This is a genomic window from Methylobacterium sp. Gmos1 (assembly GCF_053764715.1).
Genome location: NZ_JBSNCC010000010.1, coordinates 1 through 113,889, shown reverse-complemented (window position 1 = coordinate 113,889; position 113,889 = coordinate 1). Strand labels below are relative to the sequence as shown.

91 protein-coding genes and 1 tRNA gene (1 of these 92 only partly in view) are annotated in these 113,889 nt (G+C 70.7%); 50 read left to right on the top strand and 42 right to left on the bottom strand.

The genetic code is table 11. The features are described from left to right. Both ACS5PV_RS19580 and ACS5PV_RS19575 read left to right on the top strand, forming a co-directional pair. Window positions 1-711 carry the 3' portion of a class I SAM-dependent methyltransferase gene (locus ACS5PV_RS19580; RefSeq protein ID WP_455397097.1) on the top strand. It extends 219 nt beyond the left edge of the window, so 711 of the gene's 930 nt are visible here — the last part of the coding sequence; its start codon lies beyond the left edge, outside the window; its stop codon occupies window positions 709-711. A 24-nt stretch (window positions 712-735) separates the two neighbouring features. Next, a complete protein-coding gene (locus ACS5PV_RS19575; RefSeq protein WP_455397010.1) occupies window positions 736-1,497 on the top strand; it encodes a pseudouridine synthase in 762 nt (253 codons plus the stop codon). On the opposite strand, the gene ACS5PV_RS19570 is transcribed toward ACS5PV_RS19575, so the two are convergent. Continuing rightward, window positions 1,486-1,770 (bottom strand): type II toxin-antitoxin system RelE/ParE family toxin, encoded by a 285-nt coding sequence (locus ACS5PV_RS19570; protein ID WP_455397009.1) that lies wholly within the window; start codon window positions 1,768-1,770, stop codon window positions 1,486-1,488. The genes ACS5PV_RS19575 and ACS5PV_RS19570 overlap by 12 nt on opposite strands. Before the next feature lie 16 nt (window positions 1,771-1,786). Next, window positions 1,787-2,071, bottom strand: coding sequence for a ribbon-helix-helix domain-containing protein (locus ACS5PV_RS19565; protein ID WP_455397008.1), 285 nt, complete (start codon window positions 2,069-2,071; stop codon window positions 1,787-1,789). A gap of 325 nt (window positions 2,072-2,396) precedes the next feature. On the opposite strand from ACS5PV_RS19565, the gene ACS5PV_RS19560 reads away from it, so the two are divergent. Beyond that, window positions 2,397-3,494, top strand: a complete 1,098-nt coding sequence (locus tag ACS5PV_RS19560) for an adenylate/guanylate cyclase domain-containing protein (protein ID WP_455397007.1) — start codon at window positions 2,397-2,399, stop codon at window positions 3,492-3,494. Between the two features lie 330 nt (window positions 3,495-3,824). Here the strand turns inward: ACS5PV_RS19560 and ACS5PV_RS19555 are convergent, their stop codons facing one another. After that, window positions 3,825-5,444 (bottom strand): ABC transporter substrate-binding protein, encoded by a 1,620-nt coding sequence (locus ACS5PV_RS19555; RefSeq protein ID WP_455397006.1) that lies wholly within the window; start codon window positions 5,442-5,444, stop codon window positions 3,825-3,827. Window positions 5,445-5,649: 205 nt separating this feature from the next. Here ACS5PV_RS19555 and ahcY point away from each other — a divergent pair, with 205 nt between their 5' ends. From ahcY to ACS5PV_RS19510, 9 genes are all read left to right on the top strand, one after another. Then, window positions 5,650-7,056, top strand: a complete 1,407-nt coding sequence (gene ahcY / locus ACS5PV_RS19550; RefSeq protein WP_455397005.1) for an adenosylhomocysteinase — start codon at window positions 5,650-5,652, stop codon at window positions 7,054-7,056. A 370-nt stretch (window positions 7,057-7,426) separates the two neighbouring features. After that, a complete protein-coding gene (locus tag ACS5PV_RS19545; protein WP_455397004.1) occupies window positions 7,427-9,898 on the top strand; it encodes an ATP-binding protein in 2,472 nt (823 codons plus the stop codon). 205 nt (window positions 9,899-10,103) lie between these two features. Then, on the top strand, window positions 10,104-11,633 hold the full coding sequence (tsaE, locus tag ACS5PV_RS19540) for a tRNA (adenosine(37)-N6)-threonylcarbamoyltransferase complex ATPase subunit type 1 TsaE (RefSeq protein ID WP_455397003.1): 1,530 nt from the start codon (window positions 10,104-10,106) through the stop codon (window positions 11,631-11,633). A gap of 16 nt (window positions 11,634-11,649) precedes the next feature. Further along, on the top strand, window positions 11,650-12,393 hold the full coding sequence (locus ACS5PV_RS19535; protein WP_455397002.1) for a nucleotidyltransferase family protein: 744 nt from the start codon (window positions 11,650-11,652) through the stop codon (window positions 12,391-12,393). Between the two features lie 158 nt (window positions 12,394-12,551). Continuing rightward, window positions 12,552-13,049, top strand: coding sequence for a GNAT family N-acetyltransferase (locus ACS5PV_RS19530; protein ID WP_455397001.1), 498 nt, complete (start codon window positions 12,552-12,554; stop codon window positions 13,047-13,049). Next, window positions 13,046-16,180: a double-strand break repair protein AddB gene (addB, locus tag ACS5PV_RS19525; protein ID WP_455397000.1), complete on the top strand. Its 3,135-nt coding sequence runs from the start codon at window positions 13,046-13,048 to the stop codon at window positions 16,178-16,180. Before ACS5PV_RS19530 ends, addB begins: the two co-directional genes overlap by 4 nt. Before the next feature lie 304 nt (window positions 16,181-16,484). Then, complete coding sequence (locus ACS5PV_RS19520; protein ID WP_455396999.1) at window positions 16,485-17,417, top strand: outer membrane protein; 933 nt, start codon at window positions 16,485-16,487, stop codon at window positions 17,415-17,417. An 82-nt stretch (window positions 17,418-17,499) separates the two neighbouring features. Beyond that, the gene (locus ACS5PV_RS19515) at window positions 17,500-18,270 is read left to right on the top strand and encodes a glucose 1-dehydrogenase (RefSeq protein WP_455396998.1); all 771 of its coding nucleotides are present in this window, start codon (window positions 17,500-17,502) and stop codon (window positions 18,268-18,270) included. Window positions 18,271-18,379: 109 nt separating this feature from the next. Further along, on the top strand, window positions 18,380-20,056 hold the full coding sequence (locus tag ACS5PV_RS19510; protein WP_455396997.1) for an acyl-CoA dehydrogenase family protein: 1,677 nt from the start codon (window positions 18,380-18,382) through the stop codon (window positions 20,054-20,056). Between the two features lie 80 nt (window positions 20,057-20,136). On the opposite strand, the gene ACS5PV_RS19505 is transcribed toward ACS5PV_RS19510, so the two are convergent. Further along, window positions 20,137-20,316, bottom strand: a complete 180-nt coding sequence (locus ACS5PV_RS19505) for a hypothetical protein (RefSeq protein ID WP_455396996.1) — start codon at window positions 20,314-20,316, stop codon at window positions 20,137-20,139. A gap of 147 nt (window positions 20,317-20,463) precedes the next feature. Here ACS5PV_RS19505 and ACS5PV_RS19500 point away from each other — a divergent pair, with 147 nt between their 5' ends. Further along, the gene (locus ACS5PV_RS19500) at window positions 20,464-21,714 is read left to right on the top strand and encodes a glycosyltransferase family 4 protein (RefSeq protein WP_455396995.1); all 1,251 of its coding nucleotides are present in this window, start codon (window positions 20,464-20,466) and stop codon (window positions 21,712-21,714) included. A 34-nt stretch (window positions 21,715-21,748) separates the two neighbouring features. Next, window positions 21,749-23,206: a DegQ family serine endoprotease gene (locus ACS5PV_RS19495; RefSeq protein WP_455396994.1), complete on the top strand. Its 1,458-nt coding sequence runs from the start codon at window positions 21,749-21,751 to the stop codon at window positions 23,204-23,206. 263 nt (window positions 23,207-23,469) lie between these two features. Here ACS5PV_RS19495 and ACS5PV_RS19490 read toward each other — a convergent pair whose 3' ends face one another. The 17 genes from ACS5PV_RS19490 to ACS5PV_RS19410 all read right to left on the bottom strand — a co-directional run bounded on the left by ACS5PV_RS19490 (window position 23,470) and on the right by ACS5PV_RS19410 (window position 38,103). Continuing rightward, on the bottom strand, window positions 23,470-23,916 hold the full coding sequence (locus ACS5PV_RS19490; protein WP_455396993.1) for a hypothetical protein: 447 nt from the start codon (window positions 23,914-23,916) through the stop codon (window positions 23,470-23,472). Then, window positions 23,913-24,248, bottom strand: a complete 336-nt coding sequence (locus ACS5PV_RS19485; RefSeq protein ID WP_455396992.1) for a flagellar protein FlgN — start codon at window positions 24,246-24,248, stop codon at window positions 23,913-23,915. Before ACS5PV_RS19485 ends, ACS5PV_RS19490 begins: the two co-directional genes overlap by 4 nt. A 5-nt stretch (window positions 24,249-24,253) precedes the next feature. Then, window positions 24,254-24,727 carry a rod-binding protein gene (locus tag ACS5PV_RS19480; RefSeq protein ID WP_455396991.1) on the bottom strand — a complete coding sequence of 158 codons (474 nt, stop codon included), beginning with the start codon at window positions 24,725-24,727 and terminating at the stop codon, window positions 24,254-24,256. A 132-nt stretch (window positions 24,728-24,859) separates the two neighbouring features. Next, the gene (locus ACS5PV_RS19475; RefSeq protein WP_455396990.1) at window positions 24,860-25,270 is read right to left on the bottom strand and encodes a hypothetical protein; all 411 of its coding nucleotides are present in this window, start codon (window positions 25,268-25,270) and stop codon (window positions 24,860-24,862) included. Then, window positions 25,270-26,025, bottom strand: a complete 756-nt coding sequence (gene fliR / locus ACS5PV_RS19470; RefSeq protein WP_455396989.1) for a flagellar biosynthesis protein FliR — start codon at window positions 26,023-26,025, stop codon at window positions 25,270-25,272. Before fliR ends, ACS5PV_RS19475 begins: the two co-directional genes overlap by 1 nt. Beyond that, on the bottom strand, window positions 26,022-28,109 hold the full coding sequence (gene flhA / locus ACS5PV_RS19465) for a flagellar biosynthesis protein FlhA (protein ID WP_455396988.1): 2,088 nt from the start codon (window positions 28,107-28,109) through the stop codon (window positions 26,022-26,024). Before flhA ends, fliR begins: the two co-directional genes overlap by 4 nt. 323 nt (window positions 28,110-28,432) lie before the next feature. Next, window positions 28,433-28,699 carry a flagellar biosynthetic protein FliQ gene (locus ACS5PV_RS19460; RefSeq protein WP_109958366.1) on the bottom strand — a complete coding sequence of 89 codons (267 nt, stop codon included), beginning with the start codon at window positions 28,697-28,699 and terminating at the stop codon, window positions 28,433-28,435. Window positions 28,700-28,738: 39 nt separating this feature from the next. After that, the gene (gene flgD, locus ACS5PV_RS19455; protein WP_455396987.1) at window positions 28,739-29,167 is read right to left on the bottom strand and encodes a flagellar hook assembly protein FlgD; all 429 of its coding nucleotides are present in this window, start codon (window positions 29,165-29,167) and stop codon (window positions 28,739-28,741) included. Between the two features lie 2 nt (window positions 29,168-29,169). After that, the gene (gene flbT, locus ACS5PV_RS19450; protein ID WP_455397096.1) at window positions 29,170-29,709 is read right to left on the bottom strand and encodes a flagellar biosynthesis repressor FlbT; all 540 of its coding nucleotides are present in this window, start codon (window positions 29,707-29,709) and stop codon (window positions 29,170-29,172) included. A gap of 8 nt (window positions 29,710-29,717) precedes the next feature. Beyond that, entirely contained in the window at window positions 29,718-30,065 is a 348-nt protein-coding gene (gene flaF, locus ACS5PV_RS19445; protein WP_455396986.1) for a flagellar biosynthesis regulator FlaF, read from the bottom strand. A gap of 71 nt (window positions 30,066-30,136) precedes the next feature. After that, window positions 30,137-31,177 carry a flagellar hook-associated family protein gene (locus ACS5PV_RS19440; RefSeq protein WP_455396985.1) on the bottom strand — a complete coding sequence of 347 codons (1,041 nt, stop codon included), beginning with the start codon at window positions 31,175-31,177 and terminating at the stop codon, window positions 30,137-30,139. A gap of 36 nt (window positions 31,178-31,213) precedes the next feature. Beyond that, window positions 31,214-32,671, bottom strand: coding sequence for a flagellar hook-associated protein FlgK (flgK, locus tag ACS5PV_RS19435; protein WP_455396984.1), 1,458 nt, complete (start codon window positions 32,669-32,671; stop codon window positions 31,214-31,216). Between the two features lie 30 nt (window positions 32,672-32,701). Then, window positions 32,702-33,982: a flagellar hook protein FlgE gene (locus tag ACS5PV_RS19430; RefSeq protein WP_455396983.1), complete on the bottom strand. Its 1,281-nt coding sequence runs from the start codon at window positions 33,980-33,982 to the stop codon at window positions 32,702-32,704. A 140-nt stretch (window positions 33,983-34,122) separates the two neighbouring features. Further along, a complete protein-coding gene (gene fliI, locus ACS5PV_RS19425; RefSeq protein ID WP_455396982.1) occupies window positions 34,123-35,451 on the bottom strand; it encodes a flagellar protein export ATPase FliI in 1,329 nt (442 codons plus the stop codon). A gap of 4 nt (window positions 35,452-35,455) precedes the next feature. Next, entirely contained in the window at window positions 35,456-36,184 is a 729-nt protein-coding gene (gene flgF / locus ACS5PV_RS19420) for a flagellar basal-body rod protein FlgF (protein WP_455396981.1), read from the bottom strand. 7 nt (window positions 36,185-36,191) lie between these two features. Beyond that, on the bottom strand, window positions 36,192-37,418 hold the full coding sequence (locus ACS5PV_RS19415; protein WP_455396980.1) for a DUF1217 domain-containing protein: 1,227 nt from the start codon (window positions 37,416-37,418) through the stop codon (window positions 36,192-36,194). Between the two features lie 133 nt (window positions 37,419-37,551). Beyond that, complete coding sequence (locus ACS5PV_RS19410) at window positions 37,552-38,103, bottom strand: hypothetical protein (protein WP_455396979.1); 552 nt, start codon at window positions 38,101-38,103, stop codon at window positions 37,552-37,554. Between the two features lie 163 nt (window positions 38,104-38,266). Between ACS5PV_RS19410 and ACS5PV_RS19405 the strand changes: the two genes are divergently transcribed. Then, on the top strand, window positions 38,267-38,587 hold the full coding sequence (locus ACS5PV_RS19405; protein ID WP_455396978.1) for a PilZ domain-containing protein: 321 nt from the start codon (window positions 38,267-38,269) through the stop codon (window positions 38,585-38,587). Window positions 38,588-38,880: 293 nt separating this feature from the next. Here ACS5PV_RS19405 and ACS5PV_RS19400 read toward each other — a convergent pair whose 3' ends face one another. Both ACS5PV_RS19400 and ACS5PV_RS19395 read right to left on the bottom strand, forming a co-directional pair. Next, on the bottom strand, window positions 38,881-40,617 hold the full coding sequence (locus tag ACS5PV_RS19400; RefSeq protein WP_455396977.1) for a class I adenylate-forming enzyme family protein: 1,737 nt from the start codon (window positions 40,615-40,617) through the stop codon (window positions 38,881-38,883). 52 nt (window positions 40,618-40,669) lie between these two features. Then, a complete protein-coding gene (locus ACS5PV_RS19395) occupies window positions 40,670-41,443 on the bottom strand; it encodes an SDR family oxidoreductase (RefSeq protein ID WP_455396976.1) in 774 nt (257 codons plus the stop codon). 247 nt (window positions 41,444-41,690) lie between these two features. Between ACS5PV_RS19395 and ACS5PV_RS19390 the strand changes: the two genes are divergently transcribed. From ACS5PV_RS19390 to ACS5PV_RS19375, 4 genes are all read left to right on the top strand, one after another. After that, window positions 41,691-42,893 carry an acetyl-CoA C-acyltransferase gene (locus ACS5PV_RS19390; RefSeq protein WP_455396975.1) on the top strand — a complete coding sequence of 401 codons (1,203 nt, stop codon included), beginning with the start codon at window positions 41,691-41,693 and terminating at the stop codon, window positions 42,891-42,893. Between the two features lie 193 nt (window positions 42,894-43,086). After that, window positions 43,087-45,219: a 3-hydroxyacyl-CoA dehydrogenase NAD-binding domain-containing protein gene (locus ACS5PV_RS19385; RefSeq protein WP_455396974.1), complete on the top strand. Its 2,133-nt coding sequence runs from the start codon at window positions 43,087-43,089 to the stop codon at window positions 45,217-45,219. 291 nt (window positions 45,220-45,510) lie between these two features. Further along, on the top strand, window positions 45,511-46,719 hold the full coding sequence (gene pimC, locus ACS5PV_RS19380) for a pimeloyl-CoA dehydrogenase large subunit (RefSeq protein WP_455396973.1): 1,209 nt from the start codon (window positions 45,511-45,513) through the stop codon (window positions 46,717-46,719). Between the two features lie 214 nt (window positions 46,720-46,933). Continuing rightward, complete coding sequence (locus ACS5PV_RS19375) at window positions 46,934-48,082, top strand: acyl-CoA dehydrogenase family protein (RefSeq protein WP_455396972.1); 1,149 nt, start codon at window positions 46,934-46,936, stop codon at window positions 48,080-48,082. A gap of 213 nt (window positions 48,083-48,295) precedes the next feature. On the opposite strand, the gene msrB is transcribed toward ACS5PV_RS19375, so the two are convergent. Continuing rightward, complete coding sequence (msrB, locus tag ACS5PV_RS19370) at window positions 48,296-48,739, bottom strand: peptide-methionine (R)-S-oxide reductase MsrB (protein ID WP_455396971.1); 444 nt, start codon at window positions 48,737-48,739, stop codon at window positions 48,296-48,298. Window positions 48,740-49,070: 331 nt separating this feature from the next. Here msrB and ACS5PV_RS19365 point away from each other — a divergent pair, with 331 nt between their 5' ends. After that, window positions 49,071-52,244 carry a PAS domain-containing protein gene (locus tag ACS5PV_RS19365; RefSeq protein ID WP_455396970.1) on the top strand — a complete coding sequence of 1,058 codons (3,174 nt, stop codon included), beginning with the start codon at window positions 49,071-49,073 and terminating at the stop codon, window positions 52,242-52,244. A gap of 251 nt (window positions 52,245-52,495) precedes the next feature. Here ACS5PV_RS19365 and ACS5PV_RS19360 read toward each other — a convergent pair whose 3' ends face one another. Together ACS5PV_RS19360 and ACS5PV_RS19355 are read right to left on the bottom strand one after the other, a co-directional pair. Further along, complete coding sequence (locus ACS5PV_RS19360; protein ID WP_455396969.1) at window positions 52,496-56,578, bottom strand: Pls/PosA family non-ribosomal peptide synthetase; 4,083 nt, start codon at window positions 56,576-56,578, stop codon at window positions 52,496-52,498. 255 nt (window positions 56,579-56,833) lie between these two features. After that, window positions 56,834-57,427 carry a histidine phosphatase family protein gene (locus ACS5PV_RS19355; RefSeq protein ID WP_455396968.1) on the bottom strand — a complete coding sequence of 198 codons (594 nt, stop codon included), beginning with the start codon at window positions 57,425-57,427 and terminating at the stop codon, window positions 56,834-56,836. 123 nt (window positions 57,428-57,550) lie between these two features. Here ACS5PV_RS19355 and ACS5PV_RS19350 point away from each other — a divergent pair, with 123 nt between their 5' ends. Beyond that, complete coding sequence (locus ACS5PV_RS19350; RefSeq protein ID WP_455396967.1) at window positions 57,551-58,504, top strand: polyphosphate kinase 2 family protein; 954 nt, start codon at window positions 57,551-57,553, stop codon at window positions 58,502-58,504. A gap of 223 nt (window positions 58,505-58,727) precedes the next feature. Here ACS5PV_RS19350 and ACS5PV_RS19345 read toward each other — a convergent pair whose 3' ends face one another. Continuing rightward, window positions 58,728-59,384 (bottom strand): alpha/beta hydrolase, encoded by a 657-nt coding sequence (locus ACS5PV_RS19345; RefSeq protein WP_109972196.1) that lies wholly within the window; start codon window positions 59,382-59,384, stop codon window positions 58,728-58,730. Between the two features lie 256 nt (window positions 59,385-59,640). On the opposite strand from ACS5PV_RS19345, the gene ACS5PV_RS19340 reads away from it, so the two are divergent. From ACS5PV_RS19340 to ACS5PV_RS19315, 6 genes are all read left to right on the top strand, one after another. After that, complete coding sequence (locus ACS5PV_RS19340) at window positions 59,641-60,816, top strand: cysteine desulfurase family protein (RefSeq protein WP_455396966.1); 1,176 nt, start codon at window positions 59,641-59,643, stop codon at window positions 60,814-60,816. A 68-nt stretch (window positions 60,817-60,884) separates the two neighbouring features. Next, window positions 60,885-62,354: a Fe-S cluster assembly protein SufB gene (gene sufB / locus ACS5PV_RS19335; RefSeq protein ID WP_093571471.1), complete on the top strand. Its 1,470-nt coding sequence runs from the start codon at window positions 60,885-60,887 to the stop codon at window positions 62,352-62,354. A 106-nt stretch (window positions 62,355-62,460) separates the two neighbouring features. After that, window positions 62,461-63,213, top strand: a complete 753-nt coding sequence (gene sufC / locus ACS5PV_RS19330) for a Fe-S cluster assembly ATPase SufC (protein WP_048429142.1) — start codon at window positions 62,461-62,463, stop codon at window positions 63,211-63,213. A gap of 2 nt (window positions 63,214-63,215) precedes the next feature. After that, window positions 63,216-64,535 (top strand): Fe-S cluster assembly protein SufD, encoded by a 1,320-nt coding sequence (gene sufD, locus ACS5PV_RS19325; RefSeq protein ID WP_455397095.1) that lies wholly within the window; start codon window positions 63,216-63,218, stop codon window positions 64,533-64,535. Between the two features lie 72 nt (window positions 64,536-64,607). Beyond that, window positions 64,608-65,852 carry a cysteine desulfurase gene (locus tag ACS5PV_RS19320; RefSeq protein ID WP_455396965.1) on the top strand — a complete coding sequence of 415 codons (1,245 nt, stop codon included), beginning with the start codon at window positions 64,608-64,610 and terminating at the stop codon, window positions 65,850-65,852. 92 nt (window positions 65,853-65,944) lie between these two features. Beyond that, the gene (locus tag ACS5PV_RS19315; protein WP_232388549.1) at window positions 65,945-66,250 is read left to right on the top strand and encodes an SUF system Fe-S cluster assembly protein; all 306 of its coding nucleotides are present in this window, start codon (window positions 65,945-65,947) and stop codon (window positions 66,248-66,250) included. A gap of 6 nt (window positions 66,251-66,256) precedes the next feature. Here the strand turns inward: ACS5PV_RS19315 and ACS5PV_RS19310 are convergent, their stop codons facing one another. Next, window positions 66,257-66,847 carry a Uma2 family endonuclease gene (locus ACS5PV_RS19310; protein WP_455396964.1) on the bottom strand — a complete coding sequence of 197 codons (591 nt, stop codon included), beginning with the start codon at window positions 66,845-66,847 and terminating at the stop codon, window positions 66,257-66,259. Between the two features lie 133 nt (window positions 66,848-66,980). Between ACS5PV_RS19310 and sufA the strand changes: the two genes are divergently transcribed. Continuing rightward, complete coding sequence (gene sufA / locus ACS5PV_RS19305; protein WP_455396963.1) at window positions 66,981-67,361, top strand: Fe-S cluster assembly scaffold SufA; 381 nt, start codon at window positions 66,981-66,983, stop codon at window positions 67,359-67,361. Between the two features lie 381 nt (window positions 67,362-67,742). On the opposite strand, the gene ACS5PV_RS19300 is transcribed toward sufA, so the two are convergent. From ACS5PV_RS19300 to ACS5PV_RS19290, 3 genes are all read right to left on the bottom strand, one after another. Next, entirely contained in the window at window positions 67,743-68,807 is a 1,065-nt protein-coding gene (locus ACS5PV_RS19300) for a GGDEF domain-containing protein (protein WP_455396962.1), read from the bottom strand. Window positions 68,808-68,932: 125 nt separating this feature from the next. Then, window positions 68,933-70,507, bottom strand: a complete 1,575-nt coding sequence (locus ACS5PV_RS19295; protein WP_455396961.1) for a DEAD/DEAH box helicase — start codon at window positions 70,505-70,507, stop codon at window positions 68,933-68,935. Between the two features lie 276 nt (window positions 70,508-70,783). Next, on the bottom strand, window positions 70,784-71,029 hold the full coding sequence (locus ACS5PV_RS19290; RefSeq protein ID WP_455396960.1) for a hypothetical protein: 246 nt from the start codon (window positions 71,027-71,029) through the stop codon (window positions 70,784-70,786). 222 nt (window positions 71,030-71,251) lie between these two features. Between ACS5PV_RS19290 and ACS5PV_RS19285 the strand changes: the two genes are divergently transcribed. Next, on the top strand, window positions 71,252-72,163 hold the full coding sequence (locus tag ACS5PV_RS19285; protein ID WP_455396959.1) for an outer membrane protein: 912 nt from the start codon (window positions 71,252-71,254) through the stop codon (window positions 72,161-72,163). A gap of 186 nt (window positions 72,164-72,349) precedes the next feature. On the opposite strand, the gene parE is transcribed toward ACS5PV_RS19285, so the two are convergent. Then, a complete protein-coding gene (gene parE, locus ACS5PV_RS19280; RefSeq protein WP_455396958.1) occupies window positions 72,350-74,416 on the bottom strand; it encodes a DNA topoisomerase IV subunit B in 2,067 nt (688 codons plus the stop codon). Between the two features lie 305 nt (window positions 74,417-74,721). Between parE and ACS5PV_RS19275 the strand changes: the two genes are divergently transcribed. The 7 genes from ACS5PV_RS19275 (at window position 74,722) to ACS5PV_RS19245 (ending at window position 92,633) form a co-directional block, all read left to right on the top strand. Continuing rightward, window positions 74,722-74,910, top strand: coding sequence for a hypothetical protein (locus ACS5PV_RS19275; RefSeq protein WP_455396957.1), 189 nt, complete (start codon window positions 74,722-74,724; stop codon window positions 74,908-74,910). Window positions 74,911-75,104: 194 nt separating this feature from the next. After that, window positions 75,105-76,925, top strand: coding sequence for a malto-oligosyltrehalose trehalohydrolase (gene treZ / locus ACS5PV_RS19270; protein WP_455396956.1), 1,821 nt, complete (start codon window positions 75,105-75,107; stop codon window positions 76,923-76,925). A 1-nt stretch (window position 76,926) separates the two neighbouring features. After that, the gene (locus ACS5PV_RS19265; protein ID WP_455396955.1) at window positions 76,927-81,849 is read left to right on the top strand and encodes a malto-oligosyltrehalose synthase; all 4,923 of its coding nucleotides are present in this window, start codon (window positions 76,927-76,929) and stop codon (window positions 81,847-81,849) included. A gap of 79 nt (window positions 81,850-81,928) precedes the next feature. After that, window positions 81,929-85,336 (top strand): maltotransferase domain-containing protein, encoded by a 3,408-nt coding sequence (locus ACS5PV_RS19260; protein ID WP_455396954.1) that lies wholly within the window; start codon window positions 81,929-81,931, stop codon window positions 85,334-85,336. A gap of 130 nt (window positions 85,337-85,466) precedes the next feature. Continuing rightward, window positions 85,467-88,730 (top strand): maltose alpha-D-glucosyltransferase, encoded by a 3,264-nt coding sequence (gene treS / locus ACS5PV_RS19255; protein WP_455396953.1) that lies wholly within the window; start codon window positions 85,467-85,469, stop codon window positions 88,728-88,730. Window positions 88,731-89,009: 279 nt separating this feature from the next. Further along, window positions 89,010-91,274 (top strand): 1,4-alpha-glucan branching protein GlgB, encoded by a 2,265-nt coding sequence (gene glgB / locus ACS5PV_RS19250; RefSeq protein WP_455397094.1) that lies wholly within the window; start codon window positions 89,010-89,012, stop codon window positions 91,272-91,274. 150 nt (window positions 91,275-91,424) lie between these two features. After that, window positions 91,425-92,633 (top strand): pyridoxal phosphate-dependent aminotransferase, encoded by a 1,209-nt coding sequence (locus tag ACS5PV_RS19245; RefSeq protein ID WP_455396952.1) that lies wholly within the window; start codon window positions 91,425-91,427, stop codon window positions 92,631-92,633. Window positions 92,634-92,853: 220 nt separating this feature from the next. Here the strand turns inward: ACS5PV_RS19245 and ACS5PV_RS19240 are convergent, their stop codons facing one another. Both ACS5PV_RS19240 and ACS5PV_RS19235 read right to left on the bottom strand, forming a co-directional pair. After that, window positions 92,854-93,084 (bottom strand): alkylphosphonate utilization protein, encoded by a 231-nt coding sequence (locus tag ACS5PV_RS19240; RefSeq protein WP_455397093.1) that lies wholly within the window; start codon window positions 93,082-93,084, stop codon window positions 92,854-92,856. Window positions 93,085-93,208: 124 nt separating this feature from the next. Beyond that, window positions 93,209-94,096: a cation diffusion facilitator family transporter gene (locus tag ACS5PV_RS19235; RefSeq protein WP_455396951.1), complete on the bottom strand. Its 888-nt coding sequence runs from the start codon at window positions 94,094-94,096 to the stop codon at window positions 93,209-93,211. A 168-nt stretch (window positions 94,097-94,264) separates the two neighbouring features. On the opposite strand from ACS5PV_RS19235, the gene greA reads away from it, so the two are divergent. Further along, window positions 94,265-94,726, top strand: a complete 462-nt coding sequence (gene greA / locus ACS5PV_RS19230; protein ID WP_455397092.1) for a transcription elongation factor GreA — start codon at window positions 94,265-94,267, stop codon at window positions 94,724-94,726. Here the strand turns inward: greA and ACS5PV_RS19225 are convergent. Beyond that, window positions 94,696-95,613, bottom strand: a complete 918-nt coding sequence (locus ACS5PV_RS19225; RefSeq protein WP_455396950.1) for a LysR family transcriptional regulator — start codon at window positions 95,611-95,613, stop codon at window positions 94,696-94,698. The two genes, greA and ACS5PV_RS19225, sit on opposite strands and share 31 nt — an antisense overlap. 113 nt (window positions 95,614-95,726) lie before the next feature. Here ACS5PV_RS19225 and wrbA point away from each other — a divergent pair, with 113 nt between their 5' ends. After that, a complete protein-coding gene (gene wrbA, locus ACS5PV_RS19220) occupies window positions 95,727-96,326 on the top strand; it encodes an NAD(P)H:quinone oxidoreductase (RefSeq protein ID WP_455396949.1) in 600 nt (199 codons plus the stop codon). A 145-nt stretch (window positions 96,327-96,471) separates the two neighbouring features. Here the strand turns inward: wrbA and ACS5PV_RS19215 are convergent, their stop codons facing one another. Beyond that, window positions 96,472-97,443 carry an L-threonylcarbamoyladenylate synthase gene (locus ACS5PV_RS19215; protein ID WP_455396948.1) on the bottom strand — a complete coding sequence of 324 codons (972 nt, stop codon included), beginning with the start codon at window positions 97,441-97,443 and terminating at the stop codon, window positions 96,472-96,474. 158 nt (window positions 97,444-97,601) lie between these two features. On the opposite strand from ACS5PV_RS19215, the gene ACS5PV_RS19210 reads away from it, so the two are divergent. The 3 genes from ACS5PV_RS19210 (at window position 97,602) to ACS5PV_RS19200 (ending at window position 101,220) form a co-directional block, all read left to right on the top strand. After that, window positions 97,602-99,371 (top strand): acyl-CoA dehydrogenase, encoded by a 1,770-nt coding sequence (locus ACS5PV_RS19210; protein ID WP_455396947.1) that lies wholly within the window; start codon window positions 97,602-97,604, stop codon window positions 99,369-99,371. A gap of 245 nt (window positions 99,372-99,616) precedes the next feature. Further along, window positions 99,617-100,375, top strand: coding sequence for an enoyl-CoA hydratase-related protein (locus ACS5PV_RS19205; RefSeq protein WP_455396946.1), 759 nt, complete (start codon window positions 99,617-99,619; stop codon window positions 100,373-100,375). Further along, the gene (locus ACS5PV_RS19200) at window positions 100,372-101,220 is read left to right on the top strand and encodes an SDR family NAD(P)-dependent oxidoreductase (protein WP_455396945.1); all 849 of its coding nucleotides are present in this window, start codon (window positions 100,372-100,374) and stop codon (window positions 101,218-101,220) included. The genes ACS5PV_RS19205 and ACS5PV_RS19200 overlap by 4 nt, the downstream gene beginning before the upstream one ends. A gap of 57 nt (window positions 101,221-101,277) precedes the next feature. Here the strand turns inward: ACS5PV_RS19200 and ACS5PV_RS19195 are convergent, their stop codons facing one another. The 4 genes from ACS5PV_RS19195 to ACS5PV_RS19180 all read right to left on the bottom strand — a co-directional run bounded on the left by ACS5PV_RS19195 (window position 101,278) and on the right by ACS5PV_RS19180 (window position 104,591). Beyond that, window positions 101,278-102,807: a sensor domain-containing diguanylate cyclase gene (locus ACS5PV_RS19195; protein ID WP_455396944.1), complete on the bottom strand. Its 1,530-nt coding sequence runs from the start codon at window positions 102,805-102,807 to the stop codon at window positions 101,278-101,280. A gap of 393 nt (window positions 102,808-103,200) precedes the next feature. Further along, window positions 103,201-103,884, bottom strand: a complete 684-nt coding sequence (gene deoC, locus ACS5PV_RS19190; RefSeq protein ID WP_455396943.1) for a deoxyribose-phosphate aldolase — start codon at window positions 103,882-103,884, stop codon at window positions 103,201-103,203. A 103-nt stretch (window positions 103,885-103,987) separates the two neighbouring features. Continuing rightward, entirely contained in the window at window positions 103,988-104,251 is a 264-nt protein-coding gene (locus ACS5PV_RS19185; protein WP_455396942.1) for a hypothetical protein, read from the bottom strand. Between the two features lie 264 nt (window positions 104,252-104,515). Then, window positions 104,516-104,591, bottom strand: a tRNA-Glu gene (locus tag ACS5PV_RS19180). 130 nt (window positions 104,592-104,721) lie between these two features. Between ACS5PV_RS19180 and ACS5PV_RS19175 the strand changes: the two genes are divergently transcribed. From ACS5PV_RS19175 to ACS5PV_RS19165, 3 genes are all read left to right on the top strand, one after another. After that, on the top strand, window positions 104,722-105,633 hold the full coding sequence (locus ACS5PV_RS19175) for a creatininase family protein (RefSeq protein ID WP_455396941.1): 912 nt from the start codon (window positions 104,722-104,724) through the stop codon (window positions 105,631-105,633). A gap of 2 nt (window positions 105,634-105,635) precedes the next feature. Beyond that, entirely contained in the window at window positions 105,636-106,517 is an 882-nt protein-coding gene (locus ACS5PV_RS19170) for a sterol desaturase family protein (RefSeq protein ID WP_455396940.1), read from the top strand. Window positions 106,518-107,013: 496 nt separating this feature from the next. Next, complete coding sequence (locus ACS5PV_RS19165) at window positions 107,014-108,276, top strand: MFS transporter (protein WP_455396939.1); 1,263 nt, start codon at window positions 107,014-107,016, stop codon at window positions 108,274-108,276. A 92-nt stretch (window positions 108,277-108,368) separates the two neighbouring features. Here ACS5PV_RS19165 and ACS5PV_RS19160 read toward each other — a convergent pair whose 3' ends face one another. Both ACS5PV_RS19160 and miaA read right to left on the bottom strand, forming a co-directional pair. Next, window positions 108,369-109,139, bottom strand: coding sequence for a ComF family protein (locus ACS5PV_RS19160; protein WP_455396938.1), 771 nt, complete (start codon window positions 109,137-109,139; stop codon window positions 108,369-108,371). Window positions 109,140-109,478: 339 nt separating this feature from the next. Beyond that, window positions 109,479-110,411 carry a tRNA (adenosine(37)-N6)-dimethylallyltransferase MiaA gene (gene miaA / locus ACS5PV_RS19155; RefSeq protein ID WP_455396937.1) on the bottom strand — a complete coding sequence of 311 codons (933 nt, stop codon included), beginning with the start codon at window positions 110,409-110,411 and terminating at the stop codon, window positions 109,479-109,481. A gap of 55 nt (window positions 110,412-110,466) precedes the next feature. On the opposite strand from miaA, the gene serB reads away from it, so the two are divergent. The 6 genes from serB to ACS5PV_RS19125 all read left to right on the top strand — a co-directional run. Further along, a complete protein-coding gene (serB, locus tag ACS5PV_RS19150) occupies window positions 110,467-111,363 on the top strand; it encodes a phosphoserine phosphatase SerB (RefSeq protein ID WP_455396936.1) in 897 nt (298 codons plus the stop codon). Window positions 111,364-111,414: 51 nt separating this feature from the next. Continuing rightward, a complete protein-coding gene (locus tag ACS5PV_RS19145; protein ID WP_455396935.1) occupies window positions 111,415-112,044 on the top strand; it encodes a DNA-3-methyladenine glycosylase I in 630 nt (209 codons plus the stop codon). 26 nt (window positions 112,045-112,070) lie between these two features. Then, window positions 112,071-112,655, top strand: coding sequence for a hydrolase (locus tag ACS5PV_RS19140; protein WP_455397091.1), 585 nt, complete (start codon window positions 112,071-112,073; stop codon window positions 112,653-112,655). 22 nt (window positions 112,656-112,677) lie between these two features. Then, a complete protein-coding gene (locus ACS5PV_RS19135) occupies window positions 112,678-113,190 on the top strand; it encodes a tyrosine phosphatase family protein (RefSeq protein WP_455396934.1) in 513 nt (170 codons plus the stop codon). Window positions 113,191-113,330: 140 nt separating this feature from the next. Beyond that, window positions 113,331-113,621 (top strand): exodeoxyribonuclease VII small subunit, encoded by a 291-nt coding sequence (locus ACS5PV_RS19130; RefSeq protein WP_455396933.1) that lies wholly within the window; start codon window positions 113,331-113,333, stop codon window positions 113,619-113,621. 69 nt (window positions 113,622-113,690) lie between these two features. Then, a partial coding sequence (locus ACS5PV_RS19125) for a 1-deoxy-D-xylulose-5-phosphate synthase N-terminal domain-containing protein (protein WP_455396932.1) occupies window positions 113,691-113,889 on the top strand: 199 nt, incomplete at its 3' end.

The following is a 113,889-nucleotide window of genomic DNA, read 5'->3' as shown; positions in this document are numbered from 1 at the left end:
CTCGCGCCCGGCGCGCCCCTGACCGTGCTCGCTCCGAAGGACCGGGGCGGCTCGCGGCTTTCCCGCGAGCTCTCGGGCTTCGGCTGCCGCCTCGACGAGAGCGCCAAGCGCCACCACCGCATCGTCCGCACGGTGCGGCCCGACGCGCCGACCGGGCTCGACGAGGCGATCACCGAGGGCGCACCCCGGCGCCTCGACGACCTCGGCCTGTGGACGCAGCCGGGCATCTTCTCGTGGAACCGGATCGATCCCGGCACCGCCCTGCTGATCGAGAACCTGCCGGCCCTGTCCGGACGCGGCGCCGATCTCGGCTGCGGCCTCGGCATCCTCGCCCACGCCGTGCTGGCCTCGCCCAAGGTGACGGCGCTGGCCCTGGTCGACAACGATCGCCGGGCCGTCGAGGCGTCGCGGCGCAACGTCGACGATCCGCGCGTGACGGTGACATGGACCGACGCCCGCGCCGCCGACGCCGTGCCCGAGCGCCTCGACTTCGTGGTGATGAATCCGCCCTTCCACGACGGCGGCGCCGAGGACCGGGCGCTCGGCCAGGCCTTCATCCGCCGCGCGGCTGCCGCCTTGCGGCCGGGCGGGACGCTGTGGCTCACCGCCAACACCCATCTGCCCTACGAGGCGACCCTCGGGGAGGTGTTTCGCGAGGTGACGCAGCGGGCCGCCGCCCACGGCTACAAAATCCACGAGGCGCGCAAATGAGCGGCAAGACATGAGCGACCTGCGATGACCGGCAAGGCGAAGGTGGCGTCGGTCCGGCTCGACCGGCTGCTCGCCAATCTCGGCTACGGCTCGCGCCGCGAGATCCAGATGCTCGCCCGCGCCGGAAGGGTCGTCCTCGACGGCTCGGCCCTGCGCGACGCCGACGGGCGCATCGCCCTCGATCCCGACCTGACGTCCCGCCTCACCGTCAGCGGCAAGCCCCTCGATCCGCTCCCCGGGATGGCGCTGATGCTGCACAAGCCGCTCGGGGTCACCTGCTCGCACAAGGAGGCCGGCCCGCTCGTCTACGGCCTGCTGCCGCCGCGCTGGCGCCAGCGCGAGCCGGCCCTCTCCACGATCGGCCGCCTCGACAAGGAGACCTCCGGCCTGCTGCTGCTCACCGACGACGGGGCGCTCCTGCACCGGATCATCTCGCCGAAGGCCAGCGTCTCGAAGCGCTACCAGGTGACGCTGGATCGCCCCTTGCGCGGCGACGAGGGCGCGATCTTTGCCTCCGGCACGCTGATGCTGGAGGGCGAGGAGAAGCCGCTGCTGCCGGTCGCCCTGGAGGTGCACGGCCCAACGAGCGTCGCCGTGACCCTGACGGAAGGGCGCTACCACCAGGTCCGGCGGATGTTCGCGGCGGTCGGCAACCACGTCACGGCGTTGCACCGCGATCGCGTCGGGGCGCTGGACCTGCCGGCGGACCTGGAGCCCGGGCAGTACCGGGTGATGGGGGAGGGGGATGTGGCGAGGGTATTCGAGCAAGCCTCCTCAGACACCTAGGCTCCAATCCCGGCGGCCGTCGAGCACGGCGACGATCTCGACCGCATCGATGGGCCCGTCGTTCGTGTCCGGCGTGATTTCGTAGAGGATAATGTAAGGCGGTTCGATGAGGACCCGCACGGCACTGCGGATATCAGGGCGCCGCGGACCCATCCTCGGATATTTTCGCAGCTTTTCGGCTCGCTGTTCAATGCGATCGTAGACGCGCTCCGCGGCTCTCTGGTTGTGCAAGCCAATCGTCAGGTAGATGTCGAGAAGGGTTTTGCGTGCCATTCGCGACCATGAAAGCCTAACTGCCACGATCGTTGCGCAAGGCAGCAAGACGTTGGCGCGCTTCTTGTCTTAGAGCTTCGAAATCGACCTCGCCAGCTGATCCGCTGGCCTTGCCATCATCCCAAGCTCGCTGCAACCGCTCGAGATCGTAGGCTCGCATCTGACGCCGGTCCGACCACAGGCGGACGGCATCGCGGACCGCTTCGCTCGTCGAGGCATATTCTCCTGCTTCGACGGCGGCGCGAATCTGCGCCGCCATTGGTTCCGGAAAGACGACTGTCATGCGCTCGATCTGCGCCATGGCGACAACTTTCTAAGGGGCTCCGGCATGGGTATGAGCATAGCATACTTATTCATACTCGACGAAGCGATTCATTCCTTGCGCCACGGCCGAGAGGGCATGCGTGTCGGCATCCGAACGAGCCCTGCTGCACGGCCTCTCCAACGACGCATGCGCAGATCGGACGCCGAACGGACCGAGCGCCGAGGCTCGACTATCCGTGTGATCCACCGGTGCGCTGCCACACGGCGTCGGAGTGCTCAAGCTTGAGAAGTTTCCGGCGATCATTGTGCTGCCACTCTTGTTAGTTCATCCATACGTCATCGCTCCCGAGCCGAGGAAGCCGATGTCGACCGGCACCGCAATCTTCTGGATCGTCATCGCGGCCGTGAGCGCCTCGTTCGGGGCCCTGCACGGCCTGCTGTTCGCCGAGGGCCCGAGTCTCCCGGGAATGCTCTACGGGACGTGCATCGGCGTCCTCGCGATCGCGTACGAGCGCGGCGTCTTCCTCGCCGGCTACACCGAGCGCCTGCGGCGGCTGCCCACCCTGGCCTACTTCGTGGCAGCCGAGATCAGCCTGGTGCTCGTCATCGTCGTCGGCATGGTGCTGACCGGCTTGGGGCTCTGGACGCTCGGCATCGTGAACAAGCCCCTGATGGGCGCGATCACCCCGAGGCTCTCCACCATCCCGTTCGCGCTGGTGATGTCGGCGATCATCGTGGCGGTCCTGCGCGTACGCGACCTGATCGGGGCTGCGACCTTCGTGAACCTGATCCTCGGCCGCTACCACCGCCCGGTCCGGGAGGAGCGCGTCTTCCTGTTCCTCGACCTCGCCGGCTCGACGGCCTACGCGGAACGGCACGGCGACGTGGCCGCGCAGGAACTGCTCACGGCGGTGTTTTCCGCGATCGCCGAGCCGGTGCGCCGCTATTGCGGCCAGGTCGACGACTATATCGGCGATCAGGTCATCGTCTCCTGGCCGCTCGCGCGCGGCATCGCACGGGCACGGTGCGTCGCCTGCGTCTTTGCGATCCGCCGGGCCCTCGACGACGACCGGGAGCGCTGGCTCGCCCGCTTCGGCCTTGTGCCCGAACTGCGCGCGGCCCTGCACGGCGGCAGCGTGGTCACGGCGGAGGTCGGCGTCGACCGGCACAAGATCGCGTATTTCGGCGACGTGATGAACGCGACCGCCCGGCTCGAAGGCCTGTGCCGGGAAACCAAGCGGGACGTGCTGATCTCGCAGGCCGTTCTCACCCGGTTGCCGCGTCTCCCCGAGGGCATCGAGGCCCAGACGCTCGGAGCGTACCACCTGCGGGGGCGGAGCGAGACGATGACGGTGCACGCCCTCACGGATGAGCGCCGGCCGCGAATCGTTGGAAGGCCAATGGAGGTCGTGTCCGGTCGCCGGGTGGCCGGTCGGGATTATGCGGTGTTGCGCGGCTGAAGATCGTCATCCCAGGATGGTGTCCGTCCGATTCGGCTGGAAACCGGGAAGCGCGGGATCCCGTCTCCTGGCCGGGCCAGCGTGTTCACACATCCCGGGTTCGGGAGCGTCTTCCCTTGAAAATCGCGCGCCTCTCCTCCCCAGGCGATCCCGGGCTTGCCCGGTATCGCTGCAAGTTGTGGGGAGGAGCTGGAGGTGGGGGTGGTGTCGCGTAGAGCGCAGAGGCTTCTCTGGCACCACCCCCACCCCTAGCCCCTCCCCACAAGGGGGAGGGGAGGTGCGCCCTCCATCAATTCGAAAGGACGAAGATATTCGCAGAGCGGCCAGCCCCTACCCCAGGGTCGTCAGATCCTGGAACCAGTGCTGCGCCTGGGTGTACCCCTTCACCTTGGCCGAGAGCGCGTGCGGGTTGGTGTCGTGCACGACCCAGACCTGCACCGCGTCGTCGACCACGATCTCGTGGATGCGCGCCAGCATCCTGTCCTGCTCGGCCGGGTCGAAGCTCGCCCGCACCGCGTCGCAGAGCCTGTCGACCTCCGGGTTGCGGTAGTGGCTCCAGTTCACGCCGGTCGGCGCGACCTGCTTCGAATCGTAGAAGCGCAGGATGGCGTAGAGCGGGTCCGAGGTGACGTAGGCGATGTTGGAGCCGGTGACGCCCTTCAGCGATGGGTCGGCGGCGCCCTGGCGCCAGGCGGTGTAGGCGACCTCCAGCTCGACCGCCTGGAATTCGAGGGCGATGCCGATCTCGGCCCAGGATTGCTGCACGAACTCGTTGATCGGCAGCGACAGCATCTGGCCCGAGCCGCCGGTCGGGATGATGAACTTCGTCCGCAGCGGGTTCTGGGGCGAGTAGCCCGCCTCCTTCATCAGCTTGCGCGCCGCGTCGACGTCGTACTTGATCTGGAAGCCCGGCTTGCCGAACCACGGGCTCGACGGCTGCACCTGCCCGACGGCCGGGGTCGCGAGCCCGCCCATCAGCGCGGCGACGCCCTCGCGGTCGATAGCGAGGTTCGCCGCCTTGCGCAGGCGCAGGTCGCGCCACGGGCTGCCCTCCAGCATCGACAGGTGGTAGTTCCAGACATGCGGCGTGTCGTTGCCGGTCACCCGCATGCCGGCGCCCTTCAGGCGCGGCACCGCGTCGGGGGCGGGCAGCTCGATCAGGTCGGCATTGCCCGACAGGAGGGCGTTGGCCCGCGACAGGTCCTCCGGCATGCAGGCGAGCGTGAGCTTGGCGAGCCGCGGCATGCGCTTGGGATTCCAGTAGGTCGGGTTCGGCACCAGTTCCAGGCGCACCCGCGGCACGAGCGCGGCCAGCCGATACGGCCCGGTGCCGGAGGGCTGGAACGCGAACTTGGTCCAGTCGCGCCCGACCGCCTCGTACTGCGCCGGCGACGAGATCAGGAACCACAGCATCTGGTAGGGAAACAGCGCGTCCACCGCCTTGGTGGTGACCTGCACCGTCATTGGATCGAGCTTCTTGTAGGACGCCACCGAGGGCAGGCGCGGGCGCACCTGCGAGGCCTGGCGCTGGTCGTAGTGGGGTGCCTTGGAATCGAGCACCTTGTCGAAGTTCCACACCACCGCGTCGGCGTCGAGACCTGAGCCGTCGTGGAACTTGACCCCCTCGCGCAGGCGAAACACCCAGTTGCGCCGGTCGGCGGGATCGCTCTCCCAGGAGGTCGCGAGCCCCGGCACCAGCTTGCCCGGCCGGTCGGCGACGTCGAGCTCCCAGGCGACCAGCGGATCGTAGAGCGTGAGCCCGGTGAACTGGTAGCCGCCCGCGCCCCGGTCCGGCTGGCCGGTGGTGAGCGGGAGATCGAACAGCGAGATGCCGTAGGTCAGGCTGCCGGACGCCGTCCCCTCGGCAAGGACCGCGCCCGTGGGCCCGAGCGCCGCGAGGGCGGAGGCTCCGGCCAAGAGCTGGCGGCGCGAGAGGGAGGTGTGACGCATCGAACAGGACCCCGGCTGGCGCGCGGCCTCTCTCGGACCGCCGCATGACGCGCCTGACGCTAGCAAGAGCCGTGCAAGCGCGGCCGGAGCGGTTGGCCCGCACCTTCGAACCGATCGCATAAAGACATCTTTATATCTTGATTGCCTCCCCGCTGGGGGGCTGCTATAGGCCCAGCCCGAAACGGCCGATACGGGGAGCCCGACCATGCCGAGCACGAACGACTACATCGTCAAGGACATCGCCCTGGCCGATTTCGGCCGCAAGGAGATCGCGATCGCCGAGACCGAGATGCCCGGCCTGATGGCCGTGCGCGAGGAATACGCCGCGAGCCAGCCGCTGAAGGGCGCCAAGATCGCCGGCTCGCTGCACATGACGATCCAGACCGCGGTGCTGATCGAGACCCTGAAGGCTCTCGGCGCCGACATCCGCTGGGTCTCGTGCAACATCTACTCGACCCAGGACCACGCCGCCGCGGCGATCGCGGCCGCGGGTATCCCCGTCTTCGCCATCAAGGGCGAGACGCTGAAGGACTACTGGGACTACACCGCCAAGCTGTTCGAGTGGCATGACGGCGGCATGCCGAACATGATCCTCGACGACGGCGGCGACGCCACGATGTTCGTGCATCTGGGGCTGCGCGCCGAGCAGGGCGACACCGCCTTCCTCGACAAGCCGACCTCGGAGGAGGAGGAGATCTTCTTCGCGCTCCTCAAGCGCATGCTGGCCGAGAAGCCGAAGGGCTGGTTTGCGGGCCTCGCCGAGTCGATCAAGGGCGTCTCGGAGGAGACCACCACCGGCGTGCACCGCCTGTACCTGCTCGCCAAGGAGGGCAAGCTCCTCTTCCCGGCGATCAACGTCAACGACGCGGTGACGAAGTCGAAGTTCGACAACCTCTACGGCTGTCGCGAGTCGCTGGTCGACGGCATCCGCCGAGGCACCGACGTGATGATGGCCGGCAAGGTCGCGATGGTCGCCGGCTTCGGCGACGTCGGCAAGGGCTCGGCCGCCTCGCTCCGCAATGCCGGCTGCCGCGTGCTGGTCTCCGAGGTCGATCCGATCTGCGCGCTTCAGGCCGCGATGGAGGGCTACGAGGTCACCACGATGGAGGATGCCGCGCCGCGCGCCGACATCTTCGTGACCGCCACCGGCAACAAGGACGTCATCACCCTCGACCACATGCGGGCGATGAAGGACCGGGCGATCGTCTGCAACATCGGCCACTTCGACAACGAGATCCAGGTCGCGGGTCTCAAGAACCTGAAGTGGCAGAACATCAAGCCGCAGGTCGACGAGATCGAGTTCGCCGACGGCCACCGCATCATCCTCCTGTCGGAGGGCCGCCTGGTGAACCTCGGCAACGCCATGGGCCACCCGTCCTTCGTGATGTCGGCCTCGTTCACCAACCAGACACTGGCCCAGATCGAGCTCTGGACCAACCCGGGCAAGTACGAGAAGAACGTCTTCACCCTGCCCAAGGCCCTCGACGAGAAGGTCGCGGCGCTGCACCTTGAGAAGATCGGCGTCAAGCTGACCAAGCTGCGCGAGGACCAGGCCGCCTATATCGGCGTCAAGCAGAACGGCCCGTTCAAGCCCGACCACTACCGTTACTGATACCATCGCCATCACCCAATGATGGAATCGGGAGCCCGGCCGGGAGGCCGGGCTCTTCTTTTTGCGTGTACGGTCCAGGGCCGCGGTTGCACGGTCGAGGAGGGAACACAGGTTCCGCCTTTGTTCTGCCCCAGGTGTGGCATTTCTGTGCTCTTGACGGTGCTCCGTAGGGCTGGCGCCGCCTTCTCCCCAAATCACCCCTTCCGGGGTGAATCCGCGCCGCGCTAAACTCCGGGCGAATCTCTGGGGAGGGGCCGGTCCGCGGATCGCGGGCGGGTTTTCGCGTTCATCGTGGCGTAGCGTTCAGGTCGTGGGGCGTACCGGTCCGGTCGAGGGCCGGTGCGCCGGTTCGCGTGGAGACGGACGGATCATGGGGGTTGGACGTACGCCGCGACGGCTCGGCGGCCGCGCGGGCGCCGGCGTATTGGGCGGCGCACTCGGTCTCGCGGCCGCCGCCCAGGCGGCGGAAACGGCCCCGGGGCTGCACGCGCACAACGCCGTCGGCTTCGCGGTGCTGATCGGCCTGACGATCTTCGCCACGATCCTGTCGCTGCTCTACCTGCGCGAGCGCGCCCGCTGGGTCCGGCGCGAGCACACGCTGACCGCGGAACTCGCCGAACTGCGCGGCGCCCACGACCGGGCCGACCTGCTGCTCGGCTCCGAGTCGCAGGTCGTCGTCACCTGGGACACCCGCGGCGAGCCGCTGGTCGAGGGGGACGTCGGCATCACCGCGGAAGGCTCCCGGCCGGGTTCGGTCCGCCGGGTCCTCGCCTTCGGTTCCTGGCTCGTGCCCGCCGACGCCGCGGCGCTCGACGCCGCGGTCGAGGCGTTGCGCGGGCGCGGCGAGCGCTTCCGCCGCACCGTGCACACGCTCCAGGGCCGCACCATCGAGGCGCAAGGGCAGGCGGTCGGCGGCCAGGCGCTGTTGCGCCTGCGCGAGCTCACCGGCGAGCGCCAGGAACTGGTCGAGCTGCGCTCGACCCTCGACGAGACCCGCCACGGCCTCTCGGCGCTGTCGGGCCTCCTCGACGCGATCCCGCAGCCGGTCTGGCGCCGGGGCCGCGACGGGCGGCTGGCCTGGGCCAACGCCGCCTACGCCGCCGCGGCGGAAGCGGGCGACGCCGCCCGCGCGGTGCGCGAGGGCGCCGAACTCCTGGAGCGCACCGCCCGCGACGAGGCCGAGCGCCAACGGACCCGGGGCGCCAGCGGTCCGTTGCGGGTCTCGGCGGTGGTGGCGGGGGCGCGCCGCATCCTCGACGTCACCGAGGTCGCGACCGAGGCCGGGACCGTCGGCATCGCGGTCGACGTCTCGGAGCTGGAGAGCGTGCGCGCCGACCTCCAGCGGCAGATGGACGCCAACGTCCGCACCCTCGACCAGCTGCCCACCGCCGTCGCGATGTTCGACGCGCGCCAGCGGCTGATCTTCCACAACGCCGCCTACCGCCAGCTCTGGGACCTCGATCCCGCCTTCCTGGAGGGCCGGCCCCTCGACGGCGAGATCCTCGACACCCTGCGCAACGCCCGGAAACTGCCCGAACAGGCGGATTTCCGCAGCTGGAAGGGCGGGGTGCTCGCTGCCTACCGGGCGGCGGAGGCGCAGGAGACCTGGTGGCACCTGCCCGACGGGCGAACCCTGCGCGTGCTGGCGGACCCGAACCCGCAAGGGGGGCTCACCTACCTGTTCGAGGACGTGTCCGAGCGGGTCCACCTCGAATCGCGCTACAACGTGCTGATGCAGGTGCAGAGCGAGACGCTCGACACCCTGCGCGAGCCGGTGGCGGTGTTCGGCACGGACGGGCGGCTCAAGTTCGCCAACCGCGCCTTCGCGCAGGTCTGGCGCATCGGCCCCGAGATGCTGGAGGTCCAGCCCCACATCGACCAGGTGATCTCGGTCTGCCGCACCTTGAGCCCGGCCGAGGAGCCGTGGACGCAGATCCGCGAGGCGGTGACCGGCGTGGTGGATGCCCGCCGCGGCCTCGCCTGCCGGCTGGCCCTCGCCGACGGCACCATGCTCGACTGCGCCGCCGAGCCGCTGCCCGACGGCGCGACGCTGCTCACCCACATCGACGTGACGGCGAGCGTGAACGTCGAGCGGGCGCTGACCGACAAGAACGAGGCCCTGGAGCGCACGACGCGGCTGCGCGACGAGTTCGTGCACCACGTCTCCTACGAGCTGCGCTCGCCGCTCACCAACATCATCGGCTTCACCGAGCTCCTCGGCGACGAGACCGTCGGCGCCCTCAACCCGCGCCAGCGCGAATACGCCGACCACATCATGCGCTCCTCGGCGGCGCTCCTCGTCATCATCAACGACATCCTCGACCTCGCCTCGATCGATGCCGGCTCGATGGAGCTGACCCGCGAGCGGGTCGACGTGCAGACCACCATCGCGGCGGCGGTGCGCGGCATCGGCGACCGGCTGGCCGAGGCCGACATCGCCCTCGTCCTCGACGTGCCGGCCGACATCGGCAGCTTCGTCGCCGACGGCAAGCGCATCCGCCAGATCCTGTTCAACCTGCTCTCCAATGCGGTCGGCTTCTCGACCCCGGGCCAGCAGGTCCGGGTCTGCGCCCGCAAGGACGGCGAGAGCCTGGTGCTGGAGGTGATCGACCAGGGCCGCGGCATGCCGCCCGAGGTGATGGCGCGGGTGTTCGAGCGCTTCGAGAGCCATACGCTCGGCACCCGCCACCGCGGCGTGGGCCTGGGGCTGTCGATCGTGCGCTCCTTCGTCGAGCTGCATGGCGGGCACATCGACATCGCGTCCTCGCCGGGCGCCGGCACCCGGGTCACCTGCACCTTCCCGGTCGGCGACGGCGAGGCCCATCTGGCGGCGGCCGAGTAGCCGGCAGGGCGGCCGCCGCGACATTTGGGTTGGTGCCGGCGGGTGACGGCTCTAAGAAATTCCGGCACCCTGGGCCCGTCGAGCGGGACGCGGCGTCGCACGATCCCCGGGACGGCCGGGAAAGGTTAAGGTTCATCGGCTATCACCGGGCCTCGATGCCCGCGACGGGCCCGTGAGCGAGGATGGCGGAGTGGACCAGGAGGGCATGGCCGAGCGCACACCCTGGGAGATCGTGCTGCCGGACGAGAGCGCGACCGAGGATCTCGGCCGCTTCCTCGCCGAGATCCTGCGGCCCGGGGACCTGGTGGCGCTCTCCGGCGGGCTCGGCGGCGGCAAGACGACGCTGGCGCGCGCCATCATCCGCGAGATCGTCGGCGATCCCGACCTCGAAGTGCCGAGCCCGACCTTCACGCTCGTCCAGCCCTACGAGAGCAGGGGCGGGCAGGCGGTCGTCCACGCCGACCTCTACCGGCTGCGCGGGCCGGACGAACTGGTCGAGCTCGGCTTCGACGAGATGACCGAGCGGGCGATCGCGCTCGTCGAGTGGCCCGACCGGCTGCCGCCGCGCCACGGCCCGACGCTCGCCATCGACCTCTCCCTCAAGCCCGAATTCGGCGACGACGCGCGGCTCGCCCGCCTGATCGGCGGCGGGGGCCTCGGCGGCCGGCTGATGCGGGCGCGGGCCTTGCGCGTGCTCCTCGACCGCTCCGGCTGGGGCGAGGCCGAGCGCACCCACATGCAGGGCGACGCGTCGAGCCGCTCCTACGAGCGCCTGGTGAACCCGGACGGCGCGAAGGCCGTCCTGATGATTTCGCCGCCCAAGGCCGACGGGCCGCCGGTGCGCGACGGCAAGCCCTACAGCGCCATCGTCCACCTCGCCGAGAGCGTGCACGCCTTCGTGGCGATGGATCGCGGCCTGCGGGCGCTGGGTCTCAGCGCGCCGAAGATCCTCGGCGAGGACCTGGAGGCGGGGCTCCTGCTCCTCGAAGACCTCGGCTCCGAGCCGGTCGTCGACCAGAACGGCCCACGGCCCGAGCGCTACGCGGAAGCCGTGAAGGTGCTGGCGCGCCTGCACGGCACGGCCCTGCCCGGCGTGCTGCCGGTGGCCGACGGCCGCGACCACGTGCTTCCGCCCTACGACCGCGAGGCGCTGCTGTTCGAGGCCGAGCTCCTGCCCGAATGGTATGCGCCCTTCGTCGCCAACACGCCGCTGGCACCGGACGCCAAGGCCTCCTTCGTCGCCGCCTGGAGCGAGGCGCTGGAGGGACTGGAATCCGAGGCCCGGACCTGGACCCTGCGCGACTACCACTCGCCCAACCTGATCTGGCTTCCCGAGCGCGACGGGATCGAGCGGATCGGCGTGATCGACTTCCAGGACGCGGTGCTCGGCCACCCGGCCTACGATGTCGCCTCCCTGCTCCAGGACGCTCGGGTCGATGCCAGCGCCGAGTTCGAGCTGCGCCTGCTCGGCCTCTATGCCCGCGAGCGCCGTCTGCGCGACGCCGAGTTCGACATGCAGGGCTTCGCCCGCGCCTACGCGGTGCTGGCGGCCCAGCGCGCCACCAAGATCCTGGGCATCTTCGCCCGCCTCGATCGGCGCGACGGCAAGCCGGGCTACCTCGCCCACCTGCCGCGCATCGAGGGCTACCTCGCCCGCAACCTCGCTCACCCGGCGCTCGCCGGCGTGCGCGCCTGGTACGCCGCGCACCTGCCGCGCCTCTGCCCCGAACCCTGACGAAACCCTTCCCGCGATGACCGACACACCTGCCCCCGCCGTGACGCGCGCCTTCGTGCTGGCCGCGGGCCTCGGCAAGCGCATGCGCCCAATCACCGCCACCACTCCGAAGCCCCTGGTCGAGGTCGCCGGCAAGTCGCTGGTCGACTACGCCCTCGACCGGATCGCCGAGGCCGGCATCCCGGAGGCGGTGGTCAACGTGCACTACCTCGCCGACCTGATGGAGGCGCACCTGGTGCGCCGGCGCTCGGGGCCGCGCATCACCATCTCGGACGAGCGCGACCGGCTGCTTGAGACCGGCGGCGGGGTGAAGAAGGCGCTCCCGCTCCTGGGCCCTGCGCCGTTCATGGTGCTGAACTCCGATTCGTTCTGGCTCGAGGGACCGCAGCCGAACCTGCGCCGGCTCGTCGCCGCCTGGGAGCCGGAGCGGATGGACATGCTGCTGCTGCTGGCCTCGGCCGCCACCAGCCTCGGCTATGACGGTCCGGGCGACTTCCACATGGACAAAGAGGGGCGCCTGACCCGCCGGGCCGAGCGCGAGGTCTCGCCCTTCGTCTATGCGGGCGTCGCGATCGTGAAGCCGGAGCTGTTCTCCGACACGCCCGAGGGGTCGTTCTCCCTCAATTTGCTGTTCGACCGCTCGATCGCGGCGGAGCGCCTGTTCGGGCTGCGGCTCGACGGGCAGTGGCTCCATGTCGGCACGCCCGAGGCCCTGCGCGACGCCGAGGAGCGGGTGAAGGCGAGCGCGACGCAGCCCTGAGATCAATTTTGCCTGGCTCGACCCCGTTGATTTGAAGCACACCTCCCCTCTCCCACACCTTGCAGCGATACCGGGCAAGGATCACTCGGCAAGCCCGGCATCGCCTGGAGAGGGGATCCCGCGATTCGCTTCTCCAGGACAGGCCACACGGATTGCTCATGACGTCTGGATTCGTGATTGGTCCATTGCAGGATCTCGACCCGGTCCTGACGCTCAACACCGCCCACGCCGCCGAGACCTCGCACCTCGACGAAGCGGCGCTCCGCGCCCTCGTCGACCAATCCTTCCTCGCCGCCGCCGTCACCGGCCCCGACGGCTTGGCCGCCTTCCTGATCGCCCTCGACCAGAACGCCGATTACGCCAGCCCCAATTTTCGCTGGTTCCAGGCCCGCTACCCGCGCTTCGTCTACGTCGACCGGATCGTCACCGCGCCGGCGCATCGCGGCCGCGGGCTGGCGCGGGCGCTCTACGCGGACCTGTTCGCCCGCGCCGGGGCCGCGGGGCACGGGCGAGTCGCCTGCGAGGTTAACCGCGTGCCGCCGAACCCGGGCTCCGACGCCTTCCACGCCGCCCTCGGCTTCCACGAGGTCGGCGCGGCCGAGATCCATGGCGGCGTAAAGACCGTGCGCTACCTCCTGCGCGAGGTCGCCCTTTGAGCGAGGGACGCGTCTTCACCATCGCGCCGGGCTCGCGCTTCCTCGATACCCTGGCCGAGGGGCTGCTCTCCGGCCGTCTGGTCGGGGACCTGGCCGAGGGGCCGTTCGGCCTCGCCGCCGTCACCCTGTACCTGCCGACCCGCCGCGCCGCCCGGGCGCTCGCCGCGATCCTGGCGAGGGAGTGCGGCCCGGCGGCGCTCCTGCCGCGCATGGTCCCCCTCGGCGAGGCCGACGAGGCCGAGCTCGACCTGCTCGCCGCCCCCCCGGGGGAGCGCCGCGAGGAAATCCTGCGCCCGCCGATCCCGTCGCTGGAGCGCCGGCTGATCCTTGCCCGCCTCGTCCAGGCCTGGGCGGGCACCGTCGACCGCCAGCTGCTGCCGCTCGGCGACGATGTGCCGTTCCGGGTACCGTCCTCGCCCGCCGACGCGGTGGGCCTCGCCGCCGACCTCGAAGGGCTGATGGATACCCTCACCGTCGAGGGCCTGCCCTGGGACGACATCGCCGGCGCCGTCGAGGCCGAGCATTCGCGCTACTTCTCCCTCACCCTCGATTTCGTCCGCATCGCCGCCGAGCACTGGCCCAGGATCCTGGCCGATCGCGGCGTCAGCGACCCGACCGAACGCGGCCGCGCCCTCGTGCTGGCCGAGGCCGCGCGGCTCGCCCGCGAGCGTCCGGCCGGCCCGGTGATCGTCGCCGGCTCGACCGGCTCGGTGCCGGCCACCGCCCGGCTGATCGCCGCCATCGCCAACCTGCCCCGCGGCGCCGTGGTGCTGCCGGGCCTCGACCGCGACCTCGACCCGGCGGGCTGGACCGCCATCGATCCGGCCGGCGACGGCGAGGCGGCGGCGCACGCCCACCCGCAGGCGGTGCTCCACCGCCTGATGGGCCGGGACTTCCTCGCCCTCGATCGGGCGGCGGTGATCCCGCTCGGCACCCCCGATCCGGCCGCCGCGGCCCGGGCCGGGCTGATGTCGCAGGTCCTGCGCCCGGCCGAGACCACCGATGCCTGGGCCGACCTCGATCCGGCCCGCCGTGAACAGCTCGCCCGCGAGGGGACCGCCGGGATCCGGGTGGTCGAGGCCGCCGACGAGCGCGAGGAGGCGCTCGCCATCGCGGTCGCCCTGCGCGAGGCGCTGGAGGAGCCCGGCCGCACCGCGGCCCTCATCACCCCCGACCGCGCGCTCGCGCTCCGGGTCGCGGCCGAGCTCAAGCGCTGGGGTATCGTCGCCGACGATTCCGCCGGCGAGCCCCTGGCGCGCAGCCCGGCCGGGCGCCTAGCGCGGCTCGCCGCCGACGTCGCGGCGCTCGACGCCAAGCCCGAGCGGGTGCTGGCGCTCCTCGCCCATCCGCTGGTGCGCCTCGGCCTGACGCGGCCCGAGATCGAGCGGGCGGCGAGCGCGCTCGAGATCGGGGTCTTGCGCGGCCCGGCCCCGGCCAAGGGCTTTGCCGGCATCGAGGAGGCCCTGCACCTCGCCCGGACCGAGGAGCGGCCGCACGATCCCCGCCCGCGCCGGCGCCTGACGCCAGAGGACTGGGAGGCGGCCGACGCGCTGCTCTTGCGCCTCTCGGTCGCCTTCCGGGATTTCTGCGCGGACGAGGACGACGCTCCCGACGACCTGATCGCCATCGCACGCCGCCACCGCGCCACCTGCGACCTCCTGATGGAGGGCCCCGAGGACGAGGGGATCGAGGAGGCCGACGCCTCGGTGACGGTGCTCGACGCGCTGTTCGACGACATGGAGCTGGCCGAGCCGGGCCTGCTCGCCGGCCGCTTCTCGGACTACCCCGCCTTCTTCACCGCGCTCGCTCGCGAGCGGGTGGTGTCGCGGCGCAACCTCGATCCGCATCCGCGCCTGCGCATCCTCGGCCTCCTGGAGGCGCGGCTTCTCTCCGTCGACCGGGTGGTACTCGGCGGGCTCGACGAGGGCGTGTGGCCGCCCAAGGCCGAGACCGACGCCTTCCTCAACAGGCCGATGCGCCATCGCGTCGGCCTGCCCTCGCCGGAGCGGCGGCTCGGCCAGACCGCGCACGACTTCGTCCAGGCGCTCGGCTGCCCCGACGCGATCGTCACCCGGGCGCACAAGCGCGAGGGCGCGCCGACGGTGCCGTCGCGCTTCCTGCAACGGCTGCGCGCATTCGCGGGCGAGGCGGTGTGGGCGGGCCTCGTCCGGGGCGGGCAGCGCGTCCGGGCGCTCGCCGCCGCGCTCGATGCCGGCACGGGGCCGCTGCCGCCGCGCCTGCGCCGCCCGGCGCCCCGACCCGACCCGGCGCTGTTTCCGCGCTCGCTCAGCGTCACCGAGATCGAGACCCTGGTGCGGGATCCCTACGGGATCTTCGCCCGCCACGTGCTCGGCCTCGACGCCCTCGAGCCGGTGGCGGTGCAGCCGAGCGCCAGCGACCGCGGCACCATCGTGCACGGCGTGCTCGGCGGCTTCGCCGAGCGGTTTCCCGAGGGCTTGCCGGCCCCCGACGAGGCCGGGGAGGTTCTCTACGCGCTCGCCGCCGACGCCTTCGCGCCGATCTCGGATGCCTATCCGGAGCTCTACGCCGAGTGGTGGCCGCGCTTCGTGCGGCTGGCCGAGGCCTTCCTCGCCTGGGAGGCCGAGCGCCGCCCGGGGATCCGGCGCGTGCACGCGGAATCCGGCGGGCGCTGGACGCTCGACATCCCGGGCGGGCACGTCCTCACCCTGCGCGCCCGGGCCGACCGGATCGAGACGTTTCGCGACGGCAGCCACACCATCATCGACTTCAAGACCGGCCAGCCGCCGAGCGCCCGCGAGGTCTTCGCCGGCTTCTCGCCCCAGCTGACCCTGGAGGCGGCGATGCTCCGGGCCGGCGCCTTCCGGGGCCTCGAACCGGCGCGCGAGACGCCCGATCTCCTTTATATCCGCGCCGGCGGTGGCAAGGTGCCGCTCGACCCGGTGCCGCTGAAAGCTCCGCGGGGCGACGGGCGGACGCTCCCCGACCTGGTCGAGGCCCACGTCGCGGGCCTGCGCCAACTCGTCGGCGCCTTCATGGCGGGCGAAGCCTCCTACCTGTCGCGGCCCTACCCGAAATACGCCAAGGCGTATTCCGACTACGACCACCTGGCGCGGGTCCGGGAATGGTCGCTGGTCGAGGGGGAGGAGTGAGACCAGAGGGCGTTGGAAACGACCTTTGGTTCCGTTCCCGAATTGTCGCCAAGCCTTCGGCGTGGTGTCGAAAATTCGAGCTGGGTCAGCGGCCCGGTGCGTCAGCATCTTGGGCCGTCGGTACGAGGTGGGCCCAGCCCGTCTCGCACGTATCGGAGCACGAAACCGATCGTCCGACGCCCGCCGCTCTTGACCCGCCGCAAGATCTCGAAACGGCTCGTAACCCATATTTAAGGTTACCGACCCATTATTCTGCCAGCGGCACGGCAAGTTTTGCCGATCGACAAGCCGAGGGGCGGCCCAGATGCGTTTCGCGAGCTTTGGTTTTCTCGTCGGCGGTTGCCTGATCGGCTTGAGCGTCGCGACGACGATGACCGCGCAGGCCGCGGATCTCGATTTCGGCACCCTGCGCGGCAGCGAGTTCGAGCCGGCCGCAGCGCCGACACTCGACGTCTGGGACGGCATCTATGTCGGCGGCCATGGCGGCTGGTCGAGCGCGAGCTTCGGCTTCGGCAACGTCTTCCAGTCGACGGTCGCCCAGGCCCTGCGCGCCACCGCGATCGAATCCACCCTCAGCGCCTCGACCCTGCTGTACGCGCGGGATGCGCGGCGGGACGGGATGAGCTACGGCGCGTTCGCGGGCGTGAACTACCAGTTCGACGAGGCGGTGATCGGCGTCGAGGTCGACTACACCCATTCCGGCCTGCGGGGCCGCAGCAGCGACGCGATCGGACGCCAGAAGGTCGACGACGGCGGGTATCTCCGCGGGGCCGACCTCTCGGGCGACGCGACGACGCAGATCAAGGACTATGCCACCGTCCGGGCCCGCGTCGGCTACACGGTCGCCGGCTTCATGCCGTTCCTCACCGGCGGTTTCGCCATCGGCCGGGCCCAGATCGCCGAGACGGTGGCGGTGCGCGGCTTCGAGTACGACCAGGCGGCCTACCGCAGCAACCAGGCACTCACTCCGCCCGCGCAGCCGGTCTATGTCGGCAATTCCGGCTACAAGACCTTTTTGCAGAACAATCCGGGCGGCAGCGTCCTCGCCGCGCCGGACATCTTCACGCCGTCGAAGGAGAAGATCGTCGGCGGCATCTCGGCGGGCGCGGGCCTCGAATACGCCATCACCCCGAACCTGCTGCTGCGGGCGGAGTACCAGTACATCCTGTTCAACGACTTCGACGGCCACAAGCTGAACGTCAACACCGTCCGCGGCGGCGCGGCGGTGAAGTTCTGACAAATCGGGCTTGCGGGCGGGCCCCGGGCGCATCACCTTGGCCTGCCGCCCGGAAAGAGGCGGAGCGGGTGGGAGGATCCGGATGCAGCGTCTGGCCGGCAAGGTCGCCCTGGTCACGGGCGGCGCGCGGGGCATCGGCCTCGCGATCGCGCGGCGCTTCGCCCGCGAGGGCGCGGCGGCGGTGATCCTCGCCGATCGCGACGAGGCGGAGGCCGCGCGCGTCGCGCCGGAGAACCCGGCCTTCCATCCCTGCCACCTCGACGTCACGCAGGACGAGGACTGGGCCAGGGCCGTCGACGGCACGGTGGCGCGCCTCGGCGGCCTCGACGTGCTCGTCAACAATGCGGGCATCGCGGTCGTCGGCTCGATCGAGTCGGTCACCCTGGAGGACTGGCACCGGGTCCAGGCGGTCAACGTCGACGGCACCTTCCTCGGTTGCCGCCACGCCGTGCGGGCGATGAAGCCGCCGGCCGGCCGCGGCGGGGCGATCATCAACCTCTCGTCGGTCTCCGGCATCGTCGGCGGGCACAACCTCGCGGCCTATAACGCCTCGAAGGGGGCGGTGCGCCTTCTCACCAAGTCGGTCGCGTTGCACTGCGCGCGGCAGCGTTACGGGGTGCGCTGCAACTCGATCCACCCGGGCTTCACCGAGACCGACATGCTGCGCGATCTCGCCGCTGGCAGCCGCTACAGCCCGGAGGAGCTGCGCCAGCGCCTGCAGGCCTCGGTGCCGCTGGGCCGCAACGCCGCCGCCGAGGAGATCGCGGGGCTCGCCGCCTACCTCGCCTCGGACGAGGCCGGCTTCGTCACCGGGGCCGAGATGGTGATCGACGGCGGCGTCACGGCGCAATAATCGAGGCTCGGCAAAAAGTCGGATCCCAGCGGCAGGGTGGCCCCTCTACAGATCGGCGATTCGCCGCTATCTGTATGCGCCGCAGCAAAAACGACCGGAGACCTGCCCGATGTCCGCACAGGCCGCCCCCGCCCCGACCGACCTCGTCACCCTGGCGCAGGATGCCGGCCGCTCCGCCAAGGCGCTTGCCGCGGACGCCGCGCGCCGCGTGCGCGCCGGCCTGCTCGGGCCCGACGGCCGCCTCTCGGCCGAGCGCCTGGAGGCCGAGCAGCACGCCGCCCACGGGCTCGCCTGGCTCTCGACCTACGCCGAGGCGATCACCCAGCTCGGCAACTACGCCGCCCATCTCGCCGGCCAGGACCGCCTCGGCGAGACCGAGACGCTGCTCGTGCGCATCGGGCTCGGCGAGTACCTGGAGCAGCTGTTCGGCGGCATCCCGATGAGCCAGGGCGAGATGGTGCGCCCGACCTCGTCGCTCGGCCTCAAGGCGCAGGAGGTGGCCCGCCACCGCTCGGACGCCGTCGAGACCCTGATCGCGGAAGGCAACACCGCCCAGAACCGCGCCGCCCTGGTGCGGCTGATCCGCGAGGGCCAGGGCTCCGCCACCGTGGGCGACACCGGTCTCGACGAGGACATGGAGGCAATCCGCGCCGAGATGCGCCGCTTCGGCCAGGCCGAGGTCGCGCCCCACGCCCACGAATGGCACCAGGAGAACGCCTACATCCCGCTTGAGATCATCGCCCAGATGGCCGAGCTCGGCGTGTTCGGGCTGACCATCCCGGAAGAGTACGGCGGCATGGGCCTGCCGAAGATCTCGATGTGCGTGGTCTCGGAGGAACTGTCCCGCGCCTATATCGGCGTCGGCTCCCTCGGCACCCGCTCGGAGATCGCCGCCGAGCTGATCCTCGGCGGCGGTACCGAGGAGCAGAAGCAACGCTTCCTGCCGAAGATCGCCTCCGGCGACATCCTGCCGACGGCGGTGTTCACCGAGCCGAATACTGGCTCGGACCTCGCGTCCCTGCGCACCAAGGCGGTCAAGGACGGCGATACCTGGCGGATCACCGGCAACAAGACCTGGATCACCCACCCGGTCCGCGCCGACCTGATGACCGTGCTGGTGCGCACCAAGCCCGAGGAGCCGGGCCACAAGGGCCTGTCGCTGCTGCTCGGCGAGAAGCCCCGCGGCACCGACGAGAACCCGTTCCCGGTCGAGGGCCTGTCGGGCGGCGAGATCGAGGTGCTCGGCTATCGCGGCATGAAGGAGTACGAGCTCGCCTTCGACGGGTTCGCGGTGCCGGAGGGCAACCTCCTCGGCGGGGTCGAGGGCAAGGGCTTCGCCCAGCTGATGCAGACCTTCGAATCGGCCCGCATCCAGACCGCGGCCCGCGCCGTCGGCGTGGCGCAATCGGCCCTCGATGTCGGCCTGCGCTACGCCGAGGAGCGGGTGCAGTTCGGCAAGCCCCTGGTCTCGTTCCCGCGCGTCGCCGACAAGCTCGCCATGATGGCGGTCGAGATCGCGATCGCCCGCCAGCTCACCTACTTCGCCGCGCACCAGAAGGACGAGGGCAAGCGCTGCGACCTGGAGGCCGGCATGGCCAAGCTGCTGGCCGCCCGCGTCGCCTGGGCGGCGGCCGACAACGCGCTTCAGATCCACGGCGGCAACGGCTTCGCGCTGGAATACCCGGTGAGCCGCCTGCTCTGCGACGCCCGCATCCTCTCGATCTTCGAGGGCGCGGCGGAGATCCAGGCCCAGGTCATCGCCCGGCGGCTGCTCGAGGTGCAGTGAGCGGCGGGCTCTGACCGCGTCGGGGAACGTGGAACGGCGCGTGGGTCGAGCCCACGCGCCGTTCGTCTTCCGGTTGACCGTTATTTCGTGATCTTCACCGAGACAGGGTCGCTCGTCGGGAAGGTCTCCTCCAGCGCCTCGTCGAGGCGCTCGTTGAGCTTGCTCTGCTGGTTCTCCGGCCGCGCCTTGTCCTCGGGCGAGGCGCTGTCGCGGCGAAAACCGGCCTGGTCCTGGTTCGGGGTCTTGGTGTCGTTGGCCATCGGGGCCTTCCTCCGGCATGGCGTCCCGCGGAAGGGACGGACTGCCCGGCTAACGCGCAGGCGCCCGGCGTGTTGCGTCGGCGCGGCCGTTTAACCGGCCGGTGGCGCCGCGCGGCCTAGGATCGCCGCACGAGAAGGGCCCCGCCGATGCACGCCGCCATCCTGACGAATTTCGCCACGCCGAAGGGCGGCGCGGAGAAGGTCGCGATCGAATCCGCCCGCGGCCTCGCCGAGGCCGGCGTCGCCGTCACGCTGATCCACGGGGCCGACGGGCCGGCCGACCCGATGCTCGACCATCCGGGCATCCGCCGAGTGGGATTGGGCCTCACCGACGTGTGGGAGCGGCCGGCCTGGCGCGGCGCGGTCGAGGGAATCTGGAACCGCGAGGCGGCCCGGCGCCTCGACGCGGCTCTGGCGGCCCTGCCGGTGCGGCCCGACGTGCTGCACCTGCACCAATGGACCCGGGCGCTCTCGCCGGCGATCTTGCCCGTACTGGGGCGCACCGGGATCCCGATGGCGATCACGCTGCACGACTACTTCCTGGTCTGCCCGAACGGCGTCTACTACCGTTTCGACAAGGCCGAGCCCTGTGCGTTACGGCCGTTCTCGCCCTCCTGCCTCGCCGCACCCTGCGATCCGCAATCGCGGGTCCACAAGGCGGTGCGGGTGGCCCGCGCCCTGGCCCAGGTGGCGGCGATCGCGCGGTGCGTCCCATCCCTCGACCTCGTCCACGTCTCCGACGGCAGCCGGGCCCGGCTCGAACCGATGATGCGGGGCGCAGCCTTCCGCCACCACCGGATCGACAACCCGGTCCGGGTGGCGCGCGCCGCCCCGGCCGATCCGGCTTCGGGCGACGCGATCGCCTTCGTCGGCCGCTTCACCCGGGAAAAGGGGGCGGATCTGGTCGCGCAGGCGGCCCACCGGGCGGGCCTGCCGTCGCTGTTCGTCGGCGACGGGCCGCTCGCCGACGAATTGCGCTCCGTGCCGGGGGCCGAGGTGGTCGGCTGGCGCGCCCCGTCGGAGGTCGAGGCGCTGCTTCGCGCCCGGGCCCGGGCCGTGGCGGCGCCGGCGCGCTGGCTCGAGACCGGCCCGCTGACCGTCTACGAGGCGCTCGCCGCCGGCATCCCGGCGGTGGCCTCTCACCGGGCCGGCGCCGGCGAGAAGATCCGGGACCACGAGACCGGCTTCGTCACCGCTCTGGAGGTCGGAGCGCTCGCCGGGGTGTTCGGCCGGCTGCGGGACGACGCCCTGGTGCGCCGCCTCGGCCGGGCGGCGCATGCGCGCTACTGGGAGGCTCCGATGACCCTCGATGCCCACGCGCAGGCGCTGTGCGACCTCTATGCCCGGATGACGGCTGCGGCCGAGGCGCCATCTTTTCAGCGCAGTGCTGTCATGTGAGAGAGCACCCAGACCCGTAAGGAGCCGAATGCCGATGCGCCGCCCGACGACCTCCCTGCTGCTCGCCGCGCTCCTCCTCGGGGTCGCCCGCCCGGCGGCCGCGCAGGCCGAGTCGGTGCCGCCGTTCCGCGCGCTTCAGGACAACCGGGCCGTCCCCGAATCGAAGGCGCAGGTGCAGCTCTCCTTCGCGCCGCTGGTCAAGCGCGCGGCGCCCTCGGTGGTCAACGTCTACGGCACCCATGTCGAGAAGCGCTCCGCCAATCGCGGCGCGATGGACGAGTTCCTGCGCCGCTTCTTCGGCGATGCGAGCCCGAACCTGCCGCAGGAGCGGGCGCAGCGCTCGCTCGGCTCGGGGGTCATCGTCGACGCCTCGGGGCTGATCGTCACCAACAACCACGTCATCGAGAACATGAACGAGGTGAAGGTGGCGCTGAACGACCGGCGCGAGTTCGAGGCGCAGATCCTCCTGCGCGACCCCCGCACCGATCTCGCCATCCTGAAGATCAAGAGCCCGAGCGGCGGCCTCACGCCGATGGAGATCGGCGATTCCGAGCACCTGCAGGTCGGCGACTTCGTGATCGCGATCGGCAACCCGTTCGGCGTCGGCCAGACGGTCACGCAGGGCATCGTCTCGGCGCTTGCCCGCACCCAGGTCGGCTCGGCCGACTACCAGTTCTTCATCCAGACCGACGCGGCGATCAACCCGGGCAATTCGGGCGGCGCGCTCGTCGATCTCAACGGCGGTCTCGTCGGCATCAACACGGCGATCTACTCGCAGTCGGGCGGCAGCCACGGCATCGGCTTCGCCATCCCCGCCAGCATGGTCAAGGCGGTGGTGGAGACCGCCAAGGGCGGCGCCAAGACCGTGCGCCGGCCCTGGCTCGGCGCGCGCCTCCAGCACGTGACGCCGGACATCGCCGACAGCGTCGGCCTCGACCATCCGACCGGGGTGCTGGTCGCCTCGATGCAGGCCAAGAGCCCGGCCGAGGAGGCGGGCCTGAAGCGCGGCGACGTGATCCTGGCGGTGGACGGCCAGTCGGTCGACGACCCGGAGGCCTTCGGCTACCGCTTCGCGCTCAAGGGCATCAAGGGCGAGACCAAGCTCACGGTGCTGCGCGGCGCCACCCGCACCACGGTGCCGGTGCGCCTCGGCCCTGCGCCGGAGACGCGGCCGCGGGACACCCTGAAGGTGAAGACCCGCTCGCCCTTCCTCGGCGCCACCGCGGTCAACCTGTCGCCGGCGGTGGCCGAGGACCTGCAGCTCGACCTGCCGGCGCAATCGCAGGGCGATGGCGTGATCATCGCCGAGGTCGAGAGCGGCACCTTCGCCAACCAGGCCGGCCTGCAGAAGGGCGACCTCGTGGTGGCGGTGAACGGCGCTCCCGTCGCCACGACCAAGGACCTGGAGCGCATGACCCGCACTCCCGCCCCGATGTGGGAGGTGACGATCAGCCGGGGCGGGCAGCAGCTGACCTCGGTGTTCAGGGGGTAGAGGGCCGCTGCCGGCGCCGCCGCATCATCAGTAAGGTAATCCCGGTCCCGCGATATGACATCCTCCGCGTCATCCCGGGGCCGCGAAAGCGGAACCCGGGATCCACAACCGCTGACGATTGAGGAAGATGAGGAACGTCGGTCGCCTCGTCCGGCACCGTCAGCGGATATGGATCCCGGGTTCTCGCCTTCGGCGAGCCCCGGGATGACGTTGAGAGGTGTAGATGGCTTGCGCGACCTCTGTTGTTCGCTCCAGCAATCCGTCTACGACCGCACTTCCCGCTTCGCGACAAAATTGATCTCGTCCACCAGCACGTCCTTGACGACGTCGCCGCCCAGACGCTCGTTCACCTTCGCCCGCACCTCGGCCAGCCGCTTGGTGATGTCGTACTTCGCCAGTTTGCGGAAATCGAGGGCCTGGTCGCCGTAGATCTGGCGGAAGGCTTCGTCGACCACGAAGGCGTTGGGCGGCACCGGAAGGGTGTGCATCAGCTTGGCGTCTGCCGTGAAGACCAGGACGGCGATGACGTAGCCCTGCACCCGCCCGTCGGCGATCATCGGGATGTTGATCGGCGCGAGCTTCTGGTACTGCAAGCCTTCGAGATACGGCTCGGTCTTCTTCGAGAAGATGCCGCCGCCGAAGGTCACCGCGCCGTAGCACGAGGCGATGGTGACGGCGCAGATCCACAGGCCGGTGATGAGGATCTTCATGACCGCAGGCTCGTGCGCGCCGAGTAGGTGCCGTCGGAATCGGCGGCGAGGGCGGCTTGCGCCAGGGTGTCGTCGATCTCCTCCAGCGCCCGCAGGTGCAGGGCGACGACCTGCTGGTTGCGGGTGAGCTTGTCGCGCAGGCGCGCGAGGTGGATCGCCACGGTGGTGTCGAGCGCCGCGACGTCGAGGCCGCGGGTGAGGCGGGTGAGTTCGAGCAGCCCCTGGCTCTTGCGGCGGTTGAGCCCGTCGAGGTCGGCAGGGGCGTTCGCCTCCAGCACCTCGGTCTCCTCCTCGACGACGGCTTCGAGCCGCTTGATGCAGGCGAGCAGCATGGCGGTCACACCTTGGCCGCGGGATTGGCGGCGTCCGCCGGCGCGGCGGCCGGGGTCGCCGGGTGGGCATTGTTCAGCATCTTGGCGATGCCGATGCCGCCGGCCTTGGCGATCTGGGTGCCGATCTGCTCGGCCAGCATCGACTTCCAGATGCCGCCGGCATTGCCCTTGCCGTACACGGTCTCGGACTTCTCCGGCATCATCGCCTCGACGAATTGCTGGAGCACCAGCCCCTCGAACTTCTTGTAGGGGTCGCTGCCGGCGCCGGTGAGCGCGGTCTGGTTCTGCAAGGTCATCAGGGCGCCGCGGGCATCGAGCGGCATGTGGGTCGAGAGCCCGACGTCGCGCGCCGCGTCGGCGAAGGCGGTGGCCCCGGCGCTGCCCGGCTGCGACAGCTTGGCGGCGGCCTCCTGGAACCGCGTCGGATCGGCGGCCCGGGCCACGTCGAGCACGATGTCGGAGGGCGGGGAGATGCTCATCGGGGCTCAAGTCCGGATAATCTGGTGAACGAGGTCTGAGTGCACCTCACGAAACTCCCGCTGCGCTGGCGCCGCCACATCGAGCGACGCCGGTGACCGGGAGTTTCGTGAGAGACACTTAGCGCCCCTGGCTTACGGGAGGCTTGCGTCGGGACGTGCGGGGCGGGCGGCGAGGCCGTCGAGGCGCTCCAGGTCGTCGCGCTTGTCCGCCTCGCGGCGGTGATCGTCGGCCCGCCGCTCGGCCAGCGCCTCGGCGCGCTTCTGGGCGAGACCCCGCTCGCGCACCGCGTCGGCCTGCGCCGCCGCCTCGGCCTCGATCGCGGTCGCCTGGGCGGCGAGCCCGCGCAGGCGCCTGGCGGTGGCCTCCAGCAGCATCGGGCCGTGGTCGGAGGAGGCGAGCGCCGCGAGGAGCCGCGCCCGGTCGGCCTCGATCGCGGCGGCGCGCGTGCGGGTCGCGGCGAGCTCGATCTCCGCCACCCGGCGCATCTGCTCCTGCACGGTGACGAGGCGCTGCGCGCGCCGCAGCCGGTCGCCGGTCGCCATCAGCCGCGCTGGAGCCAGGTCGCGTAGCCGAGGAGGAACTGCGTCATGAACTCGCCCGCGAGATAGTAGAGCATCAGGAGACCGCCGAACATCACGAACGGCGTGGCGACGAAGTAGACCGGGATCGTCGGCGTGAGCTTGTTGACGAAGCCCGCCGCCAGGTTGACCAGGATCGCGTAGATGATGAATGGCGCGGTGATGCGCAGGCCCAGCATGAAGGCGCCGGCGACCTGGTCGACGATCCGGGTCAGCATCAGCTGGCTGCCGAAGCCCTCGCCGGGCGGGATGCGGGCGTAGGATTCGACGAGGCCGCGAAACAGCTCCCAGTGCAGGTCGGCGGCGAAGAGGAGCGCGGTCGCGGTGAGCAGGATCAGCCCCTCGACCGCCGGGACCGGGTCGGTGCCCTCGACCGGCGAGCCCGGCATGCCGCCGAAGCCCACCATGGTCGAGGTCGCGTTCATCACGGTCTCCAGCACCAGGATGAAGACCCGGCCGAGGAAGCCGATCATCAGCCCGGTCAGGGTCTCGGTGGCGATCCAGACGAGCGTCTGGGTCGGGACCTGGCCGGCGAGCCGCGGCTCGAATTGCGGCACGATCAGGGGGGCGATGGCAAGGGAGACGGCGCCGGCGATGAGGAGGCGGACCTGCTGCGGCACCCGCGGGCTGGAGAAGCCCGGCACGACGAGCAGGCAGCCGCCGACGCGGCAGAAGATCAGGAAGACGGCGAGGAAGCTGTCCGGCCCGATCTTCGTCACGAGACGGTGCCCAGCGACTTGATCTCGACGCCCCGGGCGATCTCGAGGTGCGAGAGCACCGGCAGGGTCGGGAAGATCCGCTCGATGATCATCCGCACGTAGGGCCGCGCGTCAGGCGCGGTGACGAGGGCAAAGCCGTGCACCTCGCGCATCCGCGAGCGGATCGCATCCGAGGCCTCGGTGCCGAACTGCTCGACGAGGCGCGGGTCGATGTCGAACTCCACCACCTCGCCCTTGGCGTCGCGCTTCAGGCTCTGGTGGAACGACAGGTCCCAGCTGGCGCCCAGCCGCAGCACGTTGAGCACGCCGTTCTCGGCGAGGTCGCCGCAGATCTGCTGCGCCATGCGCATCCGCACGTGCTCGGCGATCTGCTCGGCGCGGCGCGCGTGCGGGGTGATCTCGGCCACCGCCTCCAGGATCAGGTGCAGGTTGCGGATCGAGACCCGCTCGGCGAGCAGGAGCTTCAGCACCGCCTGGAGGCCGGAATAGGAGATCTGCGACGGGCAGATCTCGTCGAGCAGGCGCTTGTACTCGGGATCGAGGCGATCGAGCAGGCCGCGCATGTCCTTGTAGGACAGGAATTGCGGCAGGTTGTTGCGGATCACCTCGGAGAGGTGGGTGAGCAGCACCGAGGCGCTGTCGATCGGCTCGAAGCCGCCGCGGCGCACTTCCGCGGTGTAGGAATCCATCACCCAGAGCGCCTTGAGGCCGAAGGCGGGCTCGCGCACCTCGTCGCTCGGCACGTCGGGCTTCGGCCCGTCTCCGACCACCACCAGCATCTCGCCGGGGCGGATCTCCTGGGACGCCGCCACGGTGCCGTGGATCAGGATCTGGTAGCCCTTCGGCGGCAGGGCGAGGTTGTCCGAGACCTTGATGTCCGGCACCACGAAGCCGTACTGGCGGGCGAACTTGCGCCGCATCTTCGCGACCCGGTGGCCGAGCTCGGCTTGGCTAGCCTGGATCTGCGAGGCGGCCTGGCGGCCGAGGCAGAGCTCGATCTCCGGGGTCTTGAGCGATTCCTTGACCGAGTCCTTCTCCTTGGTCTCGGCCTGCTTCGCCGCCTCCTCGGCCTTGGCCTTGGCTTCCGTGGCCGCCGCCTTGGCCTGGAGGCGCTTCGGGATGGTGCGGGCGACGAAGAACAGCAGCCCGCTCAAGGCGATGAAGGGCAGGAAGGGCAGGCCCGGCACGAGGGCGAACACGCCCATCATCGCCGCCGCCACGATCAGCGCCCGGGGATAGGCGCCGAGCTGGCCGATCACCGCCTGCTCGGCGGTGCCCTGCGTGCCGCCCTTCGAGACCAGCAGGCCGGCGGCGAGGGAGACGATGAGCGCCGGGATCTGCGAGACGAGGCCGTCGCCGACCGAGAGCTTGGTGAAGATGTCGGCGGCGGTGCCGAGCGGCAGGCCGTGCCGCGTGGTGCCGATGATGATGCCGCCGAAGACGTTGACCGCGATGATGATGAGCGAGGCCACCGCCTCGCCGCGCACGAACTTCGAGGCACCGTCCATCGAGCCGAAGAAGGCACTCTCCTCCTCTAGTTCGCGGCGGCGGCGCTGCGCCTCCTTGTCGTCGATCAGCCCGGCATTGAGATCGGCGTCGATCGCCATCTGCTTGCCGGGGATCGCGTCGAGGGTGAAGCGGGCGCCCACTTCCGCGATGCGGGTCGCGCCCTTGGTGATGACGAGGAAGTTGACGGTGATCAGGATCAGGAACACCACGATCCCGATCACGAAGTCGCCGCTCATCACGAACTGCGAGAAGCCCTGGATGACGTGGCCGGCGGCGTCCACGCCCTTCTGGCCGTTGGCCAGGATCAGGCGGGTCGTCGCGATGCCGAGCGCCAGGCGCAGCAGCGTCGCGATCAGCAGGACGGTCGGGAAGGACGAGAACTCGAGCGGCTTCTGGATCCAGAGCGCCACCATCAGTATCAGCACCGAGAGCGCGATCGAGAAGGCGAGCCCGACATCGATGAGCACCGCCGGCACCGGCAGGAACAGCACCGCCAGGATCGCCACGATGCCGGCCGCGAAGCCGAAATCCCGCCGCGACTTGCGCTCGACTGCCAGCGCCGCGCCCACCGCCATGACCCCACCACCCTCCGCGGATTGTCGCGGATGGGTGTGCCACGGCTAGCTTGCGCGGGGGTTGGGCTCCGAGAGCACCATCCGATCGCGTTGCAACACGGTACACGGTACCGTCAGATACGGCACCGAGGGGTCCACGATCCGTCGCAAGCCGCCGTCCCTGTCCGGGCCCGGAACGGGACGGCTTACGCTGAGGCGGTGGCCTCTCGGCGTCGGAGCCTCCGGTGTCGTGTGCCTTGGCGACGCAGTCGGACGTTTCTCCAGGTCATCGATTCTGCCGAATTTTCCACGACGGATCGGTATCCGCGACGTCGGAAAGTGCTTCAGAACCCCGTCGCGATCCGCCCGTAGGCGGCCTCCGCGAAGGCGTGGATCTGCCCGCCGACGAAGGTGCCGGTGACGAGGAGGACGAGCAGGATCACCACGATCTTCGGCACGAAGGTCAGGGTGACCTCCTGGATCTGGGTGAGCGCCTGCAACAGGGCCACCGCGATGCCGACCAGCATCGCGGCGCCGACCGCGGGACCCGCGGCGACGATCACCGTCCAGATCGCGGCGCGGACGAGTTCGAGGGCGTCGACCTCGTTCATGAACAATCTCCGAAGCGCCGGATGCCCGACGCAAGCACCTTACTGGATGGTGACGCCGGAGGTCAGCAGCACGTCCTGGCCGCTGGTCAGCCGCGCGAGCGCCCCGTCGGACGTCACCCGCACCGACTGCACGGTGCCGGTCTGGGTGCCGTCGGCCGAGGTCAGGGTGCGGCCGATCACCGTGTCGGCCTGGTCGAGGAAGCTCGAGGCGAGCAGCGAATCGAGCTTGGTATTGGTCTTCGTCGCCTGCTCGACCTGCGAGAAGGTAGCGAGCTGGCCGACATACTCGGTCGAGTCCATCGGCTTCGTCGGATCCTGGTTCTTCAGCTGCGCCATCAGCAGCGTCAGGAAGGTGTCCGAGTTCATCGAGGCGGCAAACGAGCTGCCGGCCTTGGCGGCCGCGGCCGTGGCGGTGCTTGAGGCGGAAGCGGCGCCCGCGGTGGCGCTGGTGGTGCTGTCGACGGTCATGGTCAGGCCTCCGGCTCTCGGGCGGGCAGGGCGGGGGATGCGGTGCGCCGGATCACCGCCGGGGGCCGCATGGCGGCGCGCTCGCGCGGCCGATCGGGCACGCGGGGGCGCCGGGCGAGCGCGGTCAGACCCGGGCCCGGCGCGGGTGCGGGGGACGCCGCCCCGGCGGTCATCAGGGCGGCCTCCAGGGGGTAGAGCCCGCGGATCAGCTTCAAGGCCTCGAAGAGGCGGCCGTTCTCGATCAGCCCGTGGGCGGCCGCGAGCCCGTCGCGCAGGGCCGCCTCGCCGGTCGTCGCCAGGAGGCCGTCGCGCAGGCCGTCGTAGAGCTCCCGCGCCGCCGCGGCCCGGCCGGGATCGATCAGCATGGTCTGGGCGGCGAAGTAGAGCTGGCGCAACGGCGTCGTCGCGTCCTCGGCCTGGAGTACGTGGCTCTCGAGCAGGAAGGTCGCGTCGTTCAGGAGCTCCACGGCGACCTTCCGGTCGACTCGCAGCACGGCGCCGTTGATGTAGATCCGCTCCCCGGCGCGCAGCGACAGGCGCATGGGGCGGCTCACCGGAGACCGTCGCGGATCGAGGTGTTCACCTCGATCAGCGCGGCGAGGCTGCGCTCGGGGAAGGCCAGCACGGCGCCGGCCTCCTGCATGGTCCAGGCGCCGATCGACACGAGGTCGTCGCGCAAGGCCGCCGGCAGGGCGTTGTCGGGCGCCAAGAGGTCGGCGATCAGCACGTTCCACAGATTCTGCACGAAGCCGACCGCGGCGGTCCGCTCCGGTCCGGCGAGGCCGCGGGCCTCGACGTCGCGCAGGAGCGCGAGCGCCCGGTCGAAGGCGGCGCGCTCGCGCTCGCGGCCGACCTCGGGCGCGTCCTCCAGGATCTCGGAATAGGAAAAGCGGTACATCGAGCCGATGCCTCGTCGGTCTGGTGTCTGCGCGTATGGACGGGTCGTGCCTGCCGGGATGGGATCCGGCGTCACGCGACGTATTTCAGGAGCGACAGATCCTGGAGCTGCGCGGTCAGCGAGTAGGACATCTGGAGCTGGGTCTTGGCGGCGGAGAGCCGGGTCTGGGCCTCGGTCGGGTCGACCTCCTCGAGGCGGGAGATCTCCTTCGTGACGAGGGTCGATTGCGCGTCGAGCCGGGCATTGGCGTCGGCGATCCGCGACTGGCTGCGGCCGAGATCGGCCTGGAGCGAGACCAGCCCGGCACTGGCCTGGCTGAGGAGGCCCATCGCCCGCTCGGAGACGACGGCCTGGGCGTCGGCGGACAGGCCGGTGAGGCCGAGCCCCGACACGATCGCGGCTTGCGCGAGCTGGCGGAACGCCGTCCCGTTGGCGCTGACCGAGGTGGTGACGGTCTCTCCGAGCGCGATCCGGCTGGTCACGGGGGTGTCCGAGGCCTGCGACCAGGTGGTGCCCCAGTTCGGGTCCGCGAACTGGGCCGCCACCGTGCCCTCGAGGAAGTTCTTGATCTGCGCCGGCGTCAGGGTGGCGGCCCGGGAGTCGCTCGGCGGGAAGCCGAAGGCGGTCTGGAACGCCGTCGTGGCGGCGGCCTTGGCCGTCGCCACGGCCCCGTCGCGGATCGGCGCGATGCCGGTATTGGTGCCGGAGAACAGCGCCTGCCCGCTCGCCGAGGAATTCAGCAAGCTCGTCAGCGACGCCAGCGTGTCGTCGGCGGAGGCCGCCATCGCGGCGACGCGCTTGTCCGACGGCAGCCCGGTCAGGCTGGCGAATTGCGCGTCGGCCGATTTCTGCATCTGCTGAAGGACGGTCTGGCTCGCGCCGAGGCGCAAGCCCGAGAGCGCGTTGCCGTCCTTGAGGGCGGCGATCTCCGCCGCGCTCTGGCGCAGGGACAGGCTGCGGCTGACCTGGCTGCCGAGGGCGAGGCCGACATCGGCGTAGCGCCCGCTGGCGATCTCCTGGGTCGCGTCGGCGATATCCGCCTGGAGCCGGGTCGAGGCGTTCCGCGGGGTGTTCCACAGGCTGAGGCTGGAGATGTAGCTCGTGGTCATCATGGCTGGCAGGGCTCTGTCTTGCGGGGGCCGGGCCGACTACCGGATCGCGGTCATCAGGGTCTGGAGCAGGTCGTCCACCATGGTCAGGATCTTGGCCGAGGCGGTGTAGGACCGCTCCAGCTGCAGCATCTGGGCGGTCTCGTCGTCGCCGTTGACGCCGACGGCGTTCGACAGGGCGTCGGTCGCGCGGCTGAGCAGGGTCTTCTGGTAGTCGGCGTCGCCAGACGCGGCCTTGCGGCTCGCCTCGAGCCAGCCGGCGGAATCCGCCGCGAAGCCCGCGAGCGTCGTGGTCTCGTTCAGCGGCGGGCCCGGGGTGAAGCTGCGCGCGGCGGCGAGCCCGTCGGCGAGGCCGCGCAGGCGCCCGGCATAGGCCGCGTCGCCGCCCGGGTTCGACCGGTACGCGCCGCCGTTCATGCCGCCGTCGCGCAGGACCGTGACGTCGCCTCCCGCCTGCGGATCGGCGGCGGCGTTGAGCGCGATGCGCCCGGCGAGCCCCGCGGCCGAGGCCGGAAGCGCGCCGCCCGTCCCCGCGGTGAACAGGCCGGTCCTCGGCCCGGCATAGCCCGCAGCGGCGGGATCGCCCGCCTCCTTGAAGGTGTCGACGAGGGCGCCCGCGATGGCGTCGAGCTGGTTCTCGTAGGTGACGGCCGCCTCGTCGCGCAACGAGGCCAGGCCGGCGAGCCGTCCGCTCGAGAGCCGCATCGGGGAGTTCGCCCCGGTGATCGGCACCCCGTCGACCATGACCGCCGCGCCCGTCATGCCGGCCGAAAACGCCGGCGTCTGGGTGAAGCTCACCGTCCGGGCGCCCCGGTCGAACAGCGTCACGCCGCTGTCGGTATAGATCGCCATGTCGCCGCCCGGCCGGTCGGAGACCGAGATGCCGATCTCGGCCGAGAGCTGCGACAGGATGCGGTCGCGGTCGTCGAGGCTGTCGCTGACGTCCTGGCCGCTCGCCGTGCCGCGCATCACCGCCTTGTTGGCCAGGTCGAACTGGCCGAGCAGGTCGTTGATGCGCGCGACCGAGTCCGCCATGCCCTGGTCGGCCACGGCGCGGGCGTCGTGCACCGCCGCCGCCGCGCTGTTGAGGCTGGTGACGAGGTCGCGTGCGCTCTCGACCGCCGTGCGGGCGAGGCCGGCATCGTCCGGGCGGTTGGCGGCGGCCTGGAGCGCGGCGTTGAAGGTGCCGAGCCGCGCCGCCGGCGAGCCCGCGTCGCTGGTGTCGCCCACCGTCTTCGACAGGGCGGTGAGGCCGTCGAGCAGGCTTTGGGTCCCGGCGGCGGCCGACGCCGCCGAGAGCTTTCGCGTGAACAGGGCCGCGTCGCTCGCGCGGGTCACCACCACCGTGGTCCCGCCCGCGCCGCTCACCAGGCCGACGACCTTGCGCGAGTAGCCGGGGTCGTTCGCCCCCGCGGTGTTGCGGGCGGTGGTGGCGATCTGGCTCGACGTCGCGAGGAGCGCCGAGCGTGCCGAATTGAGCGCGAGCGAAAGGCCCATCTGTCAGCTCCGGATACCCGTCTCGGGCGGTTACCGCTTCAGGCTCATCAGGGTGTCGAGCATCTCGTTGCCGGTCGTGAACACCTTCGAGTTGGCGGTGAAGGTCGACTGCGACTCGATCATCGCGGTGAGCTCGGTGCTGACGTCGACGTTCGACTGCTCGAGAGAGCCCGACAGGATCTTGCCGCGACCGCCCTGGCTGGCGAAGCCGACTTGGATCGCGCCGGACTCGACCGTCGGCCGATAGACGTTGCCGGAACGCGGCTCGAGGTTGTCGGCGCTCGGCACGGTGGCGACCGGGATCTTGAAGGCCGCCAGGCGCGTACCGTCGTCGAAGTTGGCGTAGACGGTGCCGTCCGCGTCGAACGAGGTGCCGGTCACCGCGGCCGGAGCCTGGCCGTTGGCCGTGCCCGTCACCGCGTAGTCGCCGGCGAGCTGCGTCAGGCCGGAGAGGTCGAAGGTCGTGCTCTGCCCGCCCGGGGTGGTCAGGGTGATGGATTTCGTCGTCGAGAAGGGCCCGCCCGCCGGCCCGGTCCCGGAGATCTGGCCCTGGGCATCGAAGGCGAGGGTGGTGGATGCGAGCGGCGTGATCGTCGCCCCGCCCGCGTCGACGGGCAGCCGCGGGGTCGTGCCGGACGGGGTCGGGGTGGCGGTGCCGTCGTAGAGCGAGACCGTCCAGGTGTTGTCGGTGTTCTTCGCCAGGTAGACGTCGACGGTCCGCGCCTTGCCGACGTTGTCGTAGGCCACGACCGAGTACTTCTTCGAGTATTGGCCGCCAGCCGCCGGGGTCGCGTCGACCGGGAGCTTGCCCGACAGGGTGCCGGCGGTGGTCGGCGTCGCCCGGCTGTTGACCGCCGCGAGGCTGATCGGAACCATGTCGGCGACGCCGTTGAGCGTGGTCGAGGGCTGGCCGTTGAGCAGGCTGTAGCCCATCAGGGTCATGCCGGCGGCGTTGGTGTAGGTGTTGGTGGTGGCGTCGACCTTGAAGTTGCCGGCGCGGGTCAGGAGCGGCGCGCCGGACGGGTCCTTGACGACGAAGAAGCCGTTGCCGTCGATGGCGAGGTCGGACTTCGAGGTCGTGGCGTTGATGGTGCCGCCCTCCGAGATCGCGTGCCGCACCGTCGTCTCGACCGAGCCGGAATTGTAGTTGCCGGTCCCGGAATCGGCGATCAGCAGCGAGGAGAACTCCGTCGAGGCGCGCTTGTAGCCCGTCGTGCTGGAATTCTGGATGTTCTCCGCCACCGTCGAGATGCGGTTGGACTGGGCGTTCATGCCCGAGACACCGGTGCGGAGCACGCCGATGAGACTCATTGCGGGACCTCGTTCGTCAGGATGCTTCGAATGGGACGCAGGAAGGACTGGGCTTGCGCGGGCAAGGCTCGGGGCGGAATAGACCCGCACAGGCTTGCGCGGGGCTTGAACGGCGCGGGCGGGCTCGGGATCATCACGCGTCAGCCCCGCAGGCTCTGGGCGAGCTCCAGGAACGCGTCCCGGCTCGGCGGCTGGCCCGGATCCTGGCGGAGCGCATCGTAGATCCGCGGCACCAGGGCGATGGCCTGGTCGAGCTCGGCATCCGTTCCGGCCCGGTAGCCGCCCATCAGGCGCAGGTCGCGGGTCTCCTCGAAGCGGGCCATCATCGCCCGCAGCTTGCGGATCAGGTCGCGCTGCTCGGGCGTCCAGACCTCGGTGGCGAGCCGCGAGATCGAGCCGAGGAGGTCGATCGCCGGGTAGCGTCCCTGCTCGGCGATGGCCCGGTCGAGGACGACGTGGCCGTCGAGCGTGCCGCGGATGCTGTCGGCGACGGGATCGTTGTGGTCGTCGCCGTCGACGAGCACCGAGAACACGCCGGTGATCGTGCCGCGGCCCTCCAGGCCCGGGCCGGCCCGCTCGAGCAGGCGCGGCAGGTCGGAGAACACGCTCGGCGGGTAGCCTCTCGCCACCGCCGGCTCGCCGGCGGCCAGCGCCACGTCGCGGGCGGCGTGGGCGTAGCGGGTGACCGAATCAACGATCAGCAGCACCGATTCGCCGCGGTCGCGGAACGCCTCGGCGACCGCGAGGGCGACCTTGGGCGCCTGGCGGCGCATCATCGGGCTCTCGTCGCCCGTCGAGACCACCACCACGGCGCGCTCGCGGCTCGGCGCGAGCGCGCCTTCGAGGAACTCGCGCACCTCGCGCCCGCGCTCGCCCACCAGGGCGACCACGACGCTGTCGAAGCCCTCCGCGCCCGCCAGCATGGCGAGCAGGGTCGACTTGCCGACGCCGGAGCCGGCGAAGATGCCGATGCGCTGGCCGGCGCAGAGCGGGGTGAACAGGTCGAGCGCCCGGACCCCGGTGCGCAGAGGGGCCCGCACCCGGGCCCGGCCGAGGGCGGCGGGCGGGTCGGCGTCCAGCGGCACGGCGCGCTCGCCCGAGCCGAGCGGGCCGGCCCCGTCCACCGGGCGCCCGAGGGCGTCGATGACCCGGCCCTTCCAGCTCGGATCGGGCCGCAGCTCCGCCGGCCCGAGGCGGTGGGCGATGGTGCCGATCCCGGCCTCGATCCGGCTCTCGTAGCCCTTGAGCGTCGCACCCTCGGCGTCGACCCGGACGATCTCGCCGACCTGCGCGCGACCGTTGGCGGAGAAGCTCATCCGGTCGCCGAGGCGCACGAACGGCGCGACGCCGCCGATGCGGCAGGCGCTGGCGGTCACCTCGCGGATCGGGCCGCCGATCCGCACCAGGGCCCCGTCCTGCCGGGCCGCCGCCATCGCCTCGGCGAGGCGCGCGATCGGGTCCGCCGCCATCGCCTCAGCTGCCCTGCGGCGAGAGCGACTTCACGGCGCTCTGGAGCGAGGATTCGGCCTCCGCGGTCGCGGTGGCGGCGCTCTCGAAGGCGCGCTGGATGGTGATGAGCTTCGTCATCTCCATGATCGGGTTGACGTTCGAGCCCTCGACGTAGCCCTGGACGACGCCGATGCCGGTGAAATCCTGCACCGGCCGCACCGGCAGGCTGGAGGTCACGGCGTTGCCCGGCGCCCGGGTGAGCGTGCCCTTCTTGTCGAGGATGAAGACGCCCAGCGCCCCGACCTGGTTGGTGCCCTGGTAGATGCTGCCGTCGCGCCCGATCGTCGGCGGGCCCTGTTGCGGATCGAGGAGCAGCGGCGAGCCGCCCGGATCGAGCACCGGCTGTCCGGTGAGGGTGCGCAGCTGACCCGTAGCGTCCATCGTCAGCCGCCCGTCGCGGGTATAGGCCGGGCCGGACGCTCCCCCGATGCCGAGCCAGGCATCGCCCTGAATCGCGACGTCGAGGGGGGAATCGGTCTTGGTGATCGGGCCGGAGGCGCGCGACAGGTAGGTGTCGTTCGAGCCGACGAAGGCCACCGCGCCCTTGGTCGCCTGTGCGAGCAGGGCGGAGAACTTGGTCTCCTCGGCGCGGAAGCCCACCGTCGCCATGTTGGCGACGTTGTTGGCGGTGGTGGTCAGGCGCTTGTCGAGGGCGACCTGGGCCGAGAGGTTGACGTAGAGGCTGTTCTGCATCGCCGCCTCACGCCTGGCCGTTGCTGAACAGCGCCAGGATCGGATCCGTGGCGGTGTTGTTCTGCGCGTCCCAGATCGCCGCGAAGCGGCGGGCGAAGGCCTCGACCTTGGCCGGGTCCTGGAAGCTCGCGAAGTCGACCTTCGAGGCGATCAGGCTCGCGCGCGCTGCGAGGGCGTCGGTGCTGGTGGCGCTGCTCGTCGCCGGCAGGCCGATCACCGTGTTGACGACCTGGGTCAGGGCGGGGTCGCTCAGGATGTCGTAGCCGCTGTTGAGCGAGGGCGCCTTGCGGGCGAAGTAGAGGGCGAGGCGCACGCCGGTATCCTCGGCGCCGGCATCGGATTCGAGGCTCTGCTGGAGGTAGGCGTCGACGACGCCCTTGACGGTGGCGCCGGGCGGGAGGTCCGTGCCGTTGCCGATATCAACCGCATTCTGCCCGGCCGCGGACAGGGGGGCGTTCGCGATGCTCAGCGTGCGGGCCTTGCCGCCGCCGAGGGTGACGGTGTCGGCGTTGACGCCGTCGCCGCCCGGCGCGCCGTCGAAGCCGTAATCGGTGTAGCCGGTGGTCTCAAAGAACAGGTTGCCGCTGACGCCGATGCCGACCTGCACCTTGCCCATCAGCCCGTCGGCGCCGGAGGCGACGATCTGGGCGTTGATCGCCGCGCCGATCTCGGTCTGGCTGACGTTGGTAAGGTCGGCGGCTTTGCCTGCGAGGGCCGCCTTGTTGAGGACGATCGTCACGCTCTTCGTCGTCGTCGCGTCGAGCTGGGAGGTGAGCGTGAAGCTCGCCTCGTTGGTGCCCGAGAAGTCGTAGCTCGTGGCGAGCGTGCCCGGCATGGAGAGCTGCGCGCCGACCGCCGGCGTCTGGCTCGCGTCGGTCAGCGTCGCGTCGGTGCCGGTGGCGGTGGGGCCCGGCGTAAAGTCGAAGGCCTTCGCGAAGGCGACGTAGCGCTCGTCGGCGAGGCGGTTGGCGAAGGCGGTGGAATCGGTCGTGCCCTCGGTCAGGACCTTGCGCATGAACGCCTTGGCGTAGGTCATGTCCTCGAGGCCGAAGGCCTTCATGGCGTAGCTGTAGAGCCGCTGGTCGGCCAGGAAGTCGTCGACCGACTTCACCTTGCCGATATTGGCCTGGTAGTAGGTGGTCTCGCGGGCCACGATCGGATCGTTGCCCTTGCGCTGCAGCGAGGTCGCGAGGTTCCGCGACAGGAGCATGTAGCTCGTCAGGGTGCTGGTCACGGATGCGTCTCCGGCCCGTCGGCACGGTGGGAGGGGGCCGCCCGCGGCACGGCACCCCGTAGGAGCCCCCGCTCTATGCGCCCACGCTTGCTCGTGGCTTGCAGCGGCTCGCTCCTGGCTCGCAGTACAGCCTTCACAGCGGGGTCGGCCCGATGATCGTCTCGGTGGTGATCACGATCCAGCCGGCGCTGGTGCTGCGGATCGACAGCACCCGCCCGGCCCCCGGGATGGTCGAGCCGACGGCGACCTCGTGCAGGCCGTCGCGCCCCTCGACCACGGCCTGGCCGGCGGAAGCGCGCCGCAGGGAGAAGCCCGCGGGCGGCGGCACCGTCCGCTCCAGCGGGGCCGCGACCGCGGCCGCGGCGGGCGCCGCCGGCGCCTCCGCGAGAGAGCCGGTGACCAGGGGATCGAGGTCGGCCTCGGGGGCGCGGGCCTCCGCGATGGTGCGCTTCCAGGAGAACGGCGCGGTCAGAGCCGGCAGCACCTCCCGCACGTCGTAGGGCCGGGCCGGCTGGGACAGGGTGTAGCCGGCAAATCCCGTGGCGGTGAGCGCCAGCAGGATGGCGGCGCCGAACACGCCGCGCTCGGTTGCCGCCTCCCGGGCCCGGCGGCGGGCGATCAGGCCCGCGACCGGGCTCTCGGGCGGAGGGGAACGGCGCTTCACGGGGGCCGGGGCTGCGGGCATGGCCGGGACTGGTTCGACGGTTGATGGCTAACGAGAGATGAAGGAACAGGCTTGACGGTTGGTTAACGGCGTCGGCGCGACGGCGCGTCCCGGGTTTGCGCGGGGCCGAGAAAGCCGTAAGCGTTCCGGCACCGGGCGCGGGGGCCCGGCTCAAGGGAAGTCCATGACCGATCTGCGGGAGACCGACGGCGTCGCGGACGATGGCGACCGGGATTCCGCGCCGGTTCCCCGCGCGGGCCGGCGCCGTCGCCTGGTCCAGCAGGGGCGGATCGTGCTCGGCCCCGACCACTCGGTGGCCTGCGCGATCGCCGACGTCTCGAACGAGGGCGCGCGCCTGCGCGTCCCCGCCCGCGTCGCGCTGCCCGACACCTTCCCCCTCGTCATCGCCGCCCACGACCTGCGCACCGTCACGGTGCGCCTGCGCTGGCGCCGGGGGGATTATGCCGGGGTGACGTTCGAGGGGGCGGGGTTCTACGGCGAGTGAGGGTGGGAGGTACTATTCTCCCGCGTGCCGGGACAGTCCGATCTTGATCTCCCCCTTTCCCGGACGATTGTAGCGTCAGCGGAAGGAGATCCGGGATCCAGCACAAGGACCTGCCGCGAAGCGGCTCTATTTTTGCGACGTTGCAGACAGACGGACGCTTCGCGGCTTTTTACGCTGGATCCCGGATCTCCTTCCACTTCGTTCCAGTCGTCCGGGAAAGGGGAGCTTGGAATCTATCGTTTTGGTATTCTCATGCCGGTACCGTGTATCGTGCTATCAGACAGCCCGAATGATTACACGAACAGCTTCTTCAGTTCACCCTTCAGGATCTTGCCGTTCGGGTTGCGCGGCAGGATCTCGTCGTGGAGCAGGATGCGCACCGGCACCTTGAAGGCGGCGAGCCGTGCGGCCACGAAGGCGCGCAGCTCGTCCTCGTTCGCCTCCGCGCCGCGGGCGATCGCCACCACGGCGCCGGGCTCCTCGCCGAGCGTCGTGTGGGGGATGCCGACGACGGCGGCGTCGACTACCGCCGGGTGCTCGTAGAGGACGCCCTCGACCTCGCCGCAATAGATGTTCTCGCCGCCGCGGATCAGCATGTCCTTGGCCCGGTCGACGATGGTGATGAAGCCCTCCTCGTCGATCCGCGCCAGGTCGCCGGTGCGCAGCCAGCCGTCGCGAAGCACCTCGGCATCGGCGTCGGGCCGGTTCCAGTAGCCCGCGACGACGACCGGGCCCTTGACCCACAATTCCCCGACCTCGCCGGGCGGCAGGGGCTTCTCCTCCGGGTCCATCACCTTCGTCTCGCAGACCGGAAGGGGCGGGCCGCAGCTGTCGGGACGGTGGACGTAGTCCTCGCCCTGGTGGTGGGTGAAGGTCGCGGTGGTCTCGGTCATGCCCCAGCCGGTGGCGGGTTGCGCCTTCGGGAAGGCGGCGCGCAGGCGGCGCACGAGGTCGGCCGGGGCCGGGGCGCCGCCGTAGCTGATGGTCTCGAGCGAGGACAGGTCGTGCGTGCCGGCCGCCATCCCGTCGAGGAGCTGGAACGCGATCGTCGGCACGCCGCCGGCGCTGGTGCAGCGCTCGCGCTCGATCAGCACCATCGCGCGGGCGAGGTCCCAGCGCCGCATCATCACCAGGCGCCCGCCGCGGAAGAGGTTCGGCACCAGGGTCGCGAAGCAGCCGGTGACGTGGAACAGCGGGATCGAGAGCAGGCCGACCTTCTGGGGCGCGGACGGGTCCGGCACCGGCACCGGCTCGCCCCGGCGCAGGAAGGCGCGGGCGGCCGAGAACGGGTGCGCCATCACGTTGCTGGCGCCGGCGCGCTGGGTGCCGATCGCCCCCTTCGAACGGCCGGTGGTGCCGGAGGTGTAGAACAAGGTGGCGACGTCCTCCGGCCCGATCGCGAGGTCGGGCAGCGTCCCCTCCGGCAGCCTGCTCCAGTCGGGAACCGCGCCGATGATGTCGGTCAGGCTCTCGGTGCCGGCCGCTGGCCGCGCGCGGGTGAGCAGCACGCGCTTGAGCGCCGGGTAGCCGGCGCGGCGCTCGCCGATCCGGTCCCAGCGTTCCTCGTCGACGATGGCCACCGACGAGCCGGAATCGGTGAAGCCGTGGTCGAGCTCGGGGCCGGTCCACCAGGCGTTGAGGGGCGTCGCGATGGCGCCAGCCAGGATCGCGGCGAAGAACGCCACCGGCCATTCCGGCAGGTTGCGCATCGCGATCGCCACCCGGTCACCGGGCTTCACGCCGCCGCGGATCAGGTCGGCGGCGAGCGCCAGGGTGGCGCGGCTGAACGCTTCGAAGCTCGCCCGCTCGTCCTCGTAGACGAGGAACGTCTTGTCGCCGTGCGCCCGCCCGGCCACGAAGATGTCGCGCAGCGTGAGCGGCGCATTGGCCCAGATCCGGGTCGGCACGCCGCGGATCGGCACGACCGTCACGGCGAAGGGGGAGCCTGGCGCGGTCAGGCGCGCGGTCGCCTCGGCCAGCGAGAGGGCGGGCCAGGCTGTCGGGATCGTCGCGGCGGACGGCTCGGTCATCGGCGGGCTCGTGATGGGTGTGGCGCTCTCGAGGACGGGCAGGGGAGACGGGTCAGGTGATGGTCTGGCCGCCGTCGATCACGATGCTCTGGCCGGTCATGAAGGCGCCGGCCGGGCTCGCGAGGAAGACCGCCGCACCGGCGATCTCGTCGGGCTGGCCGATGCGGGCGAGCGGCGTGCGCGCGGTGTAGGCGGCGCGGGATTTGGGGTCCTCCCACAGGGCGCGGGCGAAGTCGGTCTGGATCAGCCCCGGCGCGATGCAGTTGACCCGCACGTTGTGCGGCCCGAGCTCGACCGCGAGGTTGCGGGCGAGCTGGAAGTCGGCCGCCTTCGAGACGTTGTAGGCGCCGATCACGCCCGAGCCCTTCAGCCCGCCCACCGACGAGACCAGGATGATCGAGCCGTCCTTCCGCTCGATCATGCCGGCTGAGCAGAAGCCGATCAGCCAGTGGCTGGCGATCACGTTGTTGTCGAGGATCTTGCGGAACTGGTCGTCGGAGATCCCGCTCATCGGCCCGTAATACGGGTTCGAGGCGGCGTTGCAGACGACCGTGTCGATGCGCCCGAAGCGGTCGAGCGTGCCGTTGGCCAGCCGCTCCAGATCGGATTTTTGCGAGATGCTGGCCGGGATCACGATCGCCCGCTCCTCGCCGTGGCGGGCGTTGATCGCCTCGGCGACCGGGGCGCAGGCCTCCGCCTTGCGCGAGGAGACGACGACCCGGGCGCCGTGCTCGGCCAGCCGCTCGGCGATGGCCCGCCCGATGCCGCGCGACGAGCCGGTGACGACGGCGACGCGGCCGGTGAGGTCGAAGAGCGGCGTCTGCATGGGGCGTCCTCCCGAGGGGCCTTTGGTAAAACAGGCCTTGCTTTTGCGGCGACCTTAGCCCCGTATGGCGATTAAGCAAGCCGTGTTTTCGAAAACGCGGCCTTGGGGAAGGTGGAACGAGGGGATACCCCCTGTTCGAACTCCGGTTTTCGGGGCCCTTGCGGCTCCATACCCAATCCCCGATAATAGGTCAGACGCCTGCCCCGCCTCGACGCGCGGCGGACGGGATCACGGGAGGAGATTCAGGATGCGCGAAGCCGTCATCGTCGCCACCGCGCGCACCCCCATCGGCAAGGCCTACCGGGGCGCGTTCAACGATACGCAAGGTCAAGCCCTCGGCGCCCACGCCATCGCGCACGCCGTGCAGCGCGCCGGCATCGACCCGGCCGAGATCGGCGACGTGGTGATGGGCGCGGCACTCCAGCAGGGCTCGACCGGCGGCAACGTCGCGCGGCAGGCGGCACTGCGGGCCGGGCTGCCCGAGACCGTGGCGGGCATGAGCCTCGACCGGCAATGCGCCTCGGGCCTGATGGCGATCGCGACGGCGGCCAAGGAGATCATCACCGACGGGCTCGACGTCGCGGTGGGCGGCGGCCTCGAATCGATCTCGCTCGTCCAGAACGACAAGGCCAACCGCTACCGCGGCCAGGACCCGTGGCTCGTCGAGCACGTGCCGGCGATCTACATGACGATGATCGAGACCGCCGAGAACGTCGCCGAGCGCTATGGGATCAGCCGCGAGGCGCAGGACGCCTACGCCCTACGCTCGCAGCAGAAGACCGCGCAGGCCCAGGCCGAGAACAGGTTCGCCGACGAGATCGTGCCGATGACCGCCCGCATGGGCGTCGTCGACAAGGCGACGGGCGCGGTCTCGCACAAGGAGATCACCCTCTCGCAGGACGAGGGCAACCGGCCGCAGACCAGGCTGGAGGATCTCCAGGGCCTGAAGCCGGTGTTCAAGGACGGGCAGCGGATCAAGGAAGGGCAGTTCATCACCGCCGGCAATGCCAGCCAGCTCTCGGACGGCGCGGCGGCGGTGGTGCTGATGGAGGCCGGCGAGGCCGCGCGCCGGGGTATGAGGCCGCTCGGCGCCTATCGCGGCATGGCGGTGGCCGGCTGCAACCCGGACGAGATGGGCATCGGCCCGGTCTTCGCGGTGCCGAAGCTCCTGAAGCAGCACGGTCTCAAGGTCGAGGACATCGACCTGTGGGAGCTGAACGAGGCCTTCGCCAGCCAGGTTCTCTACTGCCGCGACAAGCTCGGCATCCCGGACGAGCGCCTGAACGTCAACGGCGGCGCGATCTCGATCGGCCATCCCTACGGCATGTCGGGCGCGCGGATGACCGGCCACATCCTGCTGGAAGGCCGCCGGCGCGGCGCCAAGTATGGTGTCGTGACGATGTGCGTCGGCGGCGGCATGGGCGCCGCGGGCCTGTTCGAGATCTACTAGGGCATTTTCCGACGAAGCGGATACCGGTTCGTCGGGGAAAATGCGGCAAGCGCAAAGACTTAAGAGTGATCCACGGTCGCGCCGCGATCGTGGATCACTCTAAAATCACCTCAACCCGCCACATATTCCGGCTCACGCAACGGCGCCCGGCAAGAGGCGCCGGGAGGACGCCGGCAGAGGGACGAAGCCAACCATGGCGCAAGAATCCAACGCCCAAGAATCCGGTGCCAACGAGTCCAACGCCAAAGATACGCCCGCTCAAAACCCGGTCGCGACCGCCCGCGAGGGCGCGGTCGCGGTGTTGACGCTGCAATCGGGCCCGGTCAACGCGCTCGGCACCGCGCTCCGCCAGGGCATCCTGGCGGCGGTCGAGGCCGCTGAGGCCGATCCCGCCGTCAAGGCGATCGTGCTGATCGGCGGCGGCCGGATGTTCTCGGCCGGGGCCGACATCACCGAGTTCGGCAAGCCCCAGACCGGCATCAGCCTGCCCGACCTCCTCAACCGGATCGAGGCGGCCTCGAAACCCGTCGTCGCGGCGATCCACGGCAACGCGCTCGGCGGCGGGCTCGAGACCGCGCTCGCCTGCCACTACCGGGTGGCGGTACCCTCGGCCAAGGTCGGCCTGCCGGAGGTCAAGCTCGGCATCCTGCCGGGTGCGGGCGGCACCCAGCGCCTGCCGCGGGTGGTGGGGCCGAGGAAGGCGCTCGACGTCATCGTCGGCGGCTCGCCGATCGGCGCCAAGGCGGCGGCCGGGATGGGGCTGATCGACGAGCTGGCGCCGGAGGATGGCTTGCGCGCCCACGCCGTCGCCTTCGCCGAGCGCGTCGTCGCGGAGGGCCGGCCGCTCACCAAGATCCGCGACCGCGACGACAAGATCGCGGAAGGCCGCGAGAACCCGAGCCTGTTCTCGGCGTTCCGCGAGGAGAACGCCCGCAAAACCCGCGGCTTCGAGGCGCCGGAGGCCTGCATCGCCTGCGTCGAGGCCGCTTGCCGCTTGCCCTTCGACGAGGGGCTGGCCTTCGAGCGTGCCGAATTCCAGAAGCTCGTCTCCGGCACCCAGTCGGCGGCGCAGCGCTACGTGTTCTTCGCCGAGCGCCAGGCGGCCAAGATCCCGGACGTGCCGGACGACACGCCCGCCCGCCCCATCGCCCGCGTCGGCGTCATCGGCGCCGGCACGATGGGCGGCGGCATCTCGATGAACTTCCTGAACGCCGGCATCCCGGTGACGATCGTCGAGATGAAGCGCGAGGCGCTGGACCGCGGCCTCAAGACCATCCGCACGAACTACGAGAACACCGCCAAGAAGGGGCGCCTCAAGCCTGAGGACGTCGAGACCCGGATGGGCCTCCTCACCGATACCCTCGAGCTCGAAAAGCTCGCCGAGTGCGACCTCATCATCGAGGCCGTGTTCGAGGACATGGGCATCAAGAAGGAGATTTTTTCCAAGCTCGACACGATCGCCAAGCCCGGCGCGATCCTCGCCTCCAACACCTCCTACCTCGACATCGACGCCATCGCGGCGATGACGAACCGGCCGGCCGACGTGATCGGCATGCACTTCTTCTCGCCGGCCAACGTCATGCGGCTCCTGGAGGTCGTGCGCGGCGAGAAGACCGCGAAGGACGTCATCGCCACCGCGATGCAGATCGGCCGCAAGGTCGGCAAGATCCCGGTGCTCGTCGGCGTCTGCCACGGCTTCGTCGGCAACCGGATGCTGGCCCAGCGCCAGCGCGAGGCCAACCGCCTGATCCTGGAGGGCGTCACCCCCTGGGACGTCGACCGGGTGATCTACGAATTCGGCCTGCCGATGGGCCCGTTCACGATGAGCGACCTCGCCGGCCTCGACATCGGCTGGAGCCGGGAGACCAACAAGTCCGAGAGCGTGCGCGACCTCCTGTGCGAGCAGGATCGCCGCGGCCAGAAAACGAGCGCCGGCTTCTACGACTACGACGCCAAGCGCAAGGCGACCCCGTCGAAGGTCACCGAGGAGATCATCGCGCGCGTCGCGGATCGCCAGGGCGTCAGCCGCCGGGACGCGACCGACCAGGAGATCCTGGAGCGCACCCTCTACCCGATGGTCAACGAGGGCGCGAAGATCCTCGAGGAGGGCAAGGCGATCCGGGCGTCGGACATCGATATCGTGTGGATCAACGGCTACGGCTGGCCGGTCTATCGCGGCGGGCCGATGTTCTGGGCCGACACGATCGGGCTGCCGAAGGTGCTGGAGCGCCTGCGGGCCTACGAGGCCGAGTACGGTGCGGAGTTCAAGCCGTCGGCGCTGCTGGAAAAGCTGGCGGCCGAGGGCAAGGGCTTCAAGGACCTGTAGCACGCATCTCAACCCTCCCCCTCTGCGGGGGAGGGTGGTCCCTGCGTCAGCAGGGGCCGGGAGAGGGGACCGCGACGCTGATCCAGGGTTCGCCCTTCTTCGAGGTCGCGACCTCTCCGGAAACGGCGTCCCCTCTCCCGCCTCGAATTCGCGAGGCACCCTCCCCCATCCCAAGTCGGGCTTGCCCGACTTGGGCTTGTGGATGCGAAACTCGGGCAAGCCCGAGTTCCGTGGGGGGAGGGGTCGGGCGTCCAGCTTATTCGAAACAATAAACCACTCAGGAGGCACCCCATGGACCTTCGCTTCACCCCCGAGGAGCGCGCCTTCCGCCAGGAAGTCCGCAGCTTCTTCCAGGGCAACCTGCCCCAGGAAATCCGCCAGAAGATGATCGACGGGCGCCACCCGTCGAAGGACGACATTGTCACCTGGCAGAAGATCCTCAACAAGAAGGGCTGGGCGGTGCCGAACTGGCCCGTCGAGTGGGGCGGCACCGGCTGGGATCCGGTGCGCCAGTACATCTTCCTCGACGAGCTCCAGAGCTTCCCGGCCCCGTCGCCGCTGCAATTCGGCGTCTACATGGTCGGGCCGGTGATCGCGCAGTTCGGCAACGACGCGCAGAAGAAGCACTTCCTGCCGCGCATCGCCAACCTCGACGACTGGTGGTGCCAGGGCTTCTCCGAGCCCGGCTCGGGCTCCGACCTCGCCTCGCTCAAGACCAAGGCGGTGCGCGAGGGCGACCACTACATCGTCAACGGCCAGAAGACCTGGACGACGCTCGGCCAGTACGCCGACTGGATCTTCTGCCTCGTGCGCACCGATGCCACCGTGAAGAAGCAGGAGGGCATCAGCTTCCTCCTCATCGACATGAAGACGCCGGGCATCACGGTCAGGCCGATCCAGACCATCGACGGCGGGCACGAGGTCAACGAGGTCTTCTTCGACGACGTCAAGGTGCCGGTCGAGAACCTGGTCGGCCAGGAGAACAAGGGCTGGGACTACGCCAAGTTCCTGCTCGGCAACGAGCGCACCAACATCGCCCGCGTCGGCGTGTCCAAGCAGCGCATCCGGCGCCTGAAGGAACTGGCGGCGTTGGAGCGGGTCGGTGACACGCCGATCCTGGAGAACCCGCGCTTCCGCGAGAAGCTGGCGGCGCTGGAGATCGAGCTGAAGGCGCTCGAGATGACGCAGCTGCGCGTGGTGGCCGCCGAGCGCACGCGGGAGAAGGGAAAGCCGGATCCGGCCTCCTCGATCCTCAAGATCAAGGGCTCGGAGATCCAGCAGGCGACGACCGAGCTGCTGCTCGAGGTCGTCGGTCCCTACGCGCTTCCTTACGTCCCGGAGGACGAGGGCGACGAGTCCTTGAGCAACGAGCCGCCGGTCGGTCCCGACTGGGCCGGTCCCGCCGCGCCGACCTACTTCAACTGGCGCAAGATCTCGATCTACGGCGGCTCGAACGAGATCCAGAAGAACATCATCGCGAAGGCGATCCTGGGGCTTTGAGCTCCCCTGGGGCTTTGAGCTCCAGCCCTCGACCTCATCCTGAGGTGTCACTCCATCGCAGATGGACTGACCTCGAAGGAGGGCTCCAAGGGACCACTAAGACTTCTGGAGCCCTCCTTCGAGGCTCCCTCCGGTCGCACCTCAGGATGAGGTCGTGATTGGGATCAATCGAACGAAGCCGCGTTTCGAAACCGGCGAGAACGGAAACGACCCGATGGATTTCGATCTGAGCGAGGAGCAGCGCCTCCTCAAGGACAGCGTCGAGCGGCTGCTCGCCGACCGCTACGACTTCGAGGCCCGCAAGCGCTACGGGAAGGAGCCCGAGGGCTTCGCGCGCGCGATGTGGGACTCTTACGCCGAGCAAGGCCTGCTCGCGGTGCCGTTCTCCGAGGAGGATGGCGGCATCGGCGGCGGGCCGGTCGAGACGATGATCGTCATGGAGGCGTTCGGCGGCGCGCTGGCGCTGGAGCCCTACCTTGCGACCGTCGTGCTCGCCGGCGGCGTGCTGCGCCACGCTGCCAGCCCGGAGCAGCGCGCCGAATGGCTGCCCGGCCTCATCGCCGGCGAGACCCGCTACGCGCTCGCCCACACCGAGCGTCAGGCCCGCTACGACCTCAACGACGTCGGCGTCACCGCGCGCCGCGACGGTGACGGCTGGGTGCTGGAGGGCGAGAAGTCGCTCGTCCTGCACGGCGACAGCGCCGACCGGCTGATCGTCTCGGCCCGCACCTCCGGCTCGCGGCGCGACCGCGACGGGATCGGTCTGTTCCTGGTCGAGGCCAATGCCGAGGGCGTGTCGCGCCGCGGCTACCCGACCCAGGACGGGATGCGGGCGGCCGAGGTCTCGCTGTCCTCGGTCCGGGTCGGACCTGAGGCGGTGATCGGCGATCCCGCCGGCGCGCTGCCGGTGATCGAGCGGGTGACCGACGAGGCGATCGCGGCTTTGTGCGCCGAGGCAGTCGGCGCCATGGACCGGATGCACAGGCTGACGGTCGAGTACCTGAAGACCCGCAAGCAGTTCGGCGTGACGATCGGCTCGTTCCAGGTGCTCCAGCACCGCGCCGCCGACATGTTCATCGCCCTGGAGCAGGCCCGCTCGATGTCCTTCCTCGCCACCATGATGGCGGGCGAAGAGGATGCCGGGGAGCGCGCCCGGGCGATCGCCGGCGCCAAGGTGCAGATCGGCCGTTCCGGCCGCATCGTCGGCCAGGGTGCGGTGCAGCTCCATGGCGGCGTCGGCGTGACGATGGAGTACAGCGTCGGCCACTACTTCAAGCGCGTCACGATGATCGACCAGCTGTTCGGCGACGCCGACCACCATCTCGGCCGCGTCGCCCGGATGGGCGGGCTGATCGCCGCCTGACGCGGGCAAAGTCCGGCTTCGTCCATCGCTTCGCGGATCCCGGGCCTTGCCCCGGGATCCGTCGGGGACGGGACCGTCCTGCGGTCTCCGCTGTTCCCGGACTGCCCCGCCTTAGAGCATTTTCCGACGAAGCGGATACCGGTTCGTCGCGGAAAATGTGGCGAAATCGAAGACCTAGAGCGCTTCACGATCGCAAAGCGATCGTGAAGCGCTCTAGCCCTCGACCTGGTCGAGATAGTCGCCGTAGCCCTCGGCCGCCATCCGGTCGCGGGGGACGAAGCGTAGCGAGGCGGAGTTGATGCAGTAGCGCAGGCCGCCCCGGTCGCGCGGTCCGTCCGGGAAGACGTGGCCGAGATGGCTGTCGCCGTGCTTCGAGCGGACCTCGGTGCGGACCATGCCGTGCGAGGTGTCGCGCAGCTCCGCGACGTGGGCCGGCTCGATCGGCTTGGTGAAGCTCGGCCACCCGCAGCCCGACTCGTACTTGTCGGAGGAGGCGAAGAGCGGCTCGCCGGAGACGAGGTCGACGTAGATCCCCGCCTCCTTGTTGTCGAGGTATTCGCCGGTGCCGGGCCGCTCGGTGCCGTTCTGCTGGGTGACGCGGTACTGCTCGGGCGTGAGCCGGGCGATGGCGGCTTCGTCCTTCTGGTAGGTCGGCATGCGGGCGGTCTCCGTTTCAATCCTCGAGTCTCGCGAGAGCCCATATGGGTCCGCGGGCCGCGCTGGCGAAGGGGGCGCGGGCGACCGGCGGCGATCCGAGGTCACATGTAATGAGTTCACATGTGACTTGTGCGCTCGGCAATGCTTGCTCTTCCGCCGGCTGCATCATCGGCGATAGGCTCTCGACGGTGGTCGCGCGAGCCTTACCTGCACGGGCCGCACCCGGACGAATTCCCTTCTGGCCGGCCTGATGACTCCGAGACCGAACCCCGTTCCGCCGCCCGAGCGCGCCGCCTCCGGACACCCGCCCTTCCTCTCAGGCGGCGGGCGGATGAGCGCGATGATGCGCGCCCACGACTGGTCGCACTCGCCGCTGGGGCGGCCCGAGACCTGGCCGCCCTGCCTCGCCGCCACCCTGAGCCTGATGCTCGGCTCGCGCTTTCCGATGTTCGTGGCGTTCGGGCCCGAGCTCGGCTTCCTCTACAACGATGCCTATTCGGAGATCCTCGGCGACAAGCACCCGGAGGCGCTGGGCCGGCGCTTCCACGACATCTGGTCCGAGATCTGGTCCGACATCGCGCCGCTCATCGACCGGGCGCTCGCCGGCGAGCCGACCTTCTCGGAGGACCTGCCGCTGGTGATGAACCGGCACGGCTACGACGAGCAGACCTGGTTCACCTTCTCCTACTCGCCCCTGCGGGACGAGGAGGCGCGGGTGGTCGGCATGTTCTGCGCCTGCACCGAGACGACCGGGCGCGTGGTCGCCGAGACGGGCTTGCGCGAGGCGGAGGCGCGCCTGCGGGCGCTGACCGACCACCTGCCGGGCGGCTACGTGTTCCAGATGGCGACGCCCCGGGACGGAGCCGGCCGGCGCTTCGTCACGGTCTCGCAGGGCTTCGAGCGCATGACCGGGGTGCCGGCCGACGCCGTGCTCGCCGATCCCGCTGCCGCCTACGACCTGATCCTGCCCGAGCACCGGGCGCGGATCGCCGAGGCGGAGGCGGAGGCGATCCGGACGCTGACGCATTTCGATGTCGAGGCGCCGATGCGGCGCGCCGACGGCAGCCTCGTCCATACCCGCATCATCTCGGCGCCGCGCCTCGTCGACGACCAGGTGATGTGGGACGGGCTTCACCTCGACGACACCGCGCGCCGGCGGGCCGAGGACCGCCTGCGCGAGAGCGAGGCCCGGCTGCGCCTCGCCACCGAGGCGGCCGAGATCGGCCTGTGGGACGTCGACGTCGTCGCCGACACCCTGTACTGGCCGGCCCGGGTCAAGGCGATGTTCGGCATCTCGCCCGAGGTGCCGGTCACGATGGCGGACTACTACGACGGCGTCCACCCGGACGACCGCGAGGCGACCCTCGCGGCCTACGCCGCCGCCGCGGATCCCCTCCGCCGCGCCGTCTACGACGTCGAGTACCGCACGGTCGGCAAGGAGGACGGGCTGGTGCGCTGGGTCGCCGCGAAGGGGCGCGGCCTGTTCGAGGACGGGGCCTGCATCCGCGTGGTCGGCACCGCCATCGACGTCACCGCCCGCAAGCAGGCCGAGGCGGCGCTCCGCGACAGCGAGCAGCAGTTCCGCGTCCTGTCGCAGGTACTGCCAAACTTCGTCTGGTCCACCGACGCGCAGGGGCGCGCCACCTGGTTCAACGAGCGCGTCTACGCCTATACGGGCGCCTCGCCGGGCAGCCTCGACGCTGCGGGCTGGCAGGCGATCATCCATCCCGACGACCTGGCGCCAGCGGTCCGGGACTGGCAAGCCGCGGTCGAGGGCGGCGGCGACTACCAGTGCGAGTACCGCCTGCGGCGTGCCGACGGAACCTATCGCTGGTTCCTGGCCCGGGCGCAGCCGGTCCTGTCGGGCGAGGGCGCGGTCACCCGCTGGGTCGGGACCAGCACCGACATCGACGACCAGAAGCGGATGATGGCCGAGCTGGTGCGGTTCAACGAGACCCTGGAGCAGCGGGTCGCGGAGCGCACCGCCGAGCACGACCGGATCTGGCGCAACTCCCGCGACCTCCTGGTGGTGATCGGGGCCGACGGCATCTTCCGCTCGGTCAACCCGGTCTGGGAGGCGATCCTCGGCCACAAGCCCGCGGAGGTGGTGGGGCGCAGCTTCCTCGACTACCTCTGGCCGGAGGACGCCGCGGCTACCACCGCCGCGCTCGAATCGGCGGTCGCGGCTCGCCACCTCACCAATTTCGAGAACCGCTACCGGCACCGCGACGGCACGCCGCGCTGGCTGTCCTGGCACACCTCGGTCGAGGGCGGCCTCGTCTTCGCCAGCGGCCGCGACGTCACCGCCGAGAAGGCCCAGGCCGCCGCCCTCGCCCAGGCCGAGGAGGCGTTGCGCCAGTCGCAGAAGCTCGAGGCGGTCGGTCAGCTCACCGGCGGCGTCGCGCACGACTTCAACAACCTCTTGACCATCATCCGCTCCTCGGTCGATTTCCTGCGCCGGCCGGACCTGCCCGAGGCGCGGCGCAGCCGCTACCTCACGGCGGTCTCCGAGACGGTGGACCGGGCCGCCAAGCTCACCTCGCAGCTCCTCGCCTTCGCCCGCCGCCAGGCCCTCAAGCCCGAGACCCTCGACGTCGGCGCCCGCCTGCGCCTCGTCGCCGACCTCGTCGACACCGTGACGGGCGCGCGGATCACGGTGGCGACGCAGCTGCCGGACCATCCCTGCTTCGTGCGGGTCGACGCGAGCCAGTTCGAGACCGCGCTCGTCAACATGGCGGTCAACGCCCGCGACGCCATGGAGGGCGCCGGCACCCTGACCCTGACGCTCGCCTGCGGCGTCGACCTGCCGCCGATCCGGGGGCATGCCGGGGCGCGGGGGCCCTTCGCGGCGGTCTCGCTGTACGATACCGGCTCCGGCATCGCGCCCGAGCTGCTCTCGCGGGTGTTCGAACCGTTCTTCACCACCAAGGAGGTCGGGCGCGGCACCGGTCTCGGCCTGAGCCAGGTCTTCGGCTTCGCCAAACAGTCGGGCGGCGACGTCTCGGTCGTGAGCGAGCCGGGCCGGGGCACCACCTTCACGCTTTACCTGCCCGAGGTCGAGGCCGAGTTCGCCGCAGCCGAGGAGGCGGGCGAGACCGCTCCGGTCGATCCAGGCGGAGTCGGCCAGCGCGTGCTGGTGGTCGAGGACAACCTCGACGTAGGGCGCTTCGCGACCCAGATCCTGGAGGATCTCGGCTACGCCACGACCTGGGCGGTGAACGCCGAGGATGCGCTCGAGAAGCTCGGGCCCGACGGCGGCGGCTTCGACGTGGTGTTCTCCGACGTGGTCATGCCGGGCATGGGCGGGATCGAGCTCGCCCGCCTGCTCGCCCGGCGCCTGCCGCGCCTGCCGGTCGTCCTCGCCTCCGGCTACAGCCACGTCCTGGCGCAGGAGGGCGCCCACGACTTCGAGTTGCTGCACAAGCCGTACTCGGCCGAGCAGGTCTCGCGCATCCTGCGCAAGGTCACGCGGCGCGGGGTCAGGCAGCGGGAGGTGGCGGGCTGATCCGCGGGCGGGCCGGGGATCCGCCCGACGCTCTCGCCGTGGCGAAACCCTTCATGGCGTTCCGGGGCCCCGTAGCGAAATCCCGTATCCCCGAGCGCTGACGGGCCGGACCGAGGCGGAAGATCATCCCGCTTCGAGAAGCCCCGGCGGTCAGGGATCCCGGCTCTCGCCGTCGATGGGGCCACGGGACGGACCGGGAGCGGGTCGGAGAGTCACGACGCCCTCCGACCAGGCTCCCCCAAAGCCCGCGGCTACTCCGCGGCCATCGCCTGGTGCACCACCGGCACCGCCGGCGCACCCTCCCAGCGGGAATTGGCCGGAATGGACTCACCCTTCATCACGATGGTGAGCGGGCGCAGCTGGGCATAGTCGCCGACCTTGGTGTCGTAGAGCACCGTCGCGAAGGCGCCGACGCTGACGCCGCGGCCGACCTCGACCCGTCCGACCTTCATCACCCGGTCCTCGTAGAGGTGGGTCTGGAGCGCCGACATCCGGTTGACCGAGGCGAAGTCGCCGATGGTGACGCAGTCGAACTCGGTGATGTCGGTGGCCAGCATGCACACGCCCTCGCCGGTGCGGGTGCCGAAGAGGCGCAGCACCCAGGGCAGGAACGGCGTGCCCATCAGGTGCTCGAGCAGCACCTTGCCGGCCAGCCCCCAGTACATCACGGCGACGGCCTCGGTGCGCATCGCCCACCACGACCACATCGGATGCATGCCGGGCTGGTAGCGACCCATCAGCAGCCACTTGACCGCGATGACCACCAGCGTCTGGAGCACGGCAATCACCACGCTGGTGGCGACGAAGCTCAGCGCCAGCCCGCTCCAGTCGCTGGCGAGGATCGCCGGGTAGAACACGAAATCGATCGCCAGGATCGCGAAGGTGATGAACAGCATCGGCGAGAACGAGGAGGTGAACGCCTCGAAGATGCCGCGCCGCAGCCGCGGCCACAGGCCCGGCTCGAAGGTCTGGGCCTGGCCGAGATCGACCTTCTGGCGCACAGGCAGCTTGATCGGCGGCGAGCCGAACCAGGTCTCGCCGGGAGCCATGCGGTCGTTGGCCGGGGGCTTCGACTTGATGCCGATCAGCACGTCGTCCGGGATGATGGCACCGGGCGGCACCACCGCGTCGTTGCCGACGAAGACCCGGGCGCCGGTGCGCACGGGCGCCAGCTCCATCACGCCGCGGCGCACCTCCTCCTCGCCGTACACCACCTCGTCGGCGATGAAGTTGCGCGGGCCGACCTCCGCGAGGTCGTAGCGGCCAGCGAGATTGGTCGAGATCTCGGCGCCCTGGCCCATCCCGGCGCCCATCAGCCGGTACCAGGCCCGCATGTAGACCGTGGCGAAGAGCGACGACAGGGTCTCGAGCGTCACCTCGGCGGCGAGCGCCACCGCCCATTTGCGCAGGTAGGTGCCGGAGTGGATCGAGTAGCTGCCCTCGCGCAGGCGCGGCAGCACCGCCCAGCGGATGCCGGCGATCAGCCCAACCGTGCCGGCGGTCATCAGCATCGCGGTCGGCCAGGTCAGGAGCGGCAGGTACCAGTGGTAGTCCACGTCGGTCATCGTCGCCAGCGAGTCGCTGATCTGGTCGAAGATGTAGAAGGCCGGGAAGATCGGCAGCAGGCCGACCGCGGGGATCGCCGCCAGCAGCACGGCGTAGATCATGAAGAACACGGCGCGGCGCTCGCGCGAGGCCTCCGGCACCGGGTGCAGGTCGGAGACGTCGACCATCCCGACCTTGCGGCCCGGCGAGCCGTCCCAGGCCTCGGCCCGGCCGACATGCGTACCGGAGGGCACGGTGGTGAGGTCGGCGAGCTCGGCGTGGTCCTCGATCCGGGTGTCGTAGCCGACGACGCAGGAGGTGCCGATGGCCACGTCGTCGCCGATCGAGACCCGGCCGATGACGAGTTCGTTGCCGACCACCTCGGCATTGGCGAGCGTCAGCCGGCCGCCGAGCGAGGCTCCGCGCCCGATGCTGACGAGATCGGGCGCGCCGATCTCGATGTCGGAGATCAGCGCGTCCTCGCCGACCTTGGCGCCGAGCAGCCGCAGGTAGATGCGGATCATCGGCGAGCCCTGGAGCCATTTGACGTGGACCAGCGGGGTCAGGCGCTGGGTCAGCCACCAGCGGAAATAGTAGGTGCCCCAGAGCGGATAGCGGCCGGGCTTGGTGCGCCCGAGCACCAGCCACTTCACCGCGATGGCGATGAGCGCGGTCGCGGCGTTGAGCCCGATATAGACCAGCAGCAGCACCGCCATCTCGGAGAAGAAGCCGAGATCGCCGCCGGTGATGAGCAGGTAGGTGACGAAGATGCCGAGCCACTGCGCGGTCGCGAGGGCGATCACGAAGGGCAGGACCGCGGCTTGCGCCAGGCCGCACAGGAAGCGCCGCAGGAGCGGCGGCGGCTCGAAGGACAGGTCGTGGGTCGCGGCCGCCACCCCGGCCCCGCCGGTGCGCGCGATCAGCGTCTCGGCCATCGCCCGCAGGGTGCGGCCGTTATAGACGTCCTGGAGGGTGATCGCGGCGAGCGCCGGCACCTCGCGCACCGCCGAGACGAAGCGGGCGGCGAGCAGCGAGTGGCCGCCGAGATCGCCGAAGAAGTCGGCCTCGAACGGGATCGGCTGGTTGCCGAACACCTTGTGGGCGGCGGCGAGCAGCGCTTCCTCGGTTTCGTCGCGCGGCTCCTCCTGCTCGCCGGAAGCCTCGACCACCGCGAGGGGCGCGGCGCGCAGGGCCTTGCGGTCGACCTTGCCGGAGGCGGCGAGCACCGGCAGGCTGTCGACCACCTCGAAATGCGCCGGGATCATGTAGGGCGGCATCGTCTCGGCGAGCGCCGAGCGCAGGCGGCCGCGGTCGAACTCCGCCCCCCGCTCGGGTACCATGAAGGCCACCAACCGGTCGACGCCGTCGTCCTGGCGCAGGACCACCGCGGCGGAGGCGATGCCGGCCTGCGCCCGGATCCGCGCCTCGATCTCCCCGAGTTCGACCCGGAAGCCGCGGACCTTGACCTGGTCGTCGATGCGGCCGTGGAAGACGATGCGGCCGGCGTGGTCGAGCGAGACCGCGTCGCCGGAGCGATAGAGCACCGGGTCCGACCCGTCGCCGCCGTAGGGGTTGGCGATGAACTTCTCCGCCGTCAGTTCCGGCCGGGCGAGGTAGCCCTTGGCGACGCCGGGGCCGCCGATCAGGAGCTCGCCCTGCACGCCGGGCCCGACGAGGTTCAGGCCCTCGTCGGCGATGTAGGCGGTGTAGTTGGCGATCGGCCCGCCGATGGTGACCGGATCACCCGGCTTCATCTCGGCCGCGGTCGCCACCACGGTCGCCTCGGTCGGCCCGTAGGTGTTGAACAGCTTGCGGTTCGGGGTCGCCCAGCGGGCGATCAGCGGCTCGGGCAGGGCCTCGCCGCCGAGGAGGATCAGCCGCAGGCGCGGCACGTCCTTCGTCATCAGGCCGAGCAGCGTCGGCACCGTGTCGAGGACGGTGATGCCGGCCTCGATCAGGATGTCGGGCAGGGCCTCGGCGTCGCCCATCTGGGCCGGGCTCGCCACGAACAGGGTCGCGCCGGCGAGGTAGGGGACCCAGATCTCCTCCATCGAGAGATCGAAGGCGACGGACGCGCCCTGGAACACCACGTCGTCGCCGGTCACGCCGTAGAGCGCGTTGGCCGAGCGCAGGAAGTGGCAGATGTTGCGGTGGCTGATGACGATGCCCTTCGGCACGCCGGTCGAGCCCGAGGTGTAGATCAGGTAGGCGGGGTGCTCGGGCGTGAGGCCGACTGCCCTCAGGTCCGGTGCCGGGCCGCTCGCTTGGCCCGCCACCTCGTCCGGGGTGAGGGCGGGGCAGGTGTCGGTCGGCGCCTTGTCCTTGAGCGCGGCCGAGGTCACCAGCGCCTTGGCGTCGGCGTCCTTGAGGCAGATCGCGACGCGGTCGGACGGCGCCTCGGCGTCGAAGGGCAGCCAGGCGGCGCCGGACTTGGTGATGCCGATCTGCGCCACCAGCAGGTCGGGCGAGCGCGCCATCCACAGGCCGACGACGTCGCCGGGCCCGATACCCCGCGCCGCGAGGCCCGACGCGATCGCGTCGGAGCGCCGGTCGACCTCGGCGTAGGACAGGCGGGCGCGCGAGGCCGCGTCGGCGCCGCTCGCCGCGTCGACGAGCGCCGTGTGCTCGGGCCGCGCCTGGACGGTCGCGCGGAACACCTCCGCCAGCACCTCGTCGCGGATCAGGTCCGGCCGCACGGGGCCGCGAAGCACCGCCGCGCCAGCGGGCGGGACGGCCGGCGGGCGCGTCCCGGGGCTGGGCGTGAGGACGGTCCCGGCGGTCTGGTTCATCAAGCGACTCCGCTGGCCCGGGCGGGCCGTTGACCTCTGGAGCATCCCCCGACGCCGGGGATTCCGGCCCGTCGGAGAAGTTGCAAAATCGAAAACCTGAAGCAGCGCCCGATTGCAGCGCGATCGGGCGCCGGCCCGATTTCGGGCAGGCGGGAGGTGGACGAGAACCGGGGCCGGTTCAAGGCACGGTCGAGCATAAAACGCGGCGTCCTACGGCTTGGCTCCGGCACCGGCCTGGCTCGCCCTGCCCGTCGCTCAGACCCAGCGCCGCGTCGCCCCCTCGAAGACCAGGATCCGCCCTTGCAGGATCTCCAGATGGGGCGCCTCCTCGCGATTCGCGGCCCCCAGCGTCACCATGACGGCACGGGCGACGCCGCCATGCGCCACGACGACCGCCGGCCGGTCGAGGGCGTCGAGGAGCGGGCGCACCCGCTCGGCCACCATGGCGTAGCTCTCCGCACCCTCGCCCGGCGGGCAGAAGCCCCAGCGGTCGCGGTCCCGCGCCTGGGACCGGGCGGGATCGCTGCGCCGGACCTCCTTCCAGGTCAGGCCCTCCCAGGCGCCGAAGCCGATCTCGCGCAGGCGCGGGTCGATGGTGTAGCCGGCCGGATCGAGGCCGAGCGCGGCACGCAGGCCCTCCATCGTGTGGCGGGTGCGCTCCATCGGGCTGGCGATGAAGGGCAGGGTGCCGACCTCCTCGCCGAGGAGATGGCGAAGACGTTCCCCGGCCTCCGCCGCCTGGGCGTGGCCCCTGGCATTGAGGGGCGTGTCGCGCTGGCCCTGGAGGCGGCCCTCGGCGTTCCAGTCGGTCTCGCCGTGGCGCACGAAGTAGAGCGGGGCGCGGCTCACCGCACGACCCCCTCGCTCGCCCTCTCGGAACGGCCCCGCTTTCCGGAACGGCTCCGCTTGGCCGCCGTTGTTTCTTCCACGATCCATCGCACGCCGCTATCCCCGCCGGAGCCCCGCCTCCCGATGTCGAAGAAGACCCCGAAAGACAAGCCGGTTTCGCTCCCCGGCCATCCGCGCCCGTCCTCCGCCGTCTGGGCCAGCGAGGCCGGATCGCTGGCGGCGGCGAACCCGGCCTTCCTCGCCGAGCACGGCGCGACGATCCCGGTGCCGCCCCCCGGCGTGGTGCAGTGCCGGTCCGAGGTGCCGTGCCGCCTCGCCGAGATCGACCCGGACGCCCCGGGATCCTCCGACGGCAAGGCGGCGGCGGAAGAGGAGCTTGTCGAACTGCACGCCCGGATCCAGGCCTTGCAGGAGCGGCTCTACGCCGAGCGCAAGCGCAGCCTCCTGGTGGTGCTCCAGGCGATCGACACCGGCGGCAAGGACGGCACGATCCGGCACGTCTTCCAGGGCGTGAACCCGCAGGGCTGCCGCGTGTCGTCGTTCAAGACCCCGAGCCCGGAGGAACTCGATCACGACTTCCTGTGGCGCTATCACCGCGAGGCGCCGGCCCGCGGCATGATCGGGGTGTTCAACCGCAGCCACTACGAGGACGTGCTGATCGTCCGGGTGAAGGAGCTGGTGCCCGAGGCGGTCTGGCGGCCGCGCTACGACCTCATCAACGATTTCGAGCGCCTGCTCACCCTGTCGGGCACCACGGTGCTCAAGATCTTCCTGCACATCTCGAAGGCGGAGCAGAAGGAGCGGCTGGAGAGCCGGCTCGCCGACCCGACCAAGACCTGGAAGTTCGACCCCGCCGACCTCGTCGAGCGCAAGGCCTGGGATTCGTACCAGGCGGCGTTCCAGGACGCGCTGACGCTCTGCGGCACGCGGCTGGCGCCCTGGCACGTGGTGCCGGCGAACCGCAAGTGGTTCCGCAACCTCGCGGTGGCGAGGCTGATCGCCAACACGCTGGAGGCGATGAACCCGCAATTCCCGGAGCCGAAGGCGGATTTGCGCGGGGTTACGGTGCCGGATTGAGGCCGAATGGTCCCGGCTTCCCGCACGAATCTGAAATCCTCCACGTCATCCCGGGGCCGCGCAGCGGAACCCGGGATCCATAACCGCTGATGGTGCAGGATGGGGCGGAACGCTGACCGCCTTGTCCGGCGTCGTCAGCGGTTATGGATCCCGGGTTCTCGCCTGCGGCGAGCCCCGGGATGACGGTCAGAGTGTAACCAGCACCGAGATCACCGAACGGCCCTTACGCCGCCTCGTCGCGCTTGCCCAGCCGCTTGTCGAGGTAGGTGTCGACCGTCTGGGTCAGCTCGTCGACCTTGCCGTCGAAGAAGTGGTTGGCGCCGTCGACGATCTGGTGCTCGATGATGACGCCTTTCTGGGTCTTCACCTTCTCGATCACCGGCATCACCTCGCGGGCCGGCGCGACCCGGTCCTCGGAGCCGTGCACGAACAGGCCCGAGGACGGGCAGGGGGCGAGGAAGCTGAAATCGTAGCGGTTGGCCATCGCGGCGATGGAGATGAAGCCCTCGATTTCCGGACGGCGCATCAGCAGCTGCATGCCGATCCACGAGCCGAACGACACGCCGGCGATCCAGCAGGCGCGCGCCTCGGGGTTGACCGCCTGCACCCAGTCGAGGGCGGCGGCCGCATCCGACAACTCGCCGACGCCGTGGTCGAACGCGCCCTGGCTGCGGCCGACGCCGCGGAAATTGAAGCGCAGGGCCGCGAAGCCGCGATTGGCGAACGTGTAGAACAGGTTGTAGACGATCTGGTTGTTCATCGTGCCGCCGAATTGCGGATGCGGATGCAGCACGATGGCGATCGGGGCGCCCTTCTGCTTCGGCGCCTGGTAGCGCCCCTCCAGCCGACCGGCGGGACCGGCGAAGATGACCTCGGGCATGAACGACCTCTTCTCGAGCTTCAAGGGTGCGTGAGCGCCGCGGGGAACCGGACCGGGAGCCCGGACCCGCGGCTTGACTCGGGGTCCGTCTCCCATAAAAGCACCCTTAGAACGGTTCTAAATGATTAGAATCGTTCTAAACAACCGGGTGCCGCAGTCCCGCGCCTCGCACGGTTGAGAACGCACCATCTGATTACGTGTGTCCGGGGCGGGCCTTAGCACGGTCCCCGGGGGGAAAGGCAAAGGAATTCAGCGCATGGAGCGCGCGCGCGCCTATCTCGACCACAACGCGACCTCGCCCCTGCGGCCCGAGGTGGCGGAGGCGGTCGCGCGCGCGCTCGTCGAGTTGCCCGGCAACCCGTCCTCGATCCACCGCGAGGGGAGGAGCGCCCGCTCCGCCGTCGAGGCGGCGCGGGCGAAGGTTGCCGCTCTCGTCGGGGTGGGGCCGTCGCAGGTGGTGTTCACCAGCGGCGGCACCGAGGCGGCGAACGCGGTCCTGTCGGGCGCGTTGCGGCGGCGCGGCCTGCCGACGCCGACCCGGCTGCTCATCGGGGCGACCGAGCATCCGTGCTGCCTTCAGGGGCATCGTTTTGACCCGGACGTCACCGAGATCCTGCCGGTCGATGCCGACGGGGTGCTCCGCCTCGACGTCTTGGAGGCCCGGCTCGCGGCCCTGGCGACGGAGGGCGCCACGGCCCTCGTGTCGGTCCAGGCCGCCAACAACGAGACCGGCGTCGTCCAACCGCTCGCGAGGATTGCGGCGCTCGCATGCCAGCACGGCGCCCTGCTCCACAGCGATGCGGTCCAGGCCGCTGGACGGGTATCGATCGCGCGCAATATAATCAACGCCGACGCCGTGACCCTGTCGGGCCACAAGCTCGGCGCGCCGAAGGGCGTCGGCGCCATCGTGTTCGGGGGGGGCGCGACCCTGGACGCCGCCTTCCTGCGCGGCGGCGGGCAGGAGGCGCGCCTGCGGGCGGGGACCGAGAACGTGCCGGGCATCGTCGGCTTCGGCGTCGCGGCCGAACTGGCGCTCGCGGCGATGCCGGCCGAGGCGGTCCGCCTCGCGGATCTGCGGGACGCCATCGAGGCGGGCGTGCGGGCGCGTGCCCCGGACGCGGTGGTGTTCGGGGCGGCGGCCTCGCGCCTGCCCAATACATCGTGCTTCGCGGTTCCGGGGCTCAAGGCCGAGACGGCCCTGATCGCCCTCGACCTCGACGGCGTGGCGGTCTCGTCCGGGGCGGCCTGCGCCTCGGGCAAGGTGTCGCGCTCGGGCGTGCTCGCGGCGATGGGGGTCGATCCGGCCCTCTCCGCGGGGGCGCTGCGCGTGAGTTTGGGGTGGAACAGCCGGCAGGAGGACGGGGAAAGGTTCCTCGCGGCCTTCGATCGGCTGGTTTCGTCCCTATATAAGCGCCGGGAACGGGCCGCATGAGCGTGCAGCCCCTTCCGGCCGTGTCATCACCTCGCGGCCCTTGAAGCCGTCAGCGGTAGGAGACGGGTATGCCTGCAGTGCAGGAGACGGTCGATCGCGTCCGTGCCATCGACGTCGATCAGTACAAGTACGGGTTCGAGACCACGATCGAGATGGAGAAGTCCGAGAAGGGCCTCTCCGAGGACGTGATCCGCTTCATCTCGGCCAAGAAGGACGAGCCGGAGTGGATGCTCGAATGGCGCCTCGACGCCTATCGCCGCTGGCTCACCATGCAGGAGCCGAACTGGGCGCGGGTCGAGTACGACAAGATCAACTACGACGAGCTGTACTATTATGCCGCGCCGAAGCGCAAGGCGGCGCAGTCGCTCGACGAGATCGACCCTGAGATCCTGAAGACCTACGAGAAGCTCGGCATCCCGCTGCGCGAGGTCGAGGTGCTGGAGGGCATCGCCCCCGAGCGCCGCGTCGCGGTCGATGCGGTGTTCGACTCGGTCTCGGTCGCCACCACCTTCAAGGCGGAGCTCGCCAAGGCCGGCGTCATCTTCATGCCGATCTCGGAGGCTCTGCGCGAGCACCCCGAGCTGGTGCGCAAGTATCTCGGCTCGGTCGTGCCGGTGACCGACAACTACTTCGCGACGCTGAACTCGGCGGTGTTCTCGGACGGCTCGTTCGTCTACATCCCGCCGGGCGTGCGCTGCCCGATGGAGCTGTCGACCTACTTCCGCATCAACGAGCGCGACACCGGCCAGTTCGAGCGCACGCTGATCATCGCCGACAAGGGCTCCTACGTCTCGTACCTCGAGGGCTGCACCGCCCCACGGCGCGACGACAACCAGCTCCACGCCGCGGTGGTCGAGCTCGTGGCGCTCGACGACGCCGAGATCAAGTACTCGACGGTGCAGAACTGGTACCCGGGCGATTCGGAGGGCCGCGGCGGCATCTACAACTTCGTGACCAAGCGCGGCGATTGCCGCGGCGTGAACTCGAAGATCTCGTGGACGCAGGTCGAGACCGGCTCGGCGATCACCTGGAAGTACCCGTCCTGCATCCTGCGCGGCGACAACTCGCGCGGCGAGTTCTACTCGATCGCGGTGTCGAACGGCATGCAGCAGGTCGATTCCGGCACCAAGATGATCCATCTCGGCAAGAACACGACGAGCCGGATCATCTCGAAGGGCATCTCGGCTGGCCGGTCGCAGAACACCTATCGCGGCCTCGTCTCGGCCCACAAGAAGGCCAAGGGCGCGCGCAACTTCACCAACTGCGACTCGCTGCTGATCGGCGACCAGTGCGGCGCGCATACCGTGCCCTACATCGAGTCGAAGAACGCCTCGGCGGTGTTCGAGCACGAGGCCACCACCTCGAAGATCTCCGAGGACCAGAAGTTCTACTGCCAGCAGCGCGGCCTCTCCGAGGAGGAGGCGACCGCGCTCATCGTCAACGGCTTCGTCCGCGACGTGCTGCAGCAGCTGCCGATGGAGTTCGCCGTCGAGGCCCAGAAACTGATCTCGATCAGCCTGGAAGGCTCGGTGGGCTGATCGCCTCCAGGCTTCCGGCTGATCGCCGGAAGCCTGCCACGCCCTGGATTCATTGCAACGGATGCTGTGCCGCCCGGTCGGCCGCTCCCGTCAGGACTGCTTTACCATGCTCGAAATCAAGAACCTGGTCGTCAACATCGAGGACAAGCGCATCCTCAACGGCCTCAGCCTGACCGTCAACGACGGCGAGGTCGCCGCCATCATGGGGCCGAACGGCTCCGGCAAGTCGACCCTGTCCTACGTCATCGCCGGCAAGGAGGACTACGAGGTCCTCGACGGCGAGATCCTGCTCGACGGCGAGAACATCCTGGAGATGGAGGCCGATGCCCGCGCCGCCGCCGGCATCTTCCTGGCGTTCCAGTACCCGCTGGAGATCCCGGGCGTCGGCACGATGACCTTCCTCAAGGCGGCGATGAACGCCCAGCGCAAGACCCGCGGCGAGGAGGAGCTGACCACCCCCGACTTCATGCGCCAGGTCTTCGCGGCGGCCGACAAGCTCGAGATCAACCGCGAGATGCTCAAGCGCGCCCTCAACGTCGGATTCTCCGGCGGCGAGAAGAAGCGCATGGAGATCCTCCAGATGGCGCTCTTGTCGCCGCGCTTCTGCGTCCTCGACGAGACCGATTCCGGCCTCGACATCGACGCGCTCCGCATCGTCTCCGAGGGCGTGAACGCGCTGCGCGCCCAGAACCGCAGCTTCCTCGTCATCACCCACTACCAGCGCCTGCTCAACCACATCGTGCCCGACACCGTGCACGTGATGGCGCAGGGCCGAGTGGTTAAGTCCGGCGGCAAGGAACTCGCCCTCGAGCTCGAGGCCTCGGGCTACGCCGAGTACCGGTCGAACGAGGCCGCGTGACCATGGCCGACGTCACCACTCTCCGCACCGCCGCCGAGACCGGGCTCTCGAAGCTGTTCGAGGTCCAGCGGCTCAAGCTCCCCGGCGCCGCCATCGCCCGCGAGGAGGCGTTCCGCTACTTCGAGGCGGCGGGCCTGCCCCACCGCCGCGTCGAGGCGTTCAAGTACACCGACCTGCGCGCCGCCGTGCGCGAGGCCGCGCCGCCGGCCGAGGCGCCGGACGCCGAGACCGCCCGCAATGCGGTCAAGACCGCCCGGGGCTTTGCCGGGATCGAGGCCGCGCGCCTGACCTTCGTCAACGGCCACCTGATCGCGGCGCTCTCCGACCTCTCGGGCCTGCCCGAGGGCCTGGAGGTCGTGACCTTCGCGCGTGCCATGGCCGAGGGGCACCCGCTCCTCGACCATCTCGCCCCGGTCGAGCAGACCCGCGAGAACCCGATCTACCAGCTCAACGCCGCCTTCATGGCGGACGGGGCGGTGATCCGGGTCGCGGACGGCGCGAAGATCGAGCGGACCCTGCACCTGCGCTTCATCGGCACCGGCAAGGCCGCGTTCTCGACCGCGACCCGCGTGCTGGTGGTGGCCGGCAAGGACTCCGAGGTGACGCTCATCGAAAGCCACGAGGGTCCGGACGGGATCGCCTACCAGCCCAACGACGTCCTCGACGTCGTGGTCGGCGACCGCGCCCGCGTGCTGCACAGCCGGCTCAACCTGGAAGGGGACGCGGCGATCGCGCTCTCGACCGTCTCGGCCCGCCTCGGCGCCGGCTCGCACATCGAGACCGTCAACGTGGTGACCGGTGCGGTGCTGTCGCGCCACCAGCTCTACCTGCACTTCGCGGGCGACGACGCGACCGCCACCGTCAACGGCGCCGCGATGATCCGCGACGGCCAGCTCGCCGACTCGACCCTGCTCGCCGACCACGCCGCTCTCGGCGGCATCAGCCGCGAGCAGTTCAAGACGGTGATCGACGGCGACGCCACCGGCGTGTTCCAGGGCAAGATCATCGTCCGGCAGATCGCCCAGAAGACCGACGGCAAGATGAAGTCCGACTGCCTCCTCCTCACCGACGAGGGGCAGATGATGAACAAGCCGGAGCTGGAGATCTTCGCCGACGACGTGGCCTGCGGCCACGGCGCCACCTGCGGCGCGCCGGACGAGGACCTGCTGTTCTACCTGATGGCCCGCGGCCTGCCGCGGCCCCAGGCCGAGAGCCTGCTGGTCCAGGCCTTCCTCGGCGAGGCGATCGAGGCGGTGACCCACGAGGGCGCCCGCGAGGCAATGATCGCCGAGATCGAGGCCTGGCTCGCCCGCCGCGGCTAACCGATGACCGGGCCGGCCCACGGGCCGGCTCCTCTCACGCCCATGCAAGATCGCCTGCTGAGTGAGCCCGAGATGAACGCACCCGTCCTCCAGACCCCCTACGACGTCGAGGCGATCCGGGCGCAATTCCCGATCCTGTCGCAGCAGGTCTATGGCAAGCCGCTGGTCTACCTCGACAACGCCGCCTCGGCGCAGAAGCCGCGGGCCGTGATCGACGCGATGTCGGGCGCGATGGAGACGGCCTACGCCAACGTGCATCGCGGCCTGCACTTCATGGCGAACGCTGCCACCGAGGGCTTCGAGGGCGCCCGCGAGACCACGCGGCAGTTCCTCAACGCGCGCTCCACCGACGAGATCATCTTCACCCGCAACGCCACCGAGGCCTACAACCTCGTTGCGACCTGCATGGGCTGGGCCGGGCTGATCGGCGAGGGTGACGAGATCATCCTGTCGATCATGGAGCACCATTCCAACATCGTGCCCTGGCACTTCCTGCGCGAGCGCCGCGGCGCCGTGCTGAAATTCGCGCCCGTCGACGACGAGGGCAACTTCCTGGTCGAGGAGTACGAGAAGCTGTTCTCGCCCAAGACCAAGATGGTGGCGATCAGCCACATGTCGAACGTGCTCGGCACGGTGACGCCGGCGGCGGAGATCGTGCGCATCGCCCACGAGCGCGGCGTGCCGGTGCTGCTCGACGGGGCGCAGAGTGCCGTGCACCAGGCGATCGACGTCCAGGCCCTTGATTGCGACTTCTTCGTCTTCACCGGCCACAAGGTCTACGGCCCGACCGGCATCGGCGTGCTCTACGGCAAGAAGGAATGGCTGGAGCGCCTGCCCCCCTACCAGGGCGGCGGCGAGATGATCGAGATCGTCGAGGAGGAGCGCATCACCTACAACGCGCCCCCGCACCGCTTCGAGGCCGGCACCCCGGCGATCATCGAGGCGATCGGGCTCGGCGCGGCGCTCGAATTCATGATGAGCCTCGGCCGCGAGCGCATCGCCGCGCACGAGGCGCATCTCCTGGCCTACGCCCAGGAGGCCCTGCGCGGCATGAACAGCCTGCGGATCATCGGCACCGCGCGGGACAAGGGTGCGGTGATCTCCTTCGAGATGAAGGGCGCGCACGCTCACGACGTCGCGACGGTGATCGACCGCCAGGGCGTCGCGGTGCGGGCCGGCACCCACTGCGCCATGCCGCTCCTGAAGCGCTTCGGCACCACGTCGACCTGTCGCGCCTCGTTCGGCCTGTATAATACGACGGCGGAGATCGACGCTCTCGTTTCGGCCCTGACCCGGGCCGAACGGATGTTCGCGTGAGGACCCCAATGACCGATACCCCCGCCCCGAGCGGCGCGAATAGCGCGCCGCTGAATGCTCAGGTGAACGCCTCCGCGATCCCGCCGGAGGAGATGGACCGGCTGACCGACGGCATCGTGGCGGCACTCAAGTCCGTCTACGATCCGGAGATCCCAGCCGACATCTATGAACTCGGCCTGATCTACCGGGTCGACATCGCCGACGACCGCAACGTCGCGATCGACATGACCCTGACGGCGCCGGGCTGCCCGGTTGCCGGCGAGATGCCGGGCTGGGTCGAGAACGCGGTCTCGGCGGTGCCGGGCGTCGCCGGGTGCAGCGTCACGATGGTGTTCGATCCGCCGTGGGACCAGAGCCGGATGTCCGACGAGGCCCGCATCGCGCTCGACATGTGGTGAGGCGGCTCAGCACATCGCGTCGGTGATGCGGGACGGGAAGGCGAGGCCGCCATAGACTTCGGCCAGCGCCAGGCTCGCGCCGATCTCCGGCAGGTCGATGACGGCATCGAGCCCCTCGAACAGCTCCGGGTGCCAGCCATCCGCCGCGCGGCGGTAGAGCAGGGCGACCGGTGCCACGGTCTCGAGGAGCAGGATGTACCGGAGCGTCGGATGGCGCTTGTACTCCTCGAGCTTCACGGTCCGGTCGATGGTAGTCGTGGACGGCGAGGCGACCTCGACGACGAGTCGCGGCTCGCGGGACTCGTGGGTGTCGTAGACCAGATCGCCACACTCGACCGTGACATCGGGCCGCCGGATCGTCGTGATACTCGTCCGCAGCGAGACGTCATCGGTCGTCGGTCGGCAGCGCGAACCGCGAAGCTGACCATACAGGATACCGATGACGTTCACCGTCACCCGGTCGCGCTGAACGCTGGCCCCGGTCATCATCCGGTGCTTCGGCACCGGAACGCCGTTGACGAGCTCGAACGGCTCGTCCTGATGCTCCTGCCAGGCAAAAAACTCCTCCGGCGTCATCCGATTCGCCGCTTCCACCATCGTCACCTCCGTCGCGAGGCATCCTCGCACGTCCCGCGGTGGACCGCGGGGGCCGGGATGCTTATCTTGCGGCTGTAACGTCACGCCTCAACCGCCCGGGCCTTGAACCCGGCCGTCGGAGAGAGTTTTGAACATGGCACCGAGCTTCAAGGTGATGTCGCTGACCGAGGCCGCCGCTGAGCGGATCAAGGGCATCATGGCCGACGCCGAGCGCCCGATCGCGGGGCTGCGCGTCGGGGTCAAGAACGGCGGCTGCGCCGGCATGAGCTACACGATGGAATATGCCGAGGACCGCAAGCCCGGCGAGGACGTGGTCGAGGACAAGGGCGTGCGCGTCTTCATCGACCCGAAGGCGGTGCTGTTCCTGCTCGGTACGCAGATGGATTTCCAGACCACGAAGCTGTCGTCGCAGTTCGTGTTCAACAATCCCAACCAGACCTCGGCCTGCGGCTGCGGCGAATCGGTCGCGATCACGCCGGCCGACCCGAACGCGCTGACCGCCGCCCACGCCTGATCGCGCCGGCCGGATTCCACCCCTCCACCGTCATCCCGGGGCCGCTGAGCGGAACCGGGATCCATGATCGCTGACGATTCAGGACGAACGGAGAGCGATCCGGTTCAGTCTCCAACCTCGGCGGTCATGGACCACGGGTTCTCGACGCCATCGAGCCTCGGGATTGATGGGGAGAGTTGTCGGCCTGCGCTCCAGCGCGATCGACGGCGCCGGTCTCCCAAATTTTAGAGCACTTCGCGATCGCCCTGCAATCGCGACGCTCTACAAGTCCTTGCTTCGCAGCAATTCCTTCGACGAACCGGTATCCACTTCGTCGGACAATGCTCTAGGCCCAGGCCACCAAGTTCCCGAACGGCGCCTGACACCGTTCGACGACGGCAGTCACGCCACATCGTTCATCGTCTCGGCCGGCAGGCCGTCGTCGATCACCTGGTTGCGGCCCGCCCGCTTGGCGGTGAACATGCAGTGGTCGGCGCGCTCCAGCAGCGACACCGCGGTGTCGCCGCGCCGGTAGGCCGCGAGGCCGACGGAGATGGTGATCCGCCCCAGGCTCTCGCCGGTCGAGCGCTTGACGAGTTCGCGGCCCATCACGCTGGTGCGGACCTTCTCGGCCACCTCGCGTGCTTCGTCCCGGTCGCTGCCCGGCAGGATGATGCCGAATTCCTCGCCGCCGAATCGCGCGATGGTGGTGCGCGGCTCGACCGATTCGCGCATGGTCATCGCCACCAGCCGCAGCACCTGGTCGCCGGTGAGGTGGCCGTAGAGGTCGTTGAAGCGCTTGAAGTGGTCGATGTCGAGCACGATGAGGCAGAGCGGCTGGCCCTGCACCGCAGCGTGGTCGACCGCCTTGTGCAGCATCTCCTCGAAATGCTTGCGGTTGCCGATGCCGGTGAGGGGATCGGTCAGCGACTCGACGCGCACCGCCTCCAGGGTCTCGCGCAGGGTCTCGATCTCGTTGCGGCTCTCGCGCATCCGCGCCTCGAGGGTGCGGTTGTTCGCGGCCACGTCCCGGGTGGTGACGACCAGCGAGGAAACGATCTCCCGCACCCGGGCGCGGTTCACCGCCGGCGCGGCGAGATCCTGGGTGAAGGCCTGCAGCGAGGCGCCGTAGCGCGCCGTCGAGCCGAGCGCCGTGTCCAGCATCTCCATGATCTGCTCGATCTCGGCGAGCACGCCGGCGCTCGCCCGCTCGGTTTCCGCCGTGAGCTTGCGGCCGTCGAGGTAGGTCTCGAACAGCTGATCGACATGGGCGTCGGCCAGCGTGCCGTGCTCGGCGGTGATCCGCTTCACGGCCTCGATGAGCTGCGCGTTCAGGCCGGCGACGTAGGTGTACCAGACGGCGTAGCTGCGCGGCGTCGCCGACGAGCGGTACGCCTTCATCAGCTCCATCGCACGCTGCCCGAACAAGAAGCTCCGATCAAGCTCGGCGCTGCTCAGGTCAGGCATCGAACATCTCCGCGCTGAGCGCCGGCTTCCTGCCGCCGCCTCCCTCCGACCTGTAAGGGCGGTCCGTGGAGAACCAGTTAAAGCGCGGAGGGATTTGTGACCCGCGGGGAAAGAAAATTCCGGGTCTACTCGCCCTCTTCCCGCTTCTTCAACACAACCGGCCGTAGCAGAAAGGCCGGGACGTGAGCACCCATGCCGATCTCGGCCTCCGGCATCGCGTCGTCGTCGCGATGGCGGCCGCGGTCGTTGCGGCGGCCGGCGGAGCGCTCCTCGCCGTAGCGGCGCTCGTCCGGTCCGCGCCGCTCGGCAGCCGGGCGCGGCGCCGCGCCGTTGCGCCGGGAAGACGGGGCGGAGGAGGGCGTCTCGACCACCTCTCGGGGGGCGTCGTGGGAGGCCTCTTGCGAGGCTTCCTGGCGGTTGCCCCGGGCGCGCCGGCGGCGGGTCTCGTCCCGGCGGCCCTCGTCGCGCCGCGGCTCGTCGCGGCGATCGGTGCCGCGTCCCTCGTCGCGGCGGCCGCGGCCGCCCCGGCCGCGGCGCTCGCCCGGCTCGGCGGCCTCGTCCTCGGGCAGGCTGGCGAGGTCGCCCTCCGCCCAGGCGATCGGCTGGCCGATCAGCGTCTCGATCGCCGCGAGGGACTTCTCGTCGCCGCGCCCGATCAGCGTGAAGGCGGCGCCGGAGCGACCCGCCCGGCCGGTGCGGCCGATCCGGTGGACGTAGTCCTCGGCGTGGTGCGGCACGTCGAAGTTGAAGACGTGGCTCACCGCCGGGATGTCGAGGCCGCGGGCGGCCACGTCGCTGGCGACGAGCAGCGGCACCTCGCCGGAGCGGAACGCGTCGAGCGCCGCCATGCGGGCGCGCTGGTCCATGTCGCCGTGGAGGGCCGCGACGTTGAAGCCGTGGTTCGACAGCGACTTCTGCAGCTGCGCGACGTCGCGCTTGCGGTTGCAGAAGATGATGCCGTTGTTCAGCTCCTCCGCCGCGCGGATCAGCTTGCGCAGGGTCTTGCGCTTCTGGTGCCCCTCCGCGCCCGTCGCGACGAGCCGCTGGGTGATGGTCGAGGCGGTGGAGGCCGGGCGCGCCACCTCGATGCGGACGGGGTTGTGCAGGAAGTCGTCGGCCAGCCGCTGGATCTCCGGCGGCATCGTCGCGGAGAAGAACAGGGTCTGGCGCGTGAACGGCACCATCTTCACGATCCGCTCGATGTCGGGGATGAACCCCATGTCGAGCATCCGGTCGGCCTCGTCGATGACGAGGAGCTCGACGCCGGTGAGCAGGAGCTTGCCGCGCTCGAAATGGTCGAGCAGCCGCCCGGGCGTCGCGATCAGCACGTCGACGCCGCGGGTGATCTTGAGATCCTGGTCGGCGAACGAGACGCCGCCGATCAGGAGAGCGACGTTGAGCTTGTGGTTCGAGCCGTAGCGCTCGAAGTTCTCCACGACCTGCGCGGCGAGCTCGCGCGTCGGCTCGAGGATCAGCGTGCGCGGCATCCGGGCGCGGGCCCGGCCCTGTTCCAGCAGGGTCAGCATCGGCAGCGTGAACGCCGCCGTCTTGCCGGTGCCGGTCTGGGCGACGCCCAGGACGTCGCGCCGGGCGAGGACGTGCGGAATGGCTTGGGCTTGGATCGGGGTCGGCGTGGTGTAGCCCGCGGCCTCGACGGCCTGCTGCACCTTCTCGCTTAAACCCAGTTCGGCGAATGACATCCTGAAGAGAACCGTTGCGCGCGGGCGGGTCGGGCCGGCACGTAAGACACCGTCGCGGCAACGGCCGGCAGGCAAGGTCGTTTCGCAGCCTCGTCGCGCCGGCAGCACCGGGGCGGGACGTTCACGCCATTGCTCCGTCGCGTCGGGCACGCGACCGCCCGCAGGACACGCCCGATGCGGGCCCATTTGTCAAGTGCTGACCGGGATTTGTTCGGTGAACGGAGGCCGCCCGGCGCGTCTCCCGCGCCGCTTTGAGGCAGGATAGTGAGCCCCGCGTCAGGGGCGGAGCGGCACGGTGCAGGGATCGAGGCGCGTGCGCGAGGCGGGCCCGGCGATCGACCCGGTGGTCTCCGGCTCGGGGAGGCCGCGCAGGGACGCGACCGCCTCCCGGCGCGGCTCCGTCGTCGTGCGCGACGCGAGGAAGTGAGTCGCCGCAAGCGAGCCCGCGACGGCGAACAGGGCGATCCTCCAGGTGCGCCGGAGCAGGGAAGGCGGCGCGGTCTCGCGCCCGAAAGCGTCCATCTCGGTTCCTCAGCGGCATTCCTGTGGATTGAGCCTGCGCGACCATGGTTAATCCTAAGTGACCGCAGCTCTTCGATTTTTCAGGCCGCCGGTCCCCGCCGATTCACGTTTCGTTGACGGGTAGCGGGGTAAACCCTGGCCTCGTTGCAGGAATGCGACAGACCGGGTGACCGACCGGGGATAGAAGCGCGCCGGCTCTCGCCAATCAGGACCAGTAAGACAATGAAGAAGATCCTCCTCGCCTCCGTGGCCCTCGTCGGCCTGTCCGCCGCTGCCTCGGCCGCCGACCTGCCGCGCCGCGCCGCCCCGCCGCCGGTCTTCACGCCGGTGCCGGTCTTCACCTGGACGGGCTTCTACGCCGGTTTCAACGCCGGCTACGGCTTCAACACCGCTGACACCCGCGCCCCGACTGTCGTCGGCGTGCCGGCCGGCGCCAACGCCGCCAGCAGCGTCTTCGTCACCGGCGCCGGCGTGCCCACCACCGGCGTGCTCGCCTTCGGCAACCGCAACAGCAACGACGGCTTCGTCGGCGGCGGCCAGATCGGCTACAACTACCAGTTCACCCCGGGCTCGGGCGTGGTCGTCGGCATCGAGGCCGACGCCCAGTACGTCGACTTCGGCCGTGACCGCAACCGCTACGCCTTCGCCACCGTGGCCGGCGGCGGCGTCGCCCCGGGCACCCTGGTGTTCAACCCGAACGGCATCTCGGGCCTGGACTTCTTCGGCACCGTGCGCGGCCGCCTCGGCTACGCCTGGGACCGCACCCTCGTGTACGCCACCGGCGGTTTCGCCTACGGCTCGGGCGGTGGTCGCGACTTCGGTCTGACCAACAGCTCGCGCGACGACTTCCAGACCGGCTGGACCGTCGGCGGCGGCGTCGAGTACGCCCTGCCCACCGACTCGTTCTTCAACTTCTTCCGTTCGTCGGCCGTGACCCTGAAGGTCGAGGGCCTGTACGTGAAGCTGGACCAGGGCAACCGCAACAACGGCGTGTTCGCCCAGACCGCCAACGGCACGCAGTACTCGGTGTTCTCGCCGGGCGTGGTGTCGGTCGGCCCGGCCAACCTGTACCGTCGCGAGACCGAGTTCGCGGTCGTCCGCGCCGGCCTGAACTACAAGTTCAACGGCTTCTAGTCGTCGCACTTCGTCACCCCGACGGACGCGGAGCCCGGCCGAAAGGCCGGGTTCTTCGCGTTGGGGACGACACGGTCGTCTGCCACGGCGGGCGCCCGCGAACAAGAAAGGCCCGGCCGCTCGCGCGGCCGGGCCTTTCTCGCATGTCTGGATGCCGGGGAAGCTCGGACGCCCCCCGGTCGGTCCTCAGATGTCGAGCTCGATCTCGTCGGCGAAGACCGCCCGCTCGGAGATGAAGGCGAAGCGGGCCTCGGGCTTGTTGCCCATCAGCCGCTCGACCGTGTCGCCGGTGGCGTCGCGCGCCTCCTCCACCACCTCGACCCGCAGGAGCGTGCGCTTCTTGGGGTCCATCGTGGTTTCCTTCAGCTGGCCGGGCATCATCTCGCCGAGGCCCTTGAAGCGCCCGATCTCGACCTTGCCCGACTTGAAGGTGGTCTTGAGCAGCTGCTCCTTGTGACGGTCGTCGCGGGCATACGCGCTCTTGGCGCCCTGCGTCAGCCGGTAGAGGGGAGGGACCGCCAGGTACAGGTGGCCGCCCTCGATCAGCTCCGGCATCTGCCGGTAGAAGAAGGTGATGAGCAGCGAGGCGATGTGGGCGCCGTCGACGTCGGCGTCGGTCATGATGATGACCTTCTCGTAGCGAAGGTCGTCGTGCCGGTACTGCTTGCCGATGCCGCAGCCGAGCGCCTGGATCAGGTCGGAGAGGAGCTGGTTGGCCCCGAGCTTGTCGCGGCTCGCCGAGGCGACGTTGAGGATCTTGCCGCGCAGGGGCAGGATCGCCTGGGTGGCGCGGTCGCGCGCCTGCTTGGCCGAGCCGCCGGCCGAATCGCCCTCGACGATGAAGATCTCGGAGCCGGCGGCCCCGGCCTTCGAGCAGTCGGCGAGCTTGCCCGGCAGGCGCAGCTTGCGGGTCGCGGTCTTGCGGGCGACCTCCTTCTCCTGGCGCCGGCGCAGGCGCTCCTCGGCCCGGTCGATCACCCAGTCGAGGAGCTTGTTGGCCTGGGTCGGCGAGGCGGCGAGCCAGTGGTCGAAGGCGTCGCGGATCGCCGCCTCGACGATGCGGGAAGCCTCCAGCGTCGCGAGCTTGTCCTTGGTCTGGCCCTGGAACTCGGGCTCGCGGATGAAGACCGACAGCATCGCCGCGCAGGTCGCCATCACGTCGTCGGCGGTGACGGAGGCCATCCGCTTGACCTGGCCGACGCGCTCGGCGTGGTCGCGCAAGGCCCGCAGCAGCGCCACCCGCATCCCGCTCTCGTGGGTGCCGCCCTCCGGCGTCGGGATGGTGTTGCAGTACGAGGACGAGAAGCCGTCGTCGTTGGCGAGCCACGCCACCGCCCATTCGAGCGAGCCATGGCTGCCGGGCTTCGTGACCTTGCCGGCAAAGACGTTGTCGGCGACGAGTTCCTTGCCGTCGATCTCGCGGGCGAGATAGTCCTTGAGGCCGGCCGGGAAGCGGTGCACCGCCTCCGCCGGCACGTTCTCGACGCCCTCCAGCAGGGCAGGCGCGCAGCGCCAGCGGATCTCGACGCCGCCGAACAGGTAGGCCTTCGAACGCGCCATCTTGAACAGGCGGCGCGGATCGAACCTGTGCTCGCCGAAGATCTCGGCGTCGGGATGGAAGCGCACCTTGGTGCCGCGCCGGTTCTGCACCCGCCCGACGGTCTCGATCGGCCCCTGCGCGTGGCCGCGGGAGAAGGTCTGCCGGTAGAGCGTCTGGTTGCGGGCGACCTCGACCTCGAGCACGTCCGAGAGCGCGTTCACCACCGAGATGCCGACGCCGTGCAGGCCGCCGGAGGTCTCGTAGACCTTAGAATCGAACTTGCCGCCGGCATGCAGCGTGGTCATGATGACCTCGAGCGCCGACTTGCCGGGAAATTTCGGGTGCGGGTCGATCGGGATGCCGCGGCCGTTGTCGGTCACGACGAGGCAGCCGCTCTCCTCCAGCTCCACCTCGATGAAGCTGGCATGTCCCGCCACCGCCTCGTCCATGGAGTTGTCGATCACCTCGGCGAAGAGGTGGTGCAGCGCCTTCTCGTCGGTGCCGCCGATATACATGCCGGGCCGGCGCCGCACCGGCTCCAGCCCCTCCAGCACCTCGATCGCCGAGGCGTCGTAGCCGGCCTCCTCCGCGGGCGGGGGCACGGCGACGGGCTTGATCCGCTTCACGGCCTCGGCCTTGAGCGGGTCGGCAGGCGGCTTGGTGCCGGGCGGCTTGCCCCCCGGCCCGAACAGGTCTCGTGCGGCCTCGCTCACGCGACGGCCTCGCGGTGGGGGAAGGGCTCTGGCAGCATTCGAGGTCATCCTTTCCCTATACCGGAACAAACGCGGAACAAAAAGAGCCTTTGCGCGGCTGCGGGGTGTGGCGAACGGGCTTGGGCCGGCGGCGGAGAATCGCTCCGCCGCAGAACCCGTACCAGAGTCACCGAGACGTAAACAAATTCCCTTAAAGCCGGGTGACGGGCGCGATACTCCCCGGAACCTCGGCCGTGACCGTCCGTTGTCGGAATGGCCGCTCCCGACGCCGGACGGGAGATGCGCGCCGCAGGAGCGTTCCGACGATGAAAGCCGTCCACCGCCACGCCCGCCATCTCTCCCTCGCCCGCGCCGAGCAGGCGGCCGGCCAGGCGTTCGGCTTCGCCGAAGAAAGCGCCGCCGCGGCCGCCATCGGGATCAGCCGGGTGACGATGACGGCGACCGGCGCGGCCGTCGCCGCGGCCTTCGCGGCGACCCTCGCCTGGGCGTTCTGACGGCTTTCGCGCCGCCATCCCCAGGGACCGGCGCGTCCCGCCATTGTCGCGGGCGGCGGCCGCCTTAGCTCCCGCCTCGAGACGCTGGTGCCGCAGTGCGGGATCGACCGGCGGAACCTGCGCAATCCGACCGAATTTCCTGAGCGGCGCCCGACGCCGCTCGCACACTCTTGCTTTCGAAGGATGGTGGCCCGATGCGGCGCGCCCACAGCATGCCATTCGGTGCGGAGATCGGACCGGAGGGCGTGCGCTTCGCCCTCTGGGCGCCGACCGCGGCGAACGTCGCCCTGGTGCTCGACGGGACAGACCATCCGCTGGAGGACCAGGGCGAGGGCTGGCGCCGCGTGACGGTGCCCGGCGTGAGCGCCGGCGCCCGCTACGGCTACCGGATCGACGACGACCTCGTGGTGCCGGATCCCGCCTCGCGCTTCCAGCCGGAGGACGTCTCGGGCCTCTCCGAGGTGATCGATCCCGCGTCCTTCGCCTGGACCGACCAGGAATGGGCCGGGCGCCCGTTCGAGGAGACGGTGATCTACGAGTGCCACGTCGGTACCGCGACGCCGGAGGGCACCTACGCCGCGCTCGGCGACAAGCTCGGCGCCTTGCGCGACCTCGGCGTGACGGCGATCGAGCTCCTGCCGCTCGCCGACTTCAAGGGCAGCCGCAACTGGGGCTATGACGGCGTGCTGCCCTACGCGCCGGATTCGGCCTACGGAACGCCCGACGACCTGCGCCGCCTCGTCGACCGGGCGCATTCGCTCGGGCTGATGGTGTTCCTTGACGTCGTCTACAACCATTTCGGCCCGGCCGGAAACTACCTGCACGCCTACGCCAAGTCGTTCTTCACCGAGCGCCACCAGACGCCGTGGGGTGCCGGCATCAACTTCGACGGCAAGACCAGCGGCGAGGTGGTTCGGGACTACTTCGTCAACAACGCGCTGTACTGGCTGGAGGAGTTTCACGTCGACGGGCTGCGCTTCGACGCGGTCCACGCCATCCTGGACGACTCCGAGAAGCACTTCCTCGGCGAGCTGGCCGAGCGGATCCGCGCCGCGTTCCCTGAGCGCCCGATCCACCTGATGCTGGAGAACGAGGCCAACCAGGCCTCCTGGCTGGAGCGGGACGACAGCGGCAAGCCGCGCTTCCACAGCGCGCAATGGGCCGACGACACCCATCACGGCTGGCACATCCTGCTGACCGGCGAGGACTCGGGCTACTACGAGAGCTTTTCCGACAAGCCGGCCGCCCACCTCGCCCGCAGCCTGGCGGAGGGCTTCGCCTACCAGGGCGAGCCGTTCAAGACCCTGGACAACCACCCCCGCGGCGAGCGCTCCGCCCATTTGCCGCCCTCGGCCTTCGTCACGTTCCTGCAGAACCACGACCAGGTCGGCAACCGGGCGCTCGGCGAGAGGCTGAGCCACCTCGCCGATCCCGACAGGCTGGCGCTCGCCCGGGCCGGGCTGCTCTTGAGCCCGCAGATCCCGATGCTGTGGATGGGCGAGGAATGGTCGGCTTCGACGCCGTTCCTGTTCTTCGTCGACTTCGCCCCCGACGAGGAGCTGAACAAGGCGGTGCGCGACGGGCGCCGCCGCGAGTTCAAGAGCTTTGCCGCCTTCGCCGACGAGGAGAAGGCGAAGACGATCCCGGATCCGACCGCGGAAGCGACGTTCCGGCGCTCGAAGCTCGACTGGGCCGAGCGGGAGCGCTCGCCGCACCGCGAGGTGCTGGCCGACACCACCGCGCTCCTGCACCTGCGCCAGCGCGAGGTCGTGCCGCTGACGAAGACCGCCTGGCGGGGCGGGCGGTACGCCCTGCCGCGGCCGGACGTGATCGACGTCACCTGGTCCTTCGCCGGGGGCAGCATGCGCTTCGTCGGGGTGTTCGGCGGCGAGTCGTACGAGCCCGGGCCGCTCTCCGGCCGCGTCGTCTGGCGCTCTCCCGCCGTCTCGCAGGACGAGGACGGCACCCTGGTTCTGCCCGCCTGGTCGGGCGTATTCGTGAAAGAGGTCGCTTGAGATGGCCGTGACCGAGGATGTCGTCGCGCGGCTCGCCGATGAGGCGGGCATCGCCGCGGACTACACCGACGCCTTCGGCCGGCGCGTCGAGACCCCGCTCGCCGTGCGCCAGGGGCTGCTCGCGGCGCTTGGCCTGCCGGCGGGGAACGACGCGGAGGCGCAGACGAGCCTAGAGCGCATCTGCTCTCTGCGTCACGGCCTGGTGCCGCCGCTAGTCCCGGTCGAGGCCCGGCGCGCCGCCCGGGTCCCGGTGCGGCCGGGGGAGACCTCCGGCACGGTGAGCTGGCGCGTCGTCGACGAGCGCGGCACGGCGCGCGACGGGCGCGTGGCCCTGTCGCCCGAGGCCGGCGCGATCGAGCTGCCGCCGCTCACACCCGGTTACCACCGCCTCACCGTGAGCCTGGGCGACCTGCGCGCAGAGGCCACGGTGATCGCCGCGCCGCAGCGCTGCTGGCGACCCCGCGCGCTCGGCGACGAGGGCGCGCGCGACTGGGGCCTCGCCGCACAGCTCTACGGCCTGCGCTCCGAGACCAATCTCGGCATCGGCACCTACGCCGATGCGGGCCGGGCCGCGGCGGATGCCGGCGCGCGGGGCGCGGCCTTCCTGGGCCTCAGCCCGGTCCACGCCCTGTTCTCGACCGATCGCCAGAAGGTCTCGCCCTACTCGCCGTCCTCGCGGCTGTTCCTCGAGACGCTGTTCATCGATCCGACGTCGCTGCCGGGGCTTCCCGGGAGCCGGGCCGAGCGGCTTTTGAAGGACGCGGAGCCCGAGATCGCGCGCCTGCGCGACGCCTCGCTCGTCGACCATGCCGGCGTCTGGCAGGTCTTGAGCCCGGTACTTGAAGCCCTGTGGCTCGACTCGCCGGCCCGGGCCGGGCGGGACACCGAGTTCCTCGCTTTCCGCGCCGCGGGCGGAGAGAACCTGGAGGCCCACGCCACCTTCGAGGCCTTGGCCGAGCATTTTTCGCGGAACGGCGCCAACTGGCTCGGCGACTGGCCGGAGGCCTATCGCCGCAACGGCACGCCGGAAGTCGGGGCCTTCGCGGCCGAGCAAGAGGAGCGCGTGTCCTACCACGCCTGGCTCCAATTCCTCGCCGACCGGCAGCTCGCCCGCGCCGCGGCGCAGGGTCTGGCCACGGGCATGCGCCTGGGGCTCTACCGCGACCTCGCGGTCGGGGCCGACCGGGGCGGCTCGGAGATCTGGTCGCACCCCGAGCGCTTCGCCGCCGGGCTGTCGATCGGCGCCCCGCCGGACATCCTGGCCCCGAACGGCCAGGATTGGGGCCTGCCGCCCTTCGACCCGCTGGAACTGGAGCGCGACGGCCTCGCGGCCTTCCGGGCCCTGGTCCAGGCCAACATGCGCCACGCCGGCGCGATCCGCATCGACCACGCCTTCCAGCTCGCCCGGCTGTTCCTGATCCCGGTGGGCGAAGGCGCCAAGGGCGGCGCCTACGTGGCGATGCCGTTCGAGGCGATGCTGGCGGTCCTGCGCCTCGAGAGCCACCGGGCGAAGTGCCTCGTCATCGCGGAAGACCTCGGCACCGCGCCGGCCGGCTTCTCCGACGCGCTGATGCAGGCGGGCATCCTCAGCTACCGCATCCTGTCCTTCGAGCGGGGGGAGGGCGGGTCGTTCAAGCGCCCGGCCGAGTACCCGCGCGACGCGCTCTGCGCCATCACCACCCACGACCTGCCGACCTTCGTCGGCTGGTGGCGCGGGGTCGACACGGAGCTGCGCCAGTCGCTCGGCCTCTACGACGCCGACCGTGCCGGTTCCGAGCGCGAGGAGCGCGTCCACGAGCGCCGGCGCCTGGCGGAAGCGCTCCACCAGGAAGGACTGATCCCGACGAACGACGTGCCGGGCGAGCCGCCCTTCGAGGCCGCGGTGCGCTTCCTCGCCCGCGCCCCGTCGGTTCTGACGGCCGTGCAGTACGAGGACATCCTCGGCGAGGTGAGCCAGGCCAACATGCCGGGCGTCACCGAGGGTTACCCGAACTGGCGGCGCAAGCTCGACCGCGACCTCGCGGCAATCGCCGCACCGGGCGGGCCGCTCGCCAAGCTCGCCTCCTCGCTCGCCGCGGAGGAGCGCGGGCCGCGTTCGGGCGCCGCGCGGCTCGCCTCGCCGCCGCCGCGGGCGACCTACCGGCTGCAATTCCACAAGGACTTCACCTTCGACCACGCGGCGAGGATCGTCCCGTACCTGGCGAAGCTCGGCATCAGCCACGTCTACGCCTCGCCGATCCACAAGGCGCGGCCGGGCTCGATGCACGGCTACGACATCGTCGACCACCGCGAGATCAACCCGGAGCTCGGCGGCGAGGAGGCGTTCGTTCGCTTCAGCGACGTCCTGAAGAGCCACGACCTCAAGTTCCTGCTCGACATCGTGCCCAACCACATGGGCGTCGGCGGCGCCGACAATCCGTGGTGGCTCTCGGTGCTCGAATGGGGCGCGCTGTCCCCGGCGGCCGACGCCTTCGACATCGACTGGGGGCGCTTGGGCGCCCGCAACAAGCTCGTCGTGCCCTTCCTCGGCGACCGCTACGGCGAGGCGCTGGAGAAGGGCGACCTCAAGCTCGCCTTCGACCCGGAGGAGGGCGGCTTCAGCGTCTGGCACTTCGAGCACCGCTTCCCGGTCAACCCGCTGAACTACCCGATCATCCTCGACCGGGCGCTCGCGGCGCTGCCGGAGGTCGGCGACGAAGCCTCGGCCGAGGTGCTGTCGATCTCAGAGCGCCTGCGCCGGATGGGCGACGAGACCAACGCCGAGCGCCAGGCCGCCTTCCCGGACGAGGCCGAGGGGCTGAAGCGCCGCCTCGCCCACGCGGTCGCGGCCCCGTCCCACCTGAAGGCGGCAATCGATCGGGCGGTGACCCTCGTCAACGGCTTCAAGGGCCACCCCGACAGCTTCGGTGCCCTGCACCGCATCCTGGAGGCGCAGGCCTATCGGCTGGCGCATTGGCGGGTCGCGGCGAGCGACATCAACTACCGCCGCTTCTTCGACGTGAACTCGCTCGCCGGGCTCAAGGTCGAGGACCGGCGGGTGTTCGAGGGCGCGCACGCGATGCTGTTCCGGCAGATCCGCGAGGGGCGGATCGACGGGTTGCGCATCGACCACATCGATGGCCTCGCCGATCCGGCGGGCTATGCCCGCGCGCTCCAGGCGGCGCTCGGCCCCGGCTTCTACATCGTGGTGGAGAAGATCCTGGAGCCGGGCGAGAAATTGCGCCCCTGGCCGATCGCCGGCACCACCGGCTACGACGTGCTCAACCAGATCGACGGGCTGTTCGTCGACCAGGACAAGCGCGAGGCCGTCGCAAAGCTCTATGCCGGGGCGACCGGCATGGACGAGCCCTATCCGTGGCTCCTGCGCAACGTGAAGGGCGAGATCCTGGAGACCAGCTTCGCCAGCGAGCTGGAAGTCCTGACCTCGGACTTGAAGCAGATCGCGGATGCCGACCGGCGCACCCGCGATTTCTCGGTCAATGCCCTGCGCCAGGCCCTGTCGGAGATCATCGCGCGCTTCCCGGTCTATCGCAGCTACCTCGGCTCGGACCTCGACGAGAACGAGATCGAGCCGGAGGACCTGAAGCTGATCGGCGACACGGTCCGCAGGGCCAAGCGCCGCTCCAGCCTGCCCGACCGCTCGGTGCACGACTTCGCCGAACGGGTTCTTCTCGGGCGCCTCGACACCGAGGGGCCGGGCCGGCCCGACCCGGAGGCGGTGCGCCGCTTCCGCCGCCGCTTCCAGCAGCTCACCGGCCCGGTGATGGCGAAAAGCCTGGAGGATACGCTGTTCTACCGCTTCGTCGAACTCCTGGCGCTCAACGAGGTCGGGGGCGATCCGGGCGAGTACGGCCTGAGCGCAGAGCATTTCCACGCGCTCCAGGCGGCGCGTGCCCGCGACTGGCCGAACGCGATGATCACCACGGCCACCCACGACACTAAGCGCGGCGAGGATGCCCGCACCCGGCTGCTCGCCCTCTCGGAGCTTCCGGAGGAATGGGCGGATGCCTGGGCCCTCTGGGGCGAGCTGGTCAAGCCGCACCTCTCCGAGGTCGAGGGCGAGGCGGCGCCCGACGCCAACGACCAGTGGATGTTCCTGCAAGCCATCCTCGGTGCCTGGCCGCTGGAACTGCTGATGGAATCTCCGAAGCAGGAGGACGTCGAGGAGTTCCGCAAGCGCCTCGGGGCATACGCCGAGAAGGCGATGCGCGAGGGCAAGCGCCGGTCGAGCTGGGTCAACGTGGATGAAGCCTACGAGGGCGCGGTCGCCAGGCTGTTCGACGCCCTGGTGGCGCCGGGCTCGGAGTTCCTGCGCGAGTTCCGGCCCTTCGCCGAGCGACTGGCGCGCATCGGGATGGTGACGGGCCTCGCCCGCTCGGCGCTCAAATGCACCCTGCCGGGCCTGCCCGACATCTACCAGGGCACGGAGTTCTGGGACTTCTCCTTCGTCGATCCCGACAATCGCCGCCCGGTCGACTATGCCGAGCGCGAGGCGGCGCTCTCTCAGGATGCACGCCTCGAGGACCTGCTCGCCGCCTGGCCGGACGGGCGGATCAAGCAGGCGGTCCTCGCCCGCCTGCTCGCCGACCGCGCGACGCATCCGGGCTTCTACGCCGAGGCCGACTATGCCCCGGTCGCCGCCGAAGGCTTGGGCGCCGATCGCGTCGTCGCCTTCCTGCGCCAGGACACGACCGCGGGCTCGGAGGCCGGCGACCTGCTGGTGGCGGTGCCGCGCCGGGTCGCCGCCGAGGAGGGCCCGAACCTCGCCGGCGCCTTCGCTGGAACCAGCCTTCCGGTGCCCGAGGGCAGCATCTGGCGCGACCTGGTGACCGGCGACGAGGTCCGCGCCGAGGGCGGACGCGTGAGCGTCGAGCGACTCTTCGCGCGCCTCCCCCTGGCGGTTCTGCGTCAGTCCGCCAGTTGACACCCCGGGCTCAGCCGGACCCGAGGGTCCGGCTGAGCCCGCCTGAATGGATCGAGAGAGAGCAGGCAGGATCGGGCCGATGAACGTACCCCGCACCAGCACCAAGCCGGCGAAGCGCACCCGCGAGGTGACGCCGCTGCCGGCCACCCTGGCGCCGCTGGCGGCCGGACCGCGGATCTACAACCTGTTCCCGCTTCTGGTCGGCCGGGTCTCGGCCTGGACCGTCGAACTGCCGCGCATCGCGGAACTCGGCTTCGACTGGGTCTACCTCAACCCGTTCCACCAGACCGGCGGCTCGGGCTCGCTCTACGCCGTCGCCGACCCCGACCGGCTCGACGAGCGCCTGCGCGACCTCGACGGCACGCCGGACGACGAGCAGATCCGCCGCTTCTGCGAGGCCGCGGCCGGGCACGGCCTGAAGATCATGACCGACTTGGTGGTGAATCACGCCGCCAACGACGGCAAGCTGGCGCACGAGCGCCCGGACCTGTTCGTGCGCGACGCCTCCGGCGCGCCGGTGAGCCCGCACGCGGTCGATCCCGACGATCCCTCGAAGATCACTGTCTGGGGCGACCTCGCCGAGTTCGACTACGTCGCCTCCGGCCCGCGCACGGCGCTGACCGAGCTGTGGAACGGCTACATCGCCCGGCTCCAGGGCCTCGGGGTCGCGGGCTTCCGGTGCGATGCCGCCTACAAGGTGCCGCCGGACGTGTGGCGCACCCTGATCGGCGCCGCCAAGGACCGCGACCACGCCGCGCTGTTTGCCGCCGAGACCCTGGGCTGCACTTTCGAGGAGGCGCGGGCCACGGCAGAAGCCGGGTTCGACTACCTGTTCAACTCCTTCGCCTGGTGGGACCTGAAGGCGCCCTGGGCGCTGGAGCAGTACGAGCGCCTGCGCATCCTGGCGCCGTCGATCGCCTTCCCGGAGAACCACGACATGCAGCGCCTCGCCGCCTCGCTGGAGGGCGGGCCGGAGGCCGTGGCTGCCGAGCTGAAGAGCCGCTACGCGCTCGCCGCCTTCTTCTCCGCCGGCGTGCTGCTGCCGATCGGTTACGAGTGGGGCTACGCGAAGCCCCTCCATGTGGTGGAAACCACCCCCGAGAGCCGCGAGCACCATACCGGCATCGACATCTCGGGCTTCATCGCGGCGGTCAACCGCCTGCGCGCCGACCTGCCGGCGGCCAATGTCGAGGGGGCGCAGTGGCGCCTCTCGGCGCCGGATGCGGCTTACGTCGCGCTGATCCGGATCGATACCGGCCATCCCGGCTCGGCCGAGAACGCCGTGATCGTGCTGCACAACCCGACGGACAGACCGGTCGCGGTCGATCCGGCGCCGCTCATCGCCGGCACCGGCGGCGAGTTCGGGCCGTTCCAGGACCTGACGCCGGAGGTGGCCCCCCTGGTCTTCCGCGCCGACCAGTCAATCGGCCTGGAGCCGCGCGCGGTGCGCATCCTCGCCGCCCGACGCATCGGCGCGATGCGCCGGCCGCGCCGCACCACCCCGGGTGGGGAGGGGCGCGTCGTCATCGAGGCGGTATCGCCTGAGATCGACGGCGGCCGCTCGGCGATCAAGCGGGTCGTCGGCGACCAGGTCCACGTCGAGGCCGACATCTTCACCGATGGGCACGACGTCATCAACGCCGCGGTCCTGTCGCGGCTCGCCGGCGAGACCGAGTGGCGCCGCGACCCGATGCTGTTCGTCGACAACGACCGCTGGCACGGGCACTTCCCGCTCACCCGCAACGCCCGCTACGAGTACACCGTCGAGGCGTGGCGCGACGACTTCTCGTCCTGGCTGCGGGGGCTGGAGAAGAAGCGCAAGGCCGGCATCGACGTGCGGCTGGAGACGCAGGAAGGCGTCGGGCTGGTGAAGAAGGCGGTCGCCCTCGCCGAGGGCAGCGACGCCGCCGCGCTGAGCGGCCTCGTGGCGGCCCTGGAGGCCGACGAGCCCGGCTCGGCCGCGCAACTTCAGCGCCTCCTGGAGCAGACGGCGCTCATCCACCGCAATTCCGAGCGGGTGAACCTCTCGCGCTATCCGGTGGTGCTGGAAGTCGTCGCCGACCGGCTCGCGGCCCGGTTCTCGGCCTGGTACGAGATTTTTCCGCGGTCGCAATCCGGCGACCCGAACCGCCACGGCACCTTCGACGACGTGATCGCCCGTCTGCCCGAAATCCGGGAACTCGGGTTCGACGTGCTCTACTTCACGCCGATCCACCCGATCGGCCGCACGAACCGCAAGGGCAAGAACAACTCGCTGAAGGCCAAGGACGGCGATGTCGGCTCGGTCTACGCCGTCGGCGCCGAGGAGGGCGGCCACGAGGCGGTGCATCCCGACCTCGGCACCCTCGACGATTTCCGGCGCCTCGTCGCGGCGAGCCACGCCCACGGCATGGAGGTGGCGCTCGACTTCGCCATCCAGTGCTCGCCGGATCACCCGTGGATCAAGCAGCATCCGGAGTGGTTCGACTGGCGGCCCGACGGCACGATCAAGTTCGCCGAGAACCCGCCGAAGAAGTACGAGGACATCGTCAACGTCGATTTCTACCGCGAGGGCGCCCTCCCGTCGCTGTGGGTGGAATTGCGCGACATCATCGTCGGCTGGGTCGAACTGGGGGTGAAGATCTTCCGGGTCGACAACCCGCACACCAAGCCGATCCCGTTCTGGGAATGGATGATCCGCGACGTCAACGACCGCTACCCGGACGTGCTCTTCCTCGCCGAGGCCTTCACCCGGCCCAAGATGATGAAGAAGCTCGCCAAAGCCGGATTTCAGCAGAGCTACACCTATTTCACCTGGCGCAACACCAAGGACGAGCTGGCAACCTACTCGACGGAGCTTGCCGGCGAGATGGGCGAGTATTACCGGCCGAACTTCTTCGCCAACACGCCGGACATCAATCCGGTCTTCCTCCAGACCAGCGGCCGGCCGGGCTTCGTCATTCGGGGAACCCTGGCGGCCACGCTGTCGAGCGTCTACGGCATCTATAACGGCTTCGAGCTCTGCGAAGCCGCGCCGGTGCCGGGCAAGGAGGATTATCTCGACTCCGAGAAGTACGAGCTGAAGGCCTGGGACTATTACCGGCCCGGCAACATCCGCGACCACATCATCGCGCTGAACCGCATCCGGCGCGAGAACCCGGCCCTCTGGGATTTTCGCAATGTCGTCTTCACCCCGGCCTGGAACGAGCAGATCCTCGCCTACCTGCGGATGACGCCGTCCGGCGACAACGCGGTGTTCTGCATGGTCAACCTCGACCCGAGGAACCGCCAGGAATGCACCTACGAGGTGCCGCTGTGGCAGCTCGGCCTGCCCGACGACGGCGCGGTCGAGGTCGAGGACCTGCTGCTCGGCTACAAGTTCGAGCTGCGCGGCAAGACCCACCGCATCGCCCTCGACCCGGCCGAGCGGTCGGTGGTGATCTGGCGGCTTCGCCGCCCCGAGCGCCTTGCGGCGCCCGGCGGCGCGTGGCAGCACGGCTCCGCCTAGCCGGTAGCGTATCGGCGCGGAGGGGCGGCCCTTCGCGCCAGCAGGCAATCCGAACTCTCCCCGGCGCCCCGCGTTGAGCCAACGCCCAAAAGCCTGGCGCCACGACCCGATCGAATGAGGCTCTGACGCGATGATCGATCGCACCGATCCGCAATGGTACCGTGACGCCATCATCTACCAGGTGCACGTCAAGTCCTTCTTCGACGCGAACAACGACGGCATCGGCGATTTCGACGGCCTGACCGCGAAGCTGGACTACATCCGCGACCTCGGCGTCACGGCGATCTGGGTGATGCCGTTCTATCCCTCGCCCCTGCGCGACGACGGCTACGACATCGCGGATTACCGCGACATCAACCAGTCCTACGGGACGATGGACCAGTTCCGCACCTTCGTCGACGAGGCCCATGCCCGGGGCCTGCGCGTCATCACCGAGCTCGTCATCAACCACACCTCGGACCAGCACCCCTGGTTCCAGCAGGCCCGCAACGCCCCGAAGGGTTCGGAGTGGCGCGACTTCTACGTCTGGTCGGACACCGACGAGAAGTACACCGACACCCGCATCATCTTCCTCGATACCGAGGCCTCGAACTGGACCTGGGATCCGGTCGCCAAGGCGTATTACTGGCACCGCTTCTACTCGCACCAGCCCGACCTGAACTTCGACAACCCGAAGGTTCTGGACGCGGTGATCGAGGTGATGCGCTACTGGCTCGACATGGGCGTGGACGGGTTGCGTCTCGACGCGATCCCCTACCTGATCGAGCGGGACGGCACCAACTGCGAGAACCTGCCCGAGACCCACACGGTCATCAAGAAGATCCGCGCCGCCCTCGACGAGTCCTATCCCGACCGGATGCTGCTGGCGGAAGCCAACCAGTGGCCGGAGGAGACGGCGCAGTATTTCGGCGACGGCGACGAATGCCACATGGCGTTCCACTTCCCGCTGATGCCGCGGATGTACATGGCCATCGCGCAGGAGGACCGGCACCCGATCACCGACATCATGCGGCAGACGCCTGAGATTCCGGACGGCTGCCAGTGGGCGATCTTCCTGCGCAACCATGACGAGCTGACGCTCGAGATGGTGACCGACAAGGAGCGCGACTACCTCTGGAGCTTCTACGCCGCCGACCGGCGGGCCCGCATCAACCTCGGCATCCGCCGCCGCCTCGCGCCGCTGCTCGAGAACGACCGGCGCAAGATCGAGCTGATGAAGTTCCTGGTCCTCTCGATGCCCGGCACCCCGGTGCTGTATTACGGCGACGAGATCGGCATGGGCGACAACATCTATCTCGGCGACCGCGACGGCGTGCGCACGCCGATGCAGTGGTCGCCGGACCGCAACGGCGGCTTCTCGCGCTCCGACCCGGCCCGTCTGTTCCTGCCGACGATCCAGGACCCGATCTACGGCTTCGACGCGGTCAACGTCGAGGCGCAGGCCCGCGCCCAGACCAGCCTGCTCAACTGGACGCGGCGGATGATCGCGATCCGCAACAACCACGTCTCGCTCGGGCGTGGCGGTCTTCGCTTCCTCTATCCGGACAACCGCAAGGTGCTCGCCTGGATTCGTGAGCACGACAACGAGCGGGTGCTCTGCGTCGCCAACCTGTCGCGGGCGCCGCAGGCGGTGCAGCTCGACCTCTCGGATCTTCGCACCGCGGTGCCGGTGGAGCTGACAGGCGGCACCTCGTTCCCGCCGATCGGCGACCTGCCGTACCTGCTCACCATGCCGGCCTACGGCTTCTACTGGTTCTCGCTCTCGACCGCGAATACCGGCACGATGGGCCCGAGCCCGGAGGCGCCGGAGCTGTTCACGCTGGTGCTCACCGGCGGGGTCGAGACCCTGATGCGGGGCCGCGAGCGCCAGGCCTTCGAGCGCACGGTCGCGCCGCGCTTCATCGGCTCGCGGCGCTGGTTCGGCGCCAAGGGCACCCGCATCCGCGGGGTCGAGGTGACGGACAGCGCGATCCTGCCCGCTTTGAGCGGCAGCGGCGGCTTCCTCCTGCCGCGCATCGCGGTCTCGCTCGCCAACGGCGAGACGCAGGACTACTTCGTGCCCCTCGCCGTCGACGAGGGCCGCGAGGACGAATCGCTCATGGACCACGCGGTCGCCCGGGTCCGACGCGGCCCGCGGATGGGCCTCCTCTACGGCGCCGCCTCCTCGCCCGACTTCGCGCTGGCGATCGTCGACGCGATGCGCCATGGCCGCGAGATCGCCTCCGAGAAGGGCAGCATCCGCTTCAAGGCGACCTCGCTGTTCGACCCCGAGCTGGAGCTCGACCCGGCCGACATCCGCCGGCTCTCGGCGGAGCAGAGCAACACCTCGATCGCCTTCGGCTCGCGGCTGATGCTGAAGCTCCTGCGCCGGCTCCAGCCGGGCGCGCATCCGGAGGTCGAGGTCGGCCGCTTCCTCACCGAGGAGGCCGGGTTCAAGAACACCCCGGCGCTGCTCGGCGTCGTCGAGCATGTCGGGCCGGACGGCACGACGACGGCGCTCGGCCTGCTCCAGTCCTTCGTGCGCAACCAGGGCGACGCCTGGACCCTGATGCTCGAATACCTGCGGCGCGACCTCGACACGATCGTGCTGGTGCCCGAGAGCGAGGCGCACTCGCCGGAGGAGACCTTCGCCACGCATCTGCGCTGGGCGGGGCTGCTCGGCCAGCGCACCGCCGAGATGCACAAGGCGCTCGCCACCGAGACCGCCGACCAGGCCTTCGCAGCCGAGCCGTTCACGGACGAGGACCTGTCGGCGCTCGCCGCCGACACCCGTCGCCAGGCCGAGAAGGCCCTGCGGGCCTGTGCCTCGCTCGGCTTCACGGCGCCCGAGAGCGCGCAGGAGGCCGCCTCCGCGATCGTTTCCGCCAAGGCGGAGATCGAGGCGCTGATCGCGTCCCTGAGCCGTGAGGCGCCGAAGGGCGCCCACCGCACCCGCATTCACGGCGACTATCATCTCGGTCAGGTGCTGGCCTCGCAGGACGACCTCATCATCGTCGATTTCGAGGGCGAGCCGTCGCGCCCGGTGGACGAGCGCCGGGCGAAGTCGACGCCGCTGCGCGACGTCGCCGGCATCCTGCGCTCGTTCGCCTATGGCGGCGAGACGGTGACCCGCGAGGTCTCCTCGCGCTTCGCCGAGGCCGGCGAGCGGGCGAAGACCGCCGTCGCGGCCTGGCGCCAGATGGTCAGCGGCGCGTTCCTCCAGGCCTACGCCGCCACCGTGCAGGGCAGCCGCGCCGCGGTGACCGACGAGGGCACCCACGATCGCCTGCTGCGGCTCTGCCTGCTGCAGAAGGCGCTCTACGAGATCGATTACGAGGCCAACAACCGTCCGGACTGGATCGAGATTCCGGCCCGCGGCGTGCTGGCCATCCTGGAAGACCAGAAAGGGGCGTGACCCATGGACGACGAGACCAGCGCCCGGAAGCCGGCCGCTCGCCGGCGCCAGACCGACCGCAACCTTGAGACGAGCGTGACCGAGAGCGTGACGACCGGAAAGCCCGGCAAGGGCACGAGGGTGAAGGCGAGCCTCGTGCCGCCGGTGACCGTGAAGGCCAAGGCCGCCAAGGACAAGGCCGGCAAGGACGCGGCGGGCAAGGACGCGGCAAGCAAGACGACCGGTGACGGGTCCTCCCGCAAGCGTGCCATCAAGCACGTCTCGCTACGCGTCGCCGCGATGCAGGCGGCGGCCTCGCCCCGCGTATCGGGGCCAGCCCCGACGCGGCCCGCGCGGCCGCCGGTGCCGGGCCGGGCCTACGCGATCCATCCCGACGCCGTCGAGGCGATCATGCGCGCCGAGCACGGCGATCCCTTCTCGGTGCTCGGTCCCCACCAGACCGGCGACGGCCAGTGGGAGGTGCGCGCGGTGCTGCCGGAGGCGCGCGCCGCCACCCTGGTGCTCGGCGACACCCGCGTGCCGATGGAGCGGCGCCACCCCGCCGGCTTCTTCGTCGCGACCTTCGCCCACGACCGGCGGCCGGATTACCGCATCGCCGTCGAGGGCTGGGACAACACCGAGCGCACCCGCCGCGACCCCTACGAGTACGGCGCCACCCTCAACCAGCAGGAGATCGGCCTGCTGCGCGACGTCGGCAACGACGCCGTGCACCGGGTGCTCGGCGCGCAGGCGGTCGAGATCGGCGGCACGCCGGGCTTCCGCTTCGCGGTCTGGGCGCCGAACGCCCGCCGGGTGTCGGTGGTCGGCGACTTCAACGACTGGGACGGCCGGCGCCACCCGATGCGGCTGTGGCAGGATGGCGGCGTCTGGGAGCTGTTCATCCCCGAGCTGAAGAAGGGCGGGCACTACAAGTTCGAGATCCGCGGGCCCGACGGCGCGCTCCTGCCGCTCAAGGCCGACCCGGTGGCGTTCGCGGCGCAGCAGCCGCCCGAGACCGCCTCGCGCCTCGAAGGCCTTCCGAAGCCGGCCTGGCGCGACCAGGCCTGGATGCAGAGCCGCAACGCGCTTGACCACCGCCACGGCCCGATCTCGATCTACGAGGTCCATCTCGGCTCGTGGGCGCGGGTGCCGGAGGAGGGCAACCGCTATCTCACCTACCGCGAGCTTGCGGCCCGCCTCATCCCCTACGCCAAGGAGATGGGCTTCACCCATATCGAGCTCCTGCCGATCACCGAGCACCCGTTCGACGGGTCCTGGGGCTACCAGCCGGTCTCGCTCTACGCGCCGACCAGCCGCTTCGGCTCGCCCGAGGATTTTGCCGAGTTCGTCAACGCCGCGCACGAGGCCGGCATCGGCATCCTGCTCGACTGGGTGCCGGGCCACTTCCCCCTCGACGCCCACGGCTTCGGCCTCTTCGACGGCACCCACCTCTACGAGCATGCCGACCCGCGCCAGGGCTTCCACCAGGACTGGGGCACCTACATCTACAATTTCGGGCGCACCGAGGTCTCGGCCTTCCTCGCCTCGAACGCCCGGTTCTGGCTCGAGCACTACCACCTCGACGGTCTGCGGGTCGATGCGGTGGCCTCGATGCTCTACCTCGACTATTCGCGCCGGGCGGGTGAGTGGATCCCGAACCAGTACGGCGGCAACGAGAACCTGGAAGCCATCGACTTCCTGCGCAAGACCAACGAGGCGACCTACAGCCACGCCCCCGGCACGATGACGGTGGCGGAGGAATCGACCTCCTGGCCCGGCGTCTCGCACCCGACCTATACCGGGGGCCTCGGCTTCGGCTTCAAGTGGAACATGGGGTGGATGCACGACACCCTGCGCTTCATCTCGAAGGAGCCGGTGCATCGCCGATACCACCATCACGACCTGACCTTCGGGCTGCTCTACGCCTTCTCGGAGAACTTCATCCTGCCCTTGTCCCACGACGAGGTGGTGCACGGGAAGGGCTCGCTGCTCGGCAAGATGCCGGGCGACCGCTGGCAGAAATTCGCGAACCTGCGCGCCTATTTCGGCTTCATGTGGGGGCATCCCGGCAAGAAGCTCCTGTTCATGGGCGGCGAGTTCGGCCAGGAGAAGGAGTGGAACCACAACCAGAGCTTGGACTGGCATCTCCTGGAGGATTCCTTCCACGCCGGCCTCAAGGCGCTGGTGCGCGACCTCAACCACCTCTACGCCGCGACGCCGGCGCTCTACGCGCGGGACACCGAGGCCGCCGGCTTCCAGTGGCTGGTCTCGGACGATGCCGAGAACAACGTCATCGCCTGGGCCCGCAAGGGCCGCGAGCCGGGCGAGATCGCGATCGTGGTGTCGAACTTCACCCCCGTCGTGCGCCACGGTTACCGCATCGGCGTGCCGATGGCCGGCCATTACCGCGAGGCGTTCAACTCGGACGCCGAGGGCTATGGCGGCAGCAATGTCGGCAATTACGGCGGGGTCGATGCCGTGGCGGAGGCCTCGCACGGTCAGGAGCACTCGCTGATCCTGTCGCTGCCGCCGCTCGCGACGCTGATCCTGGTGCGGCAGGGCTGAGGCTCGACTAGCCGGCGCGGCCCTGCCGGGGCCGCGCCGGCTCTCCCTGGCTCCGGCCGGGGCGTCGCGCTTGTCGTCCCTTCCGGCTTGCGCCGCGGCGCGCCGCTTGCGAAGCCTTGGGCCTCGAATCGCTTCGCTTGAGGCCCACGCATGACCGTCCCGCCCCTGCCCGACACGTTGCCGCCGGTGAGCCGCGAGGCGGCCGGGGTGCTGCCGAGCGGCATCGGCGAACTCGTGGCCTACGGCGTCGAGCGGCCCGGGCTGATCCCGCTCTGGGTCGGCGAGGGCGACCGGCCGACGCCGGCCTTCATCGCCGAGGCGGCGCAGCGGGCGCTTCGCGACGGCGCCACCTTCTACACGAGGATGCTCGGCATCCCGTCCTTGCGCGAGGCCCTGGCGGAATACGTTTCGCGGCTCTACGGCGATCCGGTCGGGCCCGGGCGCTTCTTCGTGACGGTGGGCGGCATGCACGCCTTCCACACCGCGATCCGCATCGCCGCCGAGCCCGGCGACGAGGTGGTGCTGCCGAGCCCGACCTGGTCGAACTTCTTCGGCGCGGTCGCGATGCAGGGCGCCCGGCCGGTCCCGGTGCCGATGCAGTTCGACGCGGCCGCCGGCTGGAGCCTCGATATCGCCCGGATCGCCGCGGCGATCACCCCGCGCACCCGCGCCATCGTGCTCAACACCCCGGCGAACCCGACGGGCTGGGTCGCGACCAAGGGGGACCTCGAGGCGGTGCTGGCGATCGCCCGGCGGCATCGGCTGTGGATCATCGCCGACGAGATCTACGGTCGGTTCTGCTTCGATCCCGCGCACGAGGCCGCGGGCCGGGCACCATCGATCCGCGACGTCTGGCAGCCGGAGGACCGCGACCGGGTACTGTTCGTCCAGACCTTCTCCAAGAACTGGGCGATGACCGGCTGGCGGGTCGGCTGGCTGGAGGGACCGGAAGCGATCGGGCGGATCGTCGACGGGCTGGTCCTCTACGGCACCTCGGGCGTCGCCACCTTCCTCCAGCACGCCGCCGTCACGGCGATCCGGGAAGGCGAGGCGCTGGTGGCCGAGCAGGTGGCGCAGGCGCGCGCCGGGCGCGAGATCGTCTGCAACGCGCTCCGCGCCGTGCCGGATGTCGAGCTGCCGGCGCCGCCCGGCGCCTTCTACGCCTTCCCGCGGGTACCGGCCGAGCCGGACGATGTCCGCCTCGCCAAGCGCCTCGTCGACGAGGCGGCTATCGGCCTCGCCCCGGGCTCGGCCTTCGGGCCCGGCGGGGAAGGATTCCTGCGGCTGTGCTTCGCCCGCTCAGCGACGGATCTCACGGAGGCGATGCGCCGGATGGTGCCGGTGTTGATGCCGCGATGAGAATTGATTGGCCTGAACGATAGATTCTTGTCCTACCCGCGACCTCATCCTGAGGTGCCGGAGCGGTAGCGGAGGCCTCGAAGGAGGGATCCAGCTCGCTCGGAGACGTCTGGAAGCCTCCTTCGAGGCTCCCTGTGGTCACACCTCAGGATGAGGTTGCGGGTGGGATAGAAAAACAGTCGAGCGGCTGCTTTCGCTGGTCAAGCGGGATCAGAAGAGTTTACCGCTTACGCACGAACTCCGTGCGCAGCACCAATCCCTTGATCGTGTCGTGGCGGCAATCGATCTCGTCGTCGCTGTCGGTGAGGCGGATCGAGCGGATCACCGTGCCCTGCTTAAGGGTCTGGTTGGCGCCCTTGACCTTCAAGTCCTTGATGAGGGTCACCGAATCGCCATCGCTGAGGATGGCGCCGGAGGCGTCTCGAACCTGCCGGATTGCGGCCGCGCTCATCTCCCCGGCGGGGCGCCACTCGCCCGTCGCCTCGTCGTACACGTAATCGTCGTCCGCCACGTCCGTCCTCCGTCGTCGCGGGCGTTGTCACAGGCGGAGGAAGTCCGCCGCAAGGGGCGGGGCTTCAGATAACCGGGAGGCCGCGCTGCTTGGCCTCCTCGGCCGGCTCGACGTGGATCGTCACGACGGCGCCCGCGACGGCGCTCTCGATCGCCGATTCCAGCCGGTCGCAGATGGCGTGCGATTCCGCCACCGTCATCTCGCCCGGGACGACGAGGTGGAAGTCGATGAAGGTGACCTGGCCGGCGTGGCGGGTGCGCACGTCGTGGGCCTCCAGCGCGCCCTCGCCGTGCTCGGAGATCAGCCGGCGGATCTGTCCCACCATCTCGGCGGGCGCCGCCTGGTCCATCAGGCCGCTGACCGAGTCGCGCACCATCGCGCCGCCCGACCACAGGATGTTGAGCGCCACCACCACGGCGATGACCGGATCGAGGATCGCCCAGCCGGTCGCGGTGGCGAGGCCGAGCCCGATCAGTACGCCGCCGGAGGTGAACACGTCGGCCAGCACGTGCTTGCCGTCGGCGACGAGCGCCGGCGAGCGCCAGTCGCGCCCGCGCCGGACCAGCATCACGCCCCAGACCAGGTTGATCACGGTGGCGAGCCCGTTCACCGCGACGCCGACGAGCGGCGCGTCGAGCATCTTGGGCGCCTGGAGCGCGTCGTAGGCGTCGCGCAGGATCACCACCGCGGCGACGATGATCAGCGCGCCCTCGATCACCGCCGAGAAGTACTCGGCCTTGTGGTGGCCGTAGGGGTGGTCCTGGTCGGCGGGTCGGGCGGCGACGCGCAGGGCCACGAACGCGGTCATCGCCGCCACCACGTTGATGATGCTCTCGAGCGCGTCGGAATAGAGCGCGAGGCTCCCGGTGATCCACCAGGCGCCGAACTTGAGGGCGAGCACCAGGAGGCCGACCCCGGCGCTGGCGAGGGCGGCGGCTTGCGCACGTTCCATGACGATGTTCCGAGATTGGTCGTGGCCGCGCCGCGGGAGCCTTCCGCTGCGGCGCGGCGCCGCTCCCATACGGCGACGGGGGCCGGAAGGCCACGGCACAGGTCATAGCCCGGGCTAAGTGCACGGAGCGCGCGGAACCTTGGCATGACCCCGCGCATTGCCCGTTTCATGAGCATCGCCTTCGTTCGCGAGAAGGAGGGTGGGGAGGCCTTCGAGGATCTCCCCGACCGTCCCGTCTCCCCGCATCCGAACTTCGTCACGCCGGAGGGCCTTGCCCTCATCGACGCGGAGCTGGACCGGCTGCACACCGAGCATGCCGGCCTGTCGCCCGACGACAAGGCCAACATGGCGCGGGTGAACCGCGACCTGCGCTACTGGACCGCCCGGCGCAACTCGGCCCAGGTGGTGGAGCAGCCGCCCGGCGACACGGTGCATTTCGGCTCGACCGTCACCATCGCGCGCGAGGACGGCTCGGAGCAGACCTTCCATATCGTCGGCGAGGACGAGGCCGATCCGGCCAAGGGGTCGATCGCCTACGTCGCGCCGCTCGCCCGCGCGCTCACCGGCAAGCAGGCCGGCGACGCCGTCGAGGTGGCGGGTCACGAGGTCGAGATCGTCTCGGTCCGCTGACACGGGACGCGGCCCTCGATCAGGTCGCGCTCGCGGGCGATCGCGTCGCCGACGAAGTCGAGGAAGGCCCGCACCCGGGCGGCCCGGCGCAGGTCCGGATGGGTGAGGAGCCAGAGCCCGGCGGCCAGCGCCGGCTCCGGCTCGGAGAGCCGCACGAGATCGGCCCGCCGGTCGCCGATGACGCAGGGCAGGGGACCGATGCCGATTCCGGCCTCGACCGCGTCCGCCAGCCCCTGCACGGTGTCGAGGCGCAGCACGATGCGCTCCGGCGCCGTGCGCTCCTGGACGTAGCGCGCGACCGCCGCCGCCCCGAGCCGGGGCGCCGGCGAGACCCAGCGCCGCTCGGGCATGGGCGTGCCCGGGTCGAGGTCGGCCCGGCCGTAGAGCGCCCAGGCGATGGTGGCGAGGCGACGCCCGACCAGGGTGTCCGGCGGATCGTTGGTGGCGCGCAAGGCCACGTCGGCGTCGCGCTTGGCGAGGTTGAGCGCCTGCTCCGACACCACCACGTCGAGGCGCACGTCCGGGCAGCGGGCGCAGAAGGCCGCGAGGATAGGGGTGAGCAGGCCGGTCAGCAGCGAGGCCGCGGTGGTGATGCGCAGCTCCCCGGCGGGGCTCAGGCCCTGGCCCTCGATCCGGCGGGTGAAGGCCAGCACCTCCTCCTCCATCCGGGCGGCGATGCGCGCCATCTCCTCGGCCGCCGGCGTCGGCACGTAGCCGGTGCGGTGGCGCTCGAACAGCGGCGTGCGCAGGGCCGCCTCGATCTGGCCGAGGCGCCGGAAGGCGGTGGAGTGGTTGATGCCGAGCCGCTCGGCGGCCTGGGTCAGGCCGCGCTGGTCGGAGATGGCCTTCACCAGCCGGAAATCGTCCCAGGCGAGGGCGGCGGTCACGTCGTGCGGCTCCTGACCTTGCGTCGATGCAAAAGCGGGCTTGCACCATAGGGCATTTCCGGCGGGCCTGCGATCCGCGATGGTCCGCGCCGAAACCGACAGGAGTTCCCCCGATGGCGAAGGTTCTGGTTCTCTACTACTCGACCTACGGCCATATCGAGCAGATGGCCTATGCGGTGGCCGAGGGCGTGCGCGAGGCCGGCGCCGAGGTGGTGGTCAAGCGGGTGCCCGAGCTGGTGCCGGAGGAGATCGCGAAGAACTCGCACTACAAGCTCGATCAGGCGGCGCCGGTCGCCACCGTCGACGAGCTGCCGTCCTACGACGCGATCATCTTCGGCACGCCGACCCGCTACGGCAACATGGCCTCGCAGATGAAGAACTTCATCGACCAGACCGGCGGTCTGTGGGCCAAGGGCGCGCTGATCGGCAAGGTCGGGTCGGTGTTCACCTCGACCGCCTCGCAGCATGGCGGCCAGGAATCGACGATCCTGAGCTTCCACACCGTGCTGCTGCATCAGGGCATGGTGGTCGTCGGCCTGCCCTACAGCTTCCAGGGCCAGCTCGGCACCACCGAGGTGATGGGCAACTCGCCCTACGGCGCCTCGACCATCGCGGGCGGCGACGGCAGCCGCCAGCCGAGCGCGGTCGAGCTGGAGGGCGCCCGCTTCCAGGGCCGCCACGTCGCCGGCATCGCCGGGAAGCTCGCCGGCTGAGGCATGTCGCCAAAGAAAAAGCCCGGAAGGATCCGGGCTTCGAAGGCGGAAGGTCGATGGGGGCTTAGGTGACCTTCTAGGCCCCTTCAACGCGGGGCTTGCGGGTTCGGTTCCGCAGGTTCCGCAAATTTTTTCGGGTCGTCGCTCAGCGCGGGGCGGCGGCTCGCGTCAGCCGGTCGCGGATCGCCTCACCGAGGCCGTTGTTCGGGATCGGCGCCACGGCGATCGTCGCCGGGCCGGCGGCGTCGAGGCGGCGCAGATGGGCGAAGAGGTGGGCCGCCGCTTCCGCGAGGTCGCCGGCCGGGCTGAGATTGAGGGAGAGCGCCGCGTCGTCGAGCCCGTCCGGCGCGACCGGCCCGAACAGCAAAGCGGCCTCGCCGGGCCGGATCTCCGTGGCGTCGAGCCGCACTGCGGCGCGGGGTGCGTAATGCGAGGCCAGCAGGCCGGGCGAGATCGGCGCCGCCCCCGCAGGCGCATCCGGCAGGGCCAGCGTCCGGCCCAGAACGGCTTCGATCGCGTCGCGTGGCACGCCGCCCGGGCGCAGCAGCACCGGCGCATCGTCGAGGCAGGCGACGATGGTCGATTCGACCCCGACCGGGCACGGCCCGCCATCGAGGATCGCGGCGATGCGGCCGTCGAGGTCGCCGAGCACGTGATCGGCCTCGGTCGGGCTCACCCGCCCCGAGCGGTTGGCCGAGGGCGCCGCGACCGGGCGGCCCGCCGCCGCCAGCACCGCGCGGGCGAGCGCGCTTCCCGGCACCCGGAGCGCGACGCTCGGCAGGCCCGCCCGGGCGAGGTCGCAGACGGACGCGCCCGCAGCCACCGGCACCACCAGGGTGAGCGGGCCGGGCCAGAAGGCTTCCGCGAGCGTCAGGGCGTCCGGGCCGAACTCCCCCTCGCGCCGGGCCGCCGCGAGATCGGGCAGGTGGGCGATCAGCGGGTTGAACCGTGGCCGCTCCTTGGCGGCGTAGATGCCCGCCACCGCCGCCGGATCGCTCGCATCGGCCCCGAGGCCGTAGACGGTCTCCGTGGGCATCGCCACGAGCCGGCCCGCACGCAGCAGGGCGCCGGCCTCGGCGACACCCGCGGCATCGGCGGCGAGGCGGCGGGTCGGCATTGACCCGCGATCATCGTTCACGTCTAAACTATCCGTCACCATGCCGCCGGCCGTAGCGTCGGCGGCATCCGCACGTCAAATCCAAAGGGTGGTTCCCGGGGGCCCGTGCCGCAGGCTCTCACGGAAAAGCCGCCCCCGCTCACCGGGAGGAGCCCTCGATGACCTATCGCGCGCCCGTGGCCGAGATGGCCTTCACCCTCCGGCACGTCGCCGGGCTCGACCGCGCCATCGCGGAAGGGTTGCACGGCGACCTCACGGACGACCTCGTCGACACGATCCTGGAGGAGGCCGGGCGATTCGCCAACGACGTGGTGGCGCCGCTGAACACGATTGGCGACCGCCACGGCACCCCGCTCAAGGACGGCGTCGTGACGATGCCGCCGGGCTACCGCGAGGCCTACCGCGCCTGGACCGAGGGCGGCTGGAACGCCCTGCCGGGCCCGGTCGAGTATGGCGGCCAGGGCCTGCCGATCCTGCTCAACGCCGCCTGCATCGAGATGTGGAACTCCGCCTCGATGGCTTTCGGCCTCGGGCCGCTGCTCACCGCCGGCGGCGTCGAGGCGCTGAGCCGGCACGGCAGCGAGGACCTGCGCGCCCGCTACCTCGAGAAGCTGGTCTCGGGCGAGTGGACCGCCACCATGAACCTCACCGAGCCGCAGGCCGGCTCGGACCTCTCGGTGATGCGCACCCGGGCCGAGCCCGCGGGCGACGGCTCCTACCGGATCTCGGGCGAGAAGATCTACATCACCTGGGGCGAGCACGACCTCACCGACAACATCGTCCACCTGGTCCTGGCGCGGCTCCCCGACGCGCCGGCCGGCACCCGCGGCATCTCGCTGTTCCTGGTGCCGAAGGTGCTGCCGGACGGCGCGCGCAACGCGGTGAAGTGCGCGGGCATCGAGCACAAGCTCGGCATCCACGGCTCGCCGACCTGCACCATGGTCTATGACGGCGCCACCGGCTGGCTCGTCGGCGAAGCCAACCGGGGCCTGGCCTGCATGTTCACGATGATGAACAACGCCCGCCTCGGCGTCGGCCTCCAGGGTGTGGCCATCGCCGAGCGCGCCTACCAGCAGGCGCTCCTGTATGCCCGCGACCGCCGCCAGGGCCGGGCGAGCGCCGCCGGCGAAGGCGCGAGCGCCATCATCGAGCACCCGGACGTCCAGCGGATGCTCCTGACCATGAAGGCGCTGACGGGCGCCTCCCGGGGCATCTGCTACCTGACCGCGGAGGCGATCGACCGCGCCCACCGGGCGCCGGACGAGGCAGGGCGCAGGGCGGCGCAGGCGCGGGCCTCGTTGCTGACCCCGGTGGCGAAGGCCTTCTCGACCGACATCGGCATCGAGGTCGCCTCGCTCGGCATCCAGGTCCATGGCGGCATGGGCTTCGTCGAGGAGACCGGCGCCGCCCAGCACCTGCGCGACGCCCGCATCGCGGCGATCTATGAGGGCACCAACGGCATCCAGGCGATCGATCTCGTCACCCGCAAGCTGCCGATGGAGAACGGCGCGGTGGTGCGCGGTCAGATCGGCGCCATGCGCCTCGTCGCCGAACGCGTGCTGAAGGAGGGCGGATCGGCTTTCGGCCACACCGCGCCGCGCCTGCGCGAAGCGATCGAATCCCTCGACCGGGCGACGAGCCATCTGCTGAAGGCGCTCGGCTCGAACCGGCCGGAGGAGGCGCTCGCCGGCGCCACCCCGTACCTGCGCCTGTTCGGCATTGCGCAAGGCGGCACCTGCCTGGCGCAAGCGGCGCTGGCGGCGAACGCGGCGGCCAAGGCCGGCGACGGCGATCCGGCGCATCCGGCCCGCATCGCGCTCGCGCGCTTCTTCGCCGAGAACCTCGCCACGGCGAGCCGGGGGCTGGAGGAGACGGTGACCGGGGGCGGCGGCTTCCTGCAGGACGGGGTATTGGCGCTGGCGGGGTGAGGGAGCCCGAACACGCCCGGACTCATCCCCTCCGTGTCATCCCGGGGCTCGACGAAGTCGAGAACCCGGGATCCATAACCGCTGACGGTGGCGGACAAGGCGGCACGCGGTCCGACTGGTTCTGAAACCCCAGCGATTATGGATCCCGGGTTCCGCTGCGCGGCCTCGGGATGACAATGGAGGACTTCAGCCACGCCGGCTCGACACGACCGATCCCGCGCCCAAGCCGTAATCCCGAGGGTTCCATGACCGACCACGTCCGCATCACCGACCAGCCCGGCGGCGTCCGCCTCGTCCAGCTCGTGCGCCCCGAGAAGAAGAACGCCCTCACGGGCGCGATGTACGACGCCATGCGGGAGGCCCTTGAGGGCGCGGACCGCGAAGGGTCGGGCGTCGGCGCCGTGGTCTTCGCCGGGGTCGAAGGGGTGTTCACCGCCGGCAACGACATCGCCGACTTCGTCGCCCGGGCCGAGAGGAACTTCGGCGAGGCGCCGTCCTTGCGCTTCATCCGTCAGCTCGCCGTGACCCGCACGCCGATGGTGGCGGCGGTGGACGGGCTCGCGGTCGGGGTCGGCACCACGCTGACGCTGCATTGCGACCTCGTCTACGTCGCGCCCGCCGCGACCTTCCGGATGCCGTTCGTCGATCTCGGCCTCGTGCCGGAGGCGGCCTCGAGCTACCTGCTGCCGCGCCGGGTCGGCCTGCCGAAGGCGACCGAGCTCCTGCTCCTCGGCGAGGCCTTCGGGGCCGACGAGGCGGTGCGGCTCGGGCTCGCCAACGCGGTCGTGCCGGCCGACGGGCTCATCGAACACGCGCTGGCGCAGGGCGCCAAGCTCGCCGCCAAGCCCCGCCAGGCGCTCGCCGCCGCCCGACGGCTGATCCGCGGCGACCACGCGGCCGTGCAGGCCGCCATGGACGCCGAGGCCGCGGCCTTCGACGCGGCGCTCCGCTCGCCGGAGGCGCAGGCTGCGTTCCAGCGCTTCCTGTCCCGCGGCGCCCGGTGAGGCCTCAAGGCGTCCCGGATCTTTCCGGTAAGGTCTGCCTCGTCGCCGGCGCCTCGCGCGGGGTCGGCCGCGGCATCGCACGAGCGCTGGGCGAGGCCGGCGCCACGGTGGTGGTCACCGCCCGCTCCAGCGAGACCGGGCGGCGCACCGACCAGCGGACCGAGGCCCTGGAGGACACCGCCCGGGAGATCGATCTCGCGGGCGGGCGCGGCCACCATTACCTGTGCGACCACACCCGCGAGGCCGAGGTGGACGCGATGGTGCGCTGGGTTCTGCGCCGCTTCGGCCGCATCGACGTCGCGGTGTCGAGCGTCTGGGGCGGCAACGAGGGCTATGACGGCGTGCGCTACCCCGACGGCGCCACCTGGGGCACCGCCTTCTGGCGCCGCGGTCTCGCGCCCCTGCGCCACGGCCTCGAGACCGGGCCGCTCGCCGGGCTGATCCTCGCCCGGGCGGTGGCGCCCGCCATGGTCTCGGCCAAGGGCGGCCTGCTGGCGCTGGTCTCGTTCGGCACGGAGGCCTATCTCGGCGACCTGTTCTACGACCTCGCCAAGGCCGCCACCAACCGCCTGGCGCTGGCGATGGCGGAGGAGCTGGCGCCCTACGGCGTCACCGCGCTGGCGCTCGCGCCGGGGCTGGTGCGGACCGAGCGGGTGGTCGAGGCCGGGATGGGGGGCGGGGAGAGCCCGCTCTATGCCGGCCGGGCCCTGGCGGCGCTGGCGGGGGATCCCGGCGTGAGGGCTCACGCCGGACAGGTGCTGCACGCCGCGGACCTGGCGCGGTCGTACGGCTTCACCGACGAGGACGGGACGCGGCCGGAGCGCTACCGGCCGGAGGGCGCGTAGCACCACCGGATCGGTCCGTCGCGGGCGACACGCGCATCGCTGGGGCCCGATCCCGGATCAGGGGCAGGCGAGGCGCAAGCTCGCGTGCGATCCGCCGGGAGCGACCGCGTCAGAGCGGGTGCAATTGCGGCCCGCGTCCTTGGCGGCGTAGAGCGCGGCGTCGGCCCGTCGGTAGAGATCCTCCCACGCCGCGTCGTTCGCGGCCGGCCCGACCGCGAGGCCGATGCTGACCGTGACGGCTCCGGCGGCGATGCCGGCCGAGGGCACGCCCAGCGTCGCGACGGCGTCGTGGATCAGGCCGGCCATGCGCGAGGCGCCGTCCGCGTCGGTGGCGGGCAGCAGCACCACGAATTCCTCGCCGCCGACCCGCGCCACGAGGTCGTCCGGCCGCTGGACGCTCGCCGAGAGGCAGCGGGCGAGCCGCTTGAGCACCTCGTCGCCGACCGCGTGCCCGTAGCGGTCGTTGCAGCGCTTGAAGTGGTCGGCATCGACCGCCAGCAGGGCGAGCGGCCGGCCGCTCCGCCCGGCCCGCTTCCAGGCGCGGTCGAGCACCTGCTCGAACCGGCGCCGGTTGGGCAGCCCGGTCAGGACGTCCGTCCGGGAGAGGCGGGTCAGCTCGGCCTGCATCAAGGCCCTGCGGCGCAGGTCGCGCCCGTAGAGCAGCGAGAGCAGGCTCGTCAGGCCGCACAGGACGACGACGATCGCCGTGATGACGAGCGCCTTGGCGCGCCAGGCCGCCTCGATCTCGCGCGTCGAGAGGGCGACGTTGAGGAGCAGCGGCCAGGGGCCGATGGAGGCGAAGGCATAGTGCCGTTCCACCCCATCGCGCACGGAGGTCGCGACGAAGCTTCCGCGCCCCTCGCGCACGAAGCGCTCGAAGTTCGGCGTGCCGGACAGGTTGACCCCGATGTCGCCCACTTCAAAGGGGTAGCGCATCAGGCGCGTCCCGTCGCGATGATAGATGTTGATCGCGCCGTCCCGGCCGAGGCCGATCTGGTCGAGCAGGTTGCCGAAGTACGACAGCTTGAGGCTTCCGATCACGAGGCCGCCGAACGAGCCGTCCGGCTTGTCGATGCGCCGGCTCAGGACCACCACCGGCGTTCCGAGCAGGCGCGACACCAAGGGCCTGCTGACGTGGAGGCCGAGATGCGGATCGGCCCTGTGAGCCTGGAAATAGGCGCGATCGGCGTAGTTGGCGCGCCGCGGCGGCCAGCCGGCCGCGTCGGTGACGCTGTCGCCGTTCTCGTCGACGACCACCATGGCGCCGAGATCGCGGGCCGTCGTGGCGCGATCGAACAGGATCAGCTGGCGCAGCTGCGGCGTCGCCTCGGCGACGAGGGGCTCCTTCAGGGTGTCGACGATCCCGTGGAGGGTGAGATCGATGATCTCGATGTTGCGGGCGATGTCCCGCTCGATGACCTGCAGGAGGTTGCGGGAGGTCTGGTCCGCCTTGTCCCAGGCGTCCCGCCGCAGGTCGAGCAGCATGAGCCCGGACACGACGAGCATCCCGAGGGGCGCCAGCACGCCGAGCGCGATCCACGTGCGGGGCAGGCGGAGCCGTCGCACGAGGCGGCGCGGCAGGACCATCGGCGGGGGCTCCCGGAATTCTCGGCGGCCCTTGAATTGTAGTCGAAAAGCTTGTGCAAGGCTTATTGGAAATGGGCGCCCGGATTCCTAACGGTAATCTGGCATACAATCCTGCATGGATTCCCTAGAGTTATGGCACCTATCGGTTGCGCGAACAGGCTCGAACGAGGTCGTCCTGTTCATGCCGATGACGGGACACGGGAGGATAGCAGGAGGCCGGCGCGCCCGTTTCTCCGGCCCGTGGGCTCGTTCTGGAGGCCTGCCTGCGTCAGCCGGTCAGAGTACAACCGGCCCCTGAATGACCCGGAGGGTGACACGTCTGCAGAGATCGACCGAACGGACCCTCACCCGTCGAACCGAATCCCGATCGGTCGACCCGCCGGCCTCTCGGCCTCAATACGACCCGCTGGCCACGCCCGCCGTCACCAGCGCCACGCCCGAACTCGTGCCGAGCCGCGTTGCGCCCGCCGCGATCAGGGCCTGGGCGGCCTCCAGGCTGCGCACGCCCCCGGATGCCTTGACGCCGACGGCCTCGCCCACGCTCGCGCGCATCAGCGCCACGTCCGCCACGGTGGCGCCGCCGGTCGAGAAGCCGGTCGAGGTCTTGACGAAATCGGCGCCGGCCTCGACCGCCAGGGTGCAGGCGAGGCGCTTCTGCGCCTCGTCGAGGAGGCAGGTCTCGATGATGACCTTGAGCACCTGCCCGCGGCAGGCGGCCCGGACCGCCGCGATGTCGGCCCGGACGACGGCGTGGTCCCCGGCCTTCAGGGGGCCGAGCGCGATCACCATGTCGATCTCGGCCGCGCCGCGGCGGACCGCGCCGGCCGCCTCCGCCGCCTTGTCCTCCGGCATCACCGCACCGAGGGGGAAACCGACGACGGAGCAGGGGGCGACGTCGCTGCCGGCCAGGACCTCGGCGACGAGCCCGACATGGACCGGGTTGACGCAGACCGCCTTGAAGCGGTGCGCCAGCGCCTCCTCGCACAGGCGCCGCACCTCGGCCGGGGTCGCGTCGGCCCGCAGGAGCGTGTGGTCGATCAGGCGGGCGAGGGCGGGCGCGTCCAAGGGATCGTCCAAGGGATCGTCTCCGGGGCGGCCCGGGAGAGGCCCGGCGCCGCGGCATCCACGCGTTCCATCGCGACGACGGATCGTCAAGCGCCGGTTCGACGTCCGCCGGCTGTCAGCGTGCGCCGGCTTGGCGGATCGCCTCGACCGTCCGCTCGACCAGGGCAATGCCCGGCTCGGTGAAGGTGATCTCGTCGTCGCTCAAGGTCGCAAGGCCGCGCTCCTCGACCTCGGCGGCGCCCTTCGGATCCGCCTGGTGGCCGCTGCCGTCCCGGCGCACCACGGACGCGATCGGCTGGCCGCTGATCAGGTGGTGGTAGGCCGCGAAAGCGAAGATCGACAGGGCGCGGTCGGAGAGGGCGGTGGTGTCGGCAGCCATCGGGTCGGGCCTCGGAGGTCGGGGGGCGCCGCGGGATGCGGGCGCGGTCCCGGCCCAACGCCCGGGATCTCGAAAGGTCGTGCGTCCCCGATGACGCAGGGCCTGCCGGCCGATCCTCGCCGCAGCCCGAGCGAATCCGGCGCGCGCACGCCGTGACGGCGGCGAATGCCGATTGCTGTGGTAGAGCCTGACGCGGATCTCGCTCGGCGACGCACCGGCGCCGCTCTGCTTCAAACGATAGCGCTGTCGGGGAAACCCGGCCGATGGCGCTCCCAAGGGGACTCGAACCCCTGTTTTCGCCGTGAGAGGGCGACGTCCTAGACCGCTAGACGATGGGAGCTGTCCCGGCGGGATGGCGGCGGTATAGCGACGGTCCGGGCCGGGCGCAAGCCTCTTGGTCGCGCCTCCTGGTCGGCGAGCCCGATCCCCCCGGCCGGCGAGCGCGGCGTCTTCGTTAAGCTTTCCGTTCTATGACCGCCACGACCCGCCGCCGCGCGGCGATGGCGCCGTACGCCCTCATGCCGATCCTCGACCCGCTTCCGTTCTCCCGACGCGCCGTCCTGACGGCCTGCACCCTCCTGGCCTTCGGCGTCCTGACGCTCCAGCACTCGTGGCCGGCGCCCGCCGTGCAGCGGATCGCGATGGCCGACATGACCTGGATCGAGGTGCGCCAAGCCCTCGACCAGGGCTACACGACGGCGCTCGTCCCGAGCGGCGGCCTGGAGCAGAACGGCCCTTACCTCGCCATTGCCAAGCACGACAGCATCGTCGCCTGGACGGCGCAGCGCATCGCCGAAGCCCTGGGCCGCACGCTCATCGCCCCGGTCGTGTCCTACGTGCCGCAGGGCGAGTTCGATCCGCCGACCGGCAACCTCGTCTTCCCCGGCACCCTCGGCGTCTCCGAGGAGGCCTATGCGGGCACGCTGGAGGGCATCGCCCGCAGCCTGAAGGCGCACGGCTTTCGCACCATCCTGTTCATCGCCGATCACGGCGGCTCGCTACGGCCCCAGCAGCAGGTCGCGGCCAGGCTCGACCGCGACTGGGCGGCCCAGGGCGTGCGGGTGCTGAGCGTCGACGACTACTACGTCGCGGGCAACCAGGCGCAGACCCTCTGGCTGGAGGCGCAGGGCGAGACGCCGGCGACGATCGGCAGCCATGCCGGCCTCGCCGACCACGCCTCCCTCATGGCGACCGCCCCCGAGCGGGTCGATTTCGACCGCGCGCCGCCGCCGCTCCTCGCCCGGCTCGGGCTCGCCAGCGACGGCAGCAGCGGCGATCCCCGCCGCGCCACGGCGGAGCGCGGGCGCGCGCTCCTTTCCCTCCAGGTCGAGGCGGCGCTGGCGCAGATCCGCCGGTTCATCGCCATCAAGCAAGGATCGTGACGATGCCGACCGTTCCGCCGCCCTCGCTCTGGGGCGTGATCCAGAATCTCGGTCAGAGCACCCTCAGCATCGTGCTGCTGCTGACGGTGCTGGGTCTCCTGTTCACGGTGATCGCCTTGGTCGCCCGGGCGTGCAATCCGGGCCGGCCGTGGTGGCGCAAGCCCGATATCGTGACGGATATCTGCTACTGGTTCGTGATCCCGGTCGTCTCCGGCTACGCCCGGATCTGGCTCCTGGTCATCGGCCTGTTCCTGCTGAACGGGCTCCCCGGCACGCTCGGGCTGCCGCGCCTGTTCGGCGAGGGCATCGGGCCGCTCGCCGGCCTGCCGTTCTGGGCGCAGGCGCCGCTCTACCTCATCATCTCCGACCTCGTGATGTACACGACGCATCGGCTGTTCCACACGATGCGGCTGTGGCGCTTCCACGCCATCCATCACTCCTCCGAGGAGATCGAGTGGACCTCCGCCGCCCGCTTCCACCCGGTCGACGCGGTGTTCCACGGCGCCCTGGCGGACGTGGTGCCGCTCTTGCTCGGCATCTCGCCGGACGTGCTGATCGCTCTCGTCCCGTTCAACGTCGGCGTCTCGGCGCTCGCCCACGCCAACCTCGACTGGACCTTCGGCCCGTTCCGCTACGTGCTGGTGAGCCCGGTCTTCCACCGCTGGCACCACACCGGGCTGGACCAGGGCGGCAACAGCAACTTCGCCGGCTGCTTCCCCTTCATCGACCTCGTCTTCGGCACCTTCTACATGCCGAAAGGGGTCCTGCCGCAGGAGTTCGGCAACGGCGACCCCGCGTTCCCGCGCGGATTTGGCGAGCAGCTGGTCCACCCGTTCCGGTCGCAGGAGCGGCCGGTCGGGCTGGAGCCCGGCCCGTCGTCGTAGGGCTTCCCCTCGTTCGACGGGCTGCGTCGCGTCTCGATCCTGGAGGCGAGAAGGACGGCGTCCCGTCGACCCGCTCCCGGCTGGTGCCGCGCCAGGTCTTCGATGTTGCGGCACCCCGGGATCCTCGCATTCGGCGGATCCCGGGACGATGCGGGGACGGCGAACGGCATGCGGCGGCGAGATTCGGCGCCGTGCTTCGGGCAAAAAACCGGTGTCCACCCGCTGTGCCGCCCGGCGCGCCAGCCTCTGCCTGCCCGTGAGGCAGGCGATCGGCCGACAGCCCCGGCCGGTGTCCGCGCACCCCTGCATGTAACCTGGCACGAAACCTGCTCAGCCGGATCGAGGCTGGCCGCAGGGTCCGAGGGGCAAAGACGCCCGAGCCTTGGACACGGAAGTCCGACAGACTGAGGAGCCGGGACCGGGACGAGCCGGGCTCCGAGATCCTCACCCTGAAGCGCGTCGAAGACCCCCCGCGGGGGCTGCGTGAGGCTCCGATATGGCCAGTTTCAAGACCGTCATGAAGTCGGGTCATCCCCCGACCCTGTTCGCTGCGTTCCTGTACTTCGATTTCTGCTTCGCGATTTGGGTGCTCAACGGCGCCATGGGCCCGTTCATCACCGAGACCTACAAGCTCACGCCGGCCCAGACCGGCTTCATGATCTCGTTGCCGATCCTCGCCGGCGCGATCATGCGCTTCCCCCTCGGCGTGCTCGCCCAGTATATCGGGCGCAAGAACGCCGCGATCACCGAGATGTCGCTGATCATCCTGGCGATGGCCTACGGCTTCTTCCTGGTGCACTCGTTCAACGACGTGCTCGCCATGGGCGTGCTGCTCGGCATCGCCGGGGCCTCGTTCGGCGTCGCGCTCTCGCTCGGCTCGGGCTGGTTCCCGCCTGAGCACAAGGGCCTGGCGATGGGCATCGCCGGGGCCGGCAACTCGGGGACCGTGCTCGCCGTGCTGTTCGCCCCGCCGCTCGCCCAGGCCTATGGCTGGCAGTCGGTCTACGGCTTTGCCGGCGTGTTCATGCTCCTCCCGCTCATCGTGATGGTGGTGTTCGCCAAGGAACCGCCGGACCGCGAGCACCAGAGCTTCAAGCAGCACGTCTCCTGCCTGTTCGAGAAGGACGGCTGGGCGTTCAACCTGATCTACGTCATCACCTTCGGCGGCTTCATCGGCCTGTCGAACTTCCTGCCGACGTTCTTCTACGAGCAGTTCGCCGTCACCAAGATCGAGGCCGGGCGGTTGACCATGCTGGCCGCCCTGATGGGCTCCGGCATCCGCATCCTCGGCGGCTACTTCGCCGACCGGATCGGCGGCATCCTGGTGCTCACCGTGGTGCTGCTCGCCGCTGTCGGCTCGTTCCTGGCGCTCACCGCGGCGCCGACGCTGGTGATGACCACGCTGCTGTTCATGTTCTGCTTCGCGGCGCTCGGCGCCGGCAACGGCGCGCTGTTCCAGCTCGTGCCCCTGCGCTGGCCGACCAACACCGCGGTGGCGGGCTCGATGATCGGCGAGGTCGGGGCGCTCGGCGGCGCCATCCTGCCGAACGCCATGGGCCTGTCGAAGCAGTATACTGGCGGCTTCGCGGCGGGCTTCCTGTTCTACGCCGCCTTCACGGCCATCGTGCTCGGCTGCCTCGCCCTGTGGTCGCGCAAGTGGGTCGGCGCCTGGGTCGGGCCCCGCGGCAAGGTCCTGGCCGCGACCGGCACCGAGGCGCCCGCGTCCGAGGGCGCGATCGGGACCGTGCAGCGCGCCTGAGCCGGGTAGGGATGCACGGGGCGACCCGGCGCGAACTCCGGCTGTCGCGTCATATCCTTCGTCGAGCCGGCCCCCGCTCCGGCGAGTGACGCTCAGGCTCCGTCGCGCCCGTCGCTCACCACGCGGGCAAAGACCAGCACGTCGACCGCCGCCGCCCCGCCGCGCAGCAGCGCCCGGGCGGCGGCGTTCGCCGTTGCGCCCGTGGTCAGCACGTCGTCGACGAGGAGCACCCGTCTGCCGCTGAGACGGGGGCGGGCGCCCTCCGGCACGCGGAAGGCGCCTTGCAGGTTCTCGGCCCGGGCGACCCGGCTCAGGCCGACCTGCTGCCGGGTGCGCCGCACCCGGGCGAGGAGGTCCGGTGCCACGACCACGCCGCTGCCGCGCGCCGCGGTGCGGGCTAGCAGGGCGGCCTGGTTGAAGCGCCGCCGCCACAGCCGCCAGCGCCAGAGCGGCACCGGCACCACCACGTCGGCCTCCGCCATCAGCTCGGCGCCCGCCCGCGCCATCATCGCCCCTATCGCCCCCGCGAGGTCGAGCCGGTCCTCGTATTTCAGCCGCTGCACCAGCCGCCGCGCCGTGGCGTCGTAGCGCGCCACCGCGCGGGCCCGCTCGTAGACCGGCGGATCGGCCAGCGCCGCTGGCGAGAGCAGGCCGGGCGCTCCGAGATCGACAGAAAACGGCGTGCCGAGCCGCTCGCAATAGGGACGCTCGATGAAGCGCATCTCGCTCCAGCAGCCGGCGCAGAGGGCGTGCGGCACCGCCGTCGCGGCTCCGCAGGCGATGCAGCTCGGCGGATAGACCAGCCCGACGAATCCCCGCAGCGCGACGCCGGGCAGCCCGGCGACGCGGCGCAAGGCGGTCACGCGCGCCGCTCCCGGTCCCCGGAGCCTGCCGCGCCGACGAGCAGGCTTGCCGCATCGATGGGCGGACACCCGGGATTCGTCACGCCGACCTCATGTGCTCGCGTAAAAACAGCGGAAAGGCGTCGCCATGGGCTCGGGGGGCCGCAAGGTTGGGCAGAACAATAGCGACAGGAGGAAACGAAGCGGAACGCACGTCGTTCATCCTCGAACGATCTGCGGTTTCCGTGTTCGGGCCCCGCGGCATCGCCCCGAGCCGACCCTGTCGAGCTTAGACACCGTGGCATCCGGTCAGGCGGCTCCCTGGGCGAGGTCGAGGATGGAACCGTCCGGAACGAGGCATCAGGTCGCCCCGTCCCACAGTCCGGCAGCGACCCTCGCCAGCGCCGCCTCCGGCGTCAACCACATCCAATCCGTCCCCGCCTGGTGCCGGAACCACGTCACCTGCCGCTTGGCATAGCGCCGGGTATCCGCCTGCCCCCGGGCGACGGCCTCGTCGTAGGGAAGGGCGCCGCGCAAATACGCGATCAGCCCCGGAACGCCGTGGGCGCGCATCACCGGCAGCATCGGGTCGAGGTCGCGGGCTGAGAGCCGCCGCACCTCGTCGAGGGCGCCCGCGGCCATCATGGCGAGGAAGCGGGCATCGATCCGGGTGCGCAGCTCCTCCCGGTCCGGGGTGAGGAACAGCTTGGTACAGGCAAGGCCGGTGAGGGGCCCCGGCCGGCGCGCGGCGTGATAGGCGGCGATCGGCCGGCCGGTCGCGGCCAGGACCTCGAGCGCCCGCAGCACCCGCAGGCGGTCGTTGGGGTCGAGGCGGGCGGCGCCCTCCGGGTCCTCCGCGGCGAGGGAGGCGTGAAGCGCGGGCGTGTCGCGGCCCTCCGCGTCGGCCCGCACCGCGGCGCGCACGGCTTCGGGAACCGGCGGGATCTCCGACAGGCCCTCTGTCAGGCCCATGAAGTAGAGGCCGGTCCCCCCGACGACGATCGGCAGCCGGCCCGCCTCCCAGGCCTCCGCCAGGGCACGGCCGGCCTCCGCGAGGTAGTGCCCGACGGAAAAGTTCACCGCGCCGTCGACCGTGCCGTAGAGGCGGTGGGGCGCCAGCGCCTCCTCCTCGGGGGTCGGCCGGGCGCTCAGCCGGTGCAGGTCGCGGTAGACCTGCATCGAATCGGCGTTGATCACCACGCCGCCGTGCCGGCGGGCGAGCGCCAGCGCCAGCGCCGACTTGCCCGAGGCGGTCGGCCCTGCGATGAGGATCGCCCGAACCCGCCCGTCCATGCCTGCCCCTCGCGCGCGGCCGGGACGCCATCGACGACGAGCCCGAGCTTCTCCAATGACCTTGGTCGCGACCCTGATAGCAAACCCGGAGCGCCCCGCCATCACCGACGCGGTGCTGGCCGAGGCCCGGCGGGTGCTGGCGACCGGGCACCAGCCGCGGATCCTGCACGGCGAGGTCGCGGCCGAGATCCTGGTCGAGGGCGCGCCCGCCGCCGCCCCCGCACTCGCCGAGCGCCTGCGCGCGGCGCTCGAGGGCGAGCCGATCGACGTCGCGGTGCAGGTCTCAGGCCCCCACCGGCGCAAGCGGCTGTTTCTCGCCGACATGGACTCGACCATGATCGGCCAGGAATGCATCGATGAACTCGCCGATCAGGTCGGCCTCAAGGACCACGTCGCGGCGATCACCGAGCGGGCGATGCGCGGCGAGATCGCGTTCGAGCCGGCCCTGCGCGAGCGCGTCGCCCTGCTGAAGGGCCTGGCCGTCGGCGCCATCGACGAGGTGATCGCCGCGCGCATCACCCTGACCCCGGGCGGGCGCACCCTGGTGCGCACGATGAAGGCCCACGGCGCCTACACGGCCCTGGTGTCGGGCGGCTTCACCCTCTTCACCGGGCCGGTGGCGGAGAAGATCGGGTTCGACGAGCACCGCTCGAACCGCCTCGAGACCGAGGGCGACCGGCTCGCCGGCACCGTCGCCGAGCCGATCGTCGGGCGCGACGCCAAGCGCGCTGCGCTCGTCGAGCTGCGCACCCGCCTCGGCCTCGACCCGGCCGAGACGCTGGCGGTCGGCGACGGCGCCAACGACCTCGCGATGCTGGAGGAGGCGGGCCTCGGCGTGGCGTTCCGCGCCAAGCCCGCCGTCGCGGCGGCGGCGCATGCCCGCATCGAGCACGGCGACCTGACCGGGCTCCTCTATCTCCAGGGCTTCGCGGCGGCCGAGTTCCAGGAATAGGATGACCCGGAAGAGGTTGCGTTCCGGCCCCGCACCGCTACACGGCACCGGATGTCGACCGGCCTGATTCCGCATCCCGACGGCTGCCCGCGCTGCTGGTGGCCGGGCACCGATTCGCTCTACGTCGCCTACCACGACACCGAGTGGGGGGTGCCGGAGCACGACGATCGCGCCCTCTACGAGAAGCTGATCCTCGACGGGTTCCAGGCCGGCCTGTCCTGGATCACCATCCTGCGCCGGCGCGACGGATTTCGGCGCGCGTTCGCGGGTTTCGCGCCAGAGGCGATCGCGCGCTTCGGGCCGGCCGAGGTCGAGGCGCTGATGCAGGATACCGGCATTATCCGCAACCGCGCCAAGATCGAGGCGACGATCCGCGGCGCCCGGGCCTACCTGGCGATCCAGGAGCGCGGCCCCGGCTTCTCGGCCTTCCTGTGGGACTTCGTCGACGGGCGCCCGCTCCAGCCGAGACCCGGGACCCGCGCCGACATCCCGACCGAGAGCCCGGCCTCGCGGGCGCTATCGAAGGCGCTCAAGGCGGAGGGGTTCGGCTTCTGCGGCCCGACCATCGTCTACGCCTTCATGCAGGCGGTCGGCATGATCAACGACCACCTCGTCGGCTGCTGCCGCCACGCGCCCTGCGCCGCCCTGCCGGGGCCGGGCGGCACCGGGACCGTTTCGTGAGCCCGCAAGCCAGGGCGTGGCAGCGGATGCTCTCGGGGCGGCGCCTCGACCTCCTCGATCCCTCGCCCCTCGACGTCGAGATCGCCGACATCGCGCACGGGCTTGCCCGGGTGGCGCGCTGGAACGGCCAGACCGCCGGGCCGCACGTCTTCTCGGTCGCCCAGCATTCGCTCCTCGTCGAGGCGATCGGCGGCGCCTTCGAGCCCGATCTCCCCGCGGCCGGGCGGCTGGAGCTGCTGCTGCACGACGCGCCCGAATACGTGATCGGCGACATCATCTCGCCGTTCAAGGCGGCGATCGGCCATTCCTACAAGGCGGTGGAGACGCGCCTCCTCGCGGCGATCCGCCTGCGCTTCGGCCTGGCGCCGGCGCCCACGAGCGCGATGCAGCGCCTGATCAAGCGCGCCGACCGCCTGAGCGCCTATCTCGAGGCGACGCGCCTCGCCGGGTTCTCGCAGACGGAAGCGGTCCGGGTCTTCGGCCGGCCAGACCGCGTCGAGATGCTCCTCGATCCCCTGCTTGACCCGTGGCCGACCGCCGAGGCGCAGGGCGCCTTCCTTGCCCGCTTCCACGCACTGGCCGAGGCCTTGCAGGCCGTCCCCGCCTCCTGAGACGAAGGATCTTTTCTGCACCATGCCGAACCTGCACGTCTGCGCCCTGTCCCGCCTGTCCGAGACCGTCGCGGAGACGGGCGCGCGCCACGTGGTGACGCTCATCAACGTCGGCACGACGGTGACGCGGCCGGCGGCCATCGCGGAGGCCGACCACCTGTTCGTCGGCATCAGCGACATCACCGATGCCCTCGACGGCCACGTGCTGCCGGACGAGGCGCATGTGCGGCGCCTCCTCGACTTCGTGCGCGCCTGGCCGCGCGAGCAGCCGCTGGTGATCCACTGCTATGCCGGCATCAGCCGCTCGACGGCGGCCGCATTCATCGCGACCTGCGCCCTGCGGCCGGACCGCGACGAGGCCGAGATCGCCCGCGAACTGCGCGCCGCCTCGCCCTCGGCGACGCCGAACCGGCGCCTCGTCGCGGTCGCGGACACGCTGCTCGGCCGGGGCGGGCGCATGGTGGCGGCCATCGCGGCGATCGGCCGCGGCGCGGACGCCTTCGAGGGCGAGCCGTTCCGTCTCACCCTCGGATGATTCCACTGTGGCCGAAACGCAGCCCTGGCGCGCAAACGGGCATCCGCGGCCCCGTCCCGGCCCTGCGGCACCGCCGGAGGGTTGTTTCGCGGCACCTCACTCGCCATAACCCAACGCTCATCATGGGAGCATCTTCGCGCATGTCCGCAGCCCGGTCCGATGCCAGCCGCGCGGCCGCCTCCGCCTCCGCCGGCCCGGCCGGACCCGCGGATCTGCCGTTCGAGAAGGCCCTCGAGGAACTCGAGGGCATCGTGCAGCGCCTGGAACAGGGCAACGTGCCGCTCGACGAATCCGTCGCGATCTACGAGCGCGGCGAGGCCCTCAAGCGCCACTGCGAGACGCTGCTGCAGCGCGCCGAGGCGCGCATCCAGCGCATCACCCTCGGGGCGGACGGACGCGCCGCCGGGACGGCGCCGCTCGATGTCGCCTGATCGCTCCCATTCCTGCCGAGCCGGGTTCCGGCGGCAGGTTCTCCCCTTCCGGACGTGAGGATGGCTCCGGTGTCACCGCTCAATCTCCCCCTCCTCGACCGCGTCCGCGAGCCGGCGGATCTCCGCCAGCTGCCCGAGAGCGACTTGACCCAGCTCGCCGCCGAGCTGCGCGCCGAGACCATCGACGCCGTCTCCGTCACCGGCGGCCATCTCGGCGCGGGCCTCGGCGTCGTCGAGCTCACCGTCGCCCTGCACTACGTCTTCAACA

What these genes read in the sequence shown, in the direction of transcription:
- ACS5PV_RS19575 (WP_455397010.1), top strand. Translation starts at nt 736, where the DNA reads ATGACCGGCAAGGCGAAGGTGGCGTCGGTCCGGCTCGACCGGCTGCTC.
- ACS5PV_RS19570 (WP_455397009.1), bottom strand. Translation starts at nt 1,770, where the DNA reads ATGGCACGCAAAACCCTTCTCGACATCTACCTGACGATTGGCTTGCAC.
- ACS5PV_RS19565 (WP_455397008.1), bottom strand. Translation starts at nt 2,071, where the DNA reads ATGGCGCAGATCGAGCGCATGACAGTCGTCTTTCCGGAACCAATGGCG.
- ACS5PV_RS19560 (WP_455397007.1), top strand. Translation starts at nt 2,397, where the DNA reads ATGTCGACCGGCACCGCAATCTTCTGGATCGTCATCGCGGCCGTGAGC.
- ACS5PV_RS19555 (WP_455397006.1), bottom strand. Translation starts at nt 5,444, where the DNA reads ATGCGTCACACCTCCCTCTCGCGCCGCCAGCTCTTGGCCGGAGCCTCC.
- ahcY (WP_455397005.1), top strand. Translation starts at nt 5,650, where the DNA reads ATGCCGAGCACGAACGACTACATCGTCAAGGACATCGCCCTGGCCGAT.
- ACS5PV_RS19545 (WP_455397004.1), top strand. Translation starts at nt 7,427, where the DNA reads ATGGGGGTTGGACGTACGCCGCGACGGCTCGGCGGCCGCGCGGGCGCC.
- tsaE (WP_455397003.1), top strand. Translation starts at nt 10,104, where the DNA reads ATGGCCGAGCGCACACCCTGGGAGATCGTGCTGCCGGACGAGAGCGCG.
- ACS5PV_RS19535 (WP_455397002.1), top strand. Translation starts at nt 11,650, where the DNA reads ATGACCGACACACCTGCCCCCGCCGTGACGCGCGCCTTCGTGCTGGCC.
- ACS5PV_RS19530 (WP_455397001.1), top strand. Translation starts at nt 12,552, where the DNA reads ATGACGTCTGGATTCGTGATTGGTCCATTGCAGGATCTCGACCCGGTC.
- ACS5PV_RS19520 (WP_455396999.1), top strand. Translation starts at nt 16,485, where the DNA reads ATGCGTTTCGCGAGCTTTGGTTTTCTCGTCGGCGGTTGCCTGATCGGC.
- ACS5PV_RS19515 (WP_455396998.1), top strand. Translation starts at nt 17,500, where the DNA reads ATGCAGCGTCTGGCCGGCAAGGTCGCCCTGGTCACGGGCGGCGCGCGG.
- ACS5PV_RS19510 (WP_455396997.1), top strand. Translation starts at nt 18,380, where the DNA reads ATGTCCGCACAGGCCGCCCCCGCCCCGACCGACCTCGTCACCCTGGCG.
- ACS5PV_RS19505 (WP_455396996.1), bottom strand. Translation starts at nt 20,316, where the DNA reads ATGGCCAACGACACCAAGACCCCGAACCAGGACCAGGCCGGTTTTCGC.
- ACS5PV_RS19500 (WP_455396995.1), top strand. Translation starts at nt 20,464, where the DNA reads ATGCACGCCGCCATCCTGACGAATTTCGCCACGCCGAAGGGCGGCGCG.
- ACS5PV_RS19495 (WP_455396994.1), top strand. Translation starts at nt 21,749, where the DNA reads ATGCGCCGCCCGACGACCTCCCTGCTGCTCGCCGCGCTCCTCCTCGGG.
- ACS5PV_RS19490 (WP_455396993.1), bottom strand. Translation starts at nt 23,916, where the DNA reads ATGAAGATCCTCATCACCGGCCTGTGGATCTGCGCCGTCACCATCGCC.
- ACS5PV_RS19485 (WP_455396992.1), bottom strand. Translation starts at nt 24,248, where the DNA reads ATGCTGCTCGCCTGCATCAAGCGGCTCGAAGCCGTCGTCGAGGAGGAG.
- ACS5PV_RS19480 (WP_455396991.1), bottom strand. Translation starts at nt 24,727, where the DNA reads ATGAGCATCTCCCCGCCCTCCGACATCGTGCTCGACGTGGCCCGGGCC.
- ACS5PV_RS19475 (WP_455396990.1), bottom strand. Translation starts at nt 25,270, where the DNA reads ATGGCGACCGGCGACCGGCTGCGGCGCGCGCAGCGCCTCGTCACCGTG.
- flhA (WP_455396988.1), bottom strand. Translation starts at nt 28,109, where the DNA reads ATGGCGGTGGGCGCGGCGCTGGCAGTCGAGCGCAAGTCGCGGCGGGAT.
- ACS5PV_RS19460 (WP_109958366.1), bottom strand. Translation starts at nt 28,699, where the DNA reads ATGAACGAGGTCGACGCCCTCGAACTCGTCCGCGCCGCGATCTGGACG.
- flgD (WP_455396987.1), bottom strand. Translation starts at nt 29,167, where the DNA reads ATGACCGTCGACAGCACCACCAGCGCCACCGCGGGCGCCGCTTCCGCC.
- flbT (WP_455397096.1), bottom strand. Translation starts at nt 29,709, where the DNA reads ATGCGCCTGTCGCTGCGCGCCGGGGAGCGGATCTACATCAACGGCGCC.
- flaF (WP_455396986.1), bottom strand. Translation starts at nt 30,065, where the DNA reads ATGTACCGCTTTTCCTATTCCGAGATCCTGGAGGACGCGCCCGAGGTC.
- ACS5PV_RS19440 (WP_455396985.1), bottom strand. Translation starts at nt 31,177, where the DNA reads ATGATGACCACGAGCTACATCTCCAGCCTCAGCCTGTGGAACACCCCG.
- flgK (WP_455396984.1), bottom strand. Translation starts at nt 32,671, where the DNA reads ATGGGCCTTTCGCTCGCGCTCAATTCGGCACGCTCGGCGCTCCTCGCG.
- ACS5PV_RS19430 (WP_455396983.1), bottom strand. Translation starts at nt 33,982, where the DNA reads ATGAGTCTCATCGGCGTGCTCCGCACCGGTGTCTCGGGCATGAACGCC.
- fliI (WP_455396982.1), bottom strand. Translation starts at nt 35,451, where the DNA reads ATGGCGGCGGACCCGATCGCGCGCCTCGCCGAGGCGATGGCGGCGGCC.
- flgF (WP_455396981.1), bottom strand. Translation starts at nt 36,184, where the DNA reads ATGCAGAACAGCCTCTACGTCAACCTCTCGGCCCAGGTCGCCCTCGAC.
- ACS5PV_RS19410 (WP_455396979.1), bottom strand. Translation starts at nt 38,103, where the DNA reads ATGCCCGCAGCCCCGGCCCCCGTGAAGCGCCGTTCCCCTCCGCCCGAG.
- ACS5PV_RS19405 (WP_455396978.1), top strand. Translation starts at nt 38,267, where the DNA reads ATGACCGATCTGCGGGAGACCGACGGCGTCGCGGACGATGGCGACCGG.
- ACS5PV_RS19400 (WP_455396977.1), bottom strand. Translation starts at nt 40,617, where the DNA reads ATGACCGAGCCGTCCGCCGCGACGATCCCGACAGCCTGGCCCGCCCTC.
- ACS5PV_RS19395 (WP_455396976.1), bottom strand. Translation starts at nt 41,443, where the DNA reads ATGCAGACGCCGCTCTTCGACCTCACCGGCCGCGTCGCCGTCGTCACC.
- ACS5PV_RS19390 (WP_455396975.1), top strand. Translation starts at nt 41,691, where the DNA reads ATGCGCGAAGCCGTCATCGTCGCCACCGCGCGCACCCCCATCGGCAAG.
- ACS5PV_RS19385 (WP_455396974.1), top strand. Translation starts at nt 43,087, where the DNA reads ATGGCGCAAGAATCCAACGCCCAAGAATCCGGTGCCAACGAGTCCAAC.
- pimC (WP_455396973.1), top strand. Translation starts at nt 45,511, where the DNA reads ATGGACCTTCGCTTCACCCCCGAGGAGCGCGCCTTCCGCCAGGAAGTC.
- ACS5PV_RS19375 (WP_455396972.1), top strand. Translation starts at nt 46,934, where the DNA reads ATGGATTTCGATCTGAGCGAGGAGCAGCGCCTCCTCAAGGACAGCGTC.
- msrB (WP_455396971.1), bottom strand. Translation starts at nt 48,739, where the DNA reads ATGCCGACCTACCAGAAGGACGAAGCCGCCATCGCCCGGCTCACGCCC.
- ACS5PV_RS19365 (WP_455396970.1), top strand. Translation starts at nt 49,071, where the DNA reads ATGAGCGCGATGATGCGCGCCCACGACTGGTCGCACTCGCCGCTGGGG.
- ACS5PV_RS19360 (WP_455396969.1), bottom strand. Translation starts at nt 56,578, where the DNA reads ATGAACCAGACCGCCGGGACCGTCCTCACGCCCAGCCCCGGGACGCGC.
- ACS5PV_RS19350 (WP_455396967.1), top strand. Translation starts at nt 57,551, where the DNA reads ATGTCGAAGAAGACCCCGAAAGACAAGCCGGTTTCGCTCCCCGGCCAT.
- ACS5PV_RS19345 (WP_109972196.1), bottom strand. Translation starts at nt 59,384, where the DNA reads ATGCCCGAGGTCATCTTCGCCGGTCCCGCCGGTCGGCTGGAGGGGCGC.
- ACS5PV_RS19340 (WP_455396966.1), top strand. Translation starts at nt 59,641, where the DNA reads ATGGAGCGCGCGCGCGCCTATCTCGACCACAACGCGACCTCGCCCCTG.
- sufB (WP_093571471.1), top strand. Translation starts at nt 60,885, where the DNA reads ATGCCTGCAGTGCAGGAGACGGTCGATCGCGTCCGTGCCATCGACGTC.
- sufC (WP_048429142.1), top strand. Translation starts at nt 62,461, where the DNA reads ATGCTCGAAATCAAGAACCTGGTCGTCAACATCGAGGACAAGCGCATC.
- sufD (WP_455397095.1), top strand. Translation starts at nt 63,216, where the DNA reads ATGGCCGACGTCACCACTCTCCGCACCGCCGCCGAGACCGGGCTCTCG.
- ACS5PV_RS19320 (WP_455396965.1), top strand. Translation starts at nt 64,608, where the DNA reads ATGAACGCACCCGTCCTCCAGACCCCCTACGACGTCGAGGCGATCCGG.
- ACS5PV_RS19315 (WP_232388549.1), top strand. Translation starts at nt 65,945, where the DNA reads ATGGACCGGCTGACCGACGGCATCGTGGCGGCACTCAAGTCCGTCTAC.
- ACS5PV_RS19310 (WP_455396964.1), bottom strand. Translation starts at nt 66,847, where the DNA reads ATGGTGGAAGCGGCGAATCGGATGACGCCGGAGGAGTTTTTTGCCTGG.
- sufA (WP_455396963.1), top strand. Translation starts at nt 66,981, where the DNA reads ATGGCACCGAGCTTCAAGGTGATGTCGCTGACCGAGGCCGCCGCTGAG.
- ACS5PV_RS19300 (WP_455396962.1), bottom strand. Translation starts at nt 68,807, where the DNA reads ATGCCTGACCTGAGCAGCGCCGAGCTTGATCGGAGCTTCTTGTTCGGG.
- ACS5PV_RS19295 (WP_455396961.1), bottom strand. Translation starts at nt 70,507, where the DNA reads ATGTCATTCGCCGAACTGGGTTTAAGCGAGAAGGTGCAGCAGGCCGTC.
- ACS5PV_RS19290 (WP_455396960.1), bottom strand. Translation starts at nt 71,029, where the DNA reads ATGGACGCTTTCGGGCGCGAGACCGCGCCGCCTTCCCTGCTCCGGCGC.
- ACS5PV_RS19285 (WP_455396959.1), top strand. Translation starts at nt 71,252, where the DNA reads ATGAAGAAGATCCTCCTCGCCTCCGTGGCCCTCGTCGGCCTGTCCGCC.
- ACS5PV_RS19275 (WP_455396957.1), top strand. Translation starts at nt 74,722, where the DNA reads ATGAAAGCCGTCCACCGCCACGCCCGCCATCTCTCCCTCGCCCGCGCC.
- treZ (WP_455396956.1), top strand. Translation starts at nt 75,105, where the DNA reads ATGCGGCGCGCCCACAGCATGCCATTCGGTGCGGAGATCGGACCGGAG.
- ACS5PV_RS19265 (WP_455396955.1), top strand. Translation starts at nt 76,927, where the DNA reads ATGGCCGTGACCGAGGATGTCGTCGCGCGGCTCGCCGATGAGGCGGGC.
- ACS5PV_RS19260 (WP_455396954.1), top strand. Translation starts at nt 81,929, where the DNA reads ATGAACGTACCCCGCACCAGCACCAAGCCGGCGAAGCGCACCCGCGAG.
- treS (WP_455396953.1), top strand. Translation starts at nt 85,467, where the DNA reads ATGATCGATCGCACCGATCCGCAATGGTACCGTGACGCCATCATCTAC.
- glgB (WP_455397094.1), top strand. Translation starts at nt 89,010, where the DNA reads ATGCAGGCGGCGGCCTCGCCCCGCGTATCGGGGCCAGCCCCGACGCGG.
- ACS5PV_RS19245 (WP_455396952.1), top strand. Translation starts at nt 91,425, where the DNA reads ATGACCGTCCCGCCCCTGCCCGACACGTTGCCGCCGGTGAGCCGCGAG.
- ACS5PV_RS19240 (WP_455397093.1), bottom strand. Translation starts at nt 93,084, where the DNA reads ATGAGCGCGGCCGCAATCCGGCAGGTTCGAGACGCCTCCGGCGCCATC.
- ACS5PV_RS19235 (WP_455396951.1), bottom strand. Translation starts at nt 94,096, where the DNA reads ATGGAACGTGCGCAAGCCGCCGCCCTCGCCAGCGCCGGGGTCGGCCTC.
- greA (WP_455397092.1), top strand. Translation starts at nt 94,265, where the DNA reads ATGAGCATCGCCTTCGTTCGCGAGAAGGAGGGTGGGGAGGCCTTCGAG.
- wrbA (WP_455396949.1), top strand. Translation starts at nt 95,727, where the DNA reads ATGGCGAAGGTTCTGGTTCTCTACTACTCGACCTACGGCCATATCGAG.
- ACS5PV_RS19215 (WP_455396948.1), bottom strand. Translation starts at nt 97,443, where the DNA reads ATGCCGACCCGCCGCCTCGCCGCCGATGCCGCGGGTGTCGCCGAGGCC.
- ACS5PV_RS19210 (WP_455396947.1), top strand. Translation starts at nt 97,602, where the DNA reads ATGACCTATCGCGCGCCCGTGGCCGAGATGGCCTTCACCCTCCGGCAC.
- ACS5PV_RS19205 (WP_455396946.1), top strand. Translation starts at nt 99,617, where the DNA reads ATGACCGACCACGTCCGCATCACCGACCAGCCCGGCGGCGTCCGCCTC.
- ACS5PV_RS19195 (WP_455396944.1), bottom strand. Translation starts at nt 102,807, where the DNA reads ATGGTCCTGCCGCGCCGCCTCGTGCGACGGCTCCGCCTGCCCCGCACG.
- ACS5PV_RS19185 (WP_455396942.1), bottom strand. Translation starts at nt 104,251, where the DNA reads ATGGCTGCCGACACCACCGCCCTCTCCGACCGCGCCCTGTCGATCTTC.
- ACS5PV_RS19175 (WP_455396941.1), top strand. Translation starts at nt 104,722, where the DNA reads ATGACCGCCACGACCCGCCGCCGCGCGGCGATGGCGCCGTACGCCCTC.
- ACS5PV_RS19170 (WP_455396940.1), top strand. Translation starts at nt 105,636, where the DNA reads ATGCCGACCGTTCCGCCGCCCTCGCTCTGGGGCGTGATCCAGAATCTC.
- ACS5PV_RS19165 (WP_455396939.1), top strand. Translation starts at nt 107,014, where the DNA reads ATGGCCAGTTTCAAGACCGTCATGAAGTCGGGTCATCCCCCGACCCTG.
- miaA (WP_455396937.1), bottom strand. Translation starts at nt 110,411, where the DNA reads ATGGACGGGCGGGTTCGGGCGATCCTCATCGCAGGGCCGACCGCCTCG.
- serB (WP_455396936.1), top strand. Translation starts at nt 110,467, where the DNA reads ATGACCTTGGTCGCGACCCTGATAGCAAACCCGGAGCGCCCCGCCATC.
- ACS5PV_RS19145 (WP_455396935.1), top strand. Translation starts at nt 111,415, where the DNA reads ATGTCGACCGGCCTGATTCCGCATCCCGACGGCTGCCCGCGCTGCTGG.
- ACS5PV_RS19140 (WP_455397091.1), top strand. Translation starts at nt 112,071, where the DNA reads ATGCTCTCGGGGCGGCGCCTCGACCTCCTCGATCCCTCGCCCCTCGAC.
- ACS5PV_RS19135 (WP_455396934.1), top strand. Translation starts at nt 112,678, where the DNA reads ATGCCGAACCTGCACGTCTGCGCCCTGTCCCGCCTGTCCGAGACCGTC.
- ACS5PV_RS19130 (WP_455396933.1), top strand. Translation starts at nt 113,331, where the DNA reads ATGTCCGCAGCCCGGTCCGATGCCAGCCGCGCGGCCGCCTCCGCCTCC.